This window comes from Pararhodobacter oceanensis (assembly GCF_003076755.1).
Classification (GTDB): Bacteria; Pseudomonadota; Alphaproteobacteria; order Rhodobacterales; family Rhodobacteraceae; genus Pararhodobacter; species Pararhodobacter oceanensis.
In genome coordinates this window covers 230,687-341,469 of the sequence record NZ_QDKM01000003.1, presented here as the reverse complement: position 1 = coordinate 341,469, position 110,783 = coordinate 230,687, and the positions used below count along the sequence as shown (strand labels likewise).

The window sequence follows — 110,783 nt, the reverse complement described above, 5'->3', positions numbered from 1 at the left end:
CTTTCATATAGTCAATCGCCTGCACCGCGCCGCCCATGCCGTCGATCAGATCGAGTTCCGCCCGCGCGCCAGCTTTCAGCGCGTCGACCTTGGCGGTGACCACCGGATTGCCGTCAAACAGATCGCCGTATTCCAGTAAATCGCTCTCGAAAGCGAGGATCTGCTGCATGCGCAGCGACCACTGCTGGTCCCATTTGCGTGGCAGACCCAACGCCTCGTTCCATGCGGGCAATTGCACGGCGCGGGCGCGGGCATTCTTTGACAGGGTGACGGCCAACGCCTCAATCAGAATGCGGTAGACGTTGTTCTCGGGCTGCTGCTCGGTCAGCCCCAAGGAATTTACCTGCACCCCGTAGCGAAAGCGCCGGAACCGCGCGTCCTCGACACCGTAGCGCTCAAGGCAGATCTCGTCCCAAAGCTCGACAAAGGCGCGCATTTTGCACATCTCGGTGACGAAGCGGATGCCCGCGTTCACAAAGAACGAAATCCGCCCGACCATCGCCGGGAAATGTTCGGCAGGCACCTTGGTTTGCAGATCATCCAGCACCGCACAGGCCGTCGCCAGCGCAAAAGCCAGCTCTTGCTCCGGCGTCGCCCCCGCCTCTTGCAGATGGTAGGAACAGACATTCATCGGGTTCCATTTCGGCAGATGCGCGCGGGTATAGGCGGCGACATCGGTGATCATCCGCAGGCTGGGTTTCGGCGGGCAGATATAGGTCCCGCGCGAGAGATATTCCTTGATGATATCATTCTGCACCGTGCCCTGCAGCGCTTTGATATCGGCGCCCTGCTCCTCGGCGGCGGCGATATACAGCGCCAGCAGCCACGGCGCGGTGGCGTTGATCGTCATCGAGGTGTTCATCTGCTCCAGCGGGATATCCTGAAACAGCGCCCGCATATCGCCCAGATGGCTGATCGGCACGCCGACCTTGCCAACCTCGCCGCGCGCCAGCTCGTGATCGCTGTCATAGCCGGTCTGGGTCGGCAGATCGAAAGCGACGCTGAGGCCGGTTTGACCCTTGGACAGGTTGCTGCGGTAAAGCTCATTCGAGGCCTGCGCCGTCGAATGCCCGGCATAGGTCCGAAACAGCCACGGCTTGTCTTTGACCGGACGCTCGGGCGCGGGGTCGGTCGGCGTCGGGGTTGTCGCGAGCTTGGTCATGGGGCTAGCCTCCGGTCTCTCGTCTTGATGCAGGTGCAGCGCAACTTTCTTACGCAAACTGATCGGGCAGGCGTAATATAATGTCAAGGCCGAAATCGCTGCAACGCGGCGTGACAGATCGCGGCTTGCCTCATGCCCTGCGCGGCGCGAGGCTTGCGCCGGTTCCACAATCGGAGGCCCTATGGCCCAATTCCCCTCGCGGACCGAAGCGCTGGCCAACTCCTATCTGGTCTATGCCGATAAATTGGCCAGATGGGCCGCCGAGCAGGAAAGCAGCGGGTCCGGCCGATAAAAAACCACGAGTCCGGCCAATAAGTCGCGCGCGTCAAGGATTTACCCCGCTACCGCTTCCTGACACTCTGAGGCAATGTTCGAACCCGTCGAAGTCCCGTTCTGGCTGCTTACGCTGATCCTGCTGTTCGCGGCGATTGCATTCGCGTCGCATTTCCTCTTTCCCTCGGTGCGCTGGTTTTTCCGCCGTCGGATGGAGCGCGCGGTCGATGAGTTGAACAAGCGGCTCGAGCGTCCGATCCAGCCGTTTCGTCTGATGCGGCGGCAGGATAATGTGATCCGGTTGATCTATGATCCCAGTGTGATGGAGGCGGTGGCGGACTATGCGCGCACCGAAGGCGTGCCGCGCTCGGTCGCCTTTGCCAAGGCGCGCTCCTACGCCCGCGAGATCGTTCCGGGGTTCTCCACCGCCGCCTATTTCGGCTTTGCGATCTGGCTGGCGCGCAAGCTGAGCCGTGCCTTCTACACCGTGCATCTGGGGCGCACCGATCAGGCGACGCTGCGCGATATCGATTCGCGCAATGCGGTGGTCTTCGTGATGAACCACCGCTCGAATATGGATTACGTGCTGGTCACATGGCTGGCCGCCGACCGTTCGGCGCTGTCCTATGCGGTCGGCGAATGGGCGCGGGTCTGGCCGCTGAAGGCGCTGATCCGCGCGATGGGCGCCTATTTCATCCGGCGGCGCTATTCCAACCCGCTGTATCGCGCGGTGCTGGCGCGCTATGTGCAGAATTCGGTGCAGGAGGGCGTCACGCAGGCGATGTTCCCCGAGGGCGGGCTGAGCCTGAGCGGCGCGGTCGGACCGGCGAAAAAAGGGCTGTTGCACTACATCGTGCGCGATTTCGATGCGCTGGGCGAACGCGACGTGGTGTTTGTGCCGGTAGCGCTGAATTACGACCGTGTGCTCGAAGACCGGATGCTGGTGCAGGCCCATGAGACCGGCACGCGGCGGTTCAAGGTGCGGCTGGGTGAGGCCACGGGCTGGGTGCGGCGGTTGATCTGGCAAAAGCTGCGCGGGCGGTTCAAGACCTTTGGCTTTGCCGCCGTCTGCTACGGCGAGCCGGTGTCGCTGCGCGATTTCATGACCACCAACCCCGGCGCCTCGACCGAAGCGCTGGCCGAAACCCTGATGGCCGGCATTCGCGCCTCGGTGCCGATGCTGCCGGTGCCTTTAGCCGCCGCCAGCATCGTGCGCAGCGGTGGCGCGGGCACGCCCGAGGCGCTGGGCGCGACCGCCGAATCGCTGGTCGCCGAGGCGCGCAGCAAGGGCGCCAATATGCATCTGCCGGGCGGCGGCGTGCGTGCGGCGCTGGCTCTGGGGATCGAGGCGCTGACTCTGCGCGGTATTCTCGAGCGCGAGGGCGGGGCGCTGCAGATCGCCGCGGGGCAGGAGGGGCTTTTGGGCTATTACGCCGCCTCGGTGCTGCAATTGCTCGGTGAGCCCGAGACCGAAACCGATGGTGAACCGCATACTCCAACGGAACAACAGCTTTCGGGCCCGTCCGATCTCGAATTGCCGCCAGCCATCGAGACATAAAATTACAAACCTTTACTGATCAGGGTTGCATTGTTGCGCGACGGACTCTATTGATGCTGCAAGTGCTGCGTTAATTCTGCGATGCGGCAACAGACTTTCAGGAGAGACTCATGGCCCTCGACGAGCAAGACGGTATCGCCCCCTACGACGCCCCGATCAAAGACCTCTATGAGATCGGCGAAATGCCCCCTCTCGGCCATGTGCCCAAGCAGATGTATGCCTGGGCAATCCGCCGCGAGCGTCACGGCGAGCCGGATAAATCCTTTGAGGTTGAGGTCGTCGATACCTGGCAGATCGACAGCAACGAGGTGCTGGTTCTGGTGATGGCGGCGGGCGTTAATTATAACGGCGTCTGGGCCGGTCTCGGCGTGCCGATCAGCCCGTTTGACGGTCATAAACAGCCCTATCACGTGGCCGGTTCCGACGCCTCGGGGATCGTCTGGAAGGTTGGCGAAAAAGTCACCCGCTGGAAGGTCGGCGACGAGGTGGTGATCCATTGCAATCAGGACAATGGCGACGACGAGGAATGCAACGGCGGCGATCCGATGTTCTCGCCCAGCCAGCGGATCTGGGGCTATGAGACCCACGACGGCAGCTTCGCGCAATTCACCCGTGTGCAGGCGCAGCAATTGATGCCGCGGCCCAAGCACCTGACTTGGGAGGAATCGGCCTGCTACACGCTGACGCTGGCCACCGCCTACCGGATGCTGTTCGGCCATGAGCCGCATGACCTGAAGCCGGGGCAGAATGTGCTGGTCTGGGGCGCCTCGGGCGGGCTGGGCTCCTATGCGATCCAGCTGGCCAATACCGCGGGCGCGAATGCGATCGGGGTGATCTCGGACGAAAGCAAGCGCGATTTCGTCATGTCGATGGGCGCCAAGGGCGTGATCAACCGCAATGACTTCAAATGCTGGGGGCAACTGCCGACGGTCAACACGCCGGAATACAACGACTGGCTGAAAGAGGCGCGCAAATTCGGCAAGGCGATCTGGGAGATCACCGGCAAGGGCGTCAGCGTTGATATGGTCTTTGAGCACCCCGGCGAGGCGACCTTTCCGGTCTCGACCCTAGTGGTGAAAAAGGGCGGCATGGTGGTGATCTGCGCCGGCACCTCGGGGTTCAACTGCACCTTTGACGTGCGCTATATGTGGATGCATCAAAAGCGCCTGCAGGGCTCGCATTTCGCCCATCTCAAACAGGCGGCCTCGGCCAACCGGCTGATGCTCGAGCGGCGGCTTGATCCCTGTATGTCCGAGGTCTTCCCTTGGGACGAGATCCCCTCGGCGCATATGATGATGCTGAAAAACCAGCATAAACCGGGGAATATGGCGGTGCTGGTGCAGGCCCCGCAGACCGGTTTGCGCACCTTCGAGGACGCGCTGGAGGCCAGCCACCGGTAACTTATATCGCTGATTTCCCTCGGCGAGATTGCGAGAGACCGTCCTTCGGGGCGGTCTTTTCGGTTTTGGTGCTTTAGGGGGCTGCGGCCTTCCTGCAAGCGGATTGTCTCGAACACCACCTACCACCCTCACGCCCGGCGGCACCGCCGGGCCGCGCCCGACCCTCCCCATGGGAGGGCGCTTTGGCGATGTCATCCACCACCCGACCGACATCACTTCGTCAAAGCGCATCCCCTCGCTCATCGAACACCTGCGCCCACCCAGGCTCGGCCGCGTCCCTCTGCGCCTGGCTGTGAGCGGTTTTTGAGCGGCACCTACCAACCCTCACGCCCGGCGGCACCGCCGGGCCGCGCCCGACCCTCCCCACGGGAGGGCGCCTCGGTGATGTCACCTACAGCCCGACCAACATCAATGCTTTCAAGCGCAGCGCTTTGTGGACAGGCTGCACGCGCCCACCCAGGGTCGGGCGCGACCCTCTGCGCCCTGATCCCCCGTCGCGCGCCTTCGCGAGAATTTTCCACTTTCTTCCCCGCAATCAACCCTTTCTCAACCAAACGCGCGTTACCCTAGGGGCGAACCCCAGAGGAGCCGGAACCGTGCAGCATCAATGGATCATCTCCATGCTTAACCACCTACAGGAATACTCCCAGCGCAACGCCCTGCCTGAACTCGCCTCGCAACTGGAACAGGCGCAGCTGCTGGCGATGGTCGAGATCGCCAATCTGCCCGACCCCCAAACCCAAGAGACCACCCAAGAGACCCCCCCAAAAACCAACGCGCAAATCAGCACGGAAAACGCCTGAAATCCCCGCGCGGCGGCTTTACATCGGCGGCTCATTGGCAAAGACATAGGGGCCAACCACGGGGCCTGAATGTTCACAGCCACTCTCGCAGGATTTCTCTCCGGCCTGTCGCTGATCGCAGCGATTGGCGCGCAAAACGCCTTTGTCCTGCGTCAGGGGATCAAGCGCGAGCATATCGCGCTGGTGGTCGCAATCTGCGCGCTCTCGGATGCGGTGCTCATCATCCTCGGCGTCGCCGGTTTCTCGGTGGTGGCCGAGCGCGCGCCATGGGTGATGCCCTTGATGCTCTGGGGCGGGGTGGCGTTCTTGCTGGCCTATGGCGCGCTGCGGTTTCGCGCCGCCTTCCAAGGCGGAGCCGCGCTGACCGCCGCCGCCTCGACACCCGCCTCAAGCCGCCGCGTTGCCCTGACCGCGCTGGCGCTGACCTGGCTCAACCCGCATGTCTATCTCGATACGCTGGCGCTTTTGGGCGCGCTTTCGGCGCAATACGCACCACATCAAGCCAGCTTTGGCGTCGGGGCAACACTGGCGTCTTTGGTGTTCTTCACCACCCTCGGCTACGGCGCCCGTGCGCTTGCGCCACTGCTGGCCCGCCCGCGCGCCTGGGTGATCACCGAGATCGCCTTTGGCTTGATCATGTGGGCGATTGCGGCCAGTCTGGCATTCAGGGCTTTGACCGGAGGTGCCTGATGAAAACCCACGCCTATACCTCGCATGTCCGCTGGACCGGCAACACCGGGCAGGGCACCGCCAGCTACACGGGCTATCAGCGCGCCTGGCAGATTGCGGTGCCGGGCAAGCCGGTGATCAACTGCTCCAATGATCCGCTGCTCGGCGGTGATCCCACGCTGATGAACCCCGAGGACCTGCTGCTTTCGGCGCTCTCGGCCTGTCATATGCTGTGGTATCTGCATCTCGCCTCGGACGCGGGTATCGTCGTCACCGCCTATGAGGACACGCCCGAAGGCACCGGCGAACTCGAGCGCAGCGGCGCCGCGCGTTTTATCAAAGCCACACTGCGCCCGCGGATCACCCTGCAAGAGGGCGCCGATCTGACCGAGGCCCACGCGATCCACCACAAAATCCACGAGACCTGTTTCATCGCCCGCTCGGTGAATTTTCCGGTCGAGATCGACGCGGAGTTTCTCACCGCCTGACCCGCCATGCGCCGCATTCAAGGAGACGTGCCCAAGTGGATATTCACACGCAAATCGTCGATGATCTGGTGGCGAATGACATCGGTTTCGTAACCACCGTGCCCTGCAAACAATTGGCCGGTGTGATCGCCGAACTCGAGACCCGCAGCGATATCCTGCATGTTCCGGCCAACAAAGAAGACGAGGGCATGGGGCTCTGCGCCGGTGCCTTCATGGGCGGCACCCGTCCGGCGATCATCATGCAAAACACCGCGCTTGGCGTCACCATCAACACGCTGGCGACGCTGATCCAATACTACCGCATGCCGCTGCCGATGCTGATTTCCTACCGCGGCGAACTCGGTGAGCCGATCGCTTGCCAAGTGGAAATGGCCATCCATACCAAGGCGTTACTCGCGCAGCTGCAGATCCCGACCTATCATTTCCACCACCGCGCCGATGCGCAGGAGTTGGGCGCGATCCTGAAATACACCTTCATGTGCAACAAGCCCGTCGCGGTGCTGACCGACGCCACATTCTGGGGAGGATATTGAGATGATCCGCTCGCAAATTCTGCGCGACATCGCGCCGATCCTGAAGGGCCATCTCGTGGTCTGCAACATCGGCATCCCCAGCCAAGAACTCCACGCCATCGCCGACCAGCCGAGCAATTTTTATATGCTGGGCACGATGGGGCTGGCCTCGTCAATCGGGCTGGGTCTGGCGCTGGTGCAGCCCAAACCGGTGGTGGCGATTGACGGCGATGGCTCGGTGCTGACCAACCTCGGTAGCTTGCCGACGATTGCCAATAATCCGGCGGCGAATTTCATCCTGCTGGTGATCGATAACGGCTCGTATGGCTCAACCGGCGATCAACCGACCTACGCGGGCCGCAAAACCTCGCTCGCCAAAGTCGCCGAGGCCTGCGGTTGCGAGGGGGTGATCGAATGCCAAGCCGAGGACACCGCCCGCGTGCTGCAAGAGGCGTTGGACAGTCAGGAAATGACCGTGATCATCTGCAAATGCGCCAGCGGCAACGCCAAAGAGCCTGTGATCACAATGGACCCGGTGGTGATCCGCGACCGCTTCATGAAGGCTGCGCAAGCGTGAGCCAATGCCCAAAACGCCGCCCCTAGGCGCGCCGGTTGGCACATTCAAAACACCGTTTTCAAAAGGGAAAATGGTGGGCGACCCTGGAATCGAACCAGGCGTGGGTCTCCCCGGCGGAGTTACAGTCCGCTGCCGCACCTTGCAGCACGTCGCCCGACGCTGAGGCGGGAGATACCGAACGTGGCTCAGGGCGTCAAGGGTCGAATCCTCGGGAAATGCGGGGTTTAGGGGCCGGTGCCTAGGCGCGGCGCTGCGTTGCGGCTTTGGTGGGCCAAAGGGCGGCAGCGCGGGCAGCAATTGGGGCGGTAAAGTTTCCCCTCGCAAGGGCGCGGATTTCTGCCATCATGGGATGCAGGGCAAACCGAAAGCGGAGGGCATGATGCTACAAAACACCTTGGCCGAGGCGCGTAGCGATCTGGCGGCGGCGTTTCGCTGGACCGCGCGGTTGAACATGCACGAATCCGTCGCCAATCATTTCTCGCTGGCGATTGACGAGGGCGGGCGGCGGTTCCTGATCAACCCCAACGGGCGCCATTTCTCGCGGATCAGCGCCCGTGACCTGCTGGAGTTGGACGCCGATGATCCGGCCACGCTCGAGCGTCCCGATGCCCCCGATCCCACCGCTTGGGCGCTGCACGGCGCCATCCACCGCGCCTGTCCGCATGCCCGCTGCGTGATGCATGTGCATTCCATCCATGCCACCGTTCTCGCCGGTCTCGCCGATTCGCGCCTGCCCGCCATCGACCAGAACAGCGCGATGTTCTTTGATCGCCATGTGATTGATGAAGGCTTTGGCGGCATGGCTTTGGGCGAGGAGGGCGCGCGCTGTGCGGCGCTCTTGGCCGATCCCAAACACACCACGATGGTGATGGGCAACCACGGCGTGCTGGTGATCGGTCAAACCGTCGCTGAGGCCTTCCACCGGATGTATTATTTCGAGCGCGCTGCCGAGACCTATATCCGTGCGTTACAAACCGGCCAACCGCTGCGGGTGCTGCCCGATGAGGTGGCCGAGAAAACCGCCAGCGAATGGGAGGACTATACCGGTTTCGCCGAGGCGCATCTGCGCGAACTCAAGGAAATTCTGCGCGATGAAGGGTCGGATTTTGAGGGCTGACGCCGCCGTGCCGCGCCGCTATGAAGCGGGCTTGCGTCTCTGCGGCCCCTGCCGCAGCCAGCGCGCCGCAATGTAAGGGCCGAAAGATGAAAAAACCGACGTGGGTCGTAGAGAAAGAACGCGCCAAACGCAGCGCGGCGAATGAAACCCTCTGGCTCTTTGGCCTGCATGCGGTGCGCGACGCGCTGGTTAACCCTGAGCGCAAGAAACTGCGGCTTTTGGTGACCAAGAATGCCGCCGACAAACTTGCCGAGGCGATAGAGCAATCGGGCATGACGCCCGAGATCGAGGACGCGCGTAAATTCTCCGCCCCCTTGGCGCCGGATTCGGTGCATCAGGGCGCCGCGCTTGAGGTCAAGCCGCTGGATTGGGGGCCGTTTCAGGACGTCTGCGCGGCCGGCGAGGGCGCGCCGGTGGTGGTGCTCTTGGACCGTGTGACCGATCCCCATAACGTCGGCGCGGTGCTGCGCTCGGCCGAGGTCTTCGGCGCCCGCGCCGTGGTCGCCACCCGCCAGCACGCGGCGCCCGAAACCGGCGCTTTGGCGAAAACCGCCAGCGGCGCGCTCGAGCGCCAGCCCTATCTGCGGGTGACCAATCTGGCCGACGCGATGGAGACGCTCAAACGCATGGGCTTCACCGTGCTCGGGCTTGATGGCGAGGCCGAAGCAACGCTTGGCGAGGTGCTCGAGGGTGTCGGCACACGGCCCGTCGCGCTGGTCTTTGGCGCCGAGGGTCCGGGGCTGCGGCAGAAGACCAAAGAGACCTGCGACCATCTGGTGCGCATCCCTTATGGTGGTGCTTTCGGCTCGCTGAACGTCTCGAATGCCGCGGCGGTCTCGCTCTATGCGGCGACGGTCGGGCGCTGACGCAATCTTCACGAAAACGCTAGCGCCCTTTAAATCGGCGCAAAAGGGGCCATATCAAACTCATGAAACGCGAGCCGGAACTCTCGCTTGTTTCGTTCATTGTCCCTCGTTCCCAACTTCGCGCCTGGCCCCGTGCCAGGCGCTTTTTCATTGAAAAACCGTCACTTTATCCGCGCTTTATCCACACTTTATCGGGCCATCCCTTGCCGCGCCCCCTGCTTTGCGCTTAGCTTTTTCGTCATGGATAGGGGGGCCGCATGAGTGATGACCTAAGCGACGACGCGCTGCGCAAAATTCTCGCGTCAATGAAGGTGGTGGCGGTGGTTGGCGTCTCGGCCAATCAGGTCCGCCCCTCCTATTATGTCGCGCGCTATCTCGGGTTGCGCGGCATGCGGGTGATCCCGGTTAACCCGGGTCTGGCGGGGCAGATGCTGCTCGGCGAGACCGTGGTCGCCTCGCTCAAGGATTGCCCGCCCGAGGTCGATACCGTCGATGTCTTCCGCCGCTCGGAGCATGTGCCCGCGATTGTCGATGAGGCGCTCGCGCATCTGCCCAATCTGCGCACCATCTGGCTGCAAATCGGCGTCACCAGCGAGCACGCCAATCAGGCCGCCGCCGCGCGCGGGCTGAACTTCGTGCAGAACCGCTGCCCGAAAATCGAATATCAGCGGCTGTTCGGCGAGCTGCGCATGGGCGGGTTCAACACCGGCGTGATTTCGTCGAAACTATAGGCGCGGCTCACTCCAGCAGCGTCTTGACCAGCAGACTGTCGGGATCGGTTAGCGGATCAATCACATCGAAATGATGCGCCCCCGTCGCGACATGCCACGGGCAATCCCATGCCTCGGACAAAAGCCGCGCCTGCCAGAGGAAACTCGGCCGCTCCTGCCCGCCAACCCAGACCGTGCAGCCCACATCCTCACGTTTTTGCAGCCGCGCGGGGCTTTCCGCCGCCGCCTCCGCCGGATCAATCCGCAGGTCTTTGTTCATCGCCGTCTGCATCAGCGGCGCCAGATCCGAAAGCGGCGAGATCGGCACCACCCGCGCCAGCCGCCGCGTCCAATCCGCGCTCTGGTCGCTGCACGCCATCCGCGCCGACAGATGCCCGCCCGCGGAATGGCCGGTGACCACAATCGGCCCCTCGGCAACCTCCTGCGCGGCCACGCCAATCGCGGCGCTGATCTCGCGGGTCATCTCGTGAATGCGGGCCGCGGGCGCCAGCGTATACCCCGGCAGTGCCACCGCCCAATCGCGCAGCAACGCGCCCGCGGCCAAATGCGACCATGTTTGCGGGCCGAAATTCAGCCAGTAACCGCCGTGGATGAACACCATCAGACCGGCCGGCCGCCCCTTGGGCAGCATCAGATCAAACACCTGCCGCGGGCTCTCGCCATAGGCGATGCCGCAACGCGCCCGCTCACCCAGCGAGGCGCGCGTATCCTCCGCCAGAGCGTCCCAGCGCGCCGGATACTCCGCGGCACCGGCAATGAAATCGCCATTCGCATAATCGAGGCTCAGGTCTTGGGTCATGCGGTCTCCGTTTCTTGTCATCGCGCCGGTTGTATGCTCAAACTTGCCCTGCCGGACGGGCCGCACGCGGCACCGGTCTGGCAGGAGGATTCAACCCGCTGCGGGTGCGGCAATGCTGGCGGTCTGCGTCAGTAGTTGCAAGTGCTTACGGTATAGATGCGCCGTGCCTGTCCGGTGTAAAGCCATTGATGAGGACATCATGCTCGACCAAACCACCGACCTTCGCGCAATGCTCAAGGACCCCTCGCTGCTGGAAACCCGCGCCTATGTGGCGGGGGAGTGGGTGGAGGCCGACGACGGCAAAACCTTCGCCGTCACCAATCCCGCCCGCGGCGATGTGATCGCCGAGGTCACCGATCTCAGCCGTGCCGAAGTTGCCCGCGCGATTGATGCCGCCAATACCGCAATGAAAGATTGGGCCGCGCGCACCGGTAAGGAACGCGCCGCGATTCTGCGCGCGTGGTATGATCTGATGGTCGAGAACGCCGATGATCTGGGCACCATCCTCACCGCCGAAATGGGCAAACCGCTGGCCGAGGCCAAGGGCGAGGTGCTCTACGGCGCCGCCTTCGTCGAATGGTTCGGCGAGGAGGCCAAACGCGTCTACGGCGAGACCATCCCCGGCCATATGCGCGACAAGCGGATCACCGTTCTGAAACAGCCGATCGGTGTTTGCGCCTCGATCACCCCGTGGAATTTCCCCAACGCGATGATCGCCCGCAAAGTCGCCCCCGCGCTGGCCGCAGGCTGCGGTTTTGTTGCGCGTCCGGCGGCGGAAACGCCCTTGTCGGCGCTGTCGATGGCGGTGTTGGCCGAGCGTGCAGGCGTGCCCAAGGGCTTGCTCTCGGTGGTGCCCTCGTCGCGCTCGTCCGAGATCGGCAAGGAGTTCTGCGAAAACCCCATCGTGCGCAAACTGACCTTCACCGGCTCCACCGAAGTGGGCCGCATCCTGCTGCGCCAAGCCGCCGATCAGGTGATGAAATGCTCGATGGAACTGGGCGGCAACGCGCCCTTCATCGTGTTTGACGACGCCGATCTCGATGCCGCGGTCGAAGGCGCAATGATGTCGAAATTCCGCAACAACGGCCAGACCTGCGTCTGCGCCAACCGCATCTATGTGCAGTCCAGCGTCTATGACGCCTTCGCCGAAAAACTGAAGGCCGCGGTCGAAAAGCTCAATGTCGGCGACGGGCTCAAAGACGGGGTCACCACCGGCCCGCTGATCAATGAGGATGCGGTCGATAAGGTCGAGGAGCATATCAAGGATGTGCTCGACCATGGCGGCGCGCTTCTGACCGGCGGCAAACCCCATGCGCTGGGCGGCACCTTCTTTCAGCCCACCGTGGTCACCGGCGTCACCCAGTCGATGAAAGTCGCACAGGACGAGACCTTCGGTCCCTTGGCGCCGCTGTTCAAATTCGACACCGAAGACGAGGTGATCGGCTACGCCAATGACACGATCTTCGGCCTCGCCTGCTATTTCTACGCCCAGAACGTCAGCCGCATCACCCGCGTGCAAGAGGCGCTGGAATACGGCATCGTCGGGGTCAACACCGGCATCATCTCGACCGAAGTGGCACCCTTTGGCGGGGTCAAGCAATCGGGGCTGGGCCGCGAAGGCTCGCATCACGGGATCGATGATTTCCTCGAGATGAAATACATCTGCCTGAGCATTTAAGCCGCGAGACAGGGCGCGCATCTGCGGGTGCGCGCGCTTTTGCCGCCGTGTCACCCGCAAGCCGAGGCTTCCCTTTGAGCGCCTCAAGCGCTAGGCAGCAAAGCCAAGGAGACCAGCGCCATGACCACCATTCTCGACCGTATCAAAGCCTATAAACTCGACGAGATCGCCGCCGCCAAACAAGCCGTGCCGCCCAGTGAGATTGAGGCGCAGGCCAAAGCCGCCTCGGCCCCGCGCGGCTTTGCGCAGGCGCTGCAAACCGCCAGCATCACCGGCTACGGGCTGATCGCCGAAATCAAGAAGGCCAGCCCCTCCAAGGGCCTGATCCGCCCCGATTTCAACCCGCCCGCCTTGGCCCGCGCCTATGAAGCGGGCGGCGCCACCTGCCTCTCGGTGCTGACCGACACGCCCAGCTTCCAAGGCGCGCCCGAGTTCCTGCGTGAGGCCCGCGCCGCGGTCTCGCTGCCCTGTCTGCGCAAGGATTTCCTCTATGACACCTATCAGGTCGCCGAGGCGCGGGCTTGGGGCGCGGATTGCATCCTGATCATCATGGCCTCGGTCTCGGACGCGCAAGCCGCCGAGTTGGAGACCGCCGCTTTCGACTGGGGCATGGATGTGTTGATCGAGGTCCATGACGGCGCCGAGTTGGACCGCGCGCTGGCGCTGAAATCGCCGCTCTTGGGGATCAACAACCGCAACCTGAACACCTTCGAGACCACGCTCGACACCACCCGCGAGTTGGCCGCGCGCGTCCCCTCGGACCGCCTGCTGGTCTGCGAAAGCGGACTGTTCACGCCGCAGGATCTGGCCGATATGGCGGCGCATAACGCGCGCTGCTTCCTGATCGGCGAAAGCCTGATGCGTCAGGACGATGTCGCCGCCGCCACAAGCGCCCTCTTGGCCGATCCGGTGACGGCATGAGCGACCGCCTGACCCATTTCGACGCCGAGGGCCGCGCGCTGATGGTCGATGTCGGCGACAAACCGGTGACCGCGCGCACCGCCTCGGCCAGCGCCCATGTGGTGATGCTGCCCGAGACACTGGCGCGGGTCACCGAGGGCACCGCCAAAAAAGGCGATGTGCTCGGCGTCGCGCGGCTGGCGGGGATCATGGCGGCAAAGAAATGCGCCGATCTGATCCCGCTTTGCCACCCGCTGCCGATCACCAAAGTCGCCGTTGATCTGCAACCCGACCCCGACCTGCCCGGCGTCCGCATCACCGCCGAGGTCCGCACCACCGGCCAGACCGGCGTCGAGATGGAAGCCCTCACCGCCGCCTCGGTGGCCGCGCTGACCGTCTACGACATGCTCAAAGCGGTTGAGAAATCCATGGAAATCGGCGGCATTGCCGTGCTGCACAAAGAGGGCGGTAAATCGGGCACCTACCGGCGGGAGGACGCACAATGATTTCCGTAGAAGACGCCCTCAGCCGCGTATTCACCCTCTGCACCCCGCTGGAGATCGAGACCGTGCCGCTGATCGAGGCCGCCGGTCGGGTGCTCGCCGAGCCGGTGACCGCGCAGCGTGACCAGCCGCCCTTTGCCGGATCGGCGATGGATGGCTACGGGGTCAAAGGGCCGGTCGCGGTTGGCCAGACATTCACTGTGATCGGCGAGGCGGGCGCGGGGAATGCCTTTGCCGGTGGCGTCGCGGAGGGGCAGGCGCTGCGGATTTTCACCGGCGCGCCAGTGCCCGAGGGCGTCGATCACGTGGTGATCCAAGAGGATGTGACCCGCGAAGGCGACCAGATCACCATCCGCCCCGAGTTGGGCGCGGGCCAGAATATCCGCCCCGCCGGCGGTGATTTTCGCAAGGGCGATGTGATCAGCGCACCTCGGCGGTTGCGGCCGGTGGACCTCGGGCTCTTGGCGGCAATGAATATCGCCGAAGTGCCGGTGTTCCGCCGCCCGCGCGTGGCGCTGATCGCCACCGGCGACGAGTTGATCATGCCCGGCGAAGACCCGCGGCCCGACCAGATCGTGGCCTCCTCGGTGTTTGCGCTCAAGGCGATGGTCGAGGCCGAGGGCGGCGAGGCCCGTGTGCTGCCCATCGCACGCGATTCGGTCGAGCAATTGACCGAAGTGCTGAAACTGGCGCGCGGCTGCGACGTGATCGTGACGCTGGGCGGCGCCTCGGTCGGCGATCACGATCTGGTGGCGCCGGTCACCGAAGCGCTGGGCGCCGAGCGGGCGTTCTATAAAATCGCCATGCGGCCCGGAAAACCCTTCATGGCGGGGAGGCTTTTCGATGCGCTGATGATGGGGCTGCCGGGCAATCCGGTCTCGGCGCTGGTCTGCGCGCATCTGTTCTTGCTGCCAGCCCTGCGCGCGCTGCAAGGGCTGGGCTGCTATCCCGCCGCCACCCAGAGCGCGGTTCTTTCCGAACCCGTTGCCGCCAATGGGCCGCGCAGCCATTACATGCGCGCGGTGCTGGAACCCGGCGGGCGCATCCGGCCGGTGAGCAGTCAGGACAGCGCGCTAATCGGCGTGCTGGCGGGGGCCGATGCGCTGTTGATCCGCCCGCAGCATGATCCCGCGCGGCCCGAGGGGCATGAGGTGCGCTATCTGCCGCTGTGAATTGCACGGTTGACAGGTGAAAAGAACGTCCATAGAACTTAAGGTGAACTTTTACGGTTTATCGTAGGGAGGATCGCATGCTCACCCGCAAGCAGCTCGAGCTTTTGGAACTGATCGACGCCCGCGTAAAGCGTGACGGCGTGCCACCTTCCTTTGATGAGATGAAAGACGCGCTGAACCTGCGGTCGAAATCCGGTATCCACCGGCTGATCACCGCCTTGGAAGAGCGCGGCTTTATCCGCCGCTTGCCGCATCGCGCGCGCGCCATCGAAGTGGTGCGGATGCCCGGTGGCGCCGATGCCGCGCATGTCGCAACGGTGATCGATGGTGGGGCGCAGGCGCAGCCGCAAGCCCCGCGCAATGCAATTAAGGTGCAGCAGATCCACGCTTTGGAACTGCCGGTGATGGGGCGGATCGCGGCCGGCACCCCGATCGAGGCGATCTCGGAAATCTCGCATCATGTGGCGGTGCCGGGGTCAATGCTGTCGGGCAATGGCGAACATTACGCGCTCGAGGTGCACGGCGATTCGATGATCGAGGCGGGGATCAATGACGGCGATATCGTGGTGATCCGCGAACAGACCACCGCCGACAACGGCGATATCGTGGTCGCCTTGGTCGAAGGGCTGGAAGCGACGCTCAAACGGTTCCGCCGGATGCGCGGGATGATCGCGCTGGAAGCGGCCAATCCGGCCTATGAAACCCGCGTTTTGCGCGACGATCAGGTGAAAGTGCAGGGCCGTCTGGTCGGCTTGATCCGCAGCTATTGATCTGCCGGACCGGCGGACCCCGAGTTATCAAACGGAAAGCGCGCCCAAGGGCGCGCTTGTTGCTTATTGCCAAGATTGTAGGGGCGTTGCCCCTTCGGCCTGCGGCCTACCGCCGCCTTGCCTGCGCAAGGCCGCGGCACCCCAGGATATTTAAGGCATAAAGTGGGGGCGGGTCAGGCGCTGTTATCCGCGAAATAGTCAGCCAAGATGCGGCTGTAAATCGCTTTGAGTTGATGGACGTGATCGACGCGCACATTCTCGTCGGTTTGATGCATGCTGTCGCCAACCAGCCCGACCTCGACCACCGGGCAATGGGATTTCACAAACCGCGCGTCCGAGGTGCCGCCCGAGGTGGACAGCACCGGTGTGCGGCCGGTTTCGGCCTGCACCGCACCTGCAACCAGATCGGTGAACCGGCCCGGTTCGGTGACGAAACTCTCGCCGGAGATCTTGATCTGCAGATCGAAAGCAATGCCGGTCTCGGCGGCCACGGCATCGGCCTGCGCGCGCACCCATTGGCTGAGGCTCTCGCCGCTGTGTAGATCATTGAACCTGATGTTGAGCACCGCGCGGCTGCTGGCGGGGATCACATTGCTGGCCGGATTGCCAGTGTCGATCGTGGTCAGCGCCAAGGTTGAGGCGTCGAAATTCTCATTGCCCTCATCAAGCTGGTGCCGCGCCAGTTGATCAAGCAGCGCAACCAGCGCCGGCAGCGGGTTTTTCGCGCGGTGCGGATAGGCCGCGTGGCCCTGTTTGCCCGTCGCCGTCAGCGTCACCGTCATCGATCCGCGGCGTCCGATCTTGATCATCTCGCCCATCACCTCGGGGCAGGTGGGCTCGCCGACCAGGCAATGGCTCATCTGCTCGCCCTCTTGCGCCATCCAGTCCAAAAGCGCCACCGTGCCATCGGTCGCATCGCCCTCTTCATCGCCGGTGATGGTCAGGATCACCGCGCCATCGGGCGGCGTCTCGCGCACGAAATCGCAGGCGGCGGCGACAAAGGCCGCGACGCCGGACTTCATATCGCAAGCGCCACGCCCCCACAGCCGCCCCTCGGCCAGCGTGGCGCTGAACGGATCAAACCGCCAGAGCGTCGCATCACCGGTGGGCACCACGTCGGTATGGCCATTGAACCCGAGGCTTTTATTCGCGCCTTTCGTCCCCCAGCGGGCAAAGAGATTGGAGGTCTCGCCGCGATCCACCCGCGTGCAGGTAAACCCCGCCTCGGTCAGCACCTGCGCCAGCAGCACCAGCGCGCCGCCCTCGACAGGGGTGACCGAGGGGCAGCGGATCAGATCAACGGTAAGCGCGACGGGATCGACGGTGTGGCGGGGCGCGGCGGCAGTCATGGCGGCATCCTTGTTGAAAGCGGTGGAGGCAGGTGCAGACCCGTGCTAATCGAGCCGCGCGCAACCCGCAAGTTGCGGGCGGCCAGATGAGCGGGCCAGTTGCGCGGGCCAGATGATGGGTGCAGATGCATTGACCCCGGTCGAAACTCCGGTCACACTTTGCGCCTGCCTGACACAAAACCGCCTTTTGTCATAGATTGGCCAAAGTTGGGAACTAAACCTTAACCAGATTTAGGCTAACCTAGGGTGCGTCTGATGATGAAACGTCGCGCGTGTAACGAGAGCATCCAGTGATACAAGGCGAGTAAAAGGTCAGCTATGCAGCAAGAGAACATCAACAATGAAACGCGACTGACGCGCATCCAAGCGCTCGTGGTTGAGATCCTCAACGACCTGTTGCATGCGCCGATTGATGACACTGACGCCGCGATCGAACATGCGATTGCGCGGCTGGGCGAATATTGTGTCCGCGATCGGGCCTATGTGTTTGTGCATGCCGAGGCCGGCGATGTGACCGACAACACCCATGAGTGGTGCGCCGGTGAAACCGAGCCGATGAAAGAGCATCTGCAGGCGCTGCCGATGGAAATGCTCGGGCCCAGCGTCGAGCCGATCAACAATCACGGCGAACATTTCTATGTGCCGGATGTCTCGGGGCTGCCCGAAGGCTCGCCCTCGCGCGAGTTGCTTGAGGCGCAGGCGATTCGCTCGATCCTGCTGGTGCCGATGCGCTGGGACGGGCGGACCTACGGGTTCGTCGGTTTTGACGGGGTGAAAAACACCCATGCCTTCTTGCCCGGCGAAGTCTATTTGCTGCAATCCGTGGCCGATGTGATCTGCACCATTCTGGTGCGCCGCGACAAGGATATGGAGGCGCGTAAGGCGCAGAGCGATCTCGCCGAAGAGCGGGCGTTTCTGGCCAGCATTCTGGCGACCTCGGCGATGGGCGTGATCGTGCTTGATGACGCCGGGGTGATTCGTTTTGCCAATGGCGCCGCCGAGATGATCTTTGGCACCTCGCGCGAGCAGATGATCGGCGTGGCGCATGATGATCCGGGTTGGAAATACACGCGGATGGACGGCAAACCCTTTGCCGCCGGTGAAACGCCCTTTGACCGGGTGCTGTCCTCGGGCTCGGCCAGGGTTGGCGAGCGGTTCTCGATCAAACGCGATGGTGAACAGCGCTATTGCTCGGTGCATGCGGCGCCGGTGCGGGCCGAGGCCGGAACCCAGGCGCGCGTGGTCTATGCGATCCTCGATGTCACCGAGCAGGTCGCCGCCGAGAAAGCCCGCGAAGACGCGCTGGAACAGGCGCATCGGGCGAATGAAGCGAAGTCGAATTTCCTTGCCAAGATGAGCCACGAAATGCGCACGCCGTTGAACGGTGTTCTGGGTGTCGCAGAAGTCCTCGAGCAATTGATCTCTGACGCGGACCAGCTGCGTATGATCAAGATTATGCATGATTCCGGAGCGCTCTTATTGAGCATTATCAATGATTTGTTGGATATGTCAAAAATTGAAGCCGACCAGATGGTGATCGAAGCCGTGCCCTTCGTCCCCAGTGATCTGGCACAACGGATCGAAGCGGTGCACACGCTGAAGGCCTCCGAGAAACAACTGTCGTTCAGCGTCTCGGTCAAGGGCGATGCCAAAGGCAACCGGTTGGGCGACTCGCACCGGATTTTGCAGATCATGCATAACGTGATCTCGAATGCGATCAAATTCACCGAAGAGGGCAATGTGCATGTGCAGATCGATTGCACCAAGCGCAGCGCCCTGTCACTGGCGGTGAAAGATACCGGCATCGGCATGACCATCGAAGAGATGGAGCAGGTGTTCGAGGACTTCGGTCAGGCCGACAGTTCGATCGCGCGGCGCTTTGGCGGCACCGGTCTGGGCATGCCGATCGTCAAGCGGCTGGTGGATATGATGGGGGGCAGTATCGAAATCGAATCCGCGCCGCATCAGGGCACCACGGTGACCGTGCATCTGCCGATGCCGCTGACCGATCTGACCGAGATGGTGCAGGAAAAAGTGATGATTTCCAGCGCCTCGGATGAACTCAAGGGCCTGCGGGTTCTGGCCGCGGATGACAACCGCACCAACCGGATGATCCTTGGCGCGATGATGGGCCAATTGGGCATTGCCGCGGTGCTGGTCTCGGATGGCACCGAGGCCTTAGAAACCTATGAACGCGAGGAGTTCGACATGATCATCCTCGATATCTCGATGCCGGATGTGGACGGGGTCACCGTGCAACACGCGATCCGCGCCCGCGAGGCCGAGCGCGCCGCCGCGCAAGGGGCGAAGGCTCCGGCAACGATGCTGCCGATTGTCGCCTTCACCGCCAATGCGATGTCGCATCAGGTGGAATCCTATCTGCAGGCCGGTTTCGATGATTGCCTGACCAAACCGCTGCAACTCGACAAGCTGCGCGACGCGCTGACCGCGATCATCGTCGAACGCGGGCGCCGCTGCTCGGGCGGCGTGGTGCAATTGCGCGCCTCCACCGGCAGCTAAACCGCGCCCCCAAAGTAATCGCAGTCCGCCGAACCGCGCGCCTTTTGAAGGGCGCGCGGTTCGGTTTTATGGATTGATCATCGCCAGCGCTTCATCGGCAGATTCGACGTAATGGAACAGATCGAGATCCTCGGGCGAGATCGTGCCCGCCTCTTTCAGCGCCTCCCAATTGATCACGCTTTCCCAGAATTCACGCCCGAACAACAAGAACGGGATCGGCTTCATCCGCTTGGTTTGAATCAGCGTCAGCGATTCGAACATCTCGTCCAAAGTGCCGAACCCGCCCGGAAAAATCACCAAAGCCCGCGCCCGCATCAGGAAATGCATTTTGCGGATCGCGAAGTAATGAAAATTAAATGCAAGTTCCGGCGTGACAAACTCATTCGGCGCCTGCTCATGCGGCAGCACGATATTCAGCCCGATCGACACGCCCCCCGCCTCGGCCGCGCCACGGTTGCCCGCCTCCATCACGCCGGGCCCGCCGCCGGTGCAGATCACATTCTCGCGCCCGCCCGATTTGCTGGAATGCTCGGTGACCAGATAGGCGAAACGCCGCGCCTCCTCATAGTATTTCGACAGGGCCGCCAGCGTCGGCGTGCGCGCGGTATGCACCTGTTCGGGCGCGGGAATGCGCGCGCCGCCAAACAGCACCACGGTGGATTTGATCTGCGCCTCATTCATTGCCATTTCCGGCTTGAGCAGCTCTAACTGCAACCGCACCGGCCGCAATTCGTCGCGGCACAGGAAATCGTCATCGGCAAAGGCCAGCCGGTAAGAGGGCGAGCGGGTTTGCGGCGTATCGGGGATCTGCCGTGCGGTTTCTACGTCCTGATGGCTGTCACGTAACGCATGGGTGCGGGGGTCATTCATCGAGGAAATCCTTTTCTCTGCTCGTCTCCATGAATACCCTTGTGGCGCGGGCAGCGCCAGTCACCACCACAAAGACGATCATCACCAAACCGCCAGAAGCGCCGCAAAAACAGGAGGGCTCCATGGATTGGAGAAACGAGATCATCGCCGCATCCGAGAGGGTCGCAGGCCATCTGCGCCGCACGCCGGTGATGACGCTGGAGATTGGCGGCGGGCATCAGCCGGTTGAGGTCAAGCTCGAGCAATTGCAGCACACCGGCACTTTTAAGGCCCGCGGCGCGTTCAATTCGCTGCTCGCCAACACGCCCCCTGCGGGCGGGGTGGTCGCGGCCTCGGGCGGCAATCACGGCGCCGCGGTCGCCTATGCGGCGGCGCGTCTGGGGATCAAAGCGCATATTTTCGTCCCCGAAATGGCCGGACCTTCCAAAATCAACCTGATCCGCCGCACCGGTGCCGAACTGACCGTGGTGCCCGGTGTCTACGCCGATGCGCTACAGGCGGCGCAGGCCTATGAAGCCAAAACTGGCGCGATCCAGATCCATGCCTACGATTCACCGGATACGGTGGCGGGGCAGGGCACCTGTATGGCCGAGTTTGAAAATCAGGGGCTCGAGGCCGATACGATCCTGATTGCCGTCGGCGGCGGCGGCTTGATCGGCGGCGCGATGGCGTGGTTGCAGGGGCGGCGCAAACTGGTGGCGGTCGAGCCAAAGACCTCCTGCGCGTTGCACGCCGCATTGCAGGCGGGCGCGCCGGTGGATGTCGAGGTTTCGGGCATCGCCGCCAATGCTCTGGGCGCGCGGCGGATCGGCGGGATTTGCTATGAACTGGCACAGGCGCAGGGGGTGTCCTCGGTGCTGGTGGATGATACCGCGATTGCCGAGGCGCAACAGGCGCTGTGGAACGAGGCGCGGCTACTGGTCGAACCCGCAGGCGCCACCGCGCTGGCCGCCCTGCGCGCGGGCGCCTATGTGCCGGCGCCAGACGAGCGTGTGGCGGTGCTGATCTGCGGCGCCAATCCCGCGCCCGATCCCTTTGACTGAGGGGGCCTTGACGCGCGTTGCCCCGTCAAAGCCGCGACAACACCATCCCGCCGACGACCATGGCGACCGAGGCGACGCGCTGCCAGGTGATCTCATAGGTGGCCAGCCCGAAGGCGCCGCTGGCATCCAGCAGTAGCGCCGCGATCATCTGCCCCAATATTAGCGCCGCAAAGGCCGAGACCACGCCCAGCGTCGGCACCCCCCAGGCGATCGCCCAGACAAAGAAGGCGCCAAAGATCCCGCCGATCAACAGGTGGATCCGCACCGCGGGCAGCCGCGTGAACGAGGCCCCTTCGCCCAGCAGCAGGGTGACCGCCGCCAGCACCACAAATCCCAGCCCGAAAGAGAACGCCGCCGCCGCCAGCACCGAGCCGATCTCGCGTCCCAAGGCGGCATTCACCATGCTTTGCACCGCCACCGCAGCGCCGGCAGCGGCGACCACAGAGAGGGAAATCAGAACCGTGGGCGACATAGTGCCTCCTTTTGCTTGTAGATGCCGTCGCGTCGGTTGCCCAATGGACGGGCGGGCGCTATAGGCCAATGCACAAACGCAAGCCCCGGGGGAGAAGTCAACCATGTCGAATGCCCAATTAGAATCCGCCATCGAAGCCGCATGGGAGGCGCGCGACTCCATCACGCCCGCCACCACGGGTGAAACCCGCGACGCCATCGAGGCCACTCTGGCCGCGCTGGACGGCGGCGGGCTGCGCGTGGCCGAACGGCAGGAGAACGGCGATTGGCATGTCAATCAATGGGCCAAGAAGGCGGTGCTTCTGGGCTTCCGGCTCAAGGATATGGAGGCCCAATCCGGCGGTCCACAGGGCGGCGGCTGGTGGGATAAGGTCGACAGCAAGTTCAAAGGCTGGAATGACGCCGACTGGCAGAGCGCCGGGTTCCGCGCCGTGCCGCATTGCGTGGTGCGCAAATCCGCCTATATCGCGCCCGGCGTGGTGTTGATGCCCAGCTTCGTGAACCTCGGCGCCTATGTCGACAGCGGCACCATGGTCGACACTTGGGCCACGGTCGGTAGCTGCGCACAGATCGGCAAGAATGTGCATCTCTCGGGCGGCGTCGGCATCGGCGGCGTTTTGGAGCCGATGCAGGCCGGTCCGACGATCATCGAGGACAATTGCTTCATCGGTGCCCGTTCCGAGGTTGTCGAGGGTGTGATCGTCCGCGAAGGCTCGGTGCTGGGCATGGGCGTGTTCATCGGCCAGTCGACCAAGATCGTCGACCGCGAGACCGGTGATGTGATGTATGGCGAAGTGCCCTCGGGTTCGGTGGTGGTCGCCGGCTCGATGCCCTCGAAGAACGGCGTGCATCTCTACTGCGCGGTGATCGTCAAGCGGGTGGACGCGCAAACCCGCTCGAAAACCTCGATCAACGAGCTGCTGCGCGACTGAGATCTACAGCAGTTGTGAATGACGGGCCGATCCTGCGGGGTCGGCCCTTTCTGTTGCGAAGAACCTTCACGGCTCACTTCGACCTTTGTTGTCGGCGATGCACCCGCACGGGTCTTATTCCCGCGCGGAATCAAGGCAAAGCCGCCGCGCATCGCCAGTCCGCCCCCCGGGCTGGCGATTTGGTGGGTCAAGGCGCTCCGCTCGAATGCCGCTCGGAAATAGCCACCGTAAACCGCGCTGCTCCACGGTCGGATCGCCACCCCGCGGACTGGCGCCACGCGGCTCACCTTGGCCTCTATTGTTGGCGAAGAGCCCGCACGGAGCAAAGGCGAAGCCGCCGTGCATCGACAGGCCGCCCCCCGGACTGGCGATTGGGTTGCCGAGGGCGCGCCGCTTCGCCCGAGAAGTTGATTGCCGGCATAAAGCACTTCGTTCCACGGGTGATCGCCACTCCGCGGCCTGTCGATGCACGGCTTCCCGCGCAGCGTGTTTCCTGAGCAACTACGCTGCCGTTAGCCACGCAGCACCACTCCGTGGAGCCGAAACGATGCATTGCGGCTGCGCCTCGATACCGTGCAAGCCACAGGCCCTATTTCCTCACCGGCCTCTCCCCCACCGCGCCGCCACTCTCCCGCCAGCCGCTAAAGCCATCGCTGATATGCATGACCTTCGCCAGCCCCATATCCTGCGCCACTTTCGCCGACAGCGCCGAGCGCCAGCCCGAGGCGCAGTAAAACACTAAGGTATCCCCGCTTTGAAACCGCTCTTTCGCATAGGGGCTCTCAGGGTCAATCCAGAACTCCAGCATCCCGCGCGGGCAATGAAAGGCGCCGGGGATCATCCCCTCACGCTCCAATTCGCGCGGATCGCGCAGATCCACAAAGGTCACCCCCTCTTGCCCCAGCATCCCGTGCAACTCGGCGGCGGGGGCGTGGCGCACCTGCGTATTGGCCTCGGCCACCATGTCTTTGACGCGTTTCATCTTTTCTCCCCTTGGCTGTTGTGGCTATGCTGGCACGCGCTGGCCCATGGTTCAATCATCCCGCCCGCAGGAGACCCTATGCTCGCCTCGCTCCCCCTTCGCCTGCTGCTCTCGCCTGTGCTGATCGCGCAGGCGCTGAATGTGCGCCGCTCCGCGCAATTGCTGCCCGAACCCGAAGGCCCGCGCGCAGGCCGCACCGGGCAGGGGCCCGAACTCAGGCTGCTAATCGCGGGGGATTCCTCGGCCGCAGGCGTCGGCGTGGCGCATCAATCACAGGCGCTTTCGGGGCAGTTGGTCGCGGAACTGGCCAAGGATTTCACCGTCATCTGGCAGCTCGAGGCGAAAACCGGCGTCACCACCGCCCAGACCCTCGCGCATCTGCAGACCCTACCGCCTGCGCGCTTTGATGTCGCGGTCACCGCGCTCGGCGTCAATGATGTGACGCGGCAGGTCAGCCTGCAGCGCTGGTGGGCCGACCAACAGGCGATCACCGCGCTGCTGGCCGAGAAATTCCACGTGCAGGTGCAATGGCGCTCGGGCGTGCCCCCGCTCGAGCATTTCCCGCTGCTACCGCGCCCGCTGCGCGATGTGCTCGGCGCCCAAGCCAGCGCTTACAACGCAGCGCTGGCCCAAGACAGCGGCGGTATCGCCCGCAACCTGCCGTTTGACGCCAGCCGCCTTGCGCCGCAGATGATGGCCAGCGACGGCTTCCACCCCGGCGCTACGGTCTATGCGGCATGGGCCGAGGCGCTGGCGCAGGAAATCCGCGCCGAATTCGCCCCGCGCCTTGCAGGACCGCCGGTTTCCTGACACCAGAGCGGCAATCAGACAGGCGCCCATCGCGCGGGAGAGATATCCATGACGGAAAAGCCCAAGAAGAAACAGCAGGTCTATACGCTGCTCGTCGAAGTCGGTCGCAAAGAGGGTGACGGGCTGCCCAAGGCCAGCACCGGCGCCGGTGTGCTCTGCTATGCCTCGGGCGTCGATGAGGCCGAGGCGGTGCGCGAAACCGTGGCGATCCTCAAACAGGCCGACCTCGCGCCTTTGGATGTCACCGGCTACGGCACGCTCGAAGACCGGCTCGCCCATGGTGATGAGATCGACGAGGATGAGCGCGCCCTGATGCAGCGCGCGCTGGATGAAAACGCGGTGATCGTCGCCCAGATGACGCCCTTCGACGACTGATTGCACCCCGCCAACGCGGGGCTTCTAAACTCTTCGCAAGTATCTTTCCCCGTGACGGGAACCTTTTGCCGCGCGCTGCATCCAATGGATGTGTGCCCGCGACAGGGCACCGTCACAATCAGGAAAGTTTGCGATATGATTAAATCACTCTTGACCGGCGCCAGCATCTTCGCCGCTTCGGTCACCCTTGCCGCCGCCCATGACACCGAAGCGCTGATGCAATCGCCGCCGGGCGATCCCTATGTGCAGGTCAGCGATGTGCTGCCGCTGCCCGCCTTCATTCCGGGTCTGGGCACGCTGTTTGTCGACCCCGCGACGCTGCCAGCCGGTCCGTTTCTCGCCTATGACCATGACGGGCAACTTTCGGCCACGGTCTATATGACCCCGCTGGCCGAGCTTGAAAACGGCACCTCTTATGACGGGCTGACGGTGGGGTCGCATACTGTGGCGACGGTGGATATCTACTATAACGCCGGTCATCCCGGGGTCGAGGTGCCGCATGCGCATGTGGTGCTTTACCATGATGCTGAAGCCAAGGAGCGGCTGGCGCAATGATCACCAATCGCCGTGGATTCATCGCAATCGGGGGTGGCGCGCTCGCCACCCTCTCGCTGCCGCTCTCGCTGGCCAAACCGCTGCGCGCCCAACCCGTTGAAGTGATCGAAATGCGCGGCACCGCGCGAGGTGAGCGGGTCTGGTTCCGGCCATATGGCCTCTCTGTCGCCCCCGGCACCACCATTCGCTTCGTCAACCGCGACGCGGGCAACGGCCATACCGCAACCGCCTATCACCCCGATAATTTCGACCGCAGCAGCCGCATCCCCGATGTCGCCGAGGCATGGGACAGCGGGTTTCTTTTGCCCGACGAGAGCTTCGATGTTACCCTGACTGCACCCGGCGTCTACGACTACTACTGCCTGCCGCATGAGATGGCGGCGATGGTCGGGCGGATTGTCGTCGGCCAGCCCGAGGATGCCGGATGGCAGGGGCCAAGCGCGGATACCGAGGATGTCTCGCCCGAGGTTCTTGCCGCTTTGCCCCCTGTCGCGGATATTCTGGCGCAGGGGCGTATCGGGCCGGAGGGCGCGTGATGACCGTTCAAAGCAGCACATTCCACGCCAATACCCCGCTCGCCCATCTGGCCGAGGCGGATCTGATCACCGGCGCCCGCCAAGGTCAGGAAGCCTCGGTGCGCGAGCTGGTGCGGCGGATGAACCCGCGGCTGTTTCGCGTCGCCCGCGGCATTGTCGCCTCTGATGCCGAGGCCGAGGACATCGTGCAGGAGGCCTATCTCAAGGCCTTCACCCGGCTGGATAATTTTCGCGGCGAGGCGCAGTTTTCCACCTGGATCACCCGCATCACCATCAACTGCGCGCGGATGCATCTGCGCCGCGCGCACCCCCAGCAGGATTATGACACCGTGGCCGAAGACGACCGCCAAGCCAGCGCCATCCTCGCCTTTCCCGGCCAGCATCCCGACCGCCCCGAGGTCGCCTTGGGGCGCGCCCAGATGCGGGTCTATCTTGAGGATGCGGTGGCGCAATTGCCGCGCGATCTGCGCCTGCCGTTTTTGATGTTCGAATCCGAAGACATGAGCATCCGCGCCATCGCCCGCGATCTGCAACTCAATCCGATCACGGTGAAAACGCGTCTGTTTCGCGCGCGGCGGCGGTTGCGTCAAAGCCTTGAGGCGCGGCTCAAGGGCGGGTTCGAGGCGATCTTTCCCTTTGACGGTGCGCGCTGCGCTTGCATGGCGGATCGGGTCGTTGCCGCCTTGCAAAACACCAAGCGGTTGTAAGCCACGCGCCTGGTCCCTAACACGCGTTTGACGCGAGCGGCTTTCCGCGTGCGGCTCTCGGGCCTTGCCATAAAACTTGCCCGAATGAAAATGTGCGGCTATCGTGACCTCACTGCGCGGGTATTTTTCGCCGCAGCACCGGAGGAAACAGCGCGAGACGCGGGCGAAAGCGCGCCCCTGCGTCACGTCTGACTTTTATCAGCAAGCGCATTTTTTATATGGAATTCAGGGGTTACGAATGATCTTTCTGCGTCGACTTTTCGCCACCATCACATTGGCCGCAAGCCTCGGCCTCGCCGCGCCCGCCGCCGCGCAGTCCAGCAATGTGACGATTGTCTATGACGTCTCGGGCAGTATGTGGGGGCAGATTGACGGCGTGGCCAAGGTCACAATCGCGCGTGATGTGCTGGGCGGCATGCTGCAAAGCTGGCCCGCGGATCGCAACCTTGGGGTGATCGCCTATGGCCACCGCCGCGAAGGCGATTGCACCGATATCGAGCAGGTGGTGCCGCTCGGCCCCTTGGATGCCGCGGCGACCTCGGCGCGGATCAACGGCTTGATGCCACGCGGACGCACGCCGTTGACCCAATCGGTGCGGATGGCCGCCGAGTCGATGCGCTATATCGACGAGCCCGCCACCGTCATTCTGGTCACCGACGGGCTGGAGACTTGCAACGCCGATCCCTGCGCCCTCGCCGGTGAACTGGCCCGCGCCGGGGTGAATTTCACCGCCCATGTGGTCGGATTTGATATTGCCGAGGCCGACCGCGCGCAGGTCTCCTGCATCGCCGAGGCCACTGGCGGGCTGTTTGTGCCGGCCGGCAATGCCGAGGAACTCACCGAAGCGCTGCAGCAGGTGACGATGGTTGAACCCAGCGCGCTGCCGGTGACCCTGCGGGCGGTGGATGCGCGCAACGGCATGCCGCTGGGCACCGCCGACTGGCAGATCAGCGCCGAGGGTGGTGAGATGCAGACCGAGGCGGGCAGCGCCTCGCTGCAGATGCAGCTTGATCCCGGCGCCTATCGGATCGCCGCCACCGCCCCCGGTTACGCGGGCGAAATGGCGCTGACTGTTGATGCGCAGACCGCCGGTATCGTCGATGTCCCACTCGAAAAAATCATGGCCACGCTGGTGTTGCGCGCGGTCGATGCGCAGACCGGCCTGCCGGTCTCGGGCGTCGATTGGGCGCTCTTGAACACCGCCACCGAAGAGAGCGTCACGCAGAATGCCAGCGGCGACCGTCTGCCGCTGTTGATCGCGGCGGGTGACTACCGGATCACCGCCAGTGAGGGCGCGCGCAGCGGCGCGGCCAGCGTCACCGCCAGCCTTGCGCAAGACCGCGAGGTGGTGATTGAACTCGCCGAGGTTCTGCCCGATGCCAGCGTGCAAACCGACGCCGAAATCCCCGCCGGATCGCAATTCACCGTCGAGTGGACCGGCCCGAATGCGCAGAGCGATTACATCACCATTGTGCCCGCTGGCGCCCCCGAACGCGACTATGGCGACTACCAGCGCAGCAATCAGGGCTCGCCCGCACGGCTGACCGCGCCGGATGCACTCGGCGCCCATGAGGTGCGCTATGTGCTCCATGAGGGCCGCCGCGTCTTGGCCTCGCAGACCGTCACCCTGACGCCGGTCTCCGCCGCATTGACCGCGCCGGATACCGCGCTTGCGGGCGCCGTGATCGAGGTGCAATGGGAAGGCCCGAACAACCCGCGTGACTATATCACCGTGGTCGAAGCGGGCGCGCCCGAAGGCACCTACACCGACTACCAGCGCACCAATCAAGGCAGCCCCGCGCGGATCACCATGCCCGATGCGCTTGGTGCCTATGAACTCCGCTACGTGATCCAGCAATCGGGCCGCACTTTGGCTAGCCGCCCGATCACCTTGGAGGCCATCGCCGCCTCGCTGACCGCGCCCGACACCGCCGCCGCTGGCTCGGTGGTTGAAGTGCAATGGGAAGGCCCGAACAACCCGCGTGACTATATCACCGTGGTCGAGGCAGGCGCGCCCGAAGGCAGCTACACCGACTACCAGCGCACCAATCAGGGCAGCCCCTCGCGGATCACCATGCCCGACGCGCTTGGTGCCTATGAACTCCGCTACGTGATCCAGCAATCGGGCCGCACTTTGGCTAGCCGCCCGATCACCTTGGAGGCCATCGCCGCCTCGCTGACCGCGCCGGACACCGCCGCCGCGGGCTCGGTGGTCGAGGTGCAATGGGAAGGCCCGAACAACCCGCGCGACTATATCACCGTGGTCGAAGCGGGCGCGCCCGAAGGCACCTACACCGATTATCAGCGCACCAACAACGGCAGCCCCGCGCGGATCACCATGCCCGACGCGCTTGGCGCTTATGAACTCCGCTACGTGATCCAGCAATCGGGCCGCACGCTGGCCAGCCGCCCAATCACGCTCGAGGCCGTGGCGGCGCAACTGCTGGCGCCTTCGGAAATCCCCGCAGGCTCGGTGGTTGAGGTGCAATGGCAAGGGCCGAACAACGAACGCGATTATATCACCATTGTCGAAGCCGGCGCGCCCGAGGGCACCTATATGGATTACGCGCGCACCAATCAGGGCTCACCGGCACGAATCACCGTGCCCGATGCGCTCGGCGCCTATGAGCTGCGCTATGTGATCCAGCAGTCGGGGCGCACCTTGGCCAGCCTGCCGGTGACGCTGACCGCCGTCACCGCCTCGCTGGACGCGCCGGAAACCATCGTCCCCGGCGGGCAGTTTCAGGTGAACTGGCAGGGGCCGAATAATCCGCGCGACTATATCACCATTGTGGCCCGCGGCGCGCCCGAGGGCAGCTATTTGGACTATGCGCGCACCAACCAGGGCAGCCCCGTGCGGCTCGATGCGCCGGATGAGCCGGGCGATTACGAGCTGCGCTATGTGATCCAGGCCTCGGGGCGCACCCTGTCGAGCGTGCCGGTGACCGTGGGCGTCGGCGAGATCAGCCTGCAGATCATCGGTGAGGTCACTGCCGGTGGTGTGGTGACCATCGAATGGACCGGACCGGGGCGCTATGAGGACTTCATCCAGATCGTGCCTGCGGGCGCGCCGGATGATGCCGATGCGCTGCGCGAATCGCGGGCGTCTCAGGGCAGCCCGGTGCAGTTGTTCGCGCCGCCCTCTGCGGGGCAATACGAGCTGCGCTACCGCGCCTCCGACAGCGGCGACGTCCTCGCCCGCACCCCCTTCGAGGTGCCTTGACCTGACGATTGCGCCCCGCACATCAGCGGGGCGTTTTTCATCGACGGCATGTCTTCTCAATAGCGAGCCACCAATCTCCTGCTACGCCCGTGGAAACCACGGGCCGCGCCCGACCCTCCCCATGGGAGGGCGCATTGGCGCTGTCATTCACAGTGCAGCCGACATCAGTGTTTTGATGCATCTCACTGTTCAACGGACACCAGCGCCCACCTAGGATCGGGCGCATCCCTCCGCGCCTCGCTATAAGCTGTCTCGGAGACCCCCTATCAACCCTCTGGCACGGGCCCAGCCCGGGCCGCGCCCGACCCTCCCCACGGGAGGGCGCATCGGCGATGTCATTCACCGCACAGCCGACATCGAGGCTTCAAGGCGCAGCACATCGTTCAATCACTGCAAGCGCCCACCCAGGGTCGGGCGCGTCCCTTCGCGCTTTGCCCAGAGCGTTTGTGCGGGGAAACGGGCTGCGCTACCGCGCCTCTGACAGCGGCGACGTGCTCGCCCATACCCACTTCGAGGTACCTTGACCTGACCATTGCGCCCCGCACATCAGCGGTGCGTTTTACTCTGCGTTAATGTGTTTCAATGGCTTTTCTGGTTGATCCATAGGGACGCGCCCGACCCTGGGTGGCCGCATAATCCGTGCCAGAAGGCGCTGCGCCCACAAGCATTTGTGCCGCTCGCGCCAACTCCGGCATTGCCAAGGCGCCCTCCCGGGGGGAGGGTCGGGCGCGGCCCGGGTTCCCCCCGGTCAAAACCCCCTCAAGGAAACCGGATCGCCTCGATCTCCAGATCCTCATTGCCGCTGGGTTTGCGCCATTCCACCGTGCTGCCCAGCGTCTCGCCGATCAGCGCCCGCGCAATCGGGGAATAGACCGAGATCTTGCCCCGCGCCGGATCGGCCGCATCCTCGCCGACAATCGCAAAGTTGATCCGCCGGTCGTCCTCGGTCAGCACATCGACCTCAGCGCCAAAGGCCACCACATCGGGCGCCTGTCCCTTGGGATCGACCACAATCGCCCGCCCCACCCGCGCCTCGAGAAACCGGATATCGCGCTCGGCCACGGCCACGGCCATCTTGCTGTCGAAATCCTCGGGCGCCGCCAGCAGCCCCGCCAGATCCGCGCGCCGTGCCTCCAGCCGCGCCTGCAAATCCGCCAGCCCCTGCGGGGTCACCAGATTAGGATGCGGGCTTTGCGGCAGATCATCCAGCCGGATGCTCTCGGTATCATCATCTTCTTTGGTAAATGCTTTGCTCATGAAATCCTCCTGAACAGGACATCCATCAATACATGGGGGTCTGCCGCGCCGCCGCTCCATCCGCAGATGCCGGGGCCGGTGATCACCGCGCCGATGGGGCGCGTCAGGGGATATCTAAGCCGCAAGGGGCAGCAAAACAGCCGCCCCTTGCCTTACTGTGCAACCGAAACCTCGGACGTGGCCGAAATCACACGGTCATATCGTCTTCCAGCGCCTGTTGATCGTCGGGCTGGTCATATTCGGCCAGCTCGTCATCCGACATCGGCATCATCAGATCCTGCGCATCGGCGCTTTCGGCATCCGCCGGATCATCCTCGCTCCAGCCGTCATCGGTCTTATAGAGCGACTGCACCACCGTGCCATTCTCATCCTCGAACACGAATTTCTTGATCTCCGTGTCGGGATCAATGCTGTCGCCCTTATCGGCGTAATAAGCCTCGACGGCATCGACATAGGATTGCGGATCCGAAGGGTCGCTGACCTCCGACGACTGGATGCGGATATAATCGTCGTAATTCTCATCCGCATCATCGTTGTATTCGATCACCGCAATCGCGCTATCGGCATCGGAGGAGACCTGTCCGCCCGCGGGATCGCCGCCAACCGGATCGCTACCCTTGGTGCCGCCGGTGCCATGCGAGCCGCCGCTGCCCTTGGTGCCGCCGGTCCCTTTCGAGCCGCCCGATCCTTTGGTGCCGCCCGAGCCTTTCGACCCGCCGCTGCCTTTGGTCCCGCCCGAGCCTCTTGAGCCGCGCGTGCCCCTGCTGCCGTGTTTCCCCCGTCCGCCGCGACCGCCCGAGCCATGGGTGCCGCAGACATTCGGCTGCTCGTCTTTGTCGAGCTGCTCGTCATAAGAGTCGCCCAGAATGGCGTTATACCACTCTTCAAAGCTCTGCCCCTCGACACCGCCGTTGTGGTAGGAGCTGGTCGAGCTGGCGTGCGCATTCGTGCCGCCCGCGCAAGACCCTTTGCTGCCATGGTTGCCCTTCGAGCCGCCGCTGCCTTTGGTGCCGCCGGTGCCCTTCGAGCCACCGCTGCCCTTGGTGCCGCCGGTCCCCTTCGACCCACCGCTGCCCTTGGTGCCGCCGGTCCCCTTCGACCCGCCGCTGCCCTTGGTGCCGCCGGTCCCTTTCGACCCACCGCTCCCCTTGGTGCCGCCAGTGCCTTTCGACCCACCGCTCCCCTTGGTGCCGCCAGTCCCTTTCGAACCACCGCTCCCCTTAGTGCCACCGGTCCCTTTCGACCCGCCGCTCCCTTTGGTCCCGCCGGTCCCTTTCGAGCCGCCGCTCCCTTTGGTCCCGCCGGTCCCCTTCGACCCGCCGCTCCCCTTGGTGCCGCCGGTCCCTTTCGACCCGCCGCTGCCCTTGGTCCCGCCGGTCCCCTTCGATCCGCCGCTCCCCTTGGTCCCGTCAGACCCTTTCGAACCCCCGCTCCCTTTCGTCCCGTCAGAGCCCTTCGAGCCGCCGGAGCCTTTGGTCCCGTCATTGCCATCGCTTCCGCGGCCGTGAGCATCTTTGTGATCGTTATGTCTATACCTTGGGAAATTGAGCCAATCGCGCATCTGGTGTCGCCTTTCATAACTATGTCAAAAAGGCCGGGTCCGGGATCTCCCCCAAGATGCGAGGACGCGGGCAGGCGCTAGAAATACCGCAATGCCGGTTTCCGGCAAAGAAAAATCTTAAAAATGTCTTTATTCACAATCTATTAACCGTGTTTCCCGAAACTATACCGCGTCAATTCCCGAATTAATGAACATCAGGAAACGATTCGCACTGGGTGACGGGTGACATGATTCGACCACAGTGCCGCCCATGGCGCGCCATCAATCCGCGTCATCCTGCGCGCAGAGGGGGCGCATTCCGCCGCCGCATCCCGCCACCGTATCCGCCACAGCAACCGTTACAGAGGTCCATATGGCAAGCAACCGGCGCTCGCGCAAAACCCGCATTCGGGACAGCGCCGAGGCATTATTCGGCCAGAAGATCACCGAGGTCAGCGCCCCCGGTGGCTCCAGCCGTTCGAGCCTGCGGTTCCATTTTGCCGAACATACGGTGATCGGCACCCTGCGGCCCAATTTCCGCCGCACCCATCTCGAGGCCTATGTGCTGCGCGCGCTGGCCCCCTATACCGATGACATTCCCCGCTGCCTTGGCGTCGATGGCGAGATCATGTTTCAATCCGATGTCGGCGCACGGCGGCTGAACACCGAATTGTTCAAACTGGACCCCGCGGCGCAGCAGGAACTGGTTGCCGAGGCGATGGCGGGGATCTTTCGCATCCAGCACGCGGCGCGGCAGACCGATCTGCATGATAAACTGCCGCATCTGGGCAATAATCCCGACTGGCTGGCCAATCTCGCCGATGGCGTTGCCACGCTGGTGCCGTTCAAAGACGCGGATATTCCGGCGCATTTCGACGCCGCCGCGGTGGTCGAGCGGCTCACGCATCAGGGTTTGCAATTCGTGAAATGGGACTGTCGCACCGGCAATGCGGCGATTGGCGATGACGAAAAACTCCGCTGGTTCGACTTTGAATACGCCGGTCTGCGCCACGGGGCCGAGGATCTGGCGTGGTTGATCGCCGATGAATCGCTGCCTGTCGACGGGCCGAGGCTGGACGCTATGGTCCGCGACGCTTTGCCCCGCGATCCGGCGGGCGGGGTTGATGATTATATGGAGTATCTGGCGGTCTATACGGTGTTTCACGCGCTGCAGCGGCTGGAACTGATCGTCTCTGAGGCGCGCAAACGCGGCTGGCTGCGGATCGAGCATGTTCTGGGCAAGGATGATGTCGGCGCGCATCCGCTATTCGCCGCCAATCTGTGCCGCACGGGGGCGTATTTCGCCAGCCAGTCAGTGCTGACCGACATGCTGGTCGGGCATTTCGAGGCGGCGGTGCAGGTCTTTGAGCGTATTCTCGAGACCGGCAGCGCCTGATCCGCGCCCCTGTCGCACATAAAAAATGCGGCAGCCAGAGCGGCTGCCGCAGGTTTGAGAGGGTAGGCGGGTATTAGCCTTCGTATTCGGGCTGGGCTTCCAGCGCCTCTTGCGAGCTGTCGATATAGACGCGCAGGTCGCCGCCATCATCGGCACGGATCACGGTCAGTTCGTCAAAAGACACCGCCACCGTATGCTCGCCAATCCCCAGGAAACCGCCAACGTCGATTGCGGCCTCTTCGATGACACCATCGGTCGAGACGATCAATTCGCTGATCTCGCCGACATCCTCATCACCAACGCCGTAAACGCGGGCGCCGGTCAGGTCTTCGGTGGTCAGGTCGTCAATCGTCACCGTGCGGTAGCCTTCGCGCTCGATCGAGGGGGCCATCATCAGCGCCGGATCGCGGGCATGGTCGCCGTCCATGGCGTCGGCATGCTCCATCGTATCCATCGCGTCACCGGCTTCATCCGCCATATCGTCCATCGCGCGGTCGGCATCGCGGGCGATCTCGCTGCCCATATCGCCACCCATGTCGGCACCCATATCGGCGCGCTCATAGGCGTCGGCTTCCATGATCAGCTCGGAATTGGCATTCACCACCAGAAAATAATCATCCGGGTCGTCGCCATCCGAGACAAAGCGCAGCTCGCTCATATTGATTGCCACGTCTTTTTCACCAATGCCGAGGAAGCCACCGACACCGACGATTACCGATTGCACCTCACCCTCGCGGGTCAGGATAATTTCGTTGATCTCGCCAATATCGTCCCATTCAGCGGTCTGATCGGCATTCACCGACATGGTGCTGTCAAGGCTGGACTCGGTGGCATAGACGCGCGCACCGACCAATTCCGAGGCATAAAGGTTAACCTGGGCGTTGAACGGCTCGCTCGAGAACATCGACATATGGTCTTGAGCCATGGCCGAGGTGCCCATCAAAAGAGCGATCGCGGTCGAGGTCATAAAGCGTTTCATAATGTATCTCCCGATAGGTTGATGTTGATGCTGATAGAACCGGCGGCTGCCATGATGGTTCCAAGTAAGCGACGGAAAACAAACCAAAATAATAGGGTTTGTAATGGCCGTGCGCCGGTCATCGGCCCGCGTTGCTGCGGGCCGGTTGATCCTTTGGAACCTTGGCAATCCTCCGGTGAGGGGGCAGGTGATCCGCTATGCCGATCCGGCGCGGGTCACCCGTCGCTAAAGCCGGGGATTACGAGTTATGCTTAACCCAGTCGTCCACCTCGGCTTTGGCGGCCTCTTTGGTTTTGCCATAGCGCTTTTGCACCAAGCCTTCGAGCTGCTCGCGCTCGCCCGCGGCTTCGTCCAATTCGTCATCGGTCAGCTCGCCCCATTTCTCTTGGGCTTTGCCTTTCATGACCTTCCAATTGCCTTTAACCTGATCCCAGTTCATGGCAGTCTCCTTCGTGGTTTCATGCGCCTTTCGGCCTGTGGTGGTAAAACCTGAAAACATCGGTTCCGTTCCCGCCAGTTGCGCAATTACCCGTGCAATTGAATGTGAATAAAAGTGACGGAACCATTTGGAAGCTGCGCAGTTTTAAGCCTTTGGATCTGGAGATATATCATGCGTATAAAAACAACACTCGCGGCGGGGTTTGCGGCGCTTGTCGCGCTGCCCCTCGCGGCCGAACAGGTCGGCGAGGTTGACGTTGATTGGCTGGGAAATGACATCATTATCGAGGCTTTCGCCGATCCCGATATCGAGGGTGTGACCTGCCATGTCGCCTATTTCGAGCGCGGGTTTATCGACCGGCTGCAACATGGCAACTGGTTCGAGGATCCGTCGAATGCGGCGATCTCTTGCCGTCAGACGGGGCCGATCACCATCGGTGATATCGACCGCAGCGAGGATGGCGAGAGCATCTTTTCCGAGCGCCGCTCGATTGTCTGGAAGACCCTGCAGGTGACACGGATTTTCGACGAGGCGAACCAGACCCTGATCTATCTGTCGCATGCCTCCGAGCTGCAGGAAGGCTCGGCGAAAATGTCGATCTCGACGGTGCCGCTGTATAATCCGACATTCGCCACCGAGGACTAACACCACCGACCAGATAACACGGCGCGCGCCACAGCTTTCGCCGGGCGCCGCGCCGTCAATATGGGGGCTAGCGGGCCGGGGATTAGCAGGCCGGGGATTAGCGGGGAGGCTGGCGCTTGCGGCCCTGCTCAAACCCCTGAATAAATGACAAAACCACCGCCTGCAGCGGCGAAAGCTCCGAACGCTCGGCAGGCAGGGGCTCGGGCGTTGCGGGTTTTTTCAACCCAATGGCCAGCGCAATCGCGGCGCCGCCCAGATAGACGCAGCCGATCACCGTGGCGGCGAAAAGCTGCGATTCAAGCTGCGTCAAAAGCATCCATGCCGCCGAGGTCAGAAACGCCCCGCCGACCACAGCCAGCAGCCCCGCCGCCGAAAAGGCCGCGCCCTTGCGCGCGGCCCTTTGCAGTTTATCTTGCAGCGAAAACATCAGCGACGCGCCGTCAGCATACCGACCAGAAAGCCGACCCCCGCCGCAATGCCCACGGCGGCTGCGGGATTGCCGCGCACCGCTTCTTCGGCGTCGGAATAGCTTTTCTCGGCCTGTGCTTTCAGCGCACCGGCGGCATTGGCGCCGGTCTCGGCCAGCCCCGCGGCTTTCGCGCCCGCGCTGGCTTTCAAGGCCTCGCCCTGGGCTTTGCCGTATTCGGCCACCGTCGCGGTCAACGCGGCGATATCCTCGCGCAGCACTGCCATTTGCTGCGCGACATCCGAGTTCAACTCAGAAACATTGCTTTTAGACGTTTGTGCCATCTAGACATCCCCTTTTCATTTCAATCTCGTCTTTAAAACTGACGACTTGGCAAAGGGTTCCATGTCTGCGTGGTTTTACGTCGGCTCGATCACCGCCGAAGAGGCAAAGAACATCGCCTGACTGACCGCCGAGCGCACCTGATCCTCGGTATAGGGTTTCGAGATCAGAAACGCAGGCTCGGGCCGTTCGCCGGTCAGCAGCCGCTCGGGAAAGGCGGTGATGAAAATCACCGGAATATCGCCCGAGGCTTCCAAAATCTCGTTCACCGCTTCCAGCCCCGAAGAGCCATCGGCCAGTTGGATATCCGACAGAATCAGGTCAGGCCGCGCCTGCGCCGCCAGTTTCACCGCGTCCTTATGCTTGCGCGCAACGCCGGTGACATCATGGCCCAATTCGGTGACGATCTTCTTGATATGCAAGGCGATAATCGCCTCATCCTCGATGATCATGATCTTGCCCGATACCGAGCGTTCCAGCTCTTTATCGGCCACCGAGAGCAGGTGATCGGCCTCGCTGGCGTCGATTTGCATGATCTCGGCGATCTCCTTGGGCGAAAACTCCTCGATGGTGTTGAGCAGCAGCGCCTCGCGGGTGTTCTCGGTCAGCCGCGACAGATGCATCTGGGCCTTCGCACCAAACCCCGTCTCGCCGTCTTGCACCGGCGCGCCGACGCTGCCCCAGATGCTGTGAAACGCGCCGAATAGCGCCACCTTCGGGCTGGAGGCGGTGTCAAAGATCGACCGATCCGTCAGCAAAGCCTCCAGCGTGGTTGCCGCAAGCCGGTCTCCGGTCTGTTGCGAGCCAGTCAGCGCACGCGCGTAGCGACGCAGAAACGGCAGCAGTTCAGCGACGACGCTTGCAAGCGATTGGTCCGAAGCAGATTGTGTCATGTGGTGCCCCTTTGATTTCTATGGAACCAAACTGGCCGTGACGGGTTTGGTTCCGTGGCGTGTGCATTTTTCTGTGGCGCGCGATGTAGGATCAAGCGGCGATGATTGCGATGACTAGGAACGGAGAGCAGTTTGCACATGACATCACATAACGAGCAGGAGAAGCCTCAAACGGCCCTGATACGGGAACAACTTCGCCGTTCCTTTCAGGAAAAGGCAAGCGAAGATTTGCCAGCCGACCTGATGACGCTGATCAACCAGCTGAAGGAGCAAGATACCCAGAATGGAAAATGAAACCGCCGCGGTGATTGATCCGCGTGACGAGTTGGTCACACATCTGGGAGTCCTTCGCGCCTTTGCCCTCAGCCTTTGCCGCAACGGGGCGCTGGCCGATGATCTGGTGCAGGAAACCGTCATGAAAGCGTGGAAATCCATCGACAGGTTCGAATCAGGCACCAATATGCGCGCCTGGTTGTTCAAGATTCTGCGCAACACCTATTACACCAGCTACACCAAAGCGCGCCGCGAGGTCGCCGATGTGGACGGGGTGATGGGCGAGAATGTCGCGGTGAAACCCGACCATGACGGACGTCTGGCCTATACCGATTTTCTGCGCGCCTTCGAGCAACTCCCTGATGACCAGCGCGAGGCCTTAACCCTCGTCGGCGCCTCCGGCTTTGCCTATCACGAGGCCGCCGAGATGTGCGGCGTCGCCACCGGCACGATGAAAAGCCGGGTCAACCGCGCGCGTCAGAAACTGATCGAAATCCTTGATCTCTCGCCCGATGATTCGCTGGAACTGACCGACAGTGGCACCATGGCCGTGGTCACCTCGGGGCATGCAGTCCGGCGTAACTAATTCAAAAACCCGGAGAAATAGCGCAGATGAGCGGTGATCACTTGGAGATTTTGGTCACGGCGCGACAGGCCTATCCACGGCTTGAAGCTCTGTTTCTGAGTGCACAGTCGCATATCCGCCTCGGCTTCCGGCTGTTTGATCCGCGCACCAGATTGCTGTCCGAGGATGCCAGAAAGATCGGCGATACATGGTCCGATCTGCTGCTCCATACGATCAACCGCGGCGTTCCGGTTGACCTGACAGTGTCGGATTTCGACCCCGTCGTCGCCAATCGCATGCACCGGCAATCCTGGCAATTCATCGCCATCGCCACCGCGTTGAATGAGGTCGCCGATGAGGGCGCGGCCAAGCTGACCGCGCGCTGCGTGCTGCATCCGGCCAGCGGCGGCATCGCGCCACGGCTGTTATTTGCGCTGAAAACCCGCAAGAACCTGCGCCAGATCGCCGATGAAGCCAATGACACCGTCGATCCGCAGATCCGTTTTCACCAGATGCCCGGCCTCTACCGGATGCTCGATTGTAAGGATGGGCGGGTCTGTCTGCGCCGCGCCGCGATCCCGCAGCTCAATCCGGTGACCCTGCATCACAAACTGGCGGTGATCGACGAGGCGGTGACCTATATCGGCGGGCTCGATCTGAACAACCGGCGCATTGATGACCCCGAGCACGAGCAAGCCGCGCAGCAGACATGGCATGATTTACAACTGATCTCGCATGATCCCGGTTTGGCCAAGGATGCGGCGGAGTATCTGCGGCGCCTGCCCGATGTGATCGACCGCAAAGGCCAGATGCCGGCGCCAAAATCCATGTTTCGCACCACAATCTCGCGGCGCCGTGCGCGCAATTACCTGCGTCTTGCGCCGCAGCCGGTCAGCCAGTCGCTGCTGCGCGATCATCTGGCGTGGATCGCCGAGGCGCAGCATTTCATCTATCTTGAGACGCAGTATTTCCGCGACCGCCGCATTGTTGCCGCGCTGCTGCGCGCCGCCCGCGCCAATCCGCGGCTCAAGCTGGTTTTGCTGCTGCCCGCCGCGCCGGATGATGTGGCCTTTCATGAACGACCGGGGCTGGACGGGCGTTTTGGCGAATATCTGCAGGCCCGCGCCATCCGCCGCCTCAAGCACCATTTCGGCGACCGTGTTTGCATCGTCAGCCCGGTGCAGCCGCGCCGCCCCGACCAGCGCGATATCGACAACAACCGCGCCACGCTGGCCAATGCGCCGATCGTCTACGTCCATTCCAAAGTGGCGATCTTCGACACCCGCGCGGCGATTGTCTCCTCGGCCAATCTCAACGGGCGCAGCATGAAATGGGACGCCGAGGCGGGGGTCACGATGGAGGATCCCGCAGATGTCGCGGCGCTGACCAAGACGGTCTTTGACCTCTGGCTGGGTGATGACGCCAGCTATGATCCCGAGGGCGCTTTTGACCGCTGGGCGCAGCTTGCCCGCGCCAATGCCGCCCGCCCGCCCGAGGCGCGCAAGGGCTTTGTCGTGCCCTATGATGTCGAGCCTGCCGAAGAACTCGGCATGCCGGTTCCCGGAGCGCCCGCCGATATGATGTGAGTAAAAAGCCGCCCGCGCCACGGAACCAATTCCGCGCCAAAGGGTTATTTTTGCACATCTACTGGAATTGTAACCGAAATAAGGGAACATATTATGCTAGGCTGGGCTCTGACATTTCTCGTCGTCGCATTGATCGCCGCCGCTTTGGGTTTTGGCGGTATTGCAGGCGCCTCTGCAGGGATTGCTAAAATCCTGTTCTTCATCTTTATTATTCTGTTTGTCGTGGCCATGATCGCCCGCGCCATGCGTGGTAACCCGCCGGTATAACCGACCACGAAATAGCCGACATACGGCACTGCAAAAAGGCCTCGCATCCCTGCGAGGCCTTTTTATCATGCGCGTTGTAAAATGGTTAACCCGTCACCCTTTCGGATCCAGATCATCGACCGGAAAGGACAGCGACACCCGGTAAACCCCGCCCTCTTGCGTGGCCGAGAAATCCCCCGAAAGCTGCGCGGCAAAGGCTTCCATTAATTCGGTTCCCAGCCCCGAGGATTTCTCGTCATCCGGCTCTGCATCGCGTGGCGGCAGTGAATTCTCAATCACCACCTCGGCCTGCGCATCATCGCCCAGTTCCATCGCCACGCGCAGACTTGGGGCGTGGCCCTTGGCGTTGCCGATGTATTTCAGCGCATTGGTCATCGCCTCGGTGACAAACAGCGACAGCGGCACCGCTTGATCGGGATTGAGCCGCACCTCGGCAAATTCCGTATCCACTTCGATCGAAGTATTGCGCAGCGCGGCCATTTTCACCACCTGATGCACGATGGTTTCAAGGTGCTCGTTCATGCTGATATCGGCCTGCCCGCTGGTCTGATAAAGATTGCGGTGGATCGTCGCGAGGCTGGTCACCCGGTCATGCAGCCCCTGCATCAACTGCCGCACCTCTTTCGAGCGCGACTGCCGCATCTGCATGCTCATGATCGAGGCGATCAGCTGCAGGTTATTCTTCACCCGATGATGCACTTCGCGCAGCAAAATATCCTTCTGGCGCAGGGAATCCTCGATCTTGGCTTCGTCGCGCAGGATCGTGTCGGTCATCCCGATAAACGTGTCGGCCACATCGCGCAATTCGCGCGGCGCGCTCTTGAATTCGCTGCCCATCGTGGTCCGGCGCGAGGCGGCAAACAGGTTCATCGCGGTGCGCAACCGCACCACATGGCGGGTGACAAACAGTGTCGCGGCGAACCATGCGACGGCAAGGCTGGCCAGCCACATCAGCACCGGAAACAGCGCCGGCGCCTGCAGGTAGAACCCGCCGCGCAACTCGCTGTCGAGCGTCCATGTGGAGAGCGCATACAGCTCGCCCTCAACCACCGGCACCAGCGCATAGAGCCGCTCGATCCCGTCGCGGTCGACATCGGCAAAGCTGAGCGTCTGATCCGAGAAACTGTCGGGGGTAAGGTTCGAGGGCAAGAGCCGCCGCGCCTCTTCCAGATCGCCGGGGGCGGTCAATACAGTGCCGGTCGGCGAGAGGGTCAGCATCGACGCGTCGCCGGTGCTCTGGTCGCTTTGCTCAAGCCGGTGATGCGGCACCGAGACCGCAGCATAGCCCTGCAACTCGCCGAAATCGTCAAACACCGGATAGGAGGCATGGATCACCGAAGCACCCGAGGCGGGGGCGGTTTGGTTAACCACCAGATCGGGGCGCGGATTGGAATTGAGCGCGATCAATTCATCGGTCAACCCGAAGCTAAAAGCCTCGCCGGTGCTGGAACAGGGCACATTGCCTTCGGTGTCGTAATATCCGGCAAAGGAAAACACCGTGTCTTGGATCTTGTCGCGTAAAAGCTGGTTGCACAGCTCCAGATCCCCCAGCACCACCGGAATTGACCGGCTCAGGGTTTGCGCCACCGCTTTGGCGCCTTCAATCACGATAATCTCATGTTGCACCGCGCGCAAAGTCTCGCCAACCAGCGCCGCCCGCGATCTTGCTGCGGCCTCATTCAGCACGCTTTGCGAGCGCACGATCGAGACAATCATCAGCGGCAAAAGCGCGATAGCGAACACAATTGCCAGCCGAAAGCTCAGCCGGTCGAGCCCCGCTTTTGCTCCGGTCACGATGCGCTTCATAGTGGTCTTCCCCTCGGATTCCGGCACCCCGTGAGGGGATGTAATCATGCGGCGCCGCACAGTGCCACAGGGATTCCCCGCGACCCGAGCACCCCCGCCCATGCTATCTAGCATTCTAGGGGAACGTTTCCACGGCAATCGGGTTCCCTAGAAGATGGCGGTAAACGCAGAATTGCCAATCATGTGGCAAAACAGTTGGGGGCGGTGAGGCATGGACGAGTTGCGCGTGATCAAAAACCTGCTGTTCTTTGTCTCTGCCCTGATGACCATCGCCGTCCTCTATGTCGCCCGCGATCTGTTCCTGCCAATCATGATCGGCTTTCTGATCGCCCTCACCCTCAGCCCGGTGGTGCGCAGCCTCGCGCGGCTGGGCATCCCCGAGGCGCTCTCGGCGGTGACGCTGGTTCTGGGCGCGGGTCTGGTGCTGGCCTTGGGGTCCTATATGATCAGCGGGCCGGTGGCGGAACTGCTGGCCGATGTGCCCGAGATGGGCAATGAATTGCGCCGCAAACTGCGCGGGGTTCTGGTCTCGATCGAGGAAATCTCGACCGCCAGCGAGCGGGTCGAGGATCTGGCCACCGGCTCTGACAGCACCCCGCAAGTCGCCCTGCAGCAACCCGGATTGCTGGCCTTTGCCGCGGGTTCCATCGCCAATTTCGCGGTGTTGGTCGGCGTCGGTCTGGTGCTGGCGCTGTTCATCCTGTCCTCGGGCGATCTGTTTTACGTCAAACTGGTGCAGGCCTTCCCCAATTACGCCGAAAAGCGCCGCGCGGTGCGCACTGCCCGCGATGTCGAGCGGCAGATTTCGCGGTATTTCCTCACCATCCTGATGATCAACGCGGGGCTCGGGGTTTGCATCGGCGTGGCGATGTATCTGACCGGCCTGCCCAACCCGATCCTCTGGGGCGTGGTCGCGTTCTCGCTGAATTTCGTGCCCTATATCGGCGCGGTCTGCGGCGCGGTTCTGGTCGCCGCTTTTGGCGTTCTCAGCTTTGATACGCTGGGCGCGGGGTTGTTGCCGGCGGCGATCTATTTCTCGCTGACGCTGATCGAGGGGCAATTCGTCACCCCCACGGTTCTGGGCCGCCGGCTCGAGATGAATCCGGTCGCGGTGTTCATGACGGTGATCATCTGGAGCTGGCTCTGGAGCATCCCCGGCGCGCTGATGGCGGTGCCCTTTCTGGTGCTGTTCAAAGTGATTTGCGACAATGTGCCGGCGCTCTCGGTGGTCGGCAATTTCCTCGGCACCCGCGGCGCAAACGACACCGTCTGAGCGCGGCACCCGCAGCCGCCAGACATCTGCGTTTTTTACGGAACCATTCTCGCCGTAGATGGTTAATCTGTTGAAACGCAACGCAAAGAGAGACCCTCCATGAAGATCAAAGCCCTCAAATATGACGCTGCCCAAGGCGCTTTCGAGGCGCGTGTCGACATCGAGCATAACGGTCGCACCTTTCGCTACCCCTGCGTCGTGCGCGGCCCGCAATCGATGGATGCGCAGATGGTGCGCGATAGCATCCTGTTTCAGGCCAGCAAGATGTCCGGCCTGACTGAGCGTATCGGCGCCTGAGGCCCCCCGCAGCCCGAATTGAAACGATCTCGGATGGAATGAAGACGACGCCTGTCCCTCGTCAGTTCATGTTTTTATTCATCCGAAACCTCGCCCGGTGCCCATGGCATCGGGCGCTTTTTTTTCTGCGCAATCATCGGGCTGCCCGTTGCGTCACATCGCGGCGCAGGTGTTAACTGGACATATATTGGTGGCCGCATGAACCCGCCGCCCCAAGCCCTTGGTCCAAGGAATTTCCATGCGCTACTTTGACAAAACCGGCCTGTACTACCTGCCGCTTTACCTCGGGCTGCTGTTTTTCGCCTCCTCGCTGACCCCGACATTGATCCCGCGCAGTTGGTTGATCCAAGGCGTCTTGGGCGGGTTGGTGATGGGGCTCGGCTATCTGATCGGGCGCAGCGCGGTGACCCTTTGGCGGTTGATGGCACTGCCCGAACCCTCAGGCCGCGTCGCCGTCACCCTGCGCATTGTCACCGGCCTGCCGGTGGCGGCGGTGGTGGCGCTGTGCCTGTGGCAGGCACGCGATTGGCAAAACAGCATCCGCAGCCGCATGGGAATGGAGCTGGAAGAAAACGTCGAGACCCTGCAAACCGTCGCCGTGGCGCTGGCGGTGTTTGCCCTCTTGCTGCTCCTCGGGCGGCTCTTGCTCTGGCTGTTTGATCGGGTGCGCTTCTGGCTCTACCGCTATATGCCCGCGCGCACCGCCAATGTCGCGGGCTTCGCGCTGACCGGTTTTCTGCTCTTGGTGATCTCGCGCGATGGGCTCTTGGACCGTGTGATCGCCAGTCTCGATACATCAATGACCATCGCGCAAAAGCTGTTCGACGATGCGCCACCCGCCCCGCGCAGCGAGATGATCACCGGTGGCCGCGGCTCTTTGGTCAGTTGGGAGGCTTTGGGCGAACCGGGCCGCAATTACGTCACCCAAGGCCCCTCGGCGGCGGATATCACCGGTTTCACCGACCGCCCCGCGCTGCAACCGATCCGCGTCTATGTCGGGCGCGCGCAGGCCGAAACCGCACAAGAGCGCGCCGATCTGGCACTGGCCGAGCTGATCCGGCAGGGCGGGTTTGACCGCGAGGTGCTGATCGTCGCCATGCCCACCGGCACCGGCTGGCTTGACCCCGGCGCGGTCGATCCGGTGGAATATATGCACAGCGGCGATATCGCCACGGTGGCGGTGCAATACTCCTATTTCCAATCGCCGCTGGCGCTGATCCTCGAAACCGAATCCGGGCTTGAACAGGCCAAGGCGCTGATTGACGCGGTGCATGACCATTGGCGCAGCCTGCCCTCCGACACCCGCCCGCGGCTCTATATCCACGGGCTCAGCCTCGGCGCCTGGAGTTCGATGCATGGCACCGGGCTTTATGCGTTTCTCGATGATCCGATCAGCGGCGCTTTCTGGGCCGGGCCACCGTTCCCCTCGGGCCTTTGGCAGAGCATCATTGCCTCGCGCGATGCCGGTTCACCGGCCAGCGCGCCGACCTTGCGCGACGGGCAGTTGGTGCGTTTCGCCACCCATACCGATGACGGCGGCGGGCCAAGGGGCTGGGGGCCGATGCGCATCATGTTCCTGCAATACGCCAGCGATCCGATTGTCTTCTACGAGCCCGCCTCGGTGTTTCGCGCCCCCGACTGGATGAACGAGCCGCCGGGGCCGGATGTCTCGCCGCATCTTTTGTTCATGCCGGTGGTGACGCAATTCCAGCTTGCGGTGGATCTGGCGCTGGCCAATACCGCGCCCGCGGGCCACGGCCATGCCTATTATGCACCGGATTACATCGGCCCTTGGGTCGCGGTCACCGATCCGCGCGACTGGACGCCTGAGGACACCGCCCGCCTGATCGCCCATTGCAGCGCCGGTTTCCGCATGGGCTGTGATCACAACCAGCCGGAGCGGTAAAAAACCTCAGCGCTTCAATCGAAACAGCGCCGCCGGACGGTGGCGCCCGCCGGTGGATTTCTCGCCGGTATCCTCGATCTCCCATGAATTGCTCAGCCATTTGCGGAAGTTGCGCTTGTCCATCTCCTCGCCGCGCAGGGTCTCGAACACCAGTTGCGCTTGCGACAGGGTGAAGCTCTCGGGCAGGAAATCAAACGCCACCAGCGCCCGCTCCTGGATCGACGGAGTCACATCGCTGGCCAGTCGCGCGCGGCCGTCGGCAAGGATCTGCGCGTGATCAAAGGCCAAGGGCGGCAGCGCATCCAGCGGGAACCAGCGCGCGTCCTGCGCATCACTGCCGCCCTGCGCGATCAGGTCATCCGAGGGCACCAGCGCGATAAAGGCAATGGTGATCACCCGCCCGCGCGGATCGCGCTCGGGCGCGCCATAGGCGCCCAATTGCCGGATCGGAATACCGCTGAGACCGGTCTCCTCCTGCAACTCGCGCAGCGCGCCGGTTTCCAGATCCTCATCCATCTGCACAAACCCGCCGGGGATCGCCCAAGCGCCCTTATGCGGATCGAATTTACGTTCAATCAAAAGCACTTGCAGCTTACCGTCGCGGATCGAGAAAACCAGAATATCGGTGGTCACGCTGGGGCGCGGAAAATCATATGTATAGCTCATAGGGCCTGTCTCTATGCCAAAACGCAGCGCTACCCTATCCGTTTTATCGGGCTAGGGTAGCTTGTTGCCGTGGGGATTTTGCGGGCGGTGCCAATCGCAGGGGGCACCGCCGGTCTTTGGATCAATAGCACTGCCAGACGGTGACCCAATTGCCGTAGTAATCATAGACCGTGGCCCATTCGCAGTAATAGGCGACTTGATCGAGGGCTTCGGTTTGCGGCTCCGCGGCGGCGCGTTGAGCGGTCAGAAGCGAGGGGCTCTCAGCAAGGGTGATCTCGGTGACAGGCGTGGCCTGAGCGCTGAAAGTGGCGAGGGCAAGGGCGGCGGCACTGAGGGTAAGTTTAAACATGGTTTCCTCCGAAAAATTTGAAAGTAAAGTTAAATTAAGGTCGTGGTTGCGAGGGTTCCGGCGGGTTTAGTAGCACTGCCAGACGGTGATCCAGTTGCCGTAGTAGTCATAGACCGTCGCCCATTCGCAGTAAGTGGCCAGTTGTTCGATCTGTGCGGTCTCATGGATTTGCGTCGCGGTGACCGTGTTGCGGGGCAGATCGACGGGGGCGGGCGAGGCGTTGGACAGGCCGGCGATCAGGGTGAAGGCGGTGGCGGTGAGCGAGGTCTTAATCATGTCAGTCTCCGTGGGGTTGAGGGTTTGGTTTGTCTTTCGATAATGTAGTTTTGACACTTTCTGATAGTGTTGTAAATACACTTAATTGCACCGCGCCGAAGAAATCGCGCAAGTGTCTGAATCTGCGTGGATAAAAACTTGGAAATTTTTGCCATACGGGCAGGGCGGCACGCCCGCAGAGCAGGCTGCATCAAGGGAATCACCGGATTTCACACGAATCGGGGCGGTATACCTACTCGCTGTCGGCCTGCACCTGCACCAGCGCCGCGCGCAGAAACTCGGGCCAGCCCTGTTGCTCACCCGTCAGCGCCCCTTGCCGCGCCAGCCCGTCCACGATGTCCAGCGATTCGCGCAGCAATTCTGCCGCGCGGGCGGGGGCGCTGGCCTGCGACAGATTGTAAAGACCAACCGCCAGCGCCGCCTTGGGCGCGGCATCCTCGGGGTCCGTCGCCGCGAGGTTGCGCCGGACCGCCAGCGCCTCGCCATAAGCCCTCTGCGCCGCCGCGCGGTCCTCTCTATGCAGATGCAGCGCGCCGATCCCGTCAAGGCTGCGCGCCAGATCCTCCTGCCAGAGCGCCTGCGCGGCATCGACCGCCAGCAGGCGCCGCGCGGCTTGCTCTGATGCCTGAAACGCACCAAGCGCTGCGTCGAAATCCTCGGCGCGCGCGTGCAGATAGCCGGTCTTGAGCAGCGTCACCGCCAGATCGCGCTGCCATTGCAAGTTGTCAGGCTCGGCGGCCAAGAGGTTGCGGATCACCGCCAGCGCCGCGTCAAACGCCGCCAGCGCCTCCGGCACCGCACCCGCCTGTAGATGCACCTCGCCGATCCGGTTCAACCCATAAGCCACATCATGCTGCCACTGCGCATCCCGCGGCGCGATTGCGGTCAACTGCCGGGCAATCTCCAGCGCCTCACCGTAAGCGGCCAGCGCCGCTTCGGCGTCACCGGCGCCGAACTGCAGATCGCCGATCTTGTTCAGAGTGATCGCCAGCCCGCGCTGCCATCCGGTGTTCTGCTGATCCACCGCCACCAGTTGCCGCTCGATCGCCAGCGCCTCGCGGTAGGTGGCCAGCGCCGCAGTCATCTCGCCCGCGCGCCGCTGCAGATCGCCGATCCGGTCCAGCCCCAGCGACACATCGCGCTGCCATTGGGTGTTGCGCGGATCGGTCGCCAATAGCTGACGGCGGATCTCCATCCCCTCGGCATAGGCCTCGCGCGCGGCACCCGTATCGCCTGCCTGCAGCTGCAGATCACCGACCCGTTCGAGGCTGATCGCGATATCGCGCTGCCATTCGGTGTTGCCCGCATCCCGCGCCGCCAGTTGCCGCGCGATCTCCAGCGCCTCGGCAAAAGCCGCGCGCGCGGCGGTCAGATCGCCCGCCGCCCGCTGCAAATCCCCGATCTTGCCCAGTGAGATCGCCACATCGCGCAGCCACAGCGTATTGCCCGGATCGCTGGCCGCCAAAGCGCGGGTGATCTCCAACCCCTCACGGTAAGAAGCCAGCGCCGCTGCCCGGTCACCGCCACGCAATTGCATATCGCCGACGCGGTTCAGACTGACCGCAAGGCTGCGCTGCCAGAGGGTATTGCCCGGATTGCCAGCCAGCAGCGCGCGGGTGATCTGCAGCCCCTCGCGGTAGGCGGAAAGCGCCGCCACGGTATCGCCCGCGCGCTGGTGCAGATCGCCGATATTGTTCAGGCTGACCGCGATATCCCGCTGCGCCTGCGCATCCGTCGGTGCCCGCGCGGCAAGCCGGTGGCGAATATCCAGCCCCTCGCGATAGGCGGCCAGCGCCGCCGCACTGTCACCGGCGCGCAGATGCAGCGCACCGATCCGCTCGAGGCTGATCGAGATGTCGCGCTGGCCACCGGCATCACGCGGCGCAGCGCTTGCCAAGCCTCGGCGGATCCCCAGCCCCTCGGTGAACACCGCCAGCGCCGCCTCGACCTCACCGGCCTGCAGGCGCAGATCGCCGATTCGCTCAAGCGCCACCGAGAGATCACGCTGCCACTGGCGGTTTCCGGGCGCGCTGTCCAACAGCCCCGCCAGCAGCTCCTGCGCCCGCAGCGCCGAGGCCAGAGCCTGCTGTCGCGCGCCCGAACCGGCGTAAACCTCGGCAAACTCCACCCGCATCGCGGCTTCGATCTGGCGCAGATCGGCGTTCTCGGGATCAGAGGCCCGCAGCTCCATCACCGCGGCTTCGGCGCGTGACAGGATCGCGTTCAGGCTTTCCAGCCGCAGCCCTTGCGCATCCTGCAGCCCCTGCGCGATATCAAACACCAAAGCATTGATCGCCGCCCGCGCGGTGTCGAAATTGCGCTCGGCGCGGTCCCGCTCGGCACCGGCCTGGGTCAAGGCTGCCTCGGCGCGGGCGGTCTCGGCCAAGGCAATCTCGGTCTGCCGCTGCGCGCGCGCCTCATTCTCCAGCGCCGCATTGCGCTGCACAAAGGCGAACCCCGCCAGCAGCGCCACCCCCGCCAAAGCCGCCAGCGCGACGGTCAAACCGCGCCGCTGACGCCGAGATTGCGCACGGCGGCTTTCCAGCAAGAACCGCCGCTGCAGGGCGGTCGGCTCGGGCGCATCTTGGGGCTTGGACAAAAGCCACGCCTCGGCCTCCTCCAACTCGCCGCCGCGCAGGGGCTGCGCTCCGACCGTCTGCCCTGCCTGCCAACGCGCGGCCAGTTCCGCCAGCCGCGTATGCTCGCGAATCCATCCGATATCGAGGTTGATCGCATAGGTGATCTTGCCCAGCCCAGCCGCGAAATCATCCGCATCGGTCAGGAAAATATAGTTCAGCTTGGCGGCAGGTTCGGGCACCTCGCGGCGCAGATCCGCCACCGGTTCCAGCACCACCGGAATGATCCGCTTGTTCAGCGCGGCGGCCAGATCCAGCTCCCACGCGCAGATTTCCGAACTCACCGAGGCGGGCGAGATCGCGAATAGCATCACATCGCTCTCGCGGATCAGTTTCTCCAGCCGCGGCTGCCAGGCCTCACTTGGCAGAATGTCGTGAATGTCGCGAAACACCGTCAGATCATCACGCGCCACAAGCGCGGCATAAAGCGGCTCGATGCGGGCGTCATCCTGCCGAGAATAGGATATGAACAGCTTTGTCTTCACCGCCTGCGCGTTCATCCGCCCCCCTCAAACCGCTGCACAAAGCGCCCGCAGCCATGTTGCGGCCAAGCGCGCCCCCTGTCTACAGCGCCGCGCCACAGCCCGCGTTTTCCTGCACACTGCCCACTGGCAGCGGCATGGTTTATCCCTTATATCGCGGGGATGGAGAGCATTGGGACCAGTGGTCTGACCTTTCGCAAGATGCATGGGGCGGGCAATGATTTCGTGGTGATCGACTCGCGCGGGCGCGGGGCGGTGACCACGCCTGTGCTGGCGCGTGCGCTTGGCGACCGGCATCGCGGCGTCGGTTTCGACCAATTGGCCGAGCTGCGTGATGCTGATGACGCCGATCTGGCGCTGGATTTCTGGAACAGCGACGGCACCATGGCGGGCGCCTGCGGCAATGCCACGCGCTGCGTCGCCGCGCTGGTGATGCGTCAAAGCGGGCAGGAGGCGCTGCGCATTCGCACCGCGCGCGGTCTGCTGGAGGCGCGGCTTGAGGGCGGGCAGGTCTGGGTCAATATGGGCGCGCCCTTGACCGACTGGCAGGATATCCCGCTCAGCCAGGCCGTTGATCCGCTGCATCTGCCGCTTGCAGGCGATCCCGTCGGTGTCGGCATGGGCAACCCCCATTGCGTGTTTTTCGTGCCTGACGCCGAGGCGGTGGCGCTGGAGGTGCGCGGCGCAGAGGTTGAGCATGACCCGCTGTTCCCCGAGCGCACGAATGTCGAATTCGTCAGCCTGCTGGGCCCCGATCACCTGCGCATGCGGGTCTGGGAGCGTGGCACCGGCGTGACGCTGGCCTGCGGCTCGGGCGCATGCGCGGCGGCGGTGGCGGCGGCGCAGCGCGGGATCACCGGATGGCGCGTGCGGCTTGATCTCGATGGCGGCACCTTGATCGCCGACTGGCGCGACGACGGGGTCTGGCTGACCGGTCCGGTGGCGGATGTGTTCACCGCCCAAATCGCGCCCGAATTTCTGGAGGCGTTATGAACCCGCCCAAACTCAACCTGCCAGCCAGCGCCGCGCCCAGTTTCACCACGCTGGGCTGCCGCCTCAACGCCTATGAAACCGAGGCGATGAAGGAACTCGCGGCGCAGGCGGGCGTCGCCAACGCCCATATCGTCAACACCTGCGCGGTGACCGCCGAGGCGGTGCGCAAGGCGCGCCAGGAAATCCGCAAAATCCGCCGCGACAACCCCGAGGCGGCAATCATCGTCACCGGCTGCGCCGCGCAGACCGAGCCCGAGACCTTTGCCGAAATGCCCGAGGTCACCCGCGTGATCGGCAACCACGAGAAGATGCAGCCCGAGACATGGCAGCAGATGACACCGGACCTGATCGGAGAGACCGAGCGCGTGCAGGTCGATGACATTCTCAGCGTGCGCGAGACCGCCGGTCATCTGATCGACGGTTTCGGCAGCCGCGCGCGCGCCTATGTGCAGGTGCAAAACGGCTGCGACCACCGCTGCACTTTCTGCATTATCCCCTACGGGCGCGGCAATTCACGCTCGGTGCCCGCCGGCGTGGTGGTCGAGCAAATCAAGCGGCTGGTCGGCGCGGGCTATAACGAGGTGGTGCTCACGGGCGTCGATCTGACCTCATGGGGCGCGGATCTGCCGGCGACGCCGAAACTCGGCGATCTGGTGCGCCGCATTCTGCGGCTGGTGCCGGATCTGCCGCGGCTGCGGATTTCCTCGATTGACTCGATTGAGGCCGATCCGGCGCTGATCGAGGCGATCGCCTCCGAGCCGCGCCTGATGCCGCATCTGCATCTGAGCCTGCAGGCGGGCGATAATATGATCCTCAAACGGATGAAGCGCCGCCACTCACGCGAGGATGCGATTGAATTTTGCACCGATATGCGCCGCGCACGCCCCGATCTGGTGTTCGGCGCCGATCTGATCGCGGGCTTCCCGACCGAGACCGAAGAGATGTTCGAAAACTCGCTGGCTCTGGCGCGCGATTGCGGGCTGACATGGCTGCATGTCTTCCCCTATTCGGCACGCAAAGGCACCCCCGCCGCGCGCATGCCGCAGGTGGGCGGCACGCAGATCAAAGCCCGCGCGGCGCGGCTGCGGACCTTGGGCGAGGGGCTGGCGCAAGCGCATCTGGCGCAGCAGGTGGGGCGCGCGCATCAAATCCTGATGGAAAACCCGCGCATGGGGCGCACCGCGCAATTCACCGAAGTCGCGTTTGGCAGCGACCAGCCGGTGGGCGAGATCATCTCGGCCCGGATCATCGGCCATGACGGGCGGCAATTGCTGGCGGGGTGAAGGGGGGCGGGCCTCGGGGGCATCGAGCCCCCTTGGCCCGCGCGGGTTGCCACCCTGCACCCGCCCATGGGGGTGCACGCACCCCCTTGGATCCCCCGTGGATATTTTTGGACAGATGACGCGGCAAGTGGCGCCCTGCAGCTTCCCTCTGCCAAGGGCTTGGCCTATGGTCGCGCCATGACGCAGATGCCGGTTTCCATTTCATTTTCCGACGATCAGGCCGCCGCCTGGGACGCGCTGTCGACGCTGTTGGAACAGGCCGGGATTGATATTCTGGGCGAGGGCACCACGCCGCCGGATGCCGAGGCCGAGGGCACATTGCGCGCGGTTCTGGGCAAGGCGGGCTCGGGCAAGACCATGCTGCTGGCGGAACTGACCAAAGCGCTGATCAACGCCGGTGTCGAGACGGTGTCTGGCGATTACGAGGGGCGGCGGCGCAAGGAGCGGCGCACGCTGGCGATTCTGGCGCCGACCAACAAGGCCGCCTCGGTGCTGCGCAACCGCGGCGTGCCGGCGACGACCATTCACCGCATTCTCTACACGCCGCTTTATGATCCCGAATACGAGAAAATCGCCGAATGGCTGGCCGGCAACGGGCCGCGCCCCGAGATGCCCGACCTCGGCGAGACCGCGCTTGACCGCGCCAAGGCGTTTTACGACACGCAGCCCTCGATCCCCGGCGCGCTGGCGGCGGCGGGGTTGCGCGGCTCGGATTTCATCAAGGGCTGGAAGCGCCGCGAAGAGCCGCTGGACGTGGGGTTCATTGATGAAAGCTCGATGCTCGACGCGCGACAGGTGGAGGATCTGCAGGAAATCTTCCAGACGCTGGTCCTGTTTGGCGATCCTGCGCAGCTGGCACCGGTCGGGCAATCGGGCGAGATGGTGTTCGACACTCTGCCCGAGGCCAGCAAACTGGTGCTCAGCCGCGTCCACCGGCAGGCGCAGGACAATCCGATCCTCGATCTCGCGCATGCTCTGGCCGATCCCGATCTGACGTTTGAAGCGTTCGAGCGCCAGATCGAAGAGGTCGCGCAGCGCGACGAGCGGGTGGTCTGGGCGCAGCGCGTGGAAAGCGATCTGATGGGCCGCTCGCCGGTGCTGGTCTGGCGCAATGCCACCCGCATCCGGCTGATCCACGCCTTCCGCGCGGCATACGATGCGCCCGAGACCGAACTTCTGCCCGGTGAGCCGCTGATTTGCGACGGGCTGGAACTGCCGCTCAAACACCGCAAAAAGCGCATCGACCTTGAGGCGCGCGGGCTGATCAAAGGCGCGCAGGTGGTCTACCTCGGGCCGGGCAGACGCCCGGGCTTTTCGCGGCTGCATGTGTTCGGCGCCGAAGAGCCGCAGGTCTCGGCCTCCTCGATCATCAAGATCGAGCGTGAGGGCGCCGAAGAGCCCTTTATCCCCTATGCCGCGGGTATGGGGGCGGCGTTTTTGCACGGGGCGGCGGTGACCATCCACAAGGCGCAGGGCTCGCAATGGCCCGATGTGCAGGTCTTCGCGCCCGATCTTTATGCCGCCGCCCGTGCCGGACGCACCGAGGCGGGGATTCCGCTGTGGAAACGGCTGGCCTATGTGGCGATCACCCGCGCCGAGCACCGGCTTCTGTGGGTGGTGCGCAACCGGCTGGGCCGTCCCAGCGGGCCGCTGCGGGTGGATGATCTGGGCGGCAAACCCGCGCCCTTCGCGCTGCAATCGCCCGATGCCTGACCGCGCCCCTTGCTCCACCGCCCCTTGCCCCACGGCCAAATGCAGCCTAGCTGACCTGCCATGATCCGCGCTTTCCTCGCCCTGCCGCTGCCCGACACATTGATCCACCGTCTGACCGTCCTGCAACACGGGCTGCGGCTCACCGATCCGGTGCCGCGCGAAAACCTGCATCTGACGCTGGTGTTTCTGGGCGAACAGCGCGAGCCGGATCTGGAGGATCTGCATATCGCGCTCGACAACCGCAGGCTCGAGGCGCCGGAACTGCAACTCACCGGTCTGGATGTCTTCGGCGGGCAGATGCCGCGCAATCTGCATGCCACATTCGCCCTGACCCCCGGCCTCAAGGCGCTGCAGGCCAAGGTTACGCAACTGGCGCGGCACAGCAATATCGCGATCAAAGCGCGCAAATTCGTGCCCCATGTTACGCTGGCACGCTTTGCCGAGGGCGAGGCGAGTGCGCCGGAACTCGCCGCCCGCATCCAGCAACAGGGCGCGGTGCAAAGCGATCCCTATCTGATCCCCGAAATGGTGATGTTCCGCTCGATCCTGCGCGCTTCGGGGCCGGTTTACGACCCGCTCGCCAGCTACCCGCTGCTGCCCTGACGCCTGCCCCAAGCCCTTGCGCCTGAACCGTGCCGTGGCATAGTCTGCGGCGCAAAAGGAGCCCCGCCATGCAATGCGTTTTCGTGCAATTCCGCTGCACCCCCGGCAAGACCTATGAGGTGGCCACCGCCATCTATGACCGTGAAATCGTGTCGGAATTATTCTCGACCTCGGGCGATTGGGACCTGATCGCGAAGGTCTATATCCCCGATGACGCCGATGTCGGCCATTACCTGAGCGAGAATCTCTTCGACGTGCCGCATATCTCGCGCACCCTGACCACGATGACCTATAAGGCGTTCTGATGCCCGCCATTGTGATCACCGGTGCCAGCGCGGGGATCGGCCGCGCCACGGCGCTACGGTTTATTGAGGCGGGCTGGCAGGTCGCCCTGCTGGCACGCGGGGCCGAGGCGCTGGAGGCGCTCGCCGCAGATCACGCGGACGCGCTGCCGCTGCCCTGTGATGTCACCGATGAGGCGCAGGTCGAGGCCGCCTTTGCCGCCACCGCCGCGCGTTTCGGACGCATTGATGCGCTGTTCAACAACGCGGGCAAAATGCTGCCTGGCCAGTTGATTGACGAGCTCAGCGTCGCCGATTGGCGCGCCATGGTCGAGGTCAATCTCACCGGCATGTTCCTCAGCGCCCGCGCCGCTTTTGCCCAGATGCGCCGCCAGAACCCACAGGGCGGGCGGATCATCAACAACGGCTCGGTCTCGGCCCATGCGCCGCGCCCCGGCTCGGTCGCCTATACCAGCACCAAACATGCGATCACGGGGCTGACCAAAACCCTCGCGCTTGATGGCCGCCCGTTCGATATCGCCTGCGGGCAGATCGACATCGGCAACGCGCGCACCGAGCTTGCCGCGCAGATCGAACGCGGCGTGCCGCAGGCGGACGGCAGCATCAAGCCCGAGCCGATGATGGATGTCGCGCAAGTGGCGGATGCGGTGCTGCATATGGCCAGCCAACCGGCGGGCACCAATATCCCCTTCCTGTCGATCATGGCCAGTAATATGCCATGGCTCGGCCGCGGTTAACCCATAGGCCGCCCCGTCATCTGTCCAAAAATATCCCGGGGGTGAATTCGACACCGTCGCAGATGGGGTCGAAGAGGGGGCAGCGCCCCCGCGCCCCGCCGCGTCAGCGGCAAATCTCAGCAGCTCGCGACAGCGGCAACTCTCACCGGCTCGCGTCAGCGGCAACCCTCAGCCGTTGCGGATCAACCGAAACAGCGCCGAGGCCCCCCAGCCCGCAACCAGCGCAATCGCCAGCGCCAGAAACCCGTAGATAAACGGCCGGTCATAGGCCAGTTGATGCAGCCAGCGCTCCAGCCCGTCCTTGCGCACGAAAATCGCCGTGCGGAACTGGTTGAGCACCTCGCCATCGCGCACCAGATAAAGCCGCGTCGTATAGGCGCCCTCGGTCAGGCTGGCGGGCAATTGCACCCGCGCGCGAAACAGGATGTCGCGGTCGACATGCACAAAGCGGGTCAGCGTCAGATAGGCCGAAGAGCGTTCGCGCAAACGCAGCAGCGCTTGCGTGTAGATCGAGGCATCCTCAACGCTGTCGTCTCCGGCGGCCACGCGGATGGTTTGCTGCGCCGAAATCCGGTGCTCGGCGTCGGTCTCGGGGGTGATGATCTGCGCCAGCGGGTTGGTCGTTGCCACCGCGTAATAGGACGGCACCGAGGCCAGCGTGACGCTATCGACATTCACCCAGATCCCCGCCCGTCGCGCCTTGCGCCAGACCACGGCGGTTTCGCGCGGGCCTTCGATCACCACCACCACGTCAAAGGGCGATTGCTCATGCACGGTGCCTTGCGCCAATACCTCGGCGGCGTCGCGGCGGATCGCGCCGTAGACCAGTATCTCCGAGCCGGTGAAATTCGCGGTCAGCGAAACGCGGTTTTGCGACAGCGCACCGACGATCTCATTGGCGTTCAGCGGCAAGGCCACCAGCAGCGCGAAAAGGAATGCCAGCACCCGCATCAGTGCCGCCCCGGAATGCGGATCGAATAAAGCTCGGACGGCTCGATCAGCAGGTCCAGCGCCACTTTGACACAGACCGCGATCACCAAAAGCGCCAGCAACACGCGCAACTGTTCGGCCTTCAGCTTCAGCCCGATCTGGGTGCCCACCTGCGCGCCGATCACCCCGCCGATGATCAGGAAAAACGCCAGCATCACATCGACCGAATGGCTGGTGACCGCATGGGCGACGGTCGTGTAGGCGGTGACAAAAATGATCTGGAACAGCGAGGTGCCGACCACCACTTTGGTCGGCATGCCCAGCATATAGATCATCGCCGGCACCATGATGAAGCCGCCGCCAACCCCCATCACTGCCGACAACACACCCACCGCAATGCCGATCATCAAGGGCGGCAGGATGCTGATATAAAGGCCCGAGACACGGAATTTGGTCTTGAACGGCAGCGCATGCACCCAAGTGTGTTTATGCAGCTTGCGCCGGCCCTTATGCGGCTTGGTGGTGCGATACCAACTGCGCAGCGCCTCTTGCAGCATCAAGGTGCCGACGGTGCCCAGAAACAATACATAGGCGAGTTGCACGAACAGATCGACCTGCCCCAATTCGCTGAGCCAGCGGAACACGAAGATCCCGCCGGTCGAGCCGATCAACCCGCCGATCAACAGCACCGTGCCCATTTTCAGATCAACGGTTTTGCGCCGCAGATGCGCCAAGACGCCCGAGATCGACGAGGCCACCACCTGATTGGCGCCCGTGGCCACCGCCACCGCCGGCGGGATGCCAAAGAAAAACAGCAAGGGCGTGATCAAAAACCCGCCGCCGACCCCGAACATGCCCGAGAGGATGCCAACCCCGCCGCCAACGCCCAGCAAGGTGAAGGCGTTTGTGGAGACCTCGGCAATGGGCAAATAGATCAACATGATTTTCAATAAGACAAAGCCCCTGCGTTTTACAGGGGCTTTGTTAATTATTTATTTCAATCACCACTTGGTGTTGGCGGCTCCAGCCTGCCAAACAGCCTACCCAGCAGCGCCCCGATCAACGCTCTTTGACGTAGGGTTCGCCACCGGCGCGCGGCGGGATCGCCTTGCCGACAAAACCGGCCAGAATGATCACTGTCAGGATATAGGGCAGGGCGGTCATGAACTGGCTCGGCAGGGTGATGAACCCGAGGTCGAGATTGGGGAACCGGTTGGCAATCGCCTCGAGCATGCCGAACAACAGCACTGCGCCCAGCCCCTGCCACGGGCGCCATTTGGCAAAGATCATCGCCGCCAGCGCGATAAACCCGCGACCGGCCGACATCTCGCGGACGAAACCGGCGGCGAGACTGGTCGAGAGATACGCACCACCAATGCCGCAAAGCACACCGGCAATCACAATCGCCGCATAGCGCATCCGCACCACCGAGACCCCCGCGGTATCCACCGCCGCCGGATTCTCGCCGACCGCGCGCAGCCGCAGGCCAAAGCGCGTGCGATAGAGCACATACCAGGTCAGCGGCACACACAAGAGGCCGACATAGACCAGAATCCCGTGGTCTGTGAGGATCTCGCCGTAAATCTGGCCGATCACCGGCACGCCCTGCACCGCTTCGGCACCGGGCAGGTCAAGACTGGGAAACCGCTGGTCGCCGGTCAGCGACGGCGTGCGCCCGCCTTGCCGGAACCAGCTCTGCGCGATCACCACGGTCATCCCCGAGGCCAGAAAATTGATCGCCACGCCGGAAATCAACTGGTTGCCGCGGAAGGTGATCGAGGCGATGCCGTGGAACAGCGAGAACACCACCGAGGCCAGCACGCCCGCGCCCAGCCCGATCCATGCCGAGCCGGAATAATGCGCATAGGCCGCCGAGAAAAACGCCGCGATCAGCAGTTTGCCCTCAAGCCCGATGTCGAAAATCCCCGCCCGCTCGCTGATGATCCCCGCCAGACAGGCGAACAGCAGCGGCGTCGCCAAGCGCAATGTGGAGTCCAATATCTGGACAATCGTGACGATATCCATCTCAGGTTCTCCTCCGCATCAAGGCAAACAGCGTTTCCAGCGGTGTCCGCACCATATTGTCCAAAGCGCCGGTGAACATGATCACCAAGGCCTGAATGATGATGATCATCTCGCGCGGGATCGTGGTCTCCAAGGCCAGCTCTGATCCGCCTTGGAACAGGAACCCGAACAGCAGCGCCGGTGCGATGATGCCAATCGGATGCGACCGCCCCATCAGCGCCACCGCAATGCCGATAAAGCCCGCGCCCTCAACCGCGTTCATCACCAAACGCTGCGGTCCGCCCATCACCGAGTTGACCGCCATCATCCCCGATAGCGCGCCGGAAATCAGCATCGCCACCATGATGATCTTGACGCCGGAAATCCCCGCGTAATGCGCCGCCGGTTCGGATTTGCCAAAGGCCCGGATCTCGAACCCCAGCCGCGTGCGCCACATCAGGAAATAGGCCAGCACACAGGCCAGAAGTGCTACAAACAGCATCACATTCGCCGGTCCCGCGCGCGAGAAATCAATGCCCATCGGGGCCAGAATGTCATGCAATCGCGGCAGCCGCAGCACATTGTCAAACCGCGCCGTCGCCGGATCCATCGAGGTCGGCGGGCGCAGCACATGCGACAGCATGTAATTCATCAGCGAAAAGGCGATGAAGTTGAACATGATCGTGGTGATCACGATATGGCTGCCGCGTTTCGCCTGCAAATACGCCGGTATCGCCGCCCAGACCGCCCCGAAAATCGCCGAGGCGGCAATCGCGGCAATGATCGCCAGCGACCAATGCGGCCAGGGAATAAACAGACAGACCAAGGCCACGCCAAGCCCGCCGATCAGCGCCTGCCCCTCGCCGCCGATGTTGAACAGCCGCGCCTGAAAGGCAATCGACACGCCAAGCCCGGTCAGCAGGAAATTGGTGGTGAAATACAGCGTATAACCCCAGCCATAGGTCGATCCCAGCGCACCGGTGATCATCAGCCGCATCGCCCGCACCGGATCCTCGCCAATCGCCAGAATGACCAGCGCCGACAGCGCAAAGGCGATGATCAGCGAGAGGATCGGCACCAGCAGCACGTCGGCCCATTTCGGCATCCGTTTCGAGCTCATGCCACGTCTCCCGTCATCCCGGCCATCATCAGGCCCAAGTCTTGCGCGTTGGTGGTCTCGGGGTCGCGCTCGCCCATGATGCGCCCGTCGAACATCACCACAATCCGGTCCGAGAGCGACAGGATCTCATCCAGCTCCACCGAGACCAAGAGGATCGCCTTGCCCTGATCGCGCAGCGCAATCAACTGCTTATGGATGAACTCAATCGCCCCGATATCGACCCCGCGCGTCGGCTGCCCGACCAGCAACAGGTCGGGATTGCGCTCGATCTCGCGGGCCAGCACGATCTTTTGCTGGTTCCCGCCCGAGAAACTCTCGGCGGTGAGCATCGGATTGGGCGGACGCACATCGAACCGTTCGAATTTGCCCTTGGCATCTTCCAAAATCGCGTGATTGTCCATCAACAGCTTGTTTTTATTGTATTCCGGCGCGTTGTGATAGCCGAAAGCGATATTCTCCCAGGCCATGAAATCAAGGATCAACCCGCAGCGGTGGCGGTCCTCATGGACATGCGAGACCCCGCGTTCGCGCCGCGTTCCGGCGTCGGAATGCTTCAGCGTCAGGTCCAGCGGCTCGCCGTTCATCTTCACCTCGCCGGTCGCCGCGGCCATCCCCGCCAGCGCCTCCAACAGCGCCGATTGCCCGTTGCCGGCGACACCGGCCACGCCCAAAATCTCACCGGCGCGAATGTCCAGATCAATGCTGCGCAGCCGCTCGACGCCGAATTCATCAACCACTTTGAGCCCGCGCGCCGAGAGCACCACCTCGCCCGGTTTGGCCGGGGTTTTCTCGACTTCCAGCAGCACTTTGCGCCCGACCATCAGCTCGGCCAGCTCTGTCGGGCTGGTCTCGGCGGTGTTCACCGTGGCGACCATCTCGCCGCGCCGCATCACGCTGACCTCATCGGTCACATCCATGATCTCGCGCAGCTTATGGGTGATCAGAATAATGGTTTTGCCCTGCTCCTTGAGACCGCGCAGAATACGAAACAAATGGTCCGCCTCGGCGGGGGTCAGAACCCCGGTGGGCTCATCCAGAATCAGGATATTTGCCTCGCGATACAAGGCTTTAAGGATTTCGACACGCTGTTGATGCCCGACCGAGAGCGTCTCGATCAGCGCGTCAGGGTCGACGTTCAATTCGTATTCCGCGGCCAGTTCGGTCAGCAGTTTGCGCGCCCGGTTCAACGAAGGCATCAGCCGTTCGCTGTCCTCGGCCCCTAGGATCACATTCTCCAGCACGGTGAAGTTTTCAACCAGCTTGAAATGCTGGAACACCATCCCGATACCGGCGCTGATCGCGGCCTGGCTGTCGGTGATCTGGGTCGGTTTGCCGTCGATCAGGATCTCGCCGGAATCGGCCTTATAGAACCCGTAAAGGATCGACATCATGGTCGATTTACCGGCGCCGTTTTCACCGATAATGCCGTGAATCGTGCCTTTGTTTACCTTGATATTGATGTCTTTATTCGCCTGGACCGGGCCGAATGCCTTCGATATCCCGCGAAGTTCGATGGCAGGGGCGGCCTTTGCAGCCGCCCCTCCGGTCACCTCTGCGACCATCCGATCACGCCCTCACTCGACCGAAATCGGGCACGAGCTGTCCGAGCGGTAGTCATGGACTGCCAACTCGCCCGCAGCAATCGCCTCCTGCGCCGAGGAGACCGCAGCGCGCATCTCGTCGCTGATCAGTTCCGCGTTATGCTCGTCATCGGCCCAGCCCACGCCACCGGCGGCCAGATCCATCACATGCAGACCGGTTTCCATGCCCGGACCCGATTCAAAGGCCGAATAGACCGCGTTATCGACGCGCTTCATCATCGAGGTCAGCACTTGGCCGGGGTGCAGGTAGTTCTGGTTGCTATCGACGCCGATCGACAGGATGCCGTCATCGACCGCACGCTGCAGCACGCCAACGCCGGTGCCACCGGCTGCGGCAAACACCACATCCGAGCCCTGGCTGATTTGTGCGGCGGTGATTTCGCTGCCGCGCACCGGATCGTTCCAGGCTGCCGGCGTGGTGCCGGTGTAGTTGACGATCACATTGACCTCTTCATTGGCCGCAACCGCACCCTGCGCATAGCCGCAGGCAAAGGCGCGGATCAGGGGCACGTCCATGCCGCCGACAAAGCTGACGTTATCGGTCTCGGTGGCCATACCGGCCAGCAGGCCGACCAGATACGAGCCCTCTTGCTCGGAGAAGATCACCGAGCGCACGTTCGGCAGATCGACCACACCGTCGATGATCACAAAGGTGGTGTCGGGATAATCGGCGGCAACCACTTCCAGCGGGGTGGCCATCGAGAAGCCGGTCATCACCACCGGGTTATAGCCGGATTCGGCAAAGCGGCGGATCGCCTGCTCGCGCTGGGCTTCGGACTGCAATTCAATGTCGCGGAACTCGCCGCCGGTCTCTTCGGCCCAACGGGTGGCGCCGGTAAAGGCCATCTCGTTGAACGAGCGGTCAAATTTTCCGCCCATGTCATAGATCAGCGCCGGATCGGCCAGTGCCGCGCCAGTGGTCAGCGCCAGGACTGCGGTCGCACCCAGGAATTTACGGGTCAGTTTCATATTTCTCTCCCTATTGGGTCGTTTTTTGACCACAGAGGGCACCCCTCTGCGGTTGAGCCGAGTTCTCGGTCCATCCGACATCTAGGGCCAGCCACACCATGGCCGTCAAGCGGTTTTTACCAAGCGGACAACACGACAGAGTCGCAAGGCTGGGGAGAGATTAGGCCTCAGGCAAGGGACTTGCAAAGAATCATTGCGGCAATCCGCGCGCCGCCTTCCGCCACGTAATAGCCCGGTCGCCGCCCGGCTTCGGTGAAACCGCAAGCCGCATAGAGCGCGCGCGCGGCGGCATTGGTTTCGGCGACTTCCAGAAAGGCGGTCTCGGCCTCGCGGCGGCGGGCTTCGACCTCGAACGCAGCCATCAAGCCACGCGCGATACCGCCGCGGCGGTGGCTGGGATCGGTGGCGATGGTCAGGATTTCCGCCTCCTGCGCGGCCACACGGCCCAGCAGGAACCCGTGGCTTGAGGGGTCGACCAGCAAAAAACAGGTCTGATCGTCCAGAAACCCCAGAAAACTCGCCTCGCTCCATGGCGGCGGGCTGGCGAAACAGCGCGCGTGCAGCGCGGCCAGAGCCTGCGGGGTCACGGCGCGCTGCCGGTCATGCCAGCATCTGCGGCGGTTGCTGCGACGACGGCGCGGCGTCGGGCTCGCGCAAATACAGCGGTGCGGGGCGCGGCTGCGGGGTGTCGCGGCGGGCATCGGCCAGACGCGCAATCGCCACCGGTAGCGGATGCACGGGCGGGATATTGCCCGCCCCCTCACCATCGCTGATCGCCGGGGTAGGGGGCGTGTCATGCAATTCCGGCGCAGAGTCAGAAACGTAGTCTGCGGGCTTCACCCAAACCTGCCCACGCAGCGCGGGCACCACCAGCGGCAGCGTTTCCGCGGCCTCCAGCGCCAGCGCCTCGAAACGGTCGATGCCGATGGCCGGAATACCCAAAGCCAGCGCCAACCCGCGCGCCGCCGAGACGCTGATCCTGATACCGGTGAAATTCCCCGGCCCGATACCCACGCCAATTGCGGCCAGTTCCGTCAGGTCAACGCCCGCCTCGGCCAGCACCTCCTCGATCAGCGGCATCAATGCTTCGGCCTGTCCGCGGGACATTGCTACATGGCGATGGGCCAGCACAGCGCCGCCGCGGATCACCGCCGCGCTGCACCAGCCGCCGCTGGTATCAAAGCCCAAAACCGGAGCATCTACCGGCGCGTCTTGCATCGCTTAGGCCCCGATCACTTGGCCGTGGTGGCGTGGTTACACTGCAACCGGACGCACCTCGGTGACCTCGGGGATGTAATGGCGCAGCAGGTTCTCGATGCCCATTTTCAGCGTCATCGTTGACGAGGGGCAACCGGCACAGGCGCCTTTCATCATCAGATAGACCACGCCGCGGTCAAACCCGTGAAAGGTGATATCGCCGCCATCCTGCGCCACCGCAGGCCGCACACGGGTATCAAGGAGTTCCTTGATCTGCTCGACAATCTCGCCGTCAGGACCGTCTTGGGTGGCATGGGCCTCCTCGGTCTGGCCTTCGATCGCGGGGCGGCCCGACTGGAAATGCTCCATGATCGCGCCAAGGATCGCCGGTTTGACATGCGCCCAATCGGTGGCCTCGGCCTTGGTTACGGTGATGAAATCCGAGCCCAGAAACACGCCGGTGACGTTTTGCACGTCAAAAATGGCGCGGGCGAGCGGCGAATTGCCTGCCGATTCCGCTTCGGGGAAATCAGCCGTGCCCTGACCGAGCACATTCTGTCCGGGCAGGAATTTCAGCGTTGCGGGATTCGGGGTGGATTCGGTTTGAATGAACATGGCAGGGCCTCCGTTTGAACAGGATATGAGACCCGCGTCTTGCCAAGTCAAGGCAACCGCGCGCGGCAATTTGGCAGCACAGGTTGCTTAATTGCGCCTGACGCGTGCCGCAGCCATATCGCAGCCCCCGCTGGGCCTTTCCATCCCCCGCGCGCGGCCCATCAACACCGTTGCCAAACCGCCCCTGCGTCTAATCCGCAAGGACGATCCGGCCCGCCGTCCCGCAGGCCATTCCGCCCGCGGCTCTAGCAAAGCCTCCGACCGCAATCACCCGGCCCGAAGCCCTCGGCCCCAGCACCCGACCAGTTCACCGCAGCTCGCGCAGCCCGAGGCGGTTGGCCTGATGGACCGATCCGGCGCGGTGGCCGTGGGACTTGCGCGCCATCGCAATCTCTCGCGGGCTGAGCGGCACAGCAAAGCGCAGCCCCGCCAGCCCCTCGCGCACCCAGCGCACCTCGGCCAGATTGGGCGGCATATTGGGCATGATGAACACCCGCAGGTGCTGGCCCACCATCAGCCCTTGGGCACGCGCCAGCCGCGCCCCGTCGCGGCTAACATTAACCACCATCGCGGTTTGGCGACGGTCGGCAGCATCAAGCACTGCGACCGGATGGTCACAGGCGAATCTATGGTCACGGTAGCGCAAGTCAGCCTCTAGTGAATATGTTGCGATCCAAGGATCGTGGCGATTTGCAGCGCCGAGAGTGATGTGTTGAACGCCAATCCGCAGGTGTCGTCAATATGCCAGCGGACTTCGGCGAGGTGGTGGTAGTTGCCGACGACAATCTCGAGTGTATCGCCGACCTCCAGCATGTCATCGGGCACGCCCAGCAGCCGGGCGCCATCCGCGCTGACATTGCCGATAGTGGCGTCAAATTCGCTGGTCGGCGTGCGGACGTGGATCAGCGCCCGCGTCGGCAAGCGTGCGGCTCGTGGTTGCATGGGTGACCCCTTTCGGTTCGATCTGCCCCAGCATGGCGCATAGAGGTTTCGGATCGGTAAACGCCGCCTCTTGATGCTGCCGAATAGGCCCCCCACATAGAGACTGAGGCCCAAGAGAAGCCGCGTGCCGATGGTCGGGCGCAGCTTGAAAGACGGGCGCTTACACAGGAGCAAGAGATGAACATCGAAAAGTTCACCGAACGCGCACGCGGTTTTTTACAGGCGGCCAACACCATTGCTGCGCGCGAATCACATCAAAGATTGATGCCCGAGCATCTGCTCAAGGCATTGATGGACGACGATCAGGGCATGGCCGCCAATCTGATTCGCAAATCCGGCGGCGCGCCCGAGCGGGTCATTCAAGCGGTTGATCTGGCGGTTGGCAAATTGCCCAAAGTGACCGGCGACGCAGGTCAGGCCTATACCGATCAATCGCTGGTCCGCGTGCTCGATGAGGCCGAGAAACTGGCGACCAAAGCCGGTGACAGTTTCGTGCCGGTCGAGCGCGTGCTGATGGCGCTGGCGATGGTCAAATCCGCCGCCAAAACCGCGCTTGATGCCGGTGCGGTCAGCGCGCAGGCGCTCAACACCGCGATCAATGACCTGCGGCAGGGGCGCACCGCTGATAGCGCTTCGGCCGAGGATAACTATGAGGCGCTCAAGAAATACGCCCATGATCTGACCGAAGCCGCCCGCGAGGGTAAAATCGACCCGATCATCGGCCGTGATGAGGAAATCCGCCGCACGATGCAGGTGCTCTCGCGGCGCGGCAAAAACAATCCGGTGCTGATCGGTGAGCCGGGCGTGGGGAAAACCGCCATTGCCGAGGGTCTGGCGCTGCGCATCATCAACGGTGATGTGCCCGAAAGCCTGCGCGACAAAACCCTGATGGCGCTGGATATGGGCGCGCTGATCGCCGGTGCGAAATACCGTGGCGAATTCGAAGAACGCTTGAAAGCCGTGCTCAATGAAATCGGCGCCGCGGCGGGCGAGATCATCCTGTTTATTGACGAGATGCACACGCTCGTGGGCGCCGGTAAATCCGAGGGCGCGATGGATGCGGCCAATCTGATCAAACCGGCCTTGGCGCGGGGCGAGCTGCATTGCGTGGGTGCCACCACGCTCGATGAATACCGCAAATACGTCGAGAAAGACGCGGCTCTGGCGCGGCGGTTCCAGCCGGTTCTGGTGCAGGAGCCCACCGTTGAGGACACGATCAGCATTCTGCGCGGGATCAAGGAGAAATACGAACTCCACCACGGTGTGCGCATCGCCGATTCGGCACTGGTCGCCGCTTCGACGCTCAGCCACCGCTATATCACCGACCGGTTTTTGCCCGATAAGGCGATCGACCTGATGGATGAGGCCGCCAGCCGTCTGCGCATGGAAATCGACAGCAAGCCCGAGGAACTCGACGCGCTGGACCGCGAGATCCTGCAAAAGCAGATCGAGGCCGAGGCGCTGCGCAAGGAAGACGACGCCGCCAGCCGCGACCGGCTCGGCACGCTGGAGGGCGAACTCTCGGAACTGCAACAGCAATCCGCCGAGATGACCGCCCAATGGCAGGCCGAGCGCGACCTTCTGGAAGCCGCGCGCGGGCTCAAGGAAAAACTCGACCGCGCCCGCGCCGATCTCGACGCCGCCAAACGCACCGGCGATTTCGCCAAGGCCGGCGAGATCCAATACAGCACGATCCCCAAGCTCGAGCGTGAACTGGGCGAGGCCGAGGCCCGCGAGGCCCAGAAACTCGTCGGTGACGCGGTGCGGCCTGAGCAGATCGCCGAGGTGGTCGAGCGCTGGACCGGCATTCCGACCACGCGGATGCTGGAGGGCGAGCGCGAGAAACTCCTGCGCATGGAGGCCGAACTCCACAAGCGGGTGATCGGCCAGCATACGGCGGTGACCGCCGTTGCCAATGCCGTGCGTCGCGCCCGCGCCGGGCTCAATGACGAGGGGCGGCCCTTGGGCAGCTTCCTGTTCCTTGGCCCCACCGGCGTCGGTAAAACCGAGCTGACCAAAGCCGTCGCCGAGTTCCTGTTTGACGACGACAGTGCCATGGTGCGGATTGATATGTCCGAATACATGGAGAAACACGCGGTCGCCCGTCTGATCGGCGCCCCGCCGGGCTATGTCGGCTATGAAGAGGGCGGCACGCTGACCGAGGCCGTGCGCCGCCGCCCCTATCAGGTGGTGCTGTTTGACGAGGTCGAAAAGGCCCATCCCGATGTGTTCAACGTGCTGTTGCAGGTGCTCGATGACGGGGTGCTGACCGACAGTCAGGGCCGCACGGTGGACTTCAAACAGACGCTGATCGTGCTGACCTCGAACCTCGGCTCGCAGGCTTTGTCGACGGTGCCCGATGGCGCCGATCCCAGCGAGGCGCGGGGGCATGTGATGGATGCGGTGCGCGCCCATTTCCGGCCCGAGTTCCTCAACCGGTTGGACGAGACGGTGATCTTTGACCGGCTCAGCCGCCCGGATATGGACGGGATTGTGACGATCCAGATGCAGCGCCTCTTGAACCGTCTGGCGACCCGCAAGATCAGCCTTGATCTCGACGATGCCGCCCGCACCTGGCTGGCCGATAAGGGTTATGATCCGGTTTACGGCGCGCGGCCCCTCAAGCGGGTGATCCAGCGCTACCTGCAGGATCCGCTGGCGCAGATGCTGCTCTCGGGCGAGGTGCTCGACGGCGCCGAAGTGCCGGTGACCACCGATGCCAGCGGGCTGGTGATCGCGGGGCAGAGCACCGGTCTGGGCAGCGGCGGCGACGAGCCACGGATGAAGGTGGTGCATTAAAGCCGGGAGACAGTGTTAAGGGCGCCCCACGGGGCGCCTTTTTCATACGCCGCGGCTCAACCTCCGGCCCGACGAAACCCCATTCCACCCGCCCCGCCCGTGGCCCCCACGGGCCGCGCCCGACCCTCCCCCCCGGGAGGGCGCCTCGGCGATGTCATTCACCGCTCACCCGACATGCGTGCTTTCGAGCGCCGCGCTTTGCTAAGGCGGCAACTGCGCCCACCCAGGGTCAGGCGCGGCCCTTCGCGCTCGGCGTCAACGATTGTCCGCGGCCCTGCGCGTCCGTCATCCGGTTTTGTCACACCACCAACCACCCGTCCCGCCCGGCGGCACCGTCGGGCCGCGCCCGACCCTCCCCCCGGGAGGGCGCCTCGGCGATGTCATTCACCGCTCGCCCGACATGCGTGCTTTCGAGCGTGGCACGTCGCTCAGGCGGCATCGGCGCCCACCCAGGCTCGGCCGCGGCCCTCTGTGCTTAGCGTCAACGATTGTCCGCAGTCCTGCGCGTCTGTCATCCGATTATGCCACACCACCAACCACCCGTCCCGCCCGGCGGCACCGCCGGGCCGCGCCCGACCCTCCCCATGGGAGGGCGCAGTGGCGATGATGGTTGCTGCTCACCCGACATTGCCGCTTTCAAGCACAACGCCTCGTGGTAAGGGCACGGCGCCCACCCAGGGTCAGGCGCGTCCCTCTGCGCACCCCTGCACCATTGCAACCCGAGGCACCCCGCGCCCTACGCCCCGATCAGCTCCGCAATCCGCGCGCGCAGCGCTGTCACCCGCGCCGCCGCCGCTTCGCGCTCTTCTTGCGCCTGCGCGATCTCGGCGTCGATCGCATCCACCCGCGCGCGGCGGCCGCGGTTCGCCTGACTGTCATCACCCAGTTGCACGATCAGATTGACCAGCCGCGACTGCTCACGCTCGGCGCTCTGGATCTCCTCGGCCAAACGCCGCCGCTCGGTTTCCGCCTCGCTGATCTGCCCGCGCAACTCCGCCAGTTCGGCCAAGAGCGCGCGGATCTGCGGATCGACCGAGCGCGACTCCCAGAAGGCCAGCGTGTTGAGGTCAATATCCATCAGCCCGACGCGGCGCAGTCTCGGCTGGCGCTCGGTCACCGTCAGACTGGCACGCTCACCCGCCGGAACCGAGACCACCCAGCGCCAGGCATCGGCACGCTCTTCGGCGCCCTGTGTGCTCGAGACCGTCCAATCGGCGTAACGCGGGTGATCAATGGTGATTTCGCGGTCGGCATCCGGCGCGCCCTCGATGCGGTAGGTCAGGCGGCGCTCCAGATCCTCGGTGACATAGAGTAGCCCGTTCGACAGCCGCATCTCGCGCACCGTCTCGCTATTCGCCGCCTCCTCGCGGATCTCGACGGCGGTATCGCGGGCGAATTCGATGATCTCGGTGGCGCCCGGCGCCAGTTCGGGGATCACCGCGTCACCGGCATGGCCGCGCCCGTCCTCATAAAGCGTCAACACCCCCGCAGGCAGGCGCAGGGGCAGCGGGTTCTCCAGCGCCAGCGCAATCGCTGGATGGCTCTGCCCCGAGCGCCCGCGGTGCAGGGTCAGCCGCGCGTCGGGCATCATCTCGGAGAGGAACGGCACGCTCATCATTTGCCCCGCCGCCAGCGTCACCGGCGTCGACAGGGTGAAGCGGCTGAAACTCTCGCCATCATCGGCCACAACCTGCACCGAGGCGGTGCTATCCGCCATGCTTTCCGAACGCTCATAGGTTTCGGCGGCAATCGCGCCCATCGCCATCGCCCGCACCGGCGCGGGGGCGGGCGGCATCGCATCCCCGGCCTGTTCGCGCTGGGCATAGCGGCGCTCGTAAAGCCGCGCCTCGATTGCGCGCACCGCGCCGGTGGCCAGCGTCAACTCGATGTCCTGCCAGTCAATGCCGGTGGTGTTCTCGACCACCGCCCATCCGATCAAGCGGATGCCCTCGGCAGTATCCACCGCCCGCCACGCGGTGCGCCACAAGGGCGCGTTCTGCAAATAAACCAGCCCGACCTCGCGCGCCTCTTCCGCGTCAGACCCCAAAGACACCTCGACACGACGCGGATTGGCCGAACCGCGCCAGGCCCGCAGCGCCGAGGTCAGCGTGGCCTGATCGGCGGCATCGGCGAATTGCACGCTCAGCGCGTCATCCATCACGAAACTCTGTAGCGCCCCGTCCTCGCCCTGCAGGTTGAGCACATTGCACGGGCCGAACTCGCAGGGCCGCTGGTTGACCCCCATGTTCAACCCTTCCCAGACCTCGCCCCGCCGCTGCACCCGCAAAGGTGCGCCGATCATCGTCGACATCAGCCGCGCCGGATCGGTGACATCCTGCGGACCAAAGGGCAGATGCGCGAAACTATCCTCAAACGACCCCGGACCAGTCAGCGTCACATAGGGCACCGCGCCTGCCGGATCGAGCACCCAGAGGCTTTTGAGGAAATCGTCGATCTCGTCACGCGCCACCGACAGGCGAATCGGCGCCTCGCCCATCATGCCGCTGGCCTCGATCATCGCCAGACCGGCGGTCGAAAGCGTCACCCCCTGAATCGCGGTCTCGGCCGAGAGCGGCAGCGCAAAGACCAGCCCGCTCAGGGCCAGAGCGACACGGCGGCGAAGGCGTCGGGGCAGATATGACATGGGAAAACTCCGGTGGCTGAACAGGGGGCAAGACGGAAAATGCGTAGCGTCCCGCGCGGGATAGATCTGCGCCCAGCCTGCCTTGAAGCGCCGATCCCGACAAGCGCCCGCGCGATCACCAATGCGAAACCGGCGCGTGAACACGCGGGTTTTCGCGCAGGCCCGCAGCACATAGCGCACCCCGCCAATCCTCAATTCCCGCCGCCAGAATCCCCCCGCGCAATCAACCCTCTAGCCGCGTTCACTCAAGCAAAACAGCTTGCCAGACGCCGCCAAAACCCGCGTTTTCCCCAGCCGCGGTTAGGCGCGACTCACCCGCTGTGCTATGCTCAAGGCGTTGATGAGTGTCTGTCCATTTTCAGGAGCGTATGATGTTTAAAACCTTTACCATTGCTGTTTTCGCGGCCTCCCTTTCGACCCTCGCCACCCTGCCGACCCTTGCCTTGGCCGACCGCATTCCCGATCCGCATGCCCAAGCGACGCCGGGCGCGTGGCAGGACCACCGGCATTACACCAGCCACGGCGTCGATGTGATGCTGCAAAGCCGCTATCACTACGTCCATGATGTGCCGGTCGCGCGCGAGTTTCGGGCGCGCAGCAATTCGGGGCGGCGGCACTGTATGTTTGTCCATGTCAGCCACGCGATGAATGCCGATGTGCATGTCAATGAAGGCGCCTGTTTCGCCCTGCCTGCCAATGGCCATTGGGTCGGCTACGGCGGGTTCGAGCCCGTCGACCGGCTGATCGACACCCATGGTCAGGTCAGCAACGGCGAATGGAGCGCGACCTTCCACTACCGGTTTTCCGCCCGCGGCTGCTGAGCCCCATCCCACCTGCGACGAGATGACGGGCCGCCCACTTCTTGCGTAGAGCGGGCGGCTCGCCTACATGAGGGACCTGTATTTGAACGGGTAGGCCAGCATGACAGATGTCGCGAACACCGAAGACCGCACGCCCTCGCGCAAGGTCGGAGCATTGAGCGGCCTTTGGCCTTTCCTCAAGGTTTACAAGAAGCTGCTGATCGGCGCGCTGATCTCGCTGGTGCTGACCGCCAGCGTCTCGCTGTCTCTGCCCTTGGCGGTGCGCCGCGTGGTTGACGGGTTCGGCACCGGCGATCTGCCCGAGCTGAACCAGTATTTCGCCGCCGCGCTGGGCCTTGCCGCTTTGCTCGCGGCGGGCACCGGGCTGCGCTATTACCTCGTCACCCGTCTGGGCGAACGGGTCGTGGCCGATATCCGCAAGGCGCTGTTTGCCCGCGTGATCACCATGTCACCGGCGTTTTATGAGCGCATCATGTCCGGCGAGGTGCTCTCGCGGCTGACCACCGACACCACGCTCATTCAGTCGATTGTCGGCTCCTCGGTCTCGGTGGCGCTGCGCAATGTGCTGATGCTGATTGGCGGGCTGGCCCTTCTGGCGCTGACCTCGCCCAAGCTGACCGGCCTCGTGCTGCTGCTGGTGCCTGCGGTGATCGTGCCGATTGTGGTGCTCGGGCGGCGGTTGCGGCGGTTGAGCAAGGAAAATCAGGACTGGATCGCGGCGTCGTCGGGCAATGCCTCCGAGGCGCTGGGCGCGGCGCAAACCGTGCAGGCCTTTACCCATGAGGGGCGCTCGACCGAGGCTTTCAACGTGGTCACCGAGAAATCCTTTGACGTGGCGATGATCCGCATCATGACCCGCGCGGCGATGACGGTGATCATCATTTCGCTGGTCTTCGCCGGTATCGTCGGGGTCTTGTGGATCGGCGCGCTGGATGTGCGCGAAGGGCTGATGTCGGTCGGCGAATTGGTGCAATTCGTCATCTATTCGGTGCTGGTCGCCGGTTCGGTCGGCGCGCTGTCCGAGATCTGGGGCGAGTTGCAACGCGCCGCCGGTGCCACCGAACGGCTGATGGAACTGATGGAGGCGGTCGACACCGTCCGCGACCCCGCCACCCCGCAGGCGCTACCCGCACCGGTCAAGGGTGCTGTCGCCTTCGAGAATGTGCAGTTCCACTACCCCTCGCGGCCCAAGCAATCGGCGCTCGACGGCGTCACCCTGCGCGCCGCACCGGGCGAGACCATCGCGCTGGTCGGCCCCTCGGGTGCGGGGAAAACCACGATCATCCAGATGCTGATGCGGTTTTACGACCCGCAGCAGGGCGCGATCACCCTCGACGGGATCGACCTGCGCGATCTGACCCGCAGCGACCTGCGCGGCGCGATGGCACTGGTGCCGCAGGATCCGGTGATCTTTGCCACCACCGCCCGCGAGAACATCCGCTTTGGCCGCCCCGAGGCGACTGACGCGCAGATCGAAGAGGCCGCGCTGGCCGCCGCTGCGCATGACTTCATCACCGCGCTGCCGGATGGCTATGACACCGAATTGGGCGAACGCGGGGTGATGCTCTCGGGTGGGCAGAAACAGCGGATCGCCATTGCCCGCGCGATCCTGCGCGACGCGCCGGTGCTGCTGCTTGACGAGGCGACCTCGGCGCTGGATGCGGAAAGCGAGCGGCTGGTGCAGGCCGCCGTGGACCGGCTCTCCGAGGGGCGCACGACGCTGGTTGTCGCCCACCGTCTGGCCACCGTGCGCAAGGCCGACCGGATCGTGGTCTTTGACCAGGGCCGGATCGCAGCCGAGGGCACCCATGCCGAATTGGTGGCGCAGGGCGGGCTTTATGCGCGGCTGGCGCGGCTGCAATTCACCGACGGGCTCGACGCCGAACCGGCCTGAGCCAAGCGCCCCCGCCAAGGGGGCGCCAATCCAGCACAAAACGACGCTGCGGCAGGGCGGCGGGTAGATTGCATAGGTCTGGCAAAACGGGCATTCTGGACCGAACAGCGCTGTAAAAACATGCGCAGGGAGGAATAGAATGGAATTCAAATTTGCCAATGTCGCCGACCGCGACAGCATCCAGAACGAGATGACCTGGGAAGACCGCGATATCCCGGTCTCGGTCTATGACCAGATCGCGCGCACGCGGCATTTGCACGGCAAATGCAATGCGATCAGCTTCCAGATGTTCTCGGATGACGGGGCCAAGGCCGAGACTTTCACCTGGACGCAACTGCACGCGAAAATCACCCAGGCGGCGAATATGTTCCGCGCGCTGGGCGTTGGCGAAGACGACACCGTTGCCTTTATCCTGCCGACGATCAACGAGTCGGTGATCACCCTGTTTGGCGCGATGACCGCGGGCATCGTCAACCCGATCAACCCGCTGCTGGAGCCCGAGAAAATCGCCGGTATTCTGCGCGAGACCAAGGCCAAAGTCGTCGTCACCCTGCGCGCCTTTCCGAAAACCGATGTCGCGCAGAAAGTCTCCGAGGCGGTGGCCAATGCGCCCGATGTCAAACATGTGCTGGAAATCGACCTCAACCGCTATCTGACCCCGCCCAAAAGCTGGATCGTGCCCTTGGTGCGGCCGAAAAATCCGGTGCATCACACGGCGAAAGTGATCAGTTTCAGCGCCGAGATGGCCAAACACTCGGACCAGCAGCTCAGTTTCGAGCAGCGCGGCGAGGATCGGGTCTGCGCCTATTTCCACACCGGCGGCACCACCGGCGTGCCGAAGGTCGCGCAGCACCGCGCCTCGGGGCTGTTGTATAACGGCTGGCTCGGCGGCTCGCTGCTGATGGGCTCGGAAGACACGGTGCTCTGCCCGCTGCCGATGTTCCACGTCTTCGCCGCCTATCCGGTGATGATGTCGGCGGTCTGCGCCGGTGCCCATGTGGTCTTCCCGACGCCCGCAGGCTACCGCGGTGACGGGGTGTTCGACAATTTCTGGAAACTGGTCGAACGCTGGCAGGCGACCTTTATCATCACCGTGCCAACCGCGCTTTCGGCGCTGATGCAGCGCAAGGTGAACGCCGATATTTCGACGCTGAACGCCGGTTTCTCGGGCTCGGCGGCGCTGCCGCTGGAGATTTACCGCCGCTTCGAGGAAATCACCGGCGTGGCGATTGTCGAGGGCTACGGGCTGACCGAAGCGACCTGTCTGGTCTCGGCCAACCCCGCCGATGGCGAGAAGAAAGTCGGCTCGGTGGGCATCCCCTTTCCGTATTCCGATGTGAAAATCCTGCAATGCGATGCCGAGGGCGAGATCCTCAAGGAATGCGGTGTCGATGAGGTCGGCGAAATCTGCGTTGCCAATCCGGGCACATGGCCGGGTCATACCTATACCGACGCGCGCAAGAACAAAGGGCTTTATGCGGGTGGCAAATACCTGCGCACCGGCGATCTGGGACGGGTCGATGCCGACGGCTATCTGTGGATCACCGGCCGCGCCAAGGATCTGATCATCCGCGGCGGCCATAATATTGATCCGGCGATGATCGAAGAGGCGCTGCTCAGCCATCCCAAGGTCGCCTTTGCCGGTGCCATCGGGCAGCCCGATGAGGTGGCCGGAGAATTGCCCTGCGTCTATGTCGAACTGGTCGACGGCGCGACGGCCACTTGGCGCGAGCTTCTGGACCACGCCAAGGACCGCGTGCCGGAACGCGCGGCGATCCCCAAACATGTCGAAGTGCTGCCGGAACTGCCCAAAACCGCGGTTGGCAAAGTGTTCAAACCCGACCTGCGCCGTCTGGCGATCACCCGCGTGTTCAACGAGACCTTCGAGAAGAAGAAACTGGCTGTGAAGGTCGAAGAGGTGATCGACGAAAAACGCCGCGGGCTGGTCGCACGGATCACCGCCACAGGCGATGTCGACAAGGAACAGGTCGAGGATCTGATGGGCACCTTTACCGTGTCATGGGAATGGGTCTGACCTGTTAATCCGAGCTGTTAAAATGAGACTGCGCCGCAAGCGGCGCGGTCACGCCCATCCTTGCGTTTGAGGGCTCTGCCCTCTGCGCTGCGCGCATTCACCCGGGATATTTGGGGCATAAAGTGGGGGCCGAAAGTGGGGGCTGCAGCGTGGGGCCTAGGATACGATATCTGGTGTCGGGGTGCGGCGGTTGCAAAGCATGTTCAATGCACCGCGGCAGGGCCTAGCGGCGGAGCAATTTGCGGATCGCGGCGGGCAGGGTGATCCCGTGGTCAAACACCCCGTTGCGCAAGAATTCCAGCACCTCGGCCATCGCCACCGGATTGTTCATGATCAGCGTATGCGAGGCGTTGATCACCATATGATCGCGCATCCCCGCAATCCGCGTGCTCGCCACCGAGACGGTGCCGTCATTCGGCCCGTCAATGATGATCGGTCCCAAGGGGCTGATCGCCACATCGCCGGCAATCACCCCGAGTTCGAAATTCACCCGCGGCAGGCTATTGGGCACGGAATCCGCGCCGGTGCCCAGCTCTTGCGAGGCGGGACCGTTGAGCCAGGTGAGGATATCGCGGGTCAGCTCGGCCTCGCTGAGCGTATCGACGATCTCGGAGCCGTGGTTGGGCGGCGCCAGCATCACCACGCGGCCCAGATTGTCGGGGATCCCCTCGGCCAGCCAGGCGCGCACCAGAATCCCGCCCAGCGAATGGGTGACGAAATGCAACCGCTCGCGCCCGCAGGCGGCGGCGGCGGTGCCGACGTGATGGGTGAGGTCATGGATACCGGCATCCTCGGAGGGGTAGCCATTGTTGATCACGCGGTAATCGTGGAACTCCAGCACCTCTTGTAGCACCCGCATCGAGGCATCCGAACGCGCCAACCCGTGCAGCAGCACCACGCAATCCGCGCTTGCGGGGGCGGCGAGGCCGAGGGAGAGGGCGAGAATGGTCAAGATGCGCATTCCCGTAGTATAGGCAGGGCGAGAGGCGAGTAGAAGTGGGCATGATCTGCGCAGAGCGCTGCGGAGGACACGATGACGCGAGGGGTCAGGATGATGCGGGAGAAGACATGACAGGCGGACCGCGGCTGGCGGTGCGGGCGGTGATCATGCGCGAGGGGCGGCTGTTGATCGTCAACGCCTATCCGGGCGAGGTCAGCGATCTATGGTGCGCCCCCGGTGGCGGCGTCGAACGCGGTGCGTCCCTGCATGACAATCTGGCGCGCGAGGTGTTCGAGGAGACCGGCCTTGCGGTGCGGATCGGCGCGCCCTGCCTGGTCAATGAATTCCACGACCCCGAAAGCGGCTTTCATCAGGTCGATCTTTATTTCCACGCGCAGGTGGTGGGGCGCGCGGAGATCGCGGCGCATGCGGACCCCGAGGGGATCGTCAATCGCCACCGCTGGGTGACGCGCGCAGAATTGGAGGGGTTGCGCTTCAAACCCGACAGCCTGCCCGAGATCGCCTTTGGGGAGGGGGCAGGGCTCCTGTATGACCCGCTAGAGGTGATCGTGCGTTAACGCGCGGTGCAGGTGAAAACCGCGCCGATCCGCCCCTTGGCCTGTGGCAGCCATCGCAAAGCAACGGCCGCCACGCCAGTGCGGAACATCATCTCAACGTTCCACGCCCGTGATCACTCCTGCGCGGCAAGGAAGCTTTCCGCGTCCAGCGCCGCCATACAGCCCATGCCTGCCGAGGTCACCGCCTGACGGTATTTGTCATCGGTCAGATCGCCGGCGGCAAATACCCCGGGGATCGAGGTGCGGGTGCTGCCCGGCTCGACCCAGACATAGTTGCCCGAGTGCATTTTCAGCTGCTCACTCACCAGTTCCGAACTCGGCGCATGGCCGATGGCAACAAAGAACCCGTCGCAAGCCAGGGTCTGCTCGGCGCCCGTGTCCACATGGCGCAATCTCGCGCCGGTGACGCCCAAAGGCATCTCGGTGCCCTCGATCTCGACCACCTCGTGATCCCAGAGTACCTCGATCTTCGGATGCTTAAACAGCCGGTCCTGCAGGATTTTCTCGGCCCGCAGGCTGTCGCGGCGGTGCACCAGAGTGACCTTCGAGGCGAAATTGGTCAGGAAGAGTGCCTCTTCGACTGCGGTATTGCCGCCGCCCACGACGACGATCTCTTTGCCGCGGTAAAAGAACCCGTCACAGGTCGCACAGGCCGAAACCCCGAAGCCCTTGAACTTCTCTTCGGACGGCAGGCCCAGCCATTTCGCCTGTGCGCCGGTCGCCAGAATCACCGCATCGGCGGTATAGACCGTGCCGCTATCCGACTGCGCGGTGAACGGGCGGTTCGAGAGGTCCAATTCGGTGATCACATCGGTGATGATCTCGGTGCCCATCTCGCGCGCGTGCCCCTCCATCCGCAGCATCAGGTCCGGCCCCATCACCGAGGCATCGCCGGGCCAGTTTTCCACATCGGTGGTGATTGTCAGCTGGCCACCGGGCTGCATCCCCTGTACCAGCACCGGCTCGAGCATGGCGCGCGAAGCATAGACGGCGGCGGTGTAACCGGCGGGGCCGGAGCCGATGATCAGAACACGGGAATGGGTGGCGGATTCGGTGGTGGCGGGCATGTCAGGCTCCTTAAATATTCATTTCCTCGCATGTAAGCGCCACGGGGCGATCTGCAAGGGGTTGATTGCTCCTATCGTCAGGCGGCGGGGCATGGCAAGCGGCGGATGCTGACGGGTATGGCCGGGGCCGAGCGCGCGGCGCGATCCGGTGGCGCAAAACCGAAAAACAATGCGAATAAATATTGCTGAACCGCGAAACAATGTTGCGCGCAACCCATATCGCGCATACATAAGCGCAATCTAGAACGGAGACTACCCGCCATGGCCGGCGCCAAACTTGACCCAATTGATCGCATGATTCTTGCGGAACTTCAGGCTGACGGCCGGATGACGAATGTCGAGCTGGCCAAACGCGTGGGAATTTCCGCGCCGCCCTGCCTGCGCCGTGTGCGCACGCTGGAAGAGGCGGGCTATATCCAAGGCTACCACGCCCGCGTTGATGTGCGCGAGCTGGGTTTCGAGGTGCAGGTCTTTGCCATGGTGCGGCTGCACCGGCAGAATGAAGCCGATCTGCGCGCCTTCGAGGACCGCTGCCGCGCCTGGTCGCTGGTGCGTGAGTGCCATATGCTCAACGGCGAGATTGATTTCATCCTCAAATGCGTGGCGCCGGATCTCTCGACCTTCCAGTCCTTCCTGACCGAGGATCTGCTGGCCGCCGATAACGTGGACAGCGTGAAAACCTCGCTGGTCATTCGCGGCGCCAAGAACGAACCGGGCGTGCCGTTTGACGTGCTCGAGGCGCGCTACCGGGCCGAGCCGTAAGCGCCGACCTTCACGATTTCAGCGCCTCACTGGCGGCAATGCTGGGCAGGCCCAGCGCTGTGCCGACCGCCGCGTAAGTCACTTGCCCCGCATGCACATTCAACCCGTTGAGCAGATGCGGATCATCGGCGCAGGCCTTGCGCCAGCCCTTATTGGCCAGCGCCATCAAAAACGGCAGCGTCGCATTGCCCAAAGCCTGCGTCGAGGTCCGCGCCACCGCGCCGGGCATATTCGCCACGCAGTAATGCATCACGCCATCGACCTCATAAATCGGGTCGGCATGGGTGGTGGCGCGCGAGGTCTCGAAACAGCCGCCCTGATCAATCGCCACATCGACCAGCACCGCCCCCGCCTGCATGGTGGAGAGCTGCGCGCGGCTGACCAGTTTCGGCGCCGCCGCGCCGGGGATCAGCACCGCGCCGATCACCAGATCCGCCGAGGGCAGCAGGTCGGCCAGCGCCGCGGCGGTGGAGAATTGCGTGGTCAACCGGCCCATGAACACGTCATCGAGATAGGACATCCGCGGGATCGACCGGTCGAGTACGGTGACATTCGCCCCCATCCCCACCGCCACCCGCGCCGCCGCGGTGCCAACCACGCCGCCGCCGACGATCACCACATTCGCCGGTCGCACGCCCGGCACTCCGCCCAAGAGCACACCGAGCCCACCGTTGGCCTTTTGCAGCGTCCATGCGCCCACTTGCGGCGCCAGCCGCCCGGCGACCTCGGACATCGGCGCCAAGAGCGGCAGCCCGCCGTTGCGGTCGGTCACCGTCTCATAGGCAATCGCCGTGCAACCGCTGTCCAACAGATCGCGGGTCTGCGCCGCATCGGGCGCAAGGTGCAGATAGGTGAACAGCAATTGCCCCTCGCGCAGCAATCTGCGCTCAGCGGGCTGCGGTTCCTTCACCTTTACCACCATCTCGGCGCTGGCGAAAATCTCTTCGGGCGTGTCGACGATCCCGGCCCCCGCCGCGCGGTAATCCTCGTCAGTAAACCCCGCGCCCAGACCGGCGCCGCGCTCGACGATCACCGTATGCCCCGCCGCCACCGCCTCTTGCGCCGCCGCCGGCGTCATGCCGACGCGAAATTCCTGCGGTTTGATCTCTTTCGGGCATCCGATCTGCATTCTGGTCTCCGGTTGCTGGCTGTTGGTCTTGGGGGCTGATGGCGCTGGGTGGTCCACAATCGCGCATATTTTGCGACAGGTCCTTGAATTCTTCCATCAAATCCGGCGTAATCACGCAAGAGTCTTCGCCCAAACATTCAATTCCTCGCAGAAAGTTGCGCTGCAATGCAGCTAGACACGACCGACCGCCGCATCCTCAAAGTCCTGCAGACCGAAGGCCGGATCTCCAATGCCGATCTCGCCGAGCGGATTTCCCTCTCGCCCTCGGCCTGTCACCGGCGGGTGCAGCGGCTGGAGCACGACGGTTATATCTCGGGCTATGTGGCGCTTCTGGATGCGCGCAAGATCGGCAGGCCGGCGACGGTCTTTGTCGAAATCACCCTCTCCAGCCAATCCGACGAGGTGCTCGACGCCTTCGAGAAAGGGGTGGCGAAAATCCCCGATGTGCTGGAATGCCACCTGATGGCGGGGAACGCGGATTACCTGATCAAACTGATGGTCGAGGATACCGAGGATTTCGCCCGCATCCACCGCCGCTATCTGGCGCGGCTGCCGGGGATTGCGCAGATGCACAGCTCGTTTGCGCTGCGCACCGTGGTCAAAACCACCGCGCTCGACCTCTAGCCGCCATTGCGCGGCGGGCCGTCCATCGCGCGGTCATAGAGGGTCTCGATGCGGTCGATCTTGCGCTGCCAGTCGAACTCTTGCCGCGCGCGTTTGGCCCCTGCCGCCCCCATATCCTGCACCAGTTCCGGCGCATCGACCAAGCGGGTGATCGCCTTGGCCAGACGCGGCACAAAGCTGGCGCGCGGCACCGGCGAGACCAGTATCCCGCTGGTCGAATCCAGATAATCCGCCGGTCCGCCCCAGTCGCTGGCGATCACCGGCAGACCCATCGCCATCGCCTCCAGCACCACCGCGCCGCCGCATTCGCGCAGCGCCGCCAGCACCAGCGCATCGGCGTCTTGCAGGTGGCGCGCGCAATCGCGCTGCGGCAGGAAGCCGTGAAACCGCACCGCCTCTGCCAACCCCAGCCGCGTGACCTGCGCCTCCAGCGCCGCGCGCTCTTCGCCGTCGCCCAGAATATCCAGCGTGATCTCGCGCTCGGGATGGGTGGCGCGCACCTGCGCCAGCGCCTCCAATGTCTGCGCCACCCCCTTCAGCGCCACCAGCCGCCCCATGAACACAAGCCGGAAGGCGCCGGTGTTGAGCTTGCGTTTGCGCGGCTTCGGCCAAAAGTCGAAATCCACCGCATTCTCGACCAGTTCCACCACATTCGGATGGCGCAGCGGCAGCGCCTCGGCACTGCGGCGATTGGCCACCAGCAGCATCGCGGCGCGGCGCTTGCCGGGGATCAGCCGGTTGACCAGCCCCGCCATCGGCCGCGCCAGCCGCACGAACAGCCGCGCCGCGCGGCTCTCGAAATCCGCATAGCCGGGCGGGTAATTCATCCCGCCATTCATCGGCCCGATCACCACCGGCACCCCCAGCCCATGCAGCAATGAGGGCGCGGCGGGCGAGACCGGAATCGGCTGGTGCAGCAGGTCAATCGCCTGCGCACGCACCAGACCCCGCGCCAGCCGACGCTGTTGCAGACCGGTCACCAGCCCCATCAGATTGCCGAACAGGTGATCGCGGATCGCGCCGGGAAAGCGCCTGCCGACACGCCAGAGCAGCCGGTGCAGACGGGTGTCGGGCGAATAGGTGATGCGCGCCGCCAGCTCGGGAAAATCCGCCTCCAGATGCGCGCGGTTGCGGGCGTGGGTGATCAGCCAGACCTCGCGCCCGCGCTCCGCCAGAAGGGTGAAATACTTCAGCGGCAGGATCGCCTCGCCGCCGAATTCCGCCGAGGCATTCTCGGCCACGATCAGGATGCGCAGGCGGTGCGGCGGTGGTGTTTGCGGCATATTCTCTCGATCAATCCCTGATCTTTCTCCGACAGGCCGCCGCCTGCGTCAATGCACCAGCGGTTTCAGCCGGTGTTTGTGGGCAAAAAAGCTGTTGCCCAAAATCGGCGGGGTAAAAATTCTTGCCTTTGATTGCGCGAACGGTTAATTAACAAATATGTTAAACAGCGACGCCACAGACCACGCAACCGGCAACGCCGAAATCGCCCGCCAGTTCGCCGCCCTCGGCGATCCGATCCGCTTTGCGATCATCGACCGGCTGGCGCGCGAGGGCGAGGTCCCGGCGGGGGCGTTGAGCGAGGGGTTCGCGGTCTCGGCCCCCGCGGTCTCGCGCCATCTCGGCGTGTTGCACAAAGCCGGTCTCGTGCAGCGCCGCGTCGAGGGCCAGCGCCGCCTCTATTCCGTCGCGCCCGAGTCGATGCGCCGCATCGCGCTCTGGACCCTGTCGCACCGCGCCTTCTGGCAGGGCAGCCTGTCCCGCCTAGACGCCCTAATCGCCCTTGAGGAGCATAGTGATGACTGAAGCCCTACGCACTGATGACCTGCGGTTTGAACGCCTGTATAAAGTCCCCGTCGCGCGGGTCTTCGAGATCGTCACCCAGCCCGAACATCTGGCGGATTGGTGGGGGCCCGAAGGCATCGCCCGCTGCGAGGGGCATCTGGATTTCACCGCCAAAGGCCCGTGGGATTCCACCATGATCAACCAGGACGGCGCGCGGTTCAAAGTCTCGGGGCAGGTGACCAAACTCGACCCGCCCAATATCGTCGCCTTCACTTGGGGCTGGCACGATGAAAACGACGCCCGCGGCGACGAGAGCCATGTCACCATTGAGTTGACCGAAGAAGACGGGGGCACGCGCTTTGTGATGACGCATCGCGGACTGTCCTCCAAAGAAGCGGCAGAGCAGCATAACCGCGGCTGGACCTCGTCCCTGCGCAAGCTCGACGCCGCCGTTAACGCCTGAAAGGGCATCACAGAGGGAGAGAGAATATGGCGAAATATCTGCTGGTCTACCACGGTGGCAAAGCCCCCGACACGCCCGAAGACGGCGCCAAAGCCATGGCCCAATGGCAGGCATGGTTCGAAAGCATCGGGCAGGATGTGGTCGATGCGGGCAATCCCGTCGGCCAGTCGCATACGATCACCGCCAAGGGCGCGGTGGCGGATGGCGGCGCCAATCCGGTCTCGGGCTATTCGATCATCAATGCCGCCAGTCTCGAGGCCGCCAAGGCAATTGCGGCGAAATGCCCGATGGTGATGGATGGCTCGGGCTCGATCGAACTGGCCGAAACCATCGACATGTAAGCCCCTGCGCCTGCGGGTGGGGACGGCAAAAAACAACCCCCCGTGCCACAGGGCGCGGGGGGTTATATCATTTGCCAAACGGCGAATGCCTGGTTCAGAGCATACCTTCGCGCTGCGCCTTTTTGCGTGCCAATTTGCGCGCACGGCGGACCGCTTCGGCGGACTCACGGGCTTTCTTGACCGAGGGCTTCTCGAAATGCTGCTTGAGCTTCATTTCGCGAAAGACACCCTCACGCTGAAGTTTCTTCTTCAGGGCACGAAGAGCCTGTTCGACATTGTTGTCGCGAACACTTACCTGCATGTGGTTTTCACCACCTTTCTAAGTTTGAGTTTCATGAAGTGCAGGAGGTTGCCCTTTAGCAAGCCGCCGCGCTTTTGTCCACGGTTGAATCGCTTTTGCCCGCGGATCGGCGGCAATCACCGCTTCGGGCTTGGGTTTTCGCCGCGAGGGGCCTAAATCTAATGTAAGCAACAAGGGAAACCCGTGTCATGCCCGCAACTGACTCCGCCAATACAGACTCTGCCAAGACCGCCAACGCCGCCGATGGTATTCTCGACGCCGCGCTGGATCATGTGCCCTTTGACGGCTGGTCCGAGGCCACGCTGACCGCCGCCGCCGAGGATCAGGGGCAAACCCTTGCCATGGCCAAGGCGCTGTTTCCGCGCGGCGGGCTGGATCTGGCGCTGGCCTATCACCGGCGCGGCGATGCGCAGATGCTGGCCGCGCTCACCGCCGCCGATCTCGACGCAATGCGTTACCGCGCGCGGGTGATCTTTGCCCTGCGCGCAAGGCTCGAGGCCGCCGACCGCGAATTGGTGCGCCGCGCCGCCACGCTGATGGCACTGCCGCAAAACGCCCCCGAAGCCGCGCGCGCCATGTGGAACACCGCCGATGCGATCTGGACCGCGCTCGGCGACACCTCCGAGGATGGCAACTGGTATTCCAAACGCGCGATCCTCTCGGCGGTCTATTCCTCGACGGTGCTCTATTGGCTTGGTGATGACAGCGAGGATCAGGCGGACACTTGGGATTTCCTTGATCGCCGGATCGAGAATGTCATGCAGTTCGAGCAATCCAAGGCCCGTATCAAAGCCTCGCCGGTGCTGCGCAATACCATTGGCCTGCCGTTCAAGCTGCTGGAAAGCCTGCGCAAACCCGCAGAAAGCGAGCCCTTGCCGGGGGGCAGTCGCTCCTAGGACGCCGCGGCGCCACCACGCTAGCGTTGACGCCTTCACCGCGCTTGGCTACATCCCGCGGCAATCAATGGAGGGCGCAATGGCAGTCGGCAAAGAAATCGCAACATGGTTTGAGGGCAAATGGCATCGCGGCAATGTGCCGGTGATCGGGGCCGCAGACCATGCCGCATGGCTCGGCTCGGGCGTATTCGACGGCGCGCGCCAGTTCGATGGCCGCCGCCCCGACCTTGATCTGCACTCGGCACGCATCGTCAAATCCGCCGAGGCGATGGGGATGGTCGCGCCGGTCGATGGCGAAACCGTGCAGGGGCTGCTGGAGGAGGGCTGCAAGATGTTCGCCCCCGATGCCGAACTCTACCTGCGCCCGATGATGTGGGCGGTGGATTCGACGCCGGGCCTGATCGACCTCGATCCTGCCTCGACCGCTTTCGCGCTCTGCATCGAGACCCTGCCGATGCCCACCGTCGGTGAGTTCTCGCTGACCGTCTCGCCCTATTTCCGCCCCCGCCCCGATATGGCGCTGACCGAGGCCAAAGCCGCCTCGCTCTATGCCAATAACGGGCGGATCATGGCCGATGCGCGCAAACGCGGGTTTTCCAACGCTCTGTCGCGGGATTATGAGGGCAATGTCGCCGAAACCGCCTCGACCAACGTGTTCTTGGTCCGCGACGGGGTGGTGTTCACGCCCGCACCCAACGGCACCTTCCTCAACGGGCTGACCCGCCAGCGGGTGATCGGATTGCTGCGCGCGGACGGTGTCGAAGTCGTCGAATGCACGCTCTCGGTCGAGGATTTCCACAAGGCCGAGGAAATCTTTGCCACCGGCAATATCGCCAAAGTGATGCCGGTCGCCAAGTTCGAGGACCGCGAATTGACCCAGACCGGCCTCTCGAAACGCGCCCGCGAGCTCTATTTCGACTGGGCCGCCAGCGCCTGAGCCAATCCGCCTGCGCCGGATCCGGCGGCACCTGCGCCGCCCGATCTGGTTGCGCCGTCGCGCGGGGCGACTATGCTGCGCGCAGATCCTGAAAGGAGCAAACGGATGGGCCATATGATGCGCGTGATGGAAATCTCGACACCCGGCGGGCCGGAGGTTCTGAAACCTGCCAGCCGCGCGGTGCCGGTGCCCAATGTCGGCGAGATCGTGATCAAGACCGCCTATGCCGGCGTCAACCGCCCCGATGCTTTGCAGCGCGCCGGTGCCTATGCGCCGCCGCCGGGCGCCTCGGACCTGCCGGGGCTCGAAGCCTCCGGTGTGGTGGCAGAGGTCGGGCCCGGCGTCACCCGCTGGAAGATCGGCGACCGCGTCTGCGCACTGCTACCGGGCGGTGGCTATGCCGAATATGTCGCCACCCCCGCCGCCCATGCATTGCCGGTGCCCGAGGGTATGGACCTGCGCGCCGCCGCCTGCCTGCCCGAGACTTTTTTCACCGTCTGGACCAATGTTTTCGACCGTGGCGGGTTGCAAGCGGGTGAGCGCTTCTTGGTGCATGGCGGCAGCTCCGGCATCGGCACAACCGCGATCCAACTGGCCAATGCGCGCGGCGCAAGGGTCTTTGCCACCGCCGGATCCGCCGAGAAATGCGATGCCTGTGCGAAGCTGGGCGCCGAGCGGGTGATCAACTACCGCGAAGAGGATTTCACCGAGATCCTCAAGGCCGAGGGCGGCGCCAATCTGATCCTCGATATGGTCGGCGGCTCGTATTTGCCGCGCAACGTCAAAGCCTTGGCCGATGACGGGCGGCTGGTGCAAATCGCCTTTCTGACCGGCCCCAAGGTCGAGCTGAACTTCGCCCAAGTGATGGCGCGGCGGCTGACCATCACCGGCTCGACCCTGCGCCCGCAATCGGGCGCCGCCAAAGCCGCGATTGCCGAAGCTCTCGAGCGCGAGGTCTGGCCGCTTTTGGCTTCTGGCCGTGTGGCACCGGTGATCGACAGCGAGTTCCCGCTCGATGAGGCGGCAGCGGCGCATGAGCGGATGGAAAGCTCGCAACATATCGGCAAACTGGTGCTGCGGGTCGGCGGTGAGGATGTCTAGGCACTGTTAGGGGCGGGCCTCGGGGGCATCGAGCCCCCTCATCCCGCGCGGGTTGCCACCCTGCACCCGCCCAAGGGGGTGCACGCACCCCCTTGGCACCCCCGTGGATATTTTTGGACAGATGACAGGGGCACGGCTGGACGCTGGCAGGCGGGCTGCTTACTGTTGCGCGGTAGAGGAATATTATGAGCGAAATCTATCAGGTTCTGGCGCGCAAATACCGGCCCGAGACTTTTGCCGATCTGATCGGGCAAGAGGCGATGGTGCGCACCCTCAAGAACGCTTTTGCCGCCGACCGCATTCACCATGCCTTCGTGATGACCGGCATTCGCGGCACCGGCAAAACCACCACCGCGCGGATCATTGCCAAGGGCCTCAACTGCATCGGCGCCGACGGGCAGGGCGGGCCGACCACCGAGCCCTGTGGGGTCTGCGAGCATTGCACCGCGATCACCGAAGGCCGCCATGTCGATGTGCTGGAAATGGACGCCGCCAGCCGCACCGGCGTCGGCGATATCCGCGAGATCATTGATTCGGTCGCTTACCGCGCCGCCAGTGCGCGGTTCAAAATCTATATCATCGACGAGGTTCATATGCTCTCGAACAGCGCCTTTAACGCGCTGCTCAAGACGCTTGAGGAACCGCCGCCGCATGTGAAATTCATCTTTGCCACCACCGAAATCCGCAAGGTGCCGGTGACCGTGCTCAGCCGTTGCCAGCGCTTTGACCTGCGCCGGATCGAGCCCGAGGTGATGATCGCCCATCTCGAGCGGATCGCCGGTCTGGAAAGCGCGCAGATCAACGGTGAGGCTCTGGCGCTGATCACCCGCGCCGCCGAGGGCTCGGTGCGTGACGCGATGAGCCTGTTGGATCAGGCGATCAGCCATGGCGCGGGCGAGACCGGCGCCGATCAGGTGCGCGCAATGCTGGGGCTGGCGGACCGCGGGCGGGTGCTTGATCTGTTCGAGGCGATCCTGCGCGGCGACACCGCGGCGGCGCTTGAGGAACTGGCGGCGCAATATGCCGATGGCGCCGATCCGGTGGCGGTGCTGCGCGATCTCGCCGAGATCACCCATTGGGTGAGCGTGATCAAAATCACCCCCGCCGCCGCCGAAGATCCGACCATCGGGCCGGACGAGCGTGCCCGCGGTGCCGATCTGGCATCGCGACTGGACCTGCGCATCCTCGCGCGGATGTGGCAGATGCTGTTGAAAGCGCTGGAAGAAATCGCGCAGGCGCCGAATGCGATGATGGCCGCCGAGATGGCGGTGATCCGCATCACCCATGTCGCCGATCTGCCGACACCGGATGAATTGATCCGCAAACTGCAAGAGACCCCGCCGCCGCCGAACCCGGGCGGCGGCGCGCCCGGGCCACAGGGTGGCGGCAATGGCGGCGGGCAGGCCGCGGGCGGTCAAGGCGGTGTCCATGCGATGGGGCGCGGCGGCCCCCCCTCGGGCGGCGGTGGCGGCGCGCAGGCGGCACTGGCAGGGGAGCTCTCTCCGCTGGCCGCCTATGCGAGTTTTGATAATGTCCTCGAATTGATCAAACTGCGCCGCGATATGGTGTTGCGCACCGAGATCGAGACCAACTTCCGCCTCGTGCGCTATTCCCCAGGCCGCATTGAATTCGAACCGACCGAGCGCGCCCCCGCCGATCTGGCGGCGCGTCTGGCGGGGCGGTTGCAGACCTGGACCGGGGTGCGCTGGGCGGTGTCGATCGCGCAGGGCGGCGGCGCCACCATCGCCGAGGTGCAGGACGCCGAACGCCTTGCCCGCGAGGCACAGGCCAAGGAAATCCCGTTGGTGCAGGCGATTTTCAAGGCATTCCCCAAGGCCAAAATCCGCGAATTCGTGCCGCCGGTGGAAACGGCGACCGAGATCGCCGATGCCGCCCTGCCCGAGGTCGAGGATGAATGGGATCCCTTCGAGGATTACTGAACCAGCCCTGCACAGCGGGCGCCGCGGCGGTTGCGATAGCCGCCGGCGCACCCTATCTACAGGGCAAGGAAACGCGATAGGAGCGATGAAATGCTGAAGGGTTTGGGCGGTCTCGGTGGCCTTGGCGACATGGGCAAGATGATGAAAGCCGCGCAGGAAATGCAGGGCAAGATGGCGGCGCTGCAAGAGGAGCTCGACACGCTGATGGTCGAGGGCGAAAGCGGCGCCGGTCTGGTCAAAGCCACCGCCAATGCCAAGGGCGTGCTCACCGGTTTGACCATTGATCCGTCGATTTTCAGCGCCGAGGACAAGGAGGTCGTCGAAGACCTGATCTTGGCGGCGATCAAGGACGTGCAGTCGCGGGCGCAAGAGCGCTCAAAGGAAGAGATGGGCAGACTGGCCGAGAGCATGGGCCTGCCTGCCGATATGAACCTGCCGGGTCTGTAAACATGGCGAATGCGCCCGGCGAGATCGAGGCGCTGATTGCGCTGATGGCGCGTTTGCCGGGGCTGGGCCCGCGCTCGGCGCGGCGCGCGGTGCTGCATCTTCTGCGCAAACGCAGCGTGGTGATGGAGCCTCTGGCGCAGGCCTTGGTCAGCGTCGCGGCGACGGCGCGCGATTGCCGGATTTGCGGCAATATCTCGGATCATGAGGTCTGCCCGATCTGCGCCGCCGACAAACGCGCCACCGGCGTGCTCTGCGTGGTCGAGGATGTCTCGGATCTCTGGGCGATGGAACGCGCGGGCGGGTTTTCCGGCCGCTATCATGTGCTCGGCGGCACGCTCTCGGCGCTGGATTCCATCGGCCCCGAGGCGCTGCGCATCCCGCATCTGGTGCAACGCATTGGTGACGAGGCGATCACAGAGGTGATTCTGGCGCTCAACTCCACCGTCGACGGGCAGACCACCGCGCATTACATCGCCGAAGCCCTGGCGCCCACGGGCGTGCAGGTCTCGGCGCTGGCGCAGGGCGTGCCGATGGGCGGCGAGCTGGATTATCTCGATGACGGCACGATTTCCGCCGCGCTGGCCGCCCGCAGACGCCTATAACGCCGGGCGTGACGGCCTGTGCAGCGGTGACGCCGCACAGCGCAGGGCCGCTACATACCGGATATCATCATGTGTGGAGTGTTGCGGCGCCGTTAGTGCAGCGGCTGGGACGGGGGCTCGCTGCGGGGCAGGGTCAGCGACAGGATCGCCTTACCGCCACGAAATGCACGGCCCGACGAGAGACGCGCGTCGCGGCGCAGACGCTCGCTTGCGGTCCATGGCAATTGAATGCGCGGATCGGCGCTCTCGGCGATGACCCACTGGCTCCAACGCGATGCTTTGCTCATCAGACTGACCTTTCAGAACCGCGCCAGATGGCGCTCGGCGAGCCTTCAGACTGTCTGGCAAATGCGGCGATAAAGCGGCAAGGATAAGAAATCACCGCGACATTGGCGCCAGCGGGTAAGGCACGCGTTACAGGCGGATCACCGAGATCAGCCGCCCGTAATCCGCCTCACGCTCATGCACCGAGCGGCGGAAAGAGTAGAACAACGCAGCATCGGAATAGGTGCAATGACGGGTCCATTCGGCATGGCCGACCCCCGCCTCGCGCAGCCGCATCAGCCCGTAACCCGGCAGGTCAAACTGGTATCGGTCGCCCTTGCCGCCTGCGAAAAACCTTGTGTTTTCAGGGTCATCAGCGATGAAGTCTTCTAAAAACTCCGGTCCCACCTCATAGGCGCGCTGGCTGATGCAAGGCCCGATCACCGCCGCGATCCGGTCGCGCGCGGCGCCCAATCCGACCATCGCCTCCAGCGTCGCCTCGAGGATGCCCGAGATCGCCCCGCGCCAGCCCGCATGCACCGCGCCGATCACCCCGTTGTCGGCATCGGCCAGCAAAACCGGCATGCAATCGGCGGTCAACACGCCCAAGGCCAGCCCCGGCGTGGCCGAAACCATCGCGTCGGCCTTGCCCTGCGCGCCGGCTGATTCGATCACCTTCACATCCGCCGAATGGATCTGGTGCACGCCGACCAATGCGTCGGGCGCCACATCCATCGCCTGCGCCACGCGGCTGCGGTTGATCGTCACCACCTCGCTTTGATCCGAGGAGCCGGCGCCGCAGTTCAGCCCCGCGAAAATCCCCGAGGAGGCGCCGCCGCGACGGGTGAAAAACCCGTGGCGCACCGGGGCAAGCGCATCTGCAGTGAGGATTTCCAAGGTCATGATCGGGGCTCGTCTGGGGTGGGTGCATCGGGCGCGGGAGTGGCGGGCGCGGGGGTGGCGGGCGAAACATGCGGCGCAAACCCCGGCGGCAGCGGTGATCCCGGCGCAACCAAGGCGAGCGCTTTGAACAGCGTTCCCATTTCCTGCGGTTGCGTCAAGCGTTCAAATGCCTTGACGTGGTTTTCCAGCGCCGCACCTGTCAGCCGCTCGGCCAGTCGCGCGGCGCGGGCTTCGATCCCCAAAGCGGCCAGCAGCGCGCCTTGTGGCATCAGCGCCGAGGCGGTCAGATCGGGGGCCGCATGGCGCAGCGCCTCGAAGTCCACATGCGCGGTCAGATCGGCATTGCCGGGGTTTGCCAGCGGATCGGCAAAGGCGTGATCCTCCAGCGCCTGAAACGTATCGCCATGGCTGCGCCAATCGCCGTAATCAATGATCACCGCCGCGCCGCCCTGCCGCGCGATACGCCGGTTGATCGCCGCCATCAGTGGCGTGGCGGCGGCGCGGGTCTCGACGATATAGCCGTCCTCGGTATCCGCCAGCCGGTGCTGCAGATCGGCCAGCGGCGTGGGCTCGGTCAGCGCCAGCGTCAGCGCGCCCTCATTCAGCGCGACCACCACCTCGCGCCAGCCATTGCCATCGCGCTGGAACTGGCGGATCGGCAGCGCATCGAAAAACTCGTTGGCAATCAGGAACAGGGGCCGGTCCTCGGGCAGCGCCTCGACCGTATCGGCCCACGTCACCGGCAGGCCGCGCAATGCCTCGCCCTGCACTTCGCGCAGCACCGGTGAGGCCTCGATCAGATGGATCTGCGCTGCCGCATGGAACCCCGGCACGCCAGCGGTCGCGCGCCAGATATCCGCCATCAGCGTGCCGCGCCCCGGCCCCGGCTCGGCCAGTGTGAAGGTGTCGGGCGCGCCCTGATCCAGCCAGCTTTGCGCCAGACACAGCCCCAAGAGTTCGCCGAACATCTGGCTGATCTCGGGCGCGGTGGTGAAATCGCCCTGACGCCCCAGGGGATCGCGCGTCGCGTAATAGCCATGCGCCGGATGCAGCAGGCAATCGGTCATATAATCCGCCAGCGTCATCGGGCCGGTCTTGGCAATCCGCCGTGTGATCAGATCGGCGAGCGGAGTCATTGTGGCCCGCGCCGCCGTGCATGGATGATCAGCGCCGCCCCGATCAGCACCATCGGCAGGCTCAGCGTCTGGCCCATGGTCAGCCCGATATCCCCAAGCCGCACCACATAGCCCGCGGGATCAGCCGCGAGGAACTGGTCATCGGGCATACGCCAGATCTCGACAATCATCCGCGCCAGCCCGTAACCGGCCAGAAACACGCCGGTGACCAGCCAGGGCATCCGCAGCGCATCGCGCCGTGTCACCAGCCACCAGATCACCAGACCCAGCAGCAGTCCTTCCATCCCGGCCTCATACAGCTGCGTCGGATGGCGGGCGCATTCATAGGGCCAGTCCTGCGGGCAGAGACCACCGGACCCCGGAAAGCGCACCCCCCAAGGCAGCGTCGTCGGATGGCCCCATAACTCGGCGTTGATGAAATTCGCCAACCGCCCCAGCCCCAGCCCGATCGGAATCACCATCGCCATTGCGTCACCCAGCGCCGAGGCAGCGATGCCCTTACGCCGCGCAAACCAGAATCCGGCCAGTGTCGCCCCCGCCAGACCGCCGTGGAACGACATGCCGCCCTCCCAGACCCGCAGGATCTGCGCCGGATGCGCCAGATAGAACGCCGGCTGGTAAAACAGCACAAACCCCAGCCGCCCGCCAAGGATCACGCCAATGATGATCCATGTCAGCAGCGCCTCAACCTGTTCACCGCGCATCGGTGCCTCTAATCCCGGCCAGAGCGTCGGACGCCGCAGCGTGCGCAGGATCACCCGCCAGCCGATCACGAACCCCGCGATATAGGCCAGCGCATACCAGCGCAGCGCAAAACTGAACCCGCCCAGATCAAGCGAGAAGATCTCGGGGCGCAGGAACGAGGGAAAGTCGATAAGGGCGTGCATGGCGGTCCTATGATCAGTTGCTGCCGGTTTCCCGTGGCCACGGGGTGAAGTCAACCTTGCGATTGGCGCCACCGCGCCCCATATACTGCGCAAGCAATCACAGGAGCGTCAGATGCAGCAAGGCAATAAAATCTTCGATGACCTGTCGAAATTGATGACCAACGCGATGGGTGTGGCGCAGGGCGCGCGCACCGAGGCCGAGACGGCGATGAAAAGCCTGATGGACCGCTGGCTGGCGGATCGCGACTTTGTCACCCGCGAGGAATTCGACGCGGTGCGCGGCATGGCGCAAAAGGCCCGCGAAGAGAATGAAGCGCTGAAAGCACGGATCGACGCGCTCGAGGGCAAGAGCGACAGCTAAGCCCCCGCAATCGGCTCAACGCCGCGACCTACGAAACGCAGCCACCGGCGAACGCCACCTCAAAGCGGCTTCCCATGCGTGCGCGCAGGGCTTACTCCTTACCGCAGTGGTGAGGGAGGCCCCGATGCTGGCATGGATGCGCGCGCAGATGCGCCGCTTTACGAATACCGTGATCTGGTCATGGCGCGGGGTCACCGCGACTTGGGCCAGCGAGGCGACCTTCCGGCAATGGGTGCTGGCCAATATCCTCTCGGCAATCGCCGCTTTCGCCCTGCCGCTGGACACGCCGGAACGCGCATTGATCCTTGCGCTCGGGCTCTTGGTGCTGGCCGCCGAACTGATCAACACCGCGGTGGAAACCGTGGTCAATATGATCGCCCCCGAGGCCCATCCGATGGCCGCCAAAGCCAAGGACTGCGGCAGCGCCTGTGTGGCGCTAACCGCGATCGCCGCAGGCGTCGCGTGGCTGGTGATCCTCTGGGGGCTGTGGGCAGGCTAGGCCCCTACGCCCCGCCGATCACATCGCGCAGCGCACCGGCCAAAGTCGCGCGGAACTGGTCAACCGCCTGCACATATTGGGTCAACGCCCCCTCCAGCGCGGGCAGATAGCTGGCGATCAAGGGCGCCAGCAAATAGACCGCGACCAGTGCCATCCCGACCAGCGCCACAAAGGACAACCCGTTGCGAAACCCGTTGCGCTCGGGCGGGGCGTCGAATTCCTCTTCGACCACGGCGCTGTCCCGCGCCTCGCTGCCGGGTTCCAGCGTCGAGGTCAGCTCTTCGATATCGGGCAGCAGATTGCGCCGGTTGACCCGCTCGGGCTCGGCATCCGCGGGTGCAAGATCATCGTAATCGGGCTCGGGCGGCAGTGGCGGGATCTCGTCATCCTCACCGTAAACCCGCGAGCGCACCGCCCGCGAGGGCGTCGGACGGGTCAGCCCCAGATCGCCCTGCGTCTCGATATCCGAGCCGCGCGCGCGGCGCCGCTCGCCCATCTCGCGCTCGGCCTCTTCGCGCAGCACATCCAGCACCGTCTTGTCGATCCGCGGCGCGCTGTTGCGCGGCGTGCCATCGGTCGGGGTCAGCATTGCGGCCCCTCCTGCGGTGCCGCCTACCGCACCCTCGGCGCTCTCCTCATCATCCTCGTCGTCGTCATCCAACTCGGCGGCGCGCATCTGCAGCGCCACCTCCATCGGGTATTGATACCATGTATGTCCACATGCCGAGCATTGAACATCGCGGCCGTTTTGGGGAATGACCTTTTCATCCACCTCGTACTGCGCGCTGCAGTTCGGACAGGTCAGTCTCATCAACACCTCACTATCGCGCTGTTCGGGCTTGGGTATTTGCGCCGCGTTTCGCCTCGGCCATTGGCTAAGGTTCTTCGCTGTTGTAGCAAGCGATAGATTAACTTCCAAGAGCGCAGCGCGCCTCTTGCACCGACACAAAGGGGATCGCAGTGATCAGGCTAGCGAATGTCTCCCACGACTATGGCGATCGCAGCCTTTTGACCGGCGTCGATCTGACCATTGCACCGGGTGCGTTCAACTTTTTAACGGGGCCATCGGGCGCGGGGAAATCCACGCTGCTCAAGCTATGCTACGGCGATTTGACCCAACGCTCGGGCGAGATCGAGCTGTTCGGTCAGGATCTGCGCAGCCTGTCGCGCGATGCGCTGGCCGATACCCGCCGCCGGATCGGGGTGATTCACCAAGATTGCGAATTTCTTGACCATCTGACCCTGCGCGACAATGTGGCGCTGCCTTTTGTCGCCACCGGACGCGCGGTGCCCGATGATGATCTGCATGAGTTGCTGGCTTGGGTCGGGCTTGATCACAAGGCCGACGCACTGCCGCCGACGCTCTCGGGCGGGGAGCGCCAGCGCGCCGCTCTGGCCCGCGCGGTGATCATGTCGCCCGAGGTGGTGCTGGCCGATGAACCCACCGGCAACGTCGATTGGGAAATGTCGCAGCGGCTCTTGTCGCTGCTGATCGAACTCAACCGCATGGGCACGGCGGTGATGATCGCCACCCATGATCTGCACCTGATTCGCACCGCCAAATCGCAGGTCACCACCCGCACCCTGCGAATCGCCAACCAGACCCTGCAAGCCGCGGGGAGCGAGCTATGATGCCCCGTTTTTCCACCGATATGCTGCTCGGCGACGCCGGTCATCTGGTGCCCGCCTCGGATCACACCACGCTCTTGACCACGCTGATCTCGGCGGCGATGGCGTTTCTCGCGGTCTTTGCGCTGTCGCTCTCGCTCTCCTCGGGGCAATTGGCGCAGCGCTGGTCCGATGCGCTGGCCCAAAGCGCCACCCTGCGCATCTCCGCCCCGCAATCCGAGATCGAGGCGCAGACCGCGATTGCCGTCGAAGTCCTGCGCACCACGCCGGGCATCGCCGCGACGCGGGTGATGGAGTTGGACGAGCAGCGCGCGCTCTTGGAGCCATGGTTCGGCCCCGATCTGCCGGTCGAGCAACTGGCGATGCCGCGGCTGATCGAGATCGAGGAAACCGCTGAGGGCTTTGACGCGCAGGGGCTGCGGCTGCGGCTGACCTCCGAGGTGCCGGGCGCGGTGCTCGATGATCACACCCGTTGGCGCCGCCCCTTGGTGCAGGCGGCGGGCAGCCTGCGGGCGCTGGCGTGGCTCTCGGTGCTGCTGATCGGCGGCGCGATGGCGGCGATGATCACGCTGGCGGCGGGGTTCTCGCTGGCGGCCAATGCGCAGGTGATCCGCGTGTTGCGGCTGGTCGGTGCGCGCGATGCCTTTATCGCCCGCGCCTTTGTGCGCCGCCTGACCATTGGCGCGCTGGTCGGCGCCAGTATCGGCACGCTGATCGGGCTGGCCGCGTTCCTCGTGCTGCCGCTGGCGGGCGAGGGCGGGTTTCTCACCGGTCTCGGCTTTCACGGCGCCGGCTGGCTGACCGCGCTGGCGATCCCCGTCTTTGCCACCGCCATCGCCTTTGGCGCGACCCGCATGGCCGCGTTCCGGGTTCTCAGAAGGGAAAGCTGATGTTCTACGCCCTGCAATGGCTGCGCTCGCTGATATTCACCATTCAGGCCTATCTGGTGATGGCGCTGATGGCGGTGTTCTTTATCCCATGGGCGCTGTTCGACCAGCGCGGCGCCTTTGCCGCGGTGCATACTTGGTGCAACTGGGTGCGATGGACCGCCAGCTGGATGATCGGGCTGAAGTCCGAAATCCGCGGCGAAGTGCCCACCGGCGATGTGATCATCGCCTCCAAACACCAGAGCTTTTTTGACATCATCATGATCGTCTCGGTGGTGCCACGCCCGAAATTCATCATGAAAAAACAGATCCTCTGGACCCCGATTGTCGGCTGGTTCGCCCGCCGCATCGACTGCGTGCCGGTGGATCGCGGCAAGCGCGGCGCGGCGATCAAATCCATGGTCGATGCGCTGACACGGGGCGAGCAGAAGCCCGCGCAATTGATCATCTTCCCGCAGGGCACCCGCGTCGCGCCGGGCGTCAAACGCGACTATAAGGTCGGCGTGTCGATCCTCTATGACGAGCTGAAAAAGCCCGTGGTCCCCGCCGCTTGCAATGTCGGCGTGTTCTGGCCGCGCCAGCGCATCTACCGCGCGCCGGGGCTGGCGGTGGTGGAATTCCTGCCGCAGATCGAACCGGGATTGTCGAAACGCGAGTTCCTGCAGAGCGTCGAAGAGGTGGTCGAGAGCCGCTCGGATGCGCTGATGCAAGAGGCCGGTTTCCAGATCGAGGGGTAATGCGGGGTCACCGGTTTGTGACAGCACCCCGCTTGACCTTCCCCCCGCTGGAGGCCCGAGACGGGGCGCGTTACAACAGGAGCGCCCATGTCGAAAACCCAATATCTCACCGCCGCCGTCGCGATTGCCCTGCTGGCGGCAGGCACCCTCTGGTGGCGCACCCAAAGCGAAACCCCGCCGCCCGTGATCGCCACCAACAGCGCGGATGCGCTGGCACTGGCCGAGATCACCCTGCCCGAGACCCTCTCCGATAACGCCCAGATCGGCGCGCAGATTTTTGCCAATTCCTGTGCCGCCTGCCACGGCGAGAATGCGGTCGGCATTGACGGGGTCGGCCCGCCCTTGGTGCACCGCATCTATGAGCCCTCGCATCACGGCGACGAATCCTTCCAGATCGCGGTGGCGCAGGGGGTGCGCGCGCATCACTGGCGGTTTGGCAATATGGCGCCGGTCGCGGGGCTGACCCGCGGCGATGTGGCGATGGTGATCGCCTATATCCGCGAATTGCAGCGCGCCAACGGCATCAACTAAACGCCAAAAGCACATGAAAAACGCGGCCCGAGACGATCACGGGCCGCGTTGAACGCGCAAAGCAGGAAAATCGGCGCGGGTTACGCCGCCAGCCCCTTTTTCCCCATATCGAGGAATTTCCGCCGCCGCCCCGAGATCAGCTCATCGCTGGTCTTGCCGTCAAACGCCGCCAGACTGCTCTCGATCGCCTTGCCCACCGCGGCAATCGCTGCTGCGGTGTCACGCTGGGCGCCGCCACGGGGTTCGGGGATGATCTGGTCGATGACATTGAGCTTCAACAGATCCTGCGCGGTCAGCCGCATCGCTTCGGCGGCCTCGCGCATTTTGTCGCTGTCTTTCCACAGGATCGAAGCGCAGCCCTCGGGCGTGATCACCGAATAGATCGAATGTTCGAGCATCAGGATTTTATCCGCCGTGGCCAGCGCCACCGCCCCGCCCGAACCGCCTTCGCCAACGATCACCGAAATCAGCGGCACGCCAACCGCAAGGCATTTCTCGGTCGAACGGGCAATCGCCTCGGCCTGACCGCGCTCTTCGGCGCCCTTGCCGGGATAGGCGCCGGGCGTGTCGACCAACGTGATGATCGGCAGGTTGAACCGGCTGGCCAGATCCATCAGGCGGATCGCCTTGCGGTAGCCCTCGGGGCGGGCCATGCCGAAATTGCGCTCGATCCGCGATTTCGTATCGGTGCCCTTTTCCTGCCCGATCACCACCACCGGCCGGTCGTTAAACCGCGCCAGACCGCCCATGATCGCATGGTCATCGGCGAAATTGCGGTCGCCGGCGAGGGGGGTGAATTCGGTGAACAGCGCGTCGATATAATCTTTGCAATGCGGCCGCTCGGGATGGCGCGCGACCAGACATTTGCGCCATGGCGTCAGGGTTTTATACAGCTCGGTCAGAAGCTGCTCGCCCTTTTTATCCAGCGCCTCGGCTTCCTTTTCGACATCCATCTCCGGATTGCTGGCGGCCATCGCCCGCAATTCGGCGGATTTTCCCTCGATCTCGGCGAGGGGTTTTTCGAACTCTAGATAATGCATCAATGACACCTTTTGGGGACGCACCCTATATGCCTATCTGCTGCGGGCGTTGCAACCTAGGTTGAGGGGGGCGGCGCTCTTCGGGGGCGGATGCCCCCTCATCGCGCCGGTGGGTTGCCATCCACACCCGCCCGGGAGGGTTTTCCACCCTCCCGGACCCGCCTGGAGAGTATTTCTCGCAAGATGAAGCTAGAAGAGGCTGCCTTGATCGGGGGCTTTGGGGGCGGATCTGGCGTGTTTTTTGGCCGGAGTGGCTGGGGGTGTGGTTTTGGCTGTGGTGAGCGGCGCGGCGGGGAGGGTGCCGTCGTGCAGTTCGACGGTGAACTGCGGCGCATTGCGCGCGGCCTCGGCGCTGGTGATCGGCGCGTTATCCGCGTCGCGCAGCACCGCATAGCCGCGTTTGAGGGTCTCGCGCCAGCTCAGCGTGGCATGCAGGCGGGTGTAGGTGTTCAGCGCGTCTTTGCGGCGTTGCATCTGGCTGCGCATCGCCGTGGTCGCGCGCGCGGAGGTGTTGGTGAGGCGCTCATGACGGGCGTTGATCGAGCTGCGCAGCGTGCCGGGTCTGAGACCGGCGGCGGCGCGGTTCAGATCAAGGGTTTTGCGGCTGGCCAGTGCGCGCAAAGAGCCTGCAAACCGGTCCGAGGCGCGGTCGAGCTGCTGGGTCGGGGTCGCCATCAACGCCTCGGGGCGGGGCAGGGCGCGGGTCAGATCGCTGAGCCTTTGGCCGCGCAATTGCACCGCGCTGGTGCCGGCGCGGTGCAGACGCGCGCCGAGATTGGCGACTTGCGCCTGCAGGTCGGCGCGCACCGGCACCGCCAGTTCGGCGGCGGCAGTCGGCGTGGGGGCGCGCAGATCGGCGGCATGGTCGATCAGCGTGGTGTCGGTCTCATGGCCGACGGCGGAAATCAGCGGGATTTTGGAGGCGGCGGCGGCGCGCACCACTGCCTCGTCGTTAAAGCCCCAAAGATCCTCGATCGAGCCGCCGCCGCGGGCGACAATCAGCACATCGGGGCGCGGTATTCTCCCGCCCGGTTGCAGCGCGTTAAAGCGCTGGATGGCGCGCGCCACATCCTTCGGGCAGCGCTCGCCCTGCACCGCCACCGGCCAGACCAGCACATGGCGCGGGAAGCGGTCGGCGAGCCGGTGCAGAATGTCGCGAATCACCGCGCCGGTGGGCGAGGTGATCACCCCGATCACCTGCGGCAAAAACGGGATCGGGTGTTTACGGCTGGCGTCAAACAGCCCCTCAGCAGCCAGCGCCTTGCGCCGTGCCTCCAGCATCGCCATCAGCGCGCCGGCGCCTGCCGGTTCCACGCTTTCGACCTGCAACTGGTATTTCGATTGCGGCCCATAGGTGGTCAGACGGCCGGTGGCGATCACCTCCATGCCTTCCTCGGGGCGCACCGCCATTTTCGCCACTTGCCCCTTCCAGCTGACCGAGGCGATTACCGCGCGGTCGTCTTTGAGGTCGAAATACATATGGCCGGTGCGCGCCACCATCACCCGGCCAACCTCGCCGCGCACCCGCACGCGGCCGAATTCGCCCTCGAGCGTGCGTTTCACCGCGCCCGAGAGTTCGGAAACGGTGAAATCATGGGCGTTGGAGCCGGGGCTTTCGCTATCAATCAGGTCCATGGGTCTCACTTGTATTGACGGACGTCAGACCATAGAACGCGCGACAACAACGGCCAAGGGGTGAGAGATGAACATTTTGGTTCTAGGCGGCGGCGGGCGCGAACATGCGCTGGCCTGGGCGATCAAGCAAAACCCCAAATGCGACCGGCTGATCGTCGCGCCGGGGAACGCGGGCATCGCGGCGATTGCCGAATGCGCCACGCTCGATGTCGTCGATGGCGCGGCGGTGGTGGCGTTTTGCGAGGAAAACGCGGTCGATTTCGTGGTGATCGGGGCCGAGGCGCCCTTGGCCGCCGGTGTCGCGGACGCTTTGCGCGCGGCGGGGATCGCCTGTTTCGGCCCCTCGGCGAAGGCGGCGCAACTGGAATCCTCAAAGGCCTTTACCAAGGAAATCTGCGACGCGGCGGGCGCCGATACCGCAGGCTGGGCGCAGTTTGACACTGCCGCCGAGGCGCGCGCCTATATCAGCGACAAGGGTCTGCCGCTGGTGATCAAGGCCGACGGGCTGGCGGCGGGCAAGGGCGTGGTGATCCCCGAGACGCTGGATGAGGCGCTTGATGACGTCAAGGCGATGTTCGGTGGAGCCTTTGGCGCGGCCGGATCCTCGGTGGTGATCGAGGAGTTCATGGAGGGCGAGGAGGCCTCGTTCTTTGTGCTGGTCGATGGCGAGACCTGTCTGGCGGTGGGCTCGGCGCAGGATCACAAACGCGTCGGCGAGGGCGATACCGGCCCCAACACCGGCGGCATGGGCGCCTATTCGCCCGCGCCGGTGCTGACGGAGGCGATTGCGCAGCAGGCGCTGGACGGCATAGTGCGCCCCTGTGTCGCCGAGATGGCGCGGCGCGGGATGCCGTTTCAGGGCGTGCTCTATGCCGGGCTGATGATCAAGGATGGCCACGCGCGGCTGGTCGAATACAACGTGCGCTTCGGCGATCCCGAGGCGCAGGTCCTGATGATGCGGCTTGGCGCGCAGGCGCTCGATCTGATGCTTGCCTGTGCCGAGGGGCGGCTGGCGGGCGAGAAGGTCAATTGGGCCGATGATCACGCGCTGACCGTGGTGATGGCGGCCAATGGCTATCCCGGTGACTACGCGAAGGGCAGCGAGATCAAGGGCTTGGAGGCACTGCCCGAGGATAGCTCGCATATGGTGTTCCACGCGGGCACCAAGGCGGACGGCGCCTCGGTGCTGGCCAATGGCGGGCGGGTGCTCAATGTCACCGCGCGCGGCGAGACGCTGGCGGAGGCGCAAGAGCGCGCCTATGCGATGGTTGATCGGGTCGACTGGCCGGAGGGGTTTTGCCGCCGCGATATCGGCTGGCGGGCGCTTTAGACCATGGAGTGGACGGGCGAGGGCACATTACTGGCCGCGCGTCCACATGGCGAATCTGCGGCGATTATCGAGGTCTTGACCGAGGCGCGGGGGTTGCACCGCGGTGTGGTGCGCGGCGGCAGCGGGCGGCGGATGGCGCCGGTGCTGCAACCGGGCGCGCGGCTGCATCTGGTCTGGCGGGCGCGGCTTGATGACCAGTTGGGCACCTTCACCGTCGAGCCGATCCGCGCCCGCGCCGCCACCATCATGGGCGATGCCGACCGTTTGGCGGCGCTGAATGCGGTCTGCGCCCTGACCGTGTTTTCCCTGCCCGAGCGCGACCCGCATCCGCGGTTTTACGCGGCCACCGAGCATCTGCTGGACCTGCTCAGCGCCGCGGCGCCATGGTTCGGCGCCTATCTGGCGTGGGAGCGGTTGCTGCTGGAGGAAACCGGCTACGGGCTGGATCTGGGCGCCTGCGCGGTGACCGGGGCTGTCGAGGGGCTGGCCTATGTCTCGCCACGCTCGGGGCGGGCGGTGACCGAGGCGGGGGCGGGCGAGTTTGCCGACCGCCTGCTGCCGCTGCCTATGCTGCTGCGCGATGAGGAGGCGCCGGAGTCGCGCGAACAGATGGCTGCGGGGCTGCGCACCACGGGGTATTTTCTGCACGACATTCTGGCGCCCGCGCTGGGCAAACGCCCGCTGCCCGAAGCGCGCACGCGGCTGGTGAGCCGGTTTTCCGGCGGGCGGTAGGGGGGTGGGTGCCTCGCGCGGAATCAAGGCGTAGCCGCCGCGCATCGTTCCGCCGACGCGGCAGGTGATTATTCAGCGAATAATCACCGAGAGCGGGGACCGCCCCTCGCGCGGAATCAAGACGAAGTCGCCGCGCATCGCCAGACCGCCCGCAGGGCTGGCGATTTGGCTGCGGTAAGTGCTCCGTTTAGATGTTCTGCGGGAAAGCCACCATAAACCGCGCCGCTCCACGGTAGGATCACCATCCCGCGGTCTGGCGATACGCTCTGCTGTGATTTGCATGAGGGGTGGGGACGGATGCAGGAACAAGGCGTCGTCATGCTGAAGCAGCTAACCGTAGTCATGAATCTAACGTGAGCGGGGCCCCCGCGCGGAATCAAGACGAAGTCGCCGCGCATCGCCAGACCGCCCCCCGGGCTGGCGATTTGGCTGCAGTTTGCGCTCCGCTGGAATGTCGTTCGGACTTAGCCACCATAAAGCACGCCGCTCTAAGGTTGGTTCGCCACCCCGCGGTCTGGCGATGCGCTCTGTGGCTCACTGGGTAGGTGTTGAAAAAGGGTGTTGTCGAGCAGAACCGGCAAAGGTTGTTCCTAGTTCATCAACGGCGTGCACCGCCCCGCGCGGAATCAAGGCGTCAGCCGCCGCGCATCGCCAGACCGCCCGCAGGGCTGGCGATTTGGTTGCAGTGAGCACTCCGCTTAAATGTTGCTCGGACTTTGCCACCATAAAGCGCTTCGCTCTGCGGTGAGGCTCGCCACCCCGCGGTCTGGCGATACGCTCTGTGGCGCCGCCTTTACCCCAGCAACCGCCGCGCGATCACCTGTGCCTGGATCTCCCCCGCGCCCTCAAAGATGTTCAAAATCCGCGCGTCGCACAATATCCGGCTGATCTGATACTCCAGCGCAAACCCGTTGCCGCCGTGGATCTGCAGCGCGTTATCCGCCGCCGCCCAAGCCACCCGCGCGCCCAACAGCTTCGCCATCCCCGCCTCGACATCGCAGCGCTTGTCGTGATCCTTTTGCCAGGCGCTGAAATAGGTCAACTGCCGCGCGATCATGATCTCGACCGCCATCATCGCCAGCTTGTCAGCGACCCGCGGAAAGGCGATCAGCGGCTTGCCGAACTGCTTGCGGTCCTCGGCGTATTGCATGCCGACCTCCAAAGCGTTCTGCGCCACGCCAATCGCCCGCGCGGCGGTCTGGATACGGGCGCTTTCAAAGGTCTGCATCAGCTGCTTGAACCCCTGTCCGGTCTCGCCACCCAGAAGGTTCTCGCCGCTGACCTTGAACCCGTCAAATGCCAGCTCGTACTCCTTCATCCCGCGGTAGCCCAGAACCTCGATCTCGCCGCCCGTCATCCCCGGTGTGGGGAAGGGCTCGGCGTCAGTGCCGAGGGTTTTCTCGGCCAGAAACATCGACAGCCCGCGGTAATCCGAAGTCTCGGGGTCGGTGCGCGCCAGCAGCGTCATCACATGGGTGCGCGCGGCATGGGTGATCCAGGTCTTGTTGCCGGTCACCGCCCAATCCGCGCCGTCCGTCACCGCGCGGGTGCGCAGAGCGCCCAGATCCGAGCCGGTGTTGGGCTCGGTGAACACCGCCGTCGGCAGGATCTCGCCCGAGGAAATTTTCGGCAGCCAGTGTTCCTTCTGCGCCTGCGTGCCGCCGCAGAGGATCAATTCCGCCGCAATCTCCGAGCGCGTGCCCAGAGAGCCCACCCCGATATAGCCGCGGCTCAACTCCTCGGACACCACCACCATCGACGCCTTCGACAGGCCCAACCCGCCGAATTCCTCGGGGATGGTCAGACCAAAGACCCCCATCTCCGCCAGCTCCTCGATGATCTCCATCGGGATCAGCTCGTCGCGCAGGTGCCAGCCATGGGCATCGGGCGCCACACGTTCATCAGCAAAGCGGCGGAACTGGTCGCGGATCATCTCCAGCTCATCCTCCAGCCCGGTGGTGCCAAAGGTCGCGCGGCCGTGGTTCTCGCGCATCAACGCCACCAGCCGCGCCCGCGCCGCCGCCGAGTTCGCCCCCTGCGTCAGCGCCATGATCTCGGGCGTGGCCAGCGGCATCTGGTCCTCTTGTGACAGCCCGATGTCCTGCAGGCGCAAAATCTCGCCCTGCGTCATCGGAATGCCACCCCAGATCTGCCAGAGGTATTCGCCCACCCCGATCTGCAACAACAGCGCGTCCATCTCGGTGAACCTGCCCTCGCTGCTCAACCGTTCGGCCCAGACCTGCATCTGCCGGATCGCCTCGACATAGGTCGCCAGCCACGCCAAGCCATGCGCGGCGCGCTGTTCCTCTTCCAGCTTGGCAGCACTCACCTTGCCCGCGACCGAGACCTTGGCCCGCACCCGCTCGGTGGCACTGGCCAGAAGCGCGTCCAAAGGCGCAATCGCCCCGCTGACCAATCCGAACAGACCGTCGATTACGGCGGCGGGGCTTTGCATATCCTGACCATCATGCGGCATCGGCGACTCCTGTAAATTGCTGTCTCTGCACATATCGCCTTCGCAGGTGCAGCGCAACAATAATTCAACACTGGCGCGCAATTTGCAGCAATCTGTCGCACCGGTTTTGCGCGTGCAGCATCTGGCGGGGCATAGTATGACCCTGCCAATGAGGCAGGCGGCAGGAGCGCATGATGGAGATTTTCTTGGGCGGTTTGTCGCCATCGGTCTTTGCAATGGCCTTTGGCGTGACGCTGATGGCGGGGATCGTGAAGGGCGCGATCGGCTTTGCGCTGCCCCTGATCATGATTGCCGTTCTGCCCTCCTTCATGCCCGCGCAAACCGCACTGGCGGCGCTGATCCTGCCGGTGGTGGTGGCCAATGCCCATCAATCGGTGCGCTTTGGCTTCCATGACGCTTGGGTCTCGGCCAAGGCCTATTGGCGGATCATCGCGCTGACCCTTGTCGGCATCGCGATCTCGGCGCCCTTCGCGGTGGTGCTGCCGCAATACATCATGTTCCTGCTGCTCGGCTCGGCGGTGATGATCTTCAGCGTGCTGCAACTGACCGGCTGGAAACCCGATATCCCCGAACACCGCCGCAACCCGATCCAATACGCGCTCGGGCTGATCGGCGGGTTATATGGCGGCATCTCGGGGGTCTGGGGGCCGCCGGTGATCGTCTATCTTCTGGCCACCAAGACGCCGAAACGCGAGATGGTCTGCATCATGAGCGTGATCTTCACCGTCGGCGGGGTGATGCTGCTGGCGATGCATCTGCAAACCGGCCTGTTGAACGCCCAGACCCTGCCGCTGTCTCTGGCGATGCTGGTGCCGTCAACGCTGGGGCTGTTTCTGGGTTATATGGTGCAGGACCGGCTGGATGCCGAGAAATTCCGCCGCTATGCGCTGATCATGCTCAGTATCTCCGCGCTCAACCTCTTGCGGCGCGGCTTTCTGGGTTAAGCGACAGCAAGGAACCGCCACGGCAGAGATCGACCAGCGCCGGCAGGGCCTGCGCCGGTTCCACCACAAAACCCACCTCGAACAGCGGTTCGCCGTCCAAGCTGGCGTTGAGCGTCCAGTCGCCCAACTGCAATTCATCGGCATAGTCGAACTGGAAAAACATCGTCTCGCTGAATCCGGTGGTGACCGCGTCACTCCAGCTCTGGCTGGTCACGCCCGAAGGCGGGATCGGCGGATGGGTGATCACATAGTCGATGCGCTCGGCCTCCGGCGCGGTCACGGTAAACCGCACACCAAACCCCATGCCCAAAAGCGCCGGCGCGCGCTGGCCCTCGGCCACCATCTGGATCGGCGCCTCGGGCACATGGATCCAGCCCGAAATCGTGTCCGGCGCGGGACGGCGGTCGCCCTCGGGCGGGGCGCAGAACAGACCGGCGGTCATCTCGCCGATCTGCTCGGAAAGGATCATCGCAGGATCCGCCAGCGCCGCACCTCCCATACCCAGCCCCGCCACAAGGGCAGGACCAGCAAGGATATGTGCGGCGTCTCTCATCACATCAGCCGAGCGCCGCGGCTTTCACGTCTTCGTCGATGAACGGCACATATTGCGCGAAATTGTCGGCGAACATCTGCACCAGCTTTTCCGCCTGCGCGTCATAGGCGGCAGGGTCTTCCCAAGTCCGGCGCGGGTCCAGCAGCACATCGGCCACATCATCGCAGGCCACCGGCACGTCAAAGCCGAAGTTCGGGTCTTTGCGGAACTCGCCGGCCTCAAGCGCGCCGTTCAGCGCCGCGGTCAGCAGGGCGCGGGTCGCATGGATCGGCATCCGCGAGCCGGTGCCATAGGCGCCGCCGGTCCAGCCGGTGTTGACCAGCCAGCAGGTCGCGCCGTGGTCGGCGATCTTTTGCTGCAACAGCTTGCCGTAAACCTCGGGGCGACGCGGCATGAAGGGGGCGCCGAAACAGGTCGAGAAGGTCGGCTCGGGCTCGGTCACACCGCGTTCGGTGCCGGCCACTTTCGAGGTGAAGCCCGAAAGGAAGTGATACATCGCCTGCGCCGGGGTCAACCGCGCAATCGGCGGCAGCACACCATACGCGTCGCAGGTCAGCATCACGATGTTCTTCGGATGCCCGCCAAGGCTGCTCTCCGAAGCATTCGAGATCGCCTCCAGCGGATAGGCCACCCGCGTGTTGTCGGTCAGCGAGTTATCCTCGAAGTCCAGCTCCAGCGTCTCGGGATCGAAGACCATATTCTCGACCACCGAGCCAAAGCGCGCGGTGGTGGCATAGATCTCGGGCTCGGCGGCGGGGTCCAGCTTGATGGTCTTGGCGTAGCAGCCACCCTCGAAGTTGAAAATGCCGTTGTCCGACCAGCCATGCTCGTCATCGCCGATCAGCGTGCGGCTGGGATCAGCCGAGAGCGTGGTCTTGCCGGTGCCCGAGAGGCCGAAGAACACGGCGCTGTCATCGGGGTTATCAATCGCGTGGTTGGCCGAGCAATGCATCGCCATCACGTCTTTGCCGGGCAGGATATAGTTGAGCAGGGTGAACACGGATTTCTTGTTCTCACCGGCATAGGCGGTGTTGCCGATCAAGATCACCTTACGGTCGAAGTTCAGCGCGATCACGGTCTCGGTGCGGCAGCCATGGCGCGCCGGATCGGCCTTGAAGCTGGGGCAGTTGATGATCGTCCAGTCGGGCACAAAGGCGTCGAGCTCGGCGGCCTCGGGACGGCGCAGCAGATGGCGGATGAACAGCCCGTGCCACGCCAGTTCGGTGATCACCCGCACGTCGAGCCGGTGCTCGGCATCGGCGCCGCCATAGAGATCCTGCACGAAGTAATCGCCACCCTTCATATGGGCGGTCATATCGTCATAGAGCGTGTCGAACGCCTCGGGCGTCATCGGGGCGTTGTTTTCCCACCAGATGCTGTCTTCGACGGCGGGCGAACGCACGACGAATTTATCCTTGGGCGAGCGACCGGTGTATTGGCCGGTGGTGACCAAAAGCGCACCACCCTTGCCCAGCGTGCCTTCGCCGCGCTCCACCGCCGCTTGCACCAGCGCGGGCTCGATCTGGTTATAGAAAACCGACCCGAGGCCACTGATGCCCTGATCTTCCAAACGGTGTTTGGGATTGACGCGTCCTGCGTTCATTGTGCTCGCTCCTTAGCCATGGCGTGTGGCTTCGAAATTCGTTAGACCAATCGGCCCCCTGCCATGGGCCGCCTGTGTCGCGGTCGTATCAACCGGCACTTGGGCTATATCATGGTGATTTGCCGGTCGAACAGGACACATTTGCGAAGATAGCGCTAGCAATCCCCTGTTATCGCAAACTGTCGTTCAGGATCGGAAACCCAGACCGGATTATGTGAGAACTTTACCATTTTGTCAGTAAAATCCCGCTATAGACGGGGCTGTGTTGACAATTCGGTTGATTCTCCGGACCGAAAACCTAAAGTAGTTAACAAAAAAAATATAATTGAGCATCATAAGGACAGGCAAATGTCAAAGATTGCACTCGTCGATGACGACCGGAATATCCTCACCTCGGTCGCAATCTCGCTCGAGGCTGAGGGCTTTGAGGTAGAAACCTATAACGACGGCCAATCCGCGCTAGAGGCGTTCAACCGCAAACTGCCCGATATGGCGGTTCTCGATATCAAGATGCCACGCATGGACGGGATGGAACTGCTGCAGCGTTTGCGCCAGAAAACCCAGATGCCGGTGATCTTTCTCACCTCCAAGGATGACGAGATTGACGAGGTGCTCGGCCTGCGGATGGGCGCCGATGATTACGTCAAGAAACCCTTCTCGCAGCGCCTCTTGATCGAGCGTATCCGCTCGCTCTTGCGCCGCCAGCAAGCGGTGGAAAACGACGAAGTGGGCACCACCGAAGACACCAAGGTCATGGTTCGCGGCTCGCTGTCGATGGACCCGCTGCGCCACGCCGTGCTGTGGAAGGGCGAAGAGGTCACCCTCACCGTCACCGAATTCCTGCTGTTGCAGGCGCTCGCCCAGCGGCCCGGTTTCGTCAAAAGCCGCGACCAGTTGATGGATGTCGCCTATGACGATCAGGTCTATGTCGATGACCGCACCATCGACAGCCACATCAAGCGCCTGCGCAAGAAGATGCGCTCGGTCGATGAGGATTTCTCGTCAATCGAGACACTCTATGGTATCGGCTATAAATATAATGAAGCCTGATCACCGATCCGGCGACCGCTCCGGCCCCGACATAGGGCAGGGATGCGGTCACCGGGCCATCGGCCTCACCACAGGCAGGCCACGATAAGCACATGACCATGGCGCTAGAGGCAGAGATCAATCCACGCGACAAGGGTCCGAACGCCGATGTGGTGCTCGGAGAGGATTGGGTGCGCCCGCCAAGCGCGGTCGATACCGAGGTCCGTATTCACCGCGCCCGCCGTGGTCTGTTGTCGATCTTTCAATCGCCGCTTGCGCGCAAGATCATCCTGTTCAACATGCTGGCGCTGGTGCTTCTGGTCTCGGGGGTGCTGTTCACCAACCCGTTCCGCGACACGCTCGCCCGCCAGCATGAACTCGCCTTGGCCGCGCAGGTCGAAAACATCGCCGATATCATCGCCGCGCTGCCCGAGGTGGCCGGTGTCGATACGGGTGTGGATACGGGCGCCGGGTCGGACACAGACACACCCGCCACACCCCCCGCCACCGGCAGCTACGCCAGCCCCGCGAGCGCCGCCGCCCGCCAGCGGCTGATCAATGCGCTCAGCGTCGGCCCCGAGACCGAGGTGCTGCTGCTTGACGCCGAAGGCGGTATCGAACTGGCCCAGCGCGGTCAGGCCGAGCGCGCGCGCCCCGACCTCATCGACGCCGATGGCGCGCCGCAGCGCACGGTGATTTCCGACCTGCTCGACAGCATCTGGAACACCATCGCCCGCATCATCCCCGGCGAACGCTCGCCGCAGCCCGATCCCGCGCAATTGCTCAACGAATTATTCACCGCCACCGGCGAGGGCGTCTCGGCTACCCGTGTGCTGCGGCTCGATGGCGGCTTTCGCATGCTCGCCGCCGCACCCGTCTTGCAAGACGGCGAGGTGGTCGGCGCCGTGGTGATGCAGCAAATCCCCGCCCGCATCGAACAGATGCTGCGCGCCGAACGCGAGCAGGTCCTGCAGATGTTCATGGTCGCGCTTCTGGTCTCGGTCGGGCTCAGCCTCGTGCTTGCCTCGACCATCGCCAACCCGCTGGCCGATCTCGCCACCGCCGCCGAACTGGGCCGCGACAAGAACGCCCGCCGCATGCAGCCCGGCCGCGTCCGCATCCCCGATCTCGCCGGTCGCCCCGATGAAATCGGCCGCCTCTCGGTGGCGATGCGCGGCATGGTCTCGGCGCTCTATGACCGGATCGACGCCAACGAGCAATTCGCCGCCGATGTCGCCCATGAGATCAAGAACCCGCTCGCCAGCCTACGTTCCGCGGTCGGCACCCTGCGCGTCGCCAAACGCGAGGATCAGGTGACGCGGCTGCTGGATGTCATTGAACACGACGTGCGCCGCCTCGACCGGCTGATTTCCGACACCTCGAACGCCTCGCGGCTCGATAGCGAGCTGGTCAAAGAAGAGGAAGAGGCCTTTGACCTGTGCAAAACGCTGGAAAATCTCAGCGATTATCTGGCGCAGGAGGCCGAGGCCAAAGGCGTTGAATTCATCACCGAACTGCCCCGCGAATCGGTTCATATTCAAGGGCTTGAGGCGCGTCTGGCGCAGGTCTTTGTCAATCTGATCACCAATGCGATCTCCTTTTGCGGCGATGGCGATGCGGTGCGGATCTGGGCGCGCAAACGCGAAAACCGCGTGCTGGTGGTGGTCGAGGACACCGGCCCAGGCATCCCCGAAGCGGCGCTCAACAAAGTGTTCAAACGCTTCTATTCCGAGCGTCCGGTGGCACAATTCGGCAATCACTCGGGGCTGGGGCTGGCAATCTCGAAACAGATTGTCGAGGCCCATGGCGGGGTGATCTGGGCCGAGAATATCCGCCCGACCCACGCCGACCGCAACTCGCCA

The 110,783-nt window shown here is 64.0% G+C and carries 112 protein-coding genes and 1 tRNA gene (2 of these 113 running past the window's edge); 67 read left to right on the top strand and 46 right to left on the bottom strand.

Annotation, left to right across the window (positions count from 1 at the left end):
• Positions 1–1,162: the 5' portion of a protein meaA gene (locus DDE20_RS09180; RefSeq protein ID WP_116558178.1), read on the bottom strand. Its footprint begins 848 nt before the window's first position; 1,162 of the gene's 2,010 nt are visible here — the first part of the coding sequence; its start codon is at positions 1,160–1,162; the stop codon falls past the left edge of the window.
• A 367-nt stretch (positions 1,163–1,529) separates the two neighbouring features.
• Between DDE20_RS09180 and DDE20_RS09175 the strand changes: the two genes are divergently transcribed.
• The 7 genes from DDE20_RS09175 (at position 1,530) to comE (ending at position 7,442) form a co-directional block, all read left to right on the top strand.
• Positions 1,530–2,993 (top strand): 1-acyl-sn-glycerol-3-phosphate acyltransferase, encoded by a 1,464-nt coding sequence (locus DDE20_RS09175; RefSeq protein ID WP_116558177.1) that lies wholly within the window; start codon positions 1,530–1,532, stop codon positions 2,991–2,993.
• A 110-nt stretch (positions 2,994–3,103) separates the two neighbouring features.
• Positions 3,104–4,393, top strand: a complete 1,290-nt coding sequence (gene ccrA, locus DDE20_RS09170; RefSeq protein ID WP_116558176.1) for a crotonyl-CoA carboxylase/reductase — start codon at positions 3,104–3,106, stop codon at positions 4,391–4,393.
• A gap of 620 nt (positions 4,394–5,013) precedes the next feature.
• Positions 5,014–5,196 carry a hypothetical protein gene (locus DDE20_RS09165; RefSeq protein WP_133240332.1) on the top strand — a complete coding sequence of 61 codons (183 nt, stop codon included), beginning with the start codon at positions 5,014–5,016 and terminating at the stop codon, positions 5,194–5,196.
• 69 nt (positions 5,197–5,265) lie between these two features.
• On the top strand, positions 5,266–5,886 hold the full coding sequence (locus tag DDE20_RS09160; protein WP_116558174.1) for a LysE/ArgO family amino acid transporter: 621 nt from the start codon (positions 5,266–5,268) through the stop codon (positions 5,884–5,886).
• Positions 5,886–6,353 carry an OsmC family protein gene (locus tag DDE20_RS09155; protein WP_205961644.1) on the top strand — a complete coding sequence of 156 codons (468 nt, stop codon included), beginning with the start codon at positions 5,886–5,888 and terminating at the stop codon, positions 6,351–6,353. Before DDE20_RS09160 ends, DDE20_RS09155 begins: the two co-directional genes overlap by 1 nt.
• Before the next feature lie 35 nt (positions 6,354–6,388).
• The gene (locus tag DDE20_RS09150; protein ID WP_116558173.1) at positions 6,389–6,886 is read left to right on the top strand and encodes a sulfopyruvate decarboxylase subunit alpha; all 498 of its coding nucleotides are present in this window, start codon (positions 6,389–6,391) and stop codon (positions 6,884–6,886) included.
• A gap of 1 nt (position 6,887) precedes the next feature.
• Complete coding sequence (comE, locus tag DDE20_RS09145) at positions 6,888–7,442, top strand: sulfopyruvate decarboxylase subunit beta (protein WP_116558172.1); 555 nt, start codon at positions 6,888–6,890, stop codon at positions 7,440–7,442.
• Positions 7,443–7,513: 71 nt separating this feature from the next.
• On the opposite strand, the gene DDE20_RS09140 is transcribed toward comE, so the two are convergent.
• Positions 7,514–7,597: transfer RNA gene (locus DDE20_RS09140), tRNA-Tyr, on the bottom strand.
• 224 nt (positions 7,598–7,821) lie between these two features.
• Between DDE20_RS09140 and DDE20_RS09135 the strand changes: the two genes are divergently transcribed.
• The 3 genes from DDE20_RS09135 to DDE20_RS09125 all read left to right on the top strand — a co-directional run bounded on the left by DDE20_RS09135 (position 7,822) and on the right by DDE20_RS09125 (position 10,156).
• Positions 7,822–8,559: a class II aldolase and adducin N-terminal domain-containing protein gene (locus tag DDE20_RS09135; RefSeq protein WP_240607950.1), complete on the top strand. Its 738-nt coding sequence runs from the start codon at positions 7,822–7,824 to the stop codon at positions 8,557–8,559.
• Positions 8,560–8,645: 86 nt separating this feature from the next.
• Complete coding sequence (gene rlmB / locus DDE20_RS09130) at positions 8,646–9,425, top strand: 23S rRNA (guanosine(2251)-2'-O)-methyltransferase RlmB (RefSeq protein ID WP_116558171.1); 780 nt, start codon at positions 8,646–8,648, stop codon at positions 9,423–9,425.
• A gap of 257 nt (positions 9,426–9,682) precedes the next feature.
• Positions 9,683–10,156 carry a CoA-binding protein gene (locus tag DDE20_RS09125; protein WP_116558170.1) on the top strand — a complete coding sequence of 158 codons (474 nt, stop codon included), beginning with the start codon at positions 9,683–9,685 and terminating at the stop codon, positions 10,154–10,156.
• A gap of 7 nt (positions 10,157–10,163) precedes the next feature.
• On the opposite strand, the gene DDE20_RS09120 is transcribed toward DDE20_RS09125, so the two are convergent.
• The gene (locus DDE20_RS09120; protein WP_420812362.1) at positions 10,164–10,976 is read right to left on the bottom strand and encodes an alpha/beta hydrolase; all 813 of its coding nucleotides are present in this window, start codon (positions 10,974–10,976) and stop codon (positions 10,164–10,166) included.
• A 178-nt stretch (positions 10,977–11,154) separates the two neighbouring features.
• Here DDE20_RS09120 and DDE20_RS09115 point away from each other — a divergent pair, with 178 nt between their 5' ends.
• The 5 genes from DDE20_RS09115 to lexA all read left to right on the top strand — a co-directional run bounded on the left by DDE20_RS09115 (position 11,155) and on the right by lexA (position 15,978).
• Positions 11,155–12,633 carry an NAD-dependent succinate-semialdehyde dehydrogenase gene (locus DDE20_RS09115; RefSeq protein ID WP_116558168.1) on the top strand — a complete coding sequence of 493 codons (1,479 nt, stop codon included), beginning with the start codon at positions 11,155–11,157 and terminating at the stop codon, positions 12,631–12,633.
• Positions 12,634–12,753: 120 nt separating this feature from the next.
• The gene (trpC, locus tag DDE20_RS09110) at positions 12,754–13,554 is read left to right on the top strand and encodes an indole-3-glycerol phosphate synthase TrpC (protein WP_116558167.1); all 801 of its coding nucleotides are present in this window, start codon (positions 12,754–12,756) and stop codon (positions 13,552–13,554) included.
• A complete protein-coding gene (gene moaC / locus DDE20_RS09105) occupies positions 13,551–14,039 on the top strand; it encodes a cyclic pyranopterin monophosphate synthase MoaC (RefSeq protein ID WP_116558166.1) in 489 nt (162 codons plus the stop codon). The genes trpC and moaC overlap by 4 nt, the downstream gene beginning before the upstream one ends.
• Positions 14,036–15,208 (top strand): molybdopterin molybdotransferase MoeA, encoded by a 1,173-nt coding sequence (locus DDE20_RS09100; RefSeq protein WP_116558165.1) that lies wholly within the window; start codon positions 14,036–14,038, stop codon positions 15,206–15,208. The genes moaC and DDE20_RS09100 overlap by 4 nt, the downstream gene beginning before the upstream one ends.
• A gap of 77 nt (positions 15,209–15,285) precedes the next feature.
• Positions 15,286–15,978, top strand: a complete 693-nt coding sequence (gene lexA / locus DDE20_RS09095) for a transcriptional repressor LexA (RefSeq protein ID WP_116558164.1) — start codon at positions 15,286–15,288, stop codon at positions 15,976–15,978.
• 173 nt (positions 15,979–16,151) lie between these two features.
• Here lexA and dapE read toward each other — a convergent pair whose 3' ends face one another.
• A complete protein-coding gene (gene dapE, locus DDE20_RS09090) occupies positions 16,152–17,327 on the bottom strand; it encodes a succinyl-diaminopimelate desuccinylase (protein WP_116558163.1) in 1,176 nt (391 codons plus the stop codon).
• Between the two features lie 318 nt (positions 17,328–17,645).
• Between dapE and DDE20_RS09085 the strand changes: the two genes are divergently transcribed.
• Positions 17,646–19,847 (top strand): ATP-binding protein, encoded by a 2,202-nt coding sequence (locus DDE20_RS09085; protein ID WP_116558162.1) that lies wholly within the window; start codon positions 17,646–17,648, stop codon positions 19,845–19,847.
• A gap of 66 nt (positions 19,848–19,913) precedes the next feature.
• On the opposite strand, the gene DDE20_RS09080 is transcribed toward DDE20_RS09085, so the two are convergent.
• Positions 19,914–20,717 (bottom strand): LOG family protein, encoded by an 804-nt coding sequence (locus DDE20_RS09080; RefSeq protein WP_116558161.1) that lies wholly within the window; start codon positions 20,715–20,717, stop codon positions 19,914–19,916.
• Positions 20,718–20,839: 122 nt separating this feature from the next.
• On the opposite strand from DDE20_RS09080, the gene DDE20_RS09075 reads away from it, so the two are divergent.
• Positions 20,840–21,760: a threonine/serine dehydratase gene (locus DDE20_RS09075; RefSeq protein WP_116558363.1), complete on the top strand. Its 921-nt coding sequence runs from the start codon at positions 20,840–20,842 to the stop codon at positions 21,758–21,760.
• A 25-nt stretch (positions 21,761–21,785) separates the two neighbouring features.
• Here DDE20_RS09075 and DDE20_RS09070 read toward each other — a convergent pair whose 3' ends face one another.
• Positions 21,786–22,232, bottom strand: coding sequence for a DMT family transporter (locus DDE20_RS09070; RefSeq protein WP_116558160.1), 447 nt, complete (start codon positions 22,230–22,232; stop codon positions 21,786–21,788).
• Positions 22,233–22,335: 103 nt separating this feature from the next.
• On the opposite strand from DDE20_RS09070, the gene dapD reads away from it, so the two are divergent.
• Positions 22,336–23,163, top strand: coding sequence for a 2,3,4,5-tetrahydropyridine-2,6-dicarboxylate N-succinyltransferase (gene dapD / locus DDE20_RS09065; RefSeq protein WP_116558159.1), 828 nt, complete (start codon positions 22,336–22,338; stop codon positions 23,161–23,163).
• Positions 23,164–23,752: 589 nt separating this feature from the next.
• Here the strand turns inward: dapD and DDE20_RS09060 are convergent.
• On the bottom strand, positions 23,753–24,145 hold the full coding sequence (locus tag DDE20_RS09060; RefSeq protein WP_116558158.1) for a rhodanese-like domain-containing protein: 393 nt from the start codon (positions 24,143–24,145) through the stop codon (positions 23,753–23,755).
• Between the two features lie 78 nt (positions 24,146–24,223).
• On the opposite strand from DDE20_RS09060, the gene DDE20_RS09055 reads away from it, so the two are divergent.
• The 6 genes from DDE20_RS09055 to DDE20_RS09030 all read left to right on the top strand — a co-directional run bounded on the left by DDE20_RS09055 (position 24,224) and on the right by DDE20_RS09030 (position 30,351).
• Positions 24,224–24,955 carry an SGNH/GDSL hydrolase family protein gene (locus DDE20_RS09055; RefSeq protein ID WP_116558157.1) on the top strand — a complete coding sequence of 244 codons (732 nt, stop codon included), beginning with the start codon at positions 24,224–24,226 and terminating at the stop codon, positions 24,953–24,955.
• A gap of 48 nt (positions 24,956–25,003) precedes the next feature.
• Positions 25,004–25,330, top strand: coding sequence for a hypothetical protein (locus tag DDE20_RS09050; RefSeq protein WP_116558156.1), 327 nt, complete (start codon positions 25,004–25,006; stop codon positions 25,328–25,330).
• A 135-nt stretch (positions 25,331–25,465) separates the two neighbouring features.
• The gene (locus tag DDE20_RS09045) at positions 25,466–25,885 is read left to right on the top strand and encodes a hypothetical protein (RefSeq protein WP_116558155.1); all 420 of its coding nucleotides are present in this window, start codon (positions 25,466–25,468) and stop codon (positions 25,883–25,885) included.
• Positions 25,882–26,421 (top strand): cupredoxin domain-containing protein, encoded by a 540-nt coding sequence (locus tag DDE20_RS09040; RefSeq protein WP_116558154.1) that lies wholly within the window; start codon positions 25,882–25,884, stop codon positions 26,419–26,421. The genes DDE20_RS09045 and DDE20_RS09040 overlap by 4 nt, the downstream gene beginning before the upstream one ends.
• The gene (locus tag DDE20_RS09035) at positions 26,421–27,128 is read left to right on the top strand and encodes an RNA polymerase sigma factor (protein WP_116558153.1); all 708 of its coding nucleotides are present in this window, start codon (positions 26,421–26,423) and stop codon (positions 27,126–27,128) included. Before DDE20_RS09040 ends, DDE20_RS09035 begins: the two co-directional genes overlap by 1 nt.
• 238 nt (positions 27,129–27,366) lie before the next feature.
• On the top strand, positions 27,367–30,351 hold the full coding sequence (locus DDE20_RS09030) for a vWA domain-containing protein (protein ID WP_205961643.1): 2,985 nt from the start codon (positions 27,367–27,369) through the stop codon (positions 30,349–30,351).
• A 759-nt stretch (positions 30,352–31,110) separates the two neighbouring features.
• Here DDE20_RS09030 and DDE20_RS09025 read toward each other — a convergent pair.
• Together DDE20_RS09025 and DDE20_RS09020 are read right to left on the bottom strand one after the other, a co-directional pair.
• The gene (locus DDE20_RS09025; protein ID WP_116558152.1) at positions 31,111–31,608 is read right to left on the bottom strand and encodes a GreA/GreB family elongation factor; all 498 of its coding nucleotides are present in this window, start codon (positions 31,606–31,608) and stop codon (positions 31,111–31,113) included.
• A gap of 187 nt (positions 31,609–31,795) precedes the next feature.
• Positions 31,796–33,169, bottom strand: a complete 1,374-nt coding sequence (locus tag DDE20_RS09020; protein ID WP_116558151.1) for a hypothetical protein — start codon at positions 33,167–33,169, stop codon at positions 31,796–31,798.
• 352 nt (positions 33,170–33,521) lie between these two features.
• Between DDE20_RS09020 and DDE20_RS09015 the strand changes: the two genes are divergently transcribed.
• Positions 33,522–34,544, top strand: a complete 1,023-nt coding sequence (locus DDE20_RS09015; protein WP_116558150.1) for a phosphotransferase family protein — start codon at positions 33,522–33,524, stop codon at positions 34,542–34,544.
• Positions 34,545–34,617: 73 nt separating this feature from the next.
• Here DDE20_RS09015 and DDE20_RS09010 read toward each other — a convergent pair whose 3' ends face one another.
• The gene (locus DDE20_RS09010) at positions 34,618–35,523 is read right to left on the bottom strand and encodes a PRC-barrel domain-containing protein (RefSeq protein WP_116558149.1); all 906 of its coding nucleotides are present in this window, start codon (positions 35,521–35,523) and stop codon (positions 34,618–34,620) included.
• A 103-nt stretch (positions 35,524–35,626) separates the two neighbouring features.
• On the opposite strand from DDE20_RS09010, the gene DDE20_RS19340 reads away from it, so the two are divergent.
• The gene (locus tag DDE20_RS19340; protein WP_276308526.1) at positions 35,627–35,752 is read left to right on the top strand and encodes a hypothetical protein; all 126 of its coding nucleotides are present in this window, start codon (positions 35,627–35,629) and stop codon (positions 35,750–35,752) included.
• A gap of 9 nt (positions 35,753–35,761) precedes the next feature.
• Here DDE20_RS19340 and DDE20_RS09005 read toward each other — a convergent pair whose 3' ends face one another.
• Positions 35,762–35,962, bottom strand: a complete 201-nt coding sequence (locus DDE20_RS09005) for a CsbD family protein (protein WP_116558148.1) — start codon at positions 35,960–35,962, stop codon at positions 35,762–35,764.
• Between the two features lie 171 nt (positions 35,963–36,133).
• Here DDE20_RS09005 and DDE20_RS09000 point away from each other — a divergent pair, with 171 nt between their 5' ends.
• A complete protein-coding gene (locus DDE20_RS09000; protein WP_116558147.1) occupies positions 36,134–36,607 on the top strand; it encodes a CreA family protein in 474 nt (157 codons plus the stop codon).
• Positions 36,608–36,704: 97 nt separating this feature from the next.
• On the opposite strand, the gene DDE20_RS08995 is transcribed toward DDE20_RS09000, so the two are convergent.
• The 3 genes from DDE20_RS08995 to DDE20_RS08985 form a co-directional block, all read right to left on the bottom strand.
• Positions 36,705–37,034 (bottom strand): phage holin family protein, encoded by a 330-nt coding sequence (locus DDE20_RS08995; RefSeq protein WP_116558146.1) that lies wholly within the window; start codon positions 37,032–37,034, stop codon positions 36,705–36,707.
• Positions 37,034–37,357 (bottom strand): glycine zipper domain-containing protein, encoded by a 324-nt coding sequence (locus tag DDE20_RS08990; RefSeq protein WP_116558145.1) that lies wholly within the window; start codon positions 37,355–37,357, stop codon positions 37,034–37,036. Before DDE20_RS08990 ends, DDE20_RS08995 begins: the two co-directional genes overlap by 1 nt.
• A 75-nt stretch (positions 37,358–37,432) precedes the next feature.
• On the bottom strand, positions 37,433–38,248 hold the full coding sequence (locus DDE20_RS08985; RefSeq protein ID WP_116558144.1) for a response regulator: 816 nt from the start codon (positions 38,246–38,248) through the stop codon (positions 37,433–37,435).
• A gap of 138 nt (positions 38,249–38,386) precedes the next feature.
• Between DDE20_RS08985 and DDE20_RS18995 the strand changes: the two genes are divergently transcribed.
• The 4 genes from DDE20_RS18995 (at position 38,387) to DDE20_RS08970 (ending at position 40,939) form a co-directional block, all read left to right on the top strand.
• A complete protein-coding gene (locus tag DDE20_RS18995; RefSeq protein ID WP_165814467.1) occupies positions 38,387–38,542 on the top strand; it encodes a NepR family anti-sigma factor in 156 nt (51 codons plus the stop codon).
• On the top strand, positions 38,532–39,107 hold the full coding sequence (locus DDE20_RS08980; RefSeq protein WP_116558143.1) for an RNA polymerase sigma factor: 576 nt from the start codon (positions 38,532–38,534) through the stop codon (positions 39,105–39,107). The genes DDE20_RS18995 and DDE20_RS08980 overlap by 11 nt, the downstream gene beginning before the upstream one ends.
• Before the next feature lie 26 nt (positions 39,108–39,133).
• Entirely contained in the window at positions 39,134–40,672 is a 1,539-nt protein-coding gene (locus tag DDE20_RS08975) for a phospholipase D family protein (RefSeq protein ID WP_116558142.1), read from the top strand.
• Positions 40,673–40,765: 93 nt separating this feature from the next.
• Positions 40,766–40,939 carry a DUF1328 domain-containing protein gene (locus DDE20_RS08970; RefSeq protein ID WP_116558141.1) on the top strand — a complete coding sequence of 58 codons (174 nt, stop codon included), beginning with the start codon at positions 40,766–40,768 and terminating at the stop codon, positions 40,937–40,939.
• Positions 40,940–41,032: 93 nt separating this feature from the next.
• Here DDE20_RS08970 and DDE20_RS08965 read toward each other — a convergent pair whose 3' ends face one another.
• Positions 41,033–42,745 (bottom strand): histidine kinase dimerization/phosphoacceptor domain -containing protein, encoded by a 1,713-nt coding sequence (locus tag DDE20_RS08965; protein WP_165814466.1) that lies wholly within the window; start codon positions 42,743–42,745, stop codon positions 41,033–41,035.
• Positions 42,746–42,956: 211 nt separating this feature from the next.
• Here DDE20_RS08965 and DDE20_RS08960 point away from each other — a divergent pair, with 211 nt between their 5' ends.
• From DDE20_RS08960 to DDE20_RS08950, 3 genes are all read left to right on the top strand, one after another.
• Positions 42,957–44,018 (top strand): AI-2E family transporter, encoded by a 1,062-nt coding sequence (locus tag DDE20_RS08960; RefSeq protein WP_116558139.1) that lies wholly within the window; start codon positions 42,957–42,959, stop codon positions 44,016–44,018.
• Positions 44,019–44,117: 99 nt separating this feature from the next.
• A complete protein-coding gene (locus DDE20_RS08955; protein WP_116558138.1) occupies positions 44,118–44,315 on the top strand; it encodes an orotidine 5'-phosphate decarboxylase in 198 nt (65 codons plus the stop codon).
• 238 nt (positions 44,316–44,553) lie between these two features.
• A complete protein-coding gene (locus DDE20_RS08950) occupies positions 44,554–46,221 on the top strand; it encodes an alpha/beta hydrolase (protein ID WP_116558137.1) in 1,668 nt (555 codons plus the stop codon).
• Between the two features lie 6 nt (positions 46,222–46,227).
• Here DDE20_RS08950 and DDE20_RS08945 read toward each other — a convergent pair whose 3' ends face one another.
• The 4 genes from DDE20_RS08945 to DDE20_RS08930 all read right to left on the bottom strand — a co-directional run bounded on the left by DDE20_RS08945 (position 46,228) and on the right by DDE20_RS08930 (position 50,648).
• On the bottom strand, positions 46,228–46,887 hold the full coding sequence (locus DDE20_RS08945) for an NUDIX hydrolase (RefSeq protein ID WP_116558136.1): 660 nt from the start codon (positions 46,885–46,887) through the stop codon (positions 46,228–46,230).
• 121 nt (positions 46,888–47,008) lie between these two features.
• On the bottom strand, positions 47,009–47,236 hold the full coding sequence (locus DDE20_RS08940) for a hypothetical protein (protein ID WP_116558135.1): 228 nt from the start codon (positions 47,234–47,236) through the stop codon (positions 47,009–47,011).
• A gap of 66 nt (positions 47,237–47,302) precedes the next feature.
• Positions 47,303–47,512 carry a hypothetical protein gene (locus DDE20_RS08935; RefSeq protein WP_116558134.1) on the bottom strand — a complete coding sequence of 70 codons (210 nt, stop codon included), beginning with the start codon at positions 47,510–47,512 and terminating at the stop codon, positions 47,303–47,305.
• A 232-nt stretch (positions 47,513–47,744) separates the two neighbouring features.
• A complete protein-coding gene (locus DDE20_RS08930; RefSeq protein ID WP_116558133.1) occupies positions 47,745–50,648 on the bottom strand; it encodes a toll/interleukin-1 receptor domain-containing protein in 2,904 nt (967 codons plus the stop codon).
• A gap of 144 nt (positions 50,649–50,792) precedes the next feature.
• Here DDE20_RS08930 and dapF point away from each other — a divergent pair, with 144 nt between their 5' ends.
• The 6 genes from dapF to DDE20_RS08900 all read left to right on the top strand — a co-directional run bounded on the left by dapF (position 50,793) and on the right by DDE20_RS08900 (position 56,261).
• Positions 50,793–51,623: a diaminopimelate epimerase gene (dapF, locus tag DDE20_RS08925; protein ID WP_116558132.1), complete on the top strand. Its 831-nt coding sequence runs from the start codon at positions 50,793–50,795 to the stop codon at positions 51,621–51,623.
• Positions 51,620–52,906, top strand: a complete 1,287-nt coding sequence (gene mtaB, locus DDE20_RS08920; protein ID WP_116558131.1) for a tRNA (N(6)-L-threonylcarbamoyladenosine(37)-C(2))-methylthiotransferase MtaB — start codon at positions 51,620–51,622, stop codon at positions 52,904–52,906. The genes dapF and mtaB overlap by 4 nt, the downstream gene beginning before the upstream one ends.
• 177 nt (positions 52,907–53,083) lie before the next feature.
• A complete protein-coding gene (locus DDE20_RS08915) occupies positions 53,084–54,619 on the top strand; it encodes an ATP-dependent DNA helicase (RefSeq protein ID WP_116558130.1) in 1,536 nt (511 codons plus the stop codon).
• A gap of 60 nt (positions 54,620–54,679) precedes the next feature.
• Positions 54,680–55,222, top strand: coding sequence for an RNA 2',3'-cyclic phosphodiesterase (gene thpR / locus DDE20_RS08910; protein ID WP_116558129.1), 543 nt, complete (start codon positions 54,680–54,682; stop codon positions 55,220–55,222).
• 68 nt (positions 55,223–55,290) lie between these two features.
• Positions 55,291–55,527, top strand: a complete 237-nt coding sequence (locus tag DDE20_RS08905; RefSeq protein WP_116558128.1) for an Lrp/AsnC ligand binding domain-containing protein — start codon at positions 55,291–55,293, stop codon at positions 55,525–55,527.
• Positions 55,527–56,261, top strand: a complete 735-nt coding sequence (locus tag DDE20_RS08900) for an SDR family oxidoreductase (protein ID WP_116558127.1) — start codon at positions 55,527–55,529, stop codon at positions 56,259–56,261. The genes DDE20_RS08905 and DDE20_RS08900 overlap by 1 nt, the downstream gene beginning before the upstream one ends.
• A 168-nt stretch (positions 56,262–56,429) precedes the next feature.
• Here DDE20_RS08900 and DDE20_RS08895 read toward each other — a convergent pair whose 3' ends face one another.
• From DDE20_RS08895 to DDE20_RS08845, 11 genes are all read right to left on the bottom strand, one after another.
• Entirely contained in the window at positions 56,430–57,212 is a 783-nt protein-coding gene (locus DDE20_RS08895) for a TIGR02186 family protein (protein WP_240607948.1), read from the bottom strand.
• Positions 57,212–58,132: a sulfite exporter TauE/SafE family protein gene (locus tag DDE20_RS08890; RefSeq protein ID WP_116558126.1), complete on the bottom strand. Its 921-nt coding sequence runs from the start codon at positions 58,130–58,132 to the stop codon at positions 57,212–57,214. The genes DDE20_RS08895 and DDE20_RS08890 overlap by 1 nt, the downstream gene beginning before the upstream one ends.
• Positions 58,133–58,250: 118 nt before the next feature.
• A complete protein-coding gene (locus DDE20_RS08885; RefSeq protein WP_116558125.1) occupies positions 58,251–59,216 on the bottom strand; it encodes an ABC transporter permease in 966 nt (321 codons plus the stop codon).
• Between the two features lies 1 nt (position 59,217).
• Positions 59,218–60,315 carry an ABC transporter permease gene (locus DDE20_RS08880; RefSeq protein WP_240607946.1) on the bottom strand — a complete coding sequence of 366 codons (1,098 nt, stop codon included), beginning with the start codon at positions 60,313–60,315 and terminating at the stop codon, positions 59,218–59,220.
• Positions 60,312–61,877 carry an ABC transporter ATP-binding protein gene (locus DDE20_RS08875; RefSeq protein ID WP_116558124.1) on the bottom strand — a complete coding sequence of 522 codons (1,566 nt, stop codon included), beginning with the start codon at positions 61,875–61,877 and terminating at the stop codon, positions 60,312–60,314. Before DDE20_RS08875 ends, DDE20_RS08880 begins: the two co-directional genes overlap by 4 nt.
• A gap of 12 nt (positions 61,878–61,889) precedes the next feature.
• Complete coding sequence (locus tag DDE20_RS08870) at positions 61,890–62,885, bottom strand: BMP family lipoprotein (protein ID WP_116558123.1); 996 nt, start codon at positions 62,883–62,885, stop codon at positions 61,890–61,892.
• Between the two features lie 167 nt (positions 62,886–63,052).
• Complete coding sequence (locus DDE20_RS08865) at positions 63,053–63,472, bottom strand: GNAT family N-acetyltransferase (RefSeq protein ID WP_240607944.1); 420 nt, start codon at positions 63,470–63,472, stop codon at positions 63,053–63,055.
• A gap of 13 nt (positions 63,473–63,485) precedes the next feature.
• Positions 63,486–64,103, bottom strand: coding sequence for a tRNA (adenosine(37)-N6)-threonylcarbamoyltransferase complex dimerization subunit type 1 TsaB (gene tsaB / locus DDE20_RS08860; protein WP_116558121.1), 618 nt, complete (start codon positions 64,101–64,103; stop codon positions 63,486–63,488).
• Between the two features lie 36 nt (positions 64,104–64,139).
• Entirely contained in the window at positions 64,140–64,697 is a 558-nt protein-coding gene (locus DDE20_RS08855) for a NifU family protein (RefSeq protein ID WP_116558120.1), read from the bottom strand.
• A gap of 307 nt (positions 64,698–65,004) precedes the next feature.
• Entirely contained in the window at positions 65,005–65,343 is a 339-nt protein-coding gene (locus DDE20_RS08850; RefSeq protein WP_165814465.1) for a PilZ domain-containing protein, read from the bottom strand.
• 8 nt (positions 65,344–65,351) lie between these two features.
• Positions 65,352–65,639 carry a PilZ domain-containing protein gene (locus tag DDE20_RS08845; RefSeq protein WP_116558118.1) on the bottom strand — a complete coding sequence of 96 codons (288 nt, stop codon included), beginning with the start codon at positions 65,637–65,639 and terminating at the stop codon, positions 65,352–65,354.
• 177 nt (positions 65,640–65,816) lie between these two features.
• Between DDE20_RS08845 and clpB the strand changes: the two genes are divergently transcribed.
• A complete protein-coding gene (gene clpB / locus DDE20_RS08840) occupies positions 65,817–68,438 on the top strand; it encodes an ATP-dependent chaperone ClpB (protein ID WP_116558117.1) in 2,622 nt (873 codons plus the stop codon).
• Between the two features lie 736 nt (positions 68,439–69,174).
• On the opposite strand, the gene DDE20_RS08835 is transcribed toward clpB, so the two are convergent.
• Positions 69,175–71,082 carry a hypothetical protein gene (locus DDE20_RS08835; protein WP_116558116.1) on the bottom strand — a complete coding sequence of 636 codons (1,908 nt, stop codon included), beginning with the start codon at positions 71,080–71,082 and terminating at the stop codon, positions 69,175–69,177.
• A gap of 371 nt (positions 71,083–71,453) precedes the next feature.
• Here DDE20_RS08835 and DDE20_RS08830 point away from each other — a divergent pair, with 371 nt between their 5' ends.
• The 3 genes from DDE20_RS08830 (at position 71,454) to DDE20_RS08820 (ending at position 75,832) form a co-directional block, all read left to right on the top strand.
• Complete coding sequence (locus tag DDE20_RS08830; protein WP_116558115.1) at positions 71,454–71,903, top strand: hypothetical protein; 450 nt, start codon at positions 71,454–71,456, stop codon at positions 71,901–71,903.
• 100 nt (positions 71,904–72,003) lie between these two features.
• Positions 72,004–73,797: an ABC transporter transmembrane domain-containing protein gene (locus DDE20_RS08825; protein WP_116558114.1), complete on the top strand. Its 1,794-nt coding sequence runs from the start codon at positions 72,004–72,006 to the stop codon at positions 73,795–73,797.
• A gap of 139 nt (positions 73,798–73,936) precedes the next feature.
• Complete coding sequence (locus tag DDE20_RS08820; protein WP_116558113.1) at positions 73,937–75,832, top strand: acyl-CoA synthetase; 1,896 nt, start codon at positions 73,937–73,939, stop codon at positions 75,830–75,832.
• Positions 75,833–76,055: 223 nt separating this feature from the next.
• Here DDE20_RS08820 and DDE20_RS08815 read toward each other — a convergent pair whose 3' ends face one another.
• Positions 76,056–76,793 carry a lipase family protein gene (locus DDE20_RS08815; RefSeq protein ID WP_116558112.1) on the bottom strand — a complete coding sequence of 246 codons (738 nt, stop codon included), beginning with the start codon at positions 76,791–76,793 and terminating at the stop codon, positions 76,056–76,058.
• 107 nt (positions 76,794–76,900) lie between these two features.
• Between DDE20_RS08815 and DDE20_RS08810 the strand changes: the two genes are divergently transcribed.
• Positions 76,901–77,350 carry an NUDIX domain-containing protein gene (locus DDE20_RS08810; RefSeq protein ID WP_116558111.1) on the top strand — a complete coding sequence of 150 codons (450 nt, stop codon included), beginning with the start codon at positions 76,901–76,903 and terminating at the stop codon, positions 77,348–77,350.
• A gap of 113 nt (positions 77,351–77,463) precedes the next feature.
• On the opposite strand, the gene trxB is transcribed toward DDE20_RS08810, so the two are convergent.
• Complete coding sequence (gene trxB, locus DDE20_RS08805; protein ID WP_116558110.1) at positions 77,464–78,417, bottom strand: thioredoxin-disulfide reductase; 954 nt, start codon at positions 78,415–78,417, stop codon at positions 77,464–77,466.
• 261 nt (positions 78,418–78,678) lie between these two features.
• Here trxB and DDE20_RS08800 point away from each other — a divergent pair, with 261 nt between their 5' ends.
• Positions 78,679–79,179: an Lrp/AsnC family transcriptional regulator gene (locus tag DDE20_RS08800; RefSeq protein ID WP_116558109.1), complete on the top strand. Its 501-nt coding sequence runs from the start codon at positions 78,679–78,681 to the stop codon at positions 79,177–79,179.
• A gap of 10 nt (positions 79,180–79,189) precedes the next feature.
• Here DDE20_RS08800 and ald read toward each other — a convergent pair whose 3' ends face one another.
• Positions 79,190–80,308 carry an alanine dehydrogenase gene (gene ald / locus DDE20_RS08795; RefSeq protein WP_116558108.1) on the bottom strand — a complete coding sequence of 373 codons (1,119 nt, stop codon included), beginning with the start codon at positions 80,306–80,308 and terminating at the stop codon, positions 79,190–79,192.
• A 165-nt stretch (positions 80,309–80,473) separates the two neighbouring features.
• On the opposite strand from ald, the gene DDE20_RS08790 reads away from it, so the two are divergent.
• Positions 80,474–80,932: an Lrp/AsnC family transcriptional regulator gene (locus tag DDE20_RS08790; RefSeq protein ID WP_116558107.1), complete on the top strand. Its 459-nt coding sequence runs from the start codon at positions 80,474–80,476 to the stop codon at positions 80,930–80,932.
• Here the strand turns inward: DDE20_RS08790 and DDE20_RS08785 are convergent.
• Positions 80,929–82,215 (bottom strand): glycosyltransferase family 4 protein, encoded by a 1,287-nt coding sequence (locus DDE20_RS08785; protein ID WP_205961642.1) that lies wholly within the window; start codon positions 82,213–82,215, stop codon positions 80,929–80,931. The two genes, DDE20_RS08790 and DDE20_RS08785, sit on opposite strands and share 4 nt — an antisense overlap.
• A 157-nt stretch (positions 82,216–82,372) precedes the next feature.
• Here DDE20_RS08785 and DDE20_RS08780 point away from each other — a divergent pair, with 157 nt between their 5' ends.
• Genes DDE20_RS08780 through DDE20_RS08770 form a run of 3 tightly spaced genes read left to right on the top strand, consistent with a single transcriptional unit; the run spans position 82,373 to position 83,521 of the window.
• A complete protein-coding gene (locus tag DDE20_RS08780; protein ID WP_116558106.1) occupies positions 82,373–82,738 on the top strand; it encodes an ArsR/SmtB family transcription factor in 366 nt (121 codons plus the stop codon).
• Positions 82,731–83,180: an SRPBCC family protein gene (locus DDE20_RS08775; RefSeq protein ID WP_116558105.1), complete on the top strand. Its 450-nt coding sequence runs from the start codon at positions 82,731–82,733 to the stop codon at positions 83,178–83,180. The genes DDE20_RS08780 and DDE20_RS08775 overlap by 8 nt, the downstream gene beginning before the upstream one ends.
• A gap of 26 nt (positions 83,181–83,206) precedes the next feature.
• Positions 83,207–83,521 (top strand): YciI family protein, encoded by a 315-nt coding sequence (locus DDE20_RS08770; protein ID WP_116558104.1) that lies wholly within the window; start codon positions 83,207–83,209, stop codon positions 83,519–83,521.
• 94 nt (positions 83,522–83,615) lie between these two features.
• Here the strand turns inward: DDE20_RS08770 and rpsU are convergent, their stop codons facing one another.
• Positions 83,616–83,822 carry a 30S ribosomal protein S21 gene (rpsU, locus tag DDE20_RS08765; RefSeq protein ID WP_116558103.1) on the bottom strand — a complete coding sequence of 69 codons (207 nt, stop codon included), beginning with the start codon at positions 83,820–83,822 and terminating at the stop codon, positions 83,616–83,618.
• Positions 83,823–84,010: 188 nt separating this feature from the next.
• Here rpsU and DDE20_RS08760 point away from each other — a divergent pair, with 188 nt between their 5' ends.
• The 6 genes from DDE20_RS08760 (at position 84,011) to recR (ending at position 89,745) form a co-directional block, all read left to right on the top strand.
• Complete coding sequence (locus DDE20_RS08760; RefSeq protein ID WP_116558102.1) at positions 84,011–84,718, top strand: COQ9 family protein; 708 nt, start codon at positions 84,011–84,013, stop codon at positions 84,716–84,718.
• A 79-nt stretch (positions 84,719–84,797) separates the two neighbouring features.
• The gene (locus DDE20_RS08755; protein WP_116558101.1) at positions 84,798–85,655 is read left to right on the top strand and encodes a branched-chain amino acid aminotransferase; all 858 of its coding nucleotides are present in this window, start codon (positions 84,798–84,800) and stop codon (positions 85,653–85,655) included.
• A gap of 105 nt (positions 85,656–85,760) precedes the next feature.
• Positions 85,761–86,756, top strand: a complete 996-nt coding sequence (locus DDE20_RS08750; protein ID WP_116558100.1) for an NAD(P)H-quinone oxidoreductase — start codon at positions 85,761–85,763, stop codon at positions 86,754–86,756.
• 185 nt (positions 86,757–86,941) lie between these two features.
• Entirely contained in the window at positions 86,942–88,696 is a 1,755-nt protein-coding gene (locus DDE20_RS08745) for a DNA polymerase III subunit gamma/tau (RefSeq protein ID WP_116558099.1), read from the top strand.
• A gap of 90 nt (positions 88,697–88,786) precedes the next feature.
• The gene (locus tag DDE20_RS08740) at positions 88,787–89,143 is read left to right on the top strand and encodes a YbaB/EbfC family nucleoid-associated protein (protein WP_116558098.1); all 357 of its coding nucleotides are present in this window, start codon (positions 88,787–88,789) and stop codon (positions 89,141–89,143) included.
• 2 nt (positions 89,144–89,145) lie between these two features.
• Positions 89,146–89,745 carry a recombination mediator RecR gene (gene recR / locus DDE20_RS08735; RefSeq protein WP_116558097.1) on the top strand — a complete coding sequence of 200 codons (600 nt, stop codon included), beginning with the start codon at positions 89,146–89,148 and terminating at the stop codon, positions 89,743–89,745.
• A 92-nt stretch (positions 89,746–89,837) separates the two neighbouring features.
• Here the strand turns inward: recR and DDE20_RS08730 are convergent, their stop codons facing one another.
• The 4 genes from DDE20_RS08730 to lgt form a co-directional block, all read right to left on the bottom strand.
• Positions 89,838–90,032 (bottom strand): hypothetical protein, encoded by a 195-nt coding sequence (locus tag DDE20_RS08730; RefSeq protein WP_116558096.1) that lies wholly within the window; start codon positions 90,030–90,032, stop codon positions 89,838–89,840.
• A 127-nt stretch (positions 90,033–90,159) separates the two neighbouring features.
• The gene (pgeF, locus tag DDE20_RS08725; protein WP_116558095.1) at positions 90,160–90,912 is read right to left on the bottom strand and encodes a peptidoglycan editing factor PgeF; all 753 of its coding nucleotides are present in this window, start codon (positions 90,910–90,912) and stop codon (positions 90,160–90,162) included.
• On the bottom strand, positions 90,909–92,048 hold the full coding sequence (locus DDE20_RS08720) for a class I SAM-dependent methyltransferase (RefSeq protein WP_116558094.1): 1,140 nt from the start codon (positions 92,046–92,048) through the stop codon (positions 90,909–90,911). Before DDE20_RS08720 ends, pgeF begins: the two co-directional genes overlap by 4 nt.
• A complete protein-coding gene (lgt, locus tag DDE20_RS08715; RefSeq protein ID WP_116558093.1) occupies positions 92,045–92,935 on the bottom strand; it encodes a prolipoprotein diacylglyceryl transferase in 891 nt (296 codons plus the stop codon). Before lgt ends, DDE20_RS08720 begins: the two co-directional genes overlap by 4 nt.
• A gap of 112 nt (positions 92,936–93,047) precedes the next feature.
• Between lgt and DDE20_RS08710 the strand changes: the two genes are divergently transcribed.
• Both DDE20_RS08710 and DDE20_RS08705 read left to right on the top strand, forming a co-directional pair.
• Positions 93,048–93,296: an accessory factor UbiK family protein gene (locus DDE20_RS08710; protein WP_116558092.1), complete on the top strand. Its 249-nt coding sequence runs from the start codon at positions 93,048–93,050 to the stop codon at positions 93,294–93,296.
• 124 nt (positions 93,297–93,420) lie between these two features.
• Positions 93,421–93,795, top strand: a complete 375-nt coding sequence (locus tag DDE20_RS08705) for a diacylglycerol kinase (RefSeq protein ID WP_116558091.1) — start codon at positions 93,421–93,423, stop codon at positions 93,793–93,795.
• A 4-nt stretch (positions 93,796–93,799) separates the two neighbouring features.
• On the opposite strand, the gene DDE20_RS08700 is transcribed toward DDE20_RS08705, so the two are convergent.
• Entirely contained in the window at positions 93,800–94,606 is an 807-nt protein-coding gene (locus DDE20_RS08700; protein ID WP_116558090.1) for a zinc-ribbon domain-containing protein, read from the bottom strand.
• Between the two features lie 149 nt (positions 94,607–94,755).
• On the opposite strand from DDE20_RS08700, the gene DDE20_RS08695 reads away from it, so the two are divergent.
• From DDE20_RS08695 to DDE20_RS08680, 4 genes are all read left to right on the top strand, one after another.
• Positions 94,756–95,427, top strand: a complete 672-nt coding sequence (locus DDE20_RS08695; protein WP_116558089.1) for a cell division ATP-binding protein FtsE — start codon at positions 94,756–94,758, stop codon at positions 95,425–95,427.
• Positions 95,424–96,314, top strand: coding sequence for a cell division protein FtsX (locus DDE20_RS08690; protein ID WP_420812361.1), 891 nt, complete (start codon positions 95,424–95,426; stop codon positions 96,312–96,314). The genes DDE20_RS08695 and DDE20_RS08690 overlap by 4 nt, the downstream gene beginning before the upstream one ends.
• Positions 96,314–97,048: a lysophospholipid acyltransferase family protein gene (locus DDE20_RS08685; RefSeq protein WP_116558088.1), complete on the top strand. Its 735-nt coding sequence runs from the start codon at positions 96,314–96,316 to the stop codon at positions 97,046–97,048. The genes DDE20_RS08690 and DDE20_RS08685 overlap by 1 nt, the downstream gene beginning before the upstream one ends.
• Before the next feature lie 87 nt (positions 97,049–97,135).
• Complete coding sequence (locus DDE20_RS08680) at positions 97,136–97,579, top strand: c-type cytochrome (RefSeq protein WP_116558087.1); 444 nt, start codon at positions 97,136–97,138, stop codon at positions 97,577–97,579.
• 80 nt (positions 97,580–97,659) lie between these two features.
• Here the strand turns inward: DDE20_RS08680 and DDE20_RS08675 are convergent, their stop codons facing one another.
• Complete coding sequence (locus DDE20_RS08675; protein ID WP_116558086.1) at positions 97,660–98,619, bottom strand: acetyl-CoA carboxylase carboxyltransferase subunit alpha; 960 nt, start codon at positions 98,617–98,619, stop codon at positions 97,660–97,662.
• A 189-nt stretch (positions 98,620–98,808) separates the two neighbouring features.
• Positions 98,809–100,254 (bottom strand): exodeoxyribonuclease VII large subunit, encoded by a 1,446-nt coding sequence (gene xseA, locus DDE20_RS08670; RefSeq protein ID WP_116558085.1) that lies wholly within the window; start codon positions 100,252–100,254, stop codon positions 98,809–98,811.
• A 67-nt stretch (positions 100,255–100,321) separates the two neighbouring features.
• On the opposite strand from xseA, the gene purD reads away from it, so the two are divergent.
• Together purD and recO are read left to right on the top strand one after the other, a co-directional pair.
• Positions 100,322–101,584, top strand: a complete 1,263-nt coding sequence (purD, locus tag DDE20_RS08665; protein ID WP_116558084.1) for a phosphoribosylamine--glycine ligase — start codon at positions 100,322–100,324, stop codon at positions 101,582–101,584.
• Between the two features lie 3 nt (positions 101,585–101,587).
• Positions 101,588–102,316: a DNA repair protein RecO gene (recO, locus tag DDE20_RS08660; protein WP_116558083.1), complete on the top strand. Its 729-nt coding sequence runs from the start codon at positions 101,588–101,590 to the stop codon at positions 102,314–102,316.
• Positions 102,317–103,109: 793 nt separating this feature from the next.
• Here recO and DDE20_RS08655 read toward each other — a convergent pair.
• Entirely contained in the window at positions 103,110–104,792 is a 1,683-nt protein-coding gene (locus tag DDE20_RS08655; RefSeq protein ID WP_116558082.1) for an acyl-CoA dehydrogenase family protein, read from the bottom strand.
• Positions 104,793–104,965: 173 nt separating this feature from the next.
• Between DDE20_RS08655 and DDE20_RS08650 the strand changes: the two genes are divergently transcribed.
• Positions 104,966–105,736 carry a sulfite exporter TauE/SafE family protein gene (locus tag DDE20_RS08650; protein ID WP_165814463.1) on the top strand — a complete coding sequence of 257 codons (771 nt, stop codon included), beginning with the start codon at positions 104,966–104,968 and terminating at the stop codon, positions 105,734–105,736.
• Here DDE20_RS08650 and DDE20_RS08645 read toward each other — a convergent pair.
• A complete protein-coding gene (locus DDE20_RS08645) occupies positions 105,705–106,289 on the bottom strand; it encodes a DUF3859 domain-containing protein (RefSeq protein WP_116558080.1) in 585 nt (194 codons plus the stop codon). The genes DDE20_RS08650 and DDE20_RS08645 overlap by 32 nt on opposite strands.
• A gap of 4 nt (positions 106,290–106,293) precedes the next feature.
• Positions 106,294–107,892 carry a phosphoenolpyruvate carboxykinase gene (locus DDE20_RS08640; RefSeq protein WP_116558079.1) on the bottom strand — a complete coding sequence of 533 codons (1,599 nt, stop codon included), beginning with the start codon at positions 107,890–107,892 and terminating at the stop codon, positions 106,294–106,296.
• Between the two features lie 348 nt (positions 107,893–108,240).
• On the opposite strand from DDE20_RS08640, the gene DDE20_RS08635 reads away from it, so the two are divergent.
• Both DDE20_RS08635 and DDE20_RS08630 read left to right on the top strand, forming a co-directional pair.
• Positions 108,241–108,942 carry a response regulator transcription factor gene (locus DDE20_RS08635; RefSeq protein WP_116558078.1) on the top strand — a complete coding sequence of 234 codons (702 nt, stop codon included), beginning with the start codon at positions 108,241–108,243 and terminating at the stop codon, positions 108,940–108,942.
• Positions 108,943–109,220: 278 nt separating this feature from the next.
• Positions 109,221–110,783 carry the 5' portion of an ATP-binding protein gene (locus tag DDE20_RS08630; RefSeq protein ID WP_420812364.1) on the top strand. Its footprint extends 39 nt past the window's final position, so 1,563 of the gene's 1,602 nt are visible here — the first part of the coding sequence; it begins with the start codon at positions 109,221–109,223; its stop codon lies beyond the right edge, outside the window.

Bases quoted from the DNA above. Each gene is read 5' to 3' on its own strand.
- DDE20_RS08700 (WP_116558090.1), bottom strand. From the start codon at position 94,606: ATGAGACTGACCTGTCCGAACTGCAGCGCGCAGTACGAGGTGGATGAA.
- DDE20_RS08645 (WP_116558080.1), bottom strand. From the start codon at position 106,289: ATGAGAGACGCCGCACATATCCTTGCTGGTCCTGCCCTTGTGGCGGGG.
- DDE20_RS09155 (WP_205961644.1), top strand. From the start codon at position 5,886: ATGAAAACCCACGCCTATACCTCGCATGTCCGCTGGACCGGCAACACC.
- DDE20_RS09020 (WP_116558151.1), bottom strand. From the start codon at position 33,169: ATGCGCGATTGGCTCAATTTCCCAAGGTATAGACATAACGATCACAAA.
- DDE20_RS08960 (WP_116558139.1), top strand. From the start codon at position 42,957: ATGGACGAGTTGCGCGTGATCAAAAACCTGCTGTTCTTTGTCTCTGCC.
- DDE20_RS09050 (WP_116558156.1), top strand. From the start codon at position 25,004: ATGACGGAAAAGCCCAAGAAGAAACAGCAGGTCTATACGCTGCTCGTC.
- DDE20_RS08995 (WP_116558146.1), bottom strand. From the start codon at position 37,034: ATGTTTTCGCTGCAAGATAAACTGCAAAGGGCCGCGCGCAAGGGCGCG.
- ald (WP_116558108.1), bottom strand. From the start codon at position 80,308: ATGCAGATCGGATGCCCGAAAGAGATCAAACCGCAGGAATTTCGCGTC.
- DDE20_RS09040 (WP_116558154.1), top strand. From the start codon at position 25,882: ATGATCACCAATCGCCGTGGATTCATCGCAATCGGGGGTGGCGCGCTC.
- DDE20_RS08675 (WP_116558086.1), bottom strand. From the start codon at position 98,619: ATGCATTATCTAGAGTTCGAAAAACCCCTCGCCGAGATCGAGGGAAAA.
- DDE20_RS08810 (WP_116558111.1), top strand. From the start codon at position 76,901: ATGACAGGCGGACCGCGGCTGGCGGTGCGGGCGGTGATCATGCGCGAG.
- rlmB (WP_116558171.1), top strand. From the start codon at position 8,646: ATGAAAAAACCGACGTGGGTCGTAGAGAAAGAACGCGCCAAACGCAGC.
- DDE20_RS08720 (WP_116558094.1), bottom strand. From the start codon at position 92,048: ATGACTCCGCTCGCCGATCTGATCACACGGCGGATTGCCAAGACCGGC.
- DDE20_RS08650 (WP_165814463.1), top strand. From the start codon at position 104,966: ATGGAGATTTTCTTGGGCGGTTTGTCGCCATCGGTCTTTGCAATGGCC.
- DDE20_RS08890 (WP_116558126.1), bottom strand. From the start codon at position 58,132: ATGTTGATCTATTTGCCCATTGCCGAGGTCTCCACAAACGCCTTCACC.
- DDE20_RS08880 (WP_240607946.1), bottom strand. From the start codon at position 60,315: ATGAGCTCGAAACGGATGCCGAAATGGGCCGACGTGCTGCTGGTGCCG.
- DDE20_RS08900 (WP_116558127.1), top strand. From the start codon at position 55,527: ATGCCCGCCATTGTGATCACCGGTGCCAGCGCGGGGATCGGCCGCGCC.
- DDE20_RS08640 (WP_116558079.1), bottom strand. From the start codon at position 107,892: ATGAACGCAGGACGCGTCAATCCCAAACACCGTTTGGAAGATCAGGGC.
- DDE20_RS08945 (WP_116558136.1), bottom strand. From the start codon at position 46,887: ATGAGCTATACATATGATTTTCCGCGCCCCAGCGTGACCACCGATATT.
- DDE20_RS08830 (WP_116558115.1), top strand. From the start codon at position 71,454: ATGTTTAAAACCTTTACCATTGCTGTTTTCGCGGCCTCCCTTTCGACC.
- DDE20_RS09045 (WP_116558155.1), top strand. From the start codon at position 25,466: ATGATTAAATCACTCTTGACCGGCGCCAGCATCTTCGCCGCTTCGGTC.
- trxB (WP_116558110.1), bottom strand. From the start codon at position 78,417: ATGCCCGCCACCACCGAATCCGCCACCCATTCCCGTGTTCTGATCATC.
- DDE20_RS08820 (WP_116558113.1), top strand. From the start codon at position 73,937: ATGGAATTCAAATTTGCCAATGTCGCCGACCGCGACAGCATCCAGAAC.
- DDE20_RS08710 (WP_116558092.1), top strand. From the start codon at position 93,048: ATGCAGCAAGGCAATAAAATCTTCGATGACCTGTCGAAATTGATGACC.
- DDE20_RS08785 (WP_205961642.1), bottom strand. From the start codon at position 82,215: ATGCCGCAAACACCACCGCCGCACCGCCTGCGCATCCTGATCGTGGCC.
- thpR (WP_116558129.1), top strand. From the start codon at position 54,680: ATGATCCGCGCTTTCCTCGCCCTGCCGCTGCCCGACACATTGATCCAC.
- DDE20_RS08740 (WP_116558098.1), top strand. From the start codon at position 88,787: ATGCTGAAGGGTTTGGGCGGTCTCGGTGGCCTTGGCGACATGGGCAAG.
- DDE20_RS08635 (WP_116558078.1), top strand. From the start codon at position 108,241: ATGTCAAAGATTGCACTCGTCGATGACGACCGGAATATCCTCACCTCG.
- DDE20_RS08845 (WP_116558118.1), bottom strand. From the start codon at position 65,639: ATGCAACCACGAGCCGCACGCTTGCCGACGCGGGCGCTGATCCACGTC.
- DDE20_RS08975 (WP_116558142.1), top strand. From the start codon at position 39,134: ATGAGCGGTGATCACTTGGAGATTTTGGTCACGGCGCGACAGGCCTAT.
- DDE20_RS08965 (WP_165814466.1), bottom strand. From the start codon at position 42,745: ATGAAGCGCATCGTGACCGGAGCAAAAGCGGGGCTCGACCGGCTGAGC.
- DDE20_RS08935 (WP_116558134.1), bottom strand. From the start codon at position 47,512: ATGATTAAGACCTCGCTCACCGCCACCGCCTTCACCCTGATCGCCGGC.
- DDE20_RS08770 (WP_116558104.1), top strand. From the start codon at position 83,207: ATGGCGAAATATCTGCTGGTCTACCACGGTGGCAAAGCCCCCGACACG.
- DDE20_RS09025 (WP_116558152.1), bottom strand. From the start codon at position 31,608: ATGAGCAAAGCATTTACCAAAGAAGATGATGATACCGAGAGCATCCGG.
- DDE20_RS09030 (WP_205961643.1), top strand. From the start codon at position 27,367: ATGATCTTTCTGCGTCGACTTTTCGCCACCATCACATTGGCCGCAAGC.
- recO (WP_116558083.1), top strand. From the start codon at position 101,588: ATGGAGTGGACGGGCGAGGGCACATTACTGGCCGCGCGTCCACATGGC.
- tsaB (WP_116558121.1), bottom strand. From the start codon at position 64,103: ATGCAAGACGCGCCGGTAGATGCTCCGGTTTTGGGCTTTGATACCAGC.
- DDE20_RS09120 (WP_420812362.1), bottom strand. From the start codon at position 10,976: ATGACAAGAAACGGAGACCGCATGACCCAAGACCTGAGCCTCGATTAT.
- DDE20_RS08800 (WP_116558109.1), top strand. From the start codon at position 78,679: ATGGCCGGCGCCAAACTTGACCCAATTGATCGCATGATTCTTGCGGAA.
- purD (WP_116558084.1), top strand. From the start codon at position 100,322: ATGAACATTTTGGTTCTAGGCGGCGGCGGGCGCGAACATGCGCTGGCC.
- pgeF (WP_116558095.1), bottom strand. From the start codon at position 90,912: ATGACCTTGGAAATCCTCACTGCAGATGCGCTTGCCCCGGTGCGCCAC.
- DDE20_RS09135 (WP_240607950.1), top strand. From the start codon at position 7,822: ATGCTACAAAACACCTTGGCCGAGGCGCGTAGCGATCTGGCGGCGGCG.
- DDE20_RS09080 (WP_116558161.1), bottom strand. From the start codon at position 20,717: ATGAATGACCCCCGCACCCATGCGTTACGTGACAGCCATCAGGACGTA.
- DDE20_RS09175 (WP_116558177.1), top strand. From the start codon at position 1,530: ATGTTCGAACCCGTCGAAGTCCCGTTCTGGCTGCTTACGCTGATCCTG.
- DDE20_RS09160 (WP_116558174.1), top strand. From the start codon at position 5,266: ATGTTCACAGCCACTCTCGCAGGATTTCTCTCCGGCCTGTCGCTGATC.
- DDE20_RS09005 (WP_116558148.1), bottom strand. From the start codon at position 35,962: ATGAACTGGGATCAGGTTAAAGGCAATTGGAAGGTCATGAAAGGCAAA.
- rpsU (WP_116558103.1), bottom strand. From the start codon at position 83,822: ATGCAGGTAAGTGTTCGCGACAACAATGTCGAACAGGCTCTTCGTGCC.
- DDE20_RS19340 (WP_276308526.1), top strand. From the start codon at position 35,627: ATGGCCGTGCGCCGGTCATCGGCCCGCGTTGCTGCGGGCCGGTTGATC.
- DDE20_RS08685 (WP_116558088.1), top strand. From the start codon at position 96,314: ATGTTCTACGCCCTGCAATGGCTGCGCTCGCTGATATTCACCATTCAG.
- DDE20_RS08835 (WP_116558116.1), bottom strand. From the start codon at position 71,082: ATGTCATATCTGCCCCGACGCCTTCGCCGCCGTGTCGCTCTGGCCCTG.
- DDE20_RS08950 (WP_116558137.1), top strand. From the start codon at position 44,554: ATGCGCTACTTTGACAAAACCGGCCTGTACTACCTGCCGCTTTACCTC.
- DDE20_RS08790 (WP_116558107.1), top strand. From the start codon at position 80,474: ATGCAGCTAGACACGACCGACCGCCGCATCCTCAAAGTCCTGCAGACC.
- DDE20_RS08885 (WP_116558125.1), bottom strand. From the start codon at position 59,216: ATGGATATCGTCACGATTGTCCAGATATTGGACTCCACATTGCGCTTG.
- dapD (WP_116558159.1), top strand. From the start codon at position 22,336: ATGTCGAATGCCCAATTAGAATCCGCCATCGAAGCCGCATGGGAGGCG.
- DDE20_RS08985 (WP_116558144.1), bottom strand. From the start codon at position 38,248: ATGACACAATCTGCTTCGGACCAATCGCTTGCAAGCGTCGTCGCTGAA.
- DDE20_RS08915 (WP_116558130.1), top strand. From the start codon at position 53,084: ATGACGCAGATGCCGGTTTCCATTTCATTTTCCGACGATCAGGCCGCC.
- ccrA (WP_116558176.1), top strand. From the start codon at position 3,104: ATGGCCCTCGACGAGCAAGACGGTATCGCCCCCTACGACGCCCCGATC.
- mtaB (WP_116558131.1), top strand. From the start codon at position 51,620: ATGAACCCGCCCAAACTCAACCTGCCAGCCAGCGCCGCGCCCAGTTTC.
- DDE20_RS08705 (WP_116558091.1), top strand. From the start codon at position 93,421: ATGCTGGCATGGATGCGCGCGCAGATGCGCCGCTTTACGAATACCGTG.
- DDE20_RS09125 (WP_116558170.1), top strand. From the start codon at position 9,683: ATGAGTGATGACCTAAGCGACGACGCGCTGCGCAAAATTCTCGCGTCA.
- DDE20_RS08980 (WP_116558143.1), top strand. From the start codon at position 38,532: ATGGAAAATGAAACCGCCGCGGTGATTGATCCGCGTGACGAGTTGGTC.
- clpB (WP_116558117.1), top strand. From the start codon at position 65,817: ATGAACATCGAAAAGTTCACCGAACGCGCACGCGGTTTTTTACAGGCG.
- DDE20_RS08930 (WP_116558133.1), bottom strand. From the start codon at position 50,648: ATGAACGCGCAGGCGGTGAAGACAAAGCTGTTCATATCCTATTCTCGG.
- DDE20_RS08970 (WP_116558141.1), top strand. From the start codon at position 40,766: ATGCTAGGCTGGGCTCTGACATTTCTCGTCGTCGCATTGATCGCCGCC.
- DDE20_RS09060 (WP_116558158.1), bottom strand. From the start codon at position 24,145: ATGAAACGCGTCAAAGACATGGTGGCCGAGGCCAATACGCAGGTGCGC.
- DDE20_RS08955 (WP_116558138.1), top strand. From the start codon at position 44,118: ATGAAGATCAAAGCCCTCAAATATGACGCTGCCCAAGGCGCTTTCGAG.
- DDE20_RS08755 (WP_116558101.1), top strand. From the start codon at position 84,798: ATGGCAGTCGGCAAAGAAATCGCAACATGGTTTGAGGGCAAATGGCAT.
- DDE20_RS09085 (WP_116558162.1), top strand. From the start codon at position 17,646: ATGCAGCAAGAGAACATCAACAATGAAACGCGACTGACGCGCATCCAA.
- DDE20_RS08895 (WP_240607948.1), bottom strand. From the start codon at position 57,212: ATGCGGGTGCTGGCATTCCTTTTCGCGCTGCTGGTGGCCTTGCCGCTG.
- lgt (WP_116558093.1), bottom strand. From the start codon at position 92,935: ATGCACGCCCTTATCGACTTTCCCTCGTTCCTGCGCCCCGAGATCTTC.
- DDE20_RS08745 (WP_116558099.1), top strand. From the start codon at position 86,942: ATGAGCGAAATCTATCAGGTTCTGGCGCGCAAATACCGGCCCGAGACT.
- DDE20_RS08690 (WP_420812361.1), top strand. From the start codon at position 95,424: ATGATGCCCCGTTTTTCCACCGATATGCTGCTCGGCGACGCCGGTCAT.
- DDE20_RS09100 (WP_116558165.1), top strand. From the start codon at position 14,036: ATGATTTCCGTAGAAGACGCCCTCAGCCGCGTATTCACCCTCTGCACC.
- DDE20_RS09035 (WP_116558153.1), top strand. From the start codon at position 26,421: ATGACCGTTCAAAGCAGCACATTCCACGCCAATACCCCGCTCGCCCAT.
- lexA (WP_116558164.1), top strand. From the start codon at position 15,286: ATGCTCACCCGCAAGCAGCTCGAGCTTTTGGAACTGATCGACGCCCGC.
- DDE20_RS09075 (WP_116558363.1), top strand. From the start codon at position 20,840: ATGGATTGGAGAAACGAGATCATCGCCGCATCCGAGAGGGTCGCAGGC.
- comE (WP_116558172.1), top strand. From the start codon at position 6,888: ATGATCCGCTCGCAAATTCTGCGCGACATCGCGCCGATCCTGAAGGGC.
- DDE20_RS08940 (WP_116558135.1), bottom strand. From the start codon at position 47,236: ATGTTTAAACTTACCCTCAGTGCCGCCGCCCTTGCCCTCGCCACTTTC.
- DDE20_RS18995 (WP_165814467.1), top strand. From the start codon at position 38,387: ATGACATCACATAACGAGCAGGAGAAGCCTCAAACGGCCCTGATACGG.
- DDE20_RS08825 (WP_116558114.1), top strand. From the start codon at position 72,004: ATGACAGATGTCGCGAACACCGAAGACCGCACGCCCTCGCGCAAGGTC.
- DDE20_RS08775 (WP_116558105.1), top strand. From the start codon at position 82,731: ATGACTGAAGCCCTACGCACTGATGACCTGCGGTTTGAACGCCTGTAT.
- DDE20_RS09115 (WP_116558168.1), top strand. From the start codon at position 11,155: ATGCTCGACCAAACCACCGACCTTCGCGCAATGCTCAAGGACCCCTCG.
- DDE20_RS08815 (WP_116558112.1), bottom strand. From the start codon at position 76,793: ATGCGCATCTTGACCATTCTCGCCCTCTCCCTCGGCCTCGCCGCCCCC.
- DDE20_RS08875 (WP_116558124.1), bottom strand. From the start codon at position 61,877: ATGGTCGCAGAGGTGACCGGAGGGGCGGCTGCAAAGGCCGCCCCTGCC.
- DDE20_RS09015 (WP_116558150.1), top strand. From the start codon at position 33,522: ATGGCAAGCAACCGGCGCTCGCGCAAAACCCGCATTCGGGACAGCGCC.
- DDE20_RS08760 (WP_116558102.1), top strand. From the start codon at position 84,011: ATGCCCGCAACTGACTCCGCCAATACAGACTCTGCCAAGACCGCCAAC.
- moaC (WP_116558166.1), top strand. From the start codon at position 13,551: ATGAGCGACCGCCTGACCCATTTCGACGCCGAGGGCCGCGCGCTGATG.
- DDE20_RS09055 (WP_116558157.1), top strand. From the start codon at position 24,224: ATGCTCGCCTCGCTCCCCCTTCGCCTGCTGCTCTCGCCTGTGCTGATC.
- DDE20_RS08780 (WP_116558106.1), top strand. From the start codon at position 82,373: ATGTTAAACAGCGACGCCACAGACCACGCAACCGGCAACGCCGAAATC.
- DDE20_RS09165 (WP_133240332.1), top strand. From the start codon at position 5,014: ATGCTTAACCACCTACAGGAATACTCCCAGCGCAACGCCCTGCCTGAA.
- DDE20_RS09000 (WP_116558147.1), top strand. From the start codon at position 36,134: ATGCGTATAAAAACAACACTCGCGGCGGGGTTTGCGGCGCTTGTCGCG.
- DDE20_RS09070 (WP_116558160.1), bottom strand. From the start codon at position 22,232: ATGTCGCCCACGGTTCTGATTTCCCTCTCTGTGGTCGCCGCTGCCGGC.
- DDE20_RS08750 (WP_116558100.1), top strand. From the start codon at position 85,761: ATGGGCCATATGATGCGCGTGATGGAAATCTCGACACCCGGCGGGCCG.
- DDE20_RS08680 (WP_116558087.1), top strand. From the start codon at position 97,136: ATGTCGAAAACCCAATATCTCACCGCCGCCGTCGCGATTGCCCTGCTG.
- DDE20_RS08730 (WP_116558096.1), bottom strand. From the start codon at position 90,032: ATGAGCAAAGCATCGCGTTGGAGCCAGTGGGTCATCGCCGAGAGCGCC.
- trpC (WP_116558167.1), top strand. From the start codon at position 12,754: ATGACCACCATTCTCGACCGTATCAAAGCCTATAAACTCGACGAGATC.
- DDE20_RS09010 (WP_116558149.1), bottom strand. From the start codon at position 35,523: ATGAAACGCTTTATGACCTCGACCGCGATCGCTCTTTTGATGGGCACC.
- DDE20_RS08870 (WP_116558123.1), bottom strand. From the start codon at position 62,885: ATGAAACTGACCCGTAAATTCCTGGGTGCGACCGCAGTCCTGGCGCTG.
- DDE20_RS08990 (WP_116558145.1), bottom strand. From the start codon at position 37,357: ATGGCACAAACGTCTAAAAGCAATGTTTCTGAGTTGAACTCGGATGTC.
- DDE20_RS08905 (WP_116558128.1), top strand. From the start codon at position 55,291: ATGCAATGCGTTTTCGTGCAATTCCGCTGCACCCCCGGCAAGACCTAT.
- DDE20_RS08855 (WP_116558120.1), bottom strand. From the start codon at position 64,697: ATGTTCATTCAAACCGAATCCACCCCGAATCCCGCAACGCTGAAATTC.
- recR (WP_116558097.1), top strand. From the start codon at position 89,146: ATGGCGAATGCGCCCGGCGAGATCGAGGCGCTGATTGCGCTGATGGCG.
- dapF (WP_116558132.1), top strand. From the start codon at position 50,793: ATGGAGAGCATTGGGACCAGTGGTCTGACCTTTCGCAAGATGCATGGG.
- xseA (WP_116558085.1), bottom strand. From the start codon at position 100,254: ATGGACCTGATTGATAGCGAAAGCCCCGGCTCCAACGCCCATGATTTC.
- dapE (WP_116558163.1), bottom strand. From the start codon at position 17,327: ATGACTGCCGCCGCGCCCCGCCACACCGTCGATCCCGTCGCGCTTACC.
- DDE20_RS08655 (WP_116558082.1), bottom strand. From the start codon at position 104,792: ATGCCGCATGATGGTCAGGATATGCAAAGCCCCGCCGCCGTAATCGAC.